General features: G+C 53.9%; 101 protein-coding genes (1 of these 101 running past the window's edge). 60 read left to right on the top strand and 41 right to left on the bottom strand.

The genetic code is table 11. The features are described from left to right. Window positions 1-339: 339 nt before the first annotated feature. On the bottom strand, window positions 340-969 hold the full coding sequence (locus FD737_RS00005; protein WP_034820918.1) for a flavin reductase family protein: 630 nt from the start codon (window positions 967-969) through the stop codon (window positions 340-342). Window positions 970-1,203: 234 nt separating this feature from the next. Between FD737_RS00005 and rlmF the strand changes: the two genes are divergently transcribed. Beyond that, entirely contained in the window at window positions 1,204-2,130 is a 927-nt protein-coding gene (gene rlmF, locus FD737_RS00010) for a 23S rRNA (adenine(1618)-N(6))-methyltransferase RlmF (RefSeq protein WP_058961945.1), read from the top strand. A 96-nt stretch (window positions 2,131-2,226) separates the two neighbouring features. On the opposite strand, the gene ybiO is transcribed toward rlmF, so the two are convergent. From ybiO to rhtA, 6 genes are all read right to left on the bottom strand, one after another. Next, window positions 2,227-4,461 carry a mechanosensitive channel protein gene (ybiO, locus tag FD737_RS00015; protein ID WP_237448720.1) on the bottom strand — a complete coding sequence of 745 codons (2,235 nt, stop codon included), beginning with the start codon at window positions 4,459-4,461 and terminating at the stop codon, window positions 2,227-2,229. 162 nt (window positions 4,462-4,623) lie between these two features. Continuing rightward, the gene (gene glnQ / locus FD737_RS00020; RefSeq protein ID WP_038647952.1) at window positions 4,624-5,346 is read right to left on the bottom strand and encodes a glutamine ABC transporter ATP-binding protein GlnQ; all 723 of its coding nucleotides are present in this window, start codon (window positions 5,344-5,346) and stop codon (window positions 4,624-4,626) included. Then, complete coding sequence (gene glnP, locus FD737_RS00025; protein WP_038647949.1) at window positions 5,343-6,002, bottom strand: glutamine ABC transporter permease GlnP; 660 nt, start codon at window positions 6,000-6,002, stop codon at window positions 5,343-5,345. The genes glnQ and glnP overlap by 4 nt, the downstream gene beginning before the upstream one ends. A gap of 85 nt (window positions 6,003-6,087) precedes the next feature. Continuing rightward, on the bottom strand, window positions 6,088-6,834 hold the full coding sequence (glnH, locus tag FD737_RS00030; protein WP_038647947.1) for a glutamine ABC transporter substrate-binding protein GlnH: 747 nt from the start codon (window positions 6,832-6,834) through the stop codon (window positions 6,088-6,090). 320 nt (window positions 6,835-7,154) lie between these two features. Next, window positions 7,155-7,658 carry a DNA starvation/stationary phase protection protein Dps gene (gene dps, locus FD737_RS00035; RefSeq protein WP_038647945.1) on the bottom strand — a complete coding sequence of 168 codons (504 nt, stop codon included), beginning with the start codon at window positions 7,656-7,658 and terminating at the stop codon, window positions 7,155-7,157. A gap of 294 nt (window positions 7,659-7,952) precedes the next feature. Further along, window positions 7,953-8,834, bottom strand: a complete 882-nt coding sequence (gene rhtA / locus FD737_RS00040) for a threonine/homoserine exporter RhtA (protein WP_370522983.1) — start codon at window positions 8,832-8,834, stop codon at window positions 7,953-7,955. A 406-nt stretch (window positions 8,835-9,240) separates the two neighbouring features. On the opposite strand from rhtA, the gene ompX reads away from it, so the two are divergent. Continuing rightward, window positions 9,241-9,753 (top strand): outer membrane protein OmpX, encoded by a 513-nt coding sequence (gene ompX / locus FD737_RS00045; protein WP_045834179.1) that lies wholly within the window; start codon window positions 9,241-9,243, stop codon window positions 9,751-9,753. 59 nt (window positions 9,754-9,812) lie between these two features. Here ompX and FD737_RS00050 read toward each other — a convergent pair whose 3' ends face one another. The 4 genes from FD737_RS00050 to FD737_RS00065 form a co-directional block, all read right to left on the bottom strand. Then, window positions 9,813-11,081: a cytochrome c gene (locus FD737_RS00050; protein ID WP_370522988.1), complete on the bottom strand. Its 1,269-nt coding sequence runs from the start codon at window positions 11,079-11,081 to the stop codon at window positions 9,813-9,815. 11 nt (window positions 11,082-11,092) lie between these two features. Beyond that, entirely contained in the window at window positions 11,093-12,871 is a 1,779-nt protein-coding gene (locus FD737_RS00055; protein ID WP_097119369.1) for a GMC family oxidoreductase, read from the bottom strand. Further along, entirely contained in the window at window positions 12,871-13,599 is a 729-nt protein-coding gene (locus FD737_RS00060) for a gluconate 2-dehydrogenase subunit 3 family protein (protein ID WP_058961952.1), read from the bottom strand. The genes FD737_RS00055 and FD737_RS00060 overlap by 1 nt, the downstream gene beginning before the upstream one ends. A 305-nt stretch (window positions 13,600-13,904) precedes the next feature. After that, entirely contained in the window at window positions 13,905-14,099 is a 195-nt protein-coding gene (locus tag FD737_RS00065; protein ID WP_160832403.1) for a hypothetical protein, read from the bottom strand. Window positions 14,100-14,364: 265 nt separating this feature from the next. Between FD737_RS00065 and mntR the strand changes: the two genes are divergently transcribed. From mntR to FD737_RS00105, 8 genes are all read left to right on the top strand, one after another. Next, window positions 14,365-14,823: a manganese-binding transcriptional regulator MntR gene (mntR, locus tag FD737_RS00070; protein WP_034820884.1), complete on the top strand. Its 459-nt coding sequence runs from the start codon at window positions 14,365-14,367 to the stop codon at window positions 14,821-14,823. Window positions 14,824-14,844: 21 nt separating this feature from the next. Then, window positions 14,845-15,954, top strand: coding sequence for an SLC13 family permease (locus FD737_RS00075; RefSeq protein WP_097119368.1), 1,110 nt, complete (start codon window positions 14,845-14,847; stop codon window positions 15,952-15,954). Between the two features lie 187 nt (window positions 15,955-16,141). Then, window positions 16,142-17,272, top strand: a complete 1,131-nt coding sequence (locus FD737_RS00080; protein WP_058961954.1) for an HlyD family secretion protein — start codon at window positions 16,142-16,144, stop codon at window positions 17,270-17,272. Beyond that, window positions 17,269-18,837 (top strand): DHA2 family efflux MFS transporter permease subunit, encoded by a 1,569-nt coding sequence (locus FD737_RS00085; RefSeq protein WP_034820876.1) that lies wholly within the window; start codon window positions 17,269-17,271, stop codon window positions 18,835-18,837. Before FD737_RS00080 ends, FD737_RS00085 begins: the two co-directional genes overlap by 4 nt. Before the next feature lies 1 nt (window position 18,838). Then, complete coding sequence (locus FD737_RS00090) at window positions 18,839-20,356, top strand: efflux transporter outer membrane subunit (protein WP_097119367.1); 1,518 nt, start codon at window positions 18,839-18,841, stop codon at window positions 20,354-20,356. A gap of 268 nt (window positions 20,357-20,624) precedes the next feature. Next, complete coding sequence (locus FD737_RS00095; RefSeq protein ID WP_097119366.1) at window positions 20,625-22,106, top strand: sugar porter family MFS transporter; 1,482 nt, start codon at window positions 20,625-20,627, stop codon at window positions 22,104-22,106. A gap of 434 nt (window positions 22,107-22,540) precedes the next feature. Further along, on the top strand, window positions 22,541-22,942 hold the full coding sequence (locus FD737_RS00100; RefSeq protein WP_034820857.1) for an H-NS family nucleoid-associated regulatory protein: 402 nt from the start codon (window positions 22,541-22,543) through the stop codon (window positions 22,940-22,942). A 185-nt stretch (window positions 22,943-23,127) separates the two neighbouring features. Beyond that, window positions 23,128-24,720 (top strand): ABC-F family ATPase, encoded by a 1,593-nt coding sequence (locus FD737_RS00105; RefSeq protein ID WP_097119365.1) that lies wholly within the window; start codon window positions 23,128-23,130, stop codon window positions 24,718-24,720. 64 nt (window positions 24,721-24,784) lie between these two features. On the opposite strand, the gene moeB is transcribed toward FD737_RS00105, so the two are convergent. Beyond that, window positions 24,785-25,540, bottom strand: a complete 756-nt coding sequence (gene moeB, locus FD737_RS00110) for a molybdopterin-synthase adenylyltransferase MoeB (RefSeq protein ID WP_160832404.1) — start codon at window positions 25,538-25,540, stop codon at window positions 24,785-24,787. Next, a complete protein-coding gene (gene moeA, locus FD737_RS00115; protein ID WP_097119363.1) occupies window positions 25,540-26,775 on the bottom strand; it encodes a molybdopterin molybdotransferase MoeA in 1,236 nt (411 codons plus the stop codon). The genes moeB and moeA overlap by 1 nt, the downstream gene beginning before the upstream one ends. A gap of 228 nt (window positions 26,776-27,003) precedes the next feature. On the opposite strand from moeA, the gene FD737_RS00120 reads away from it, so the two are divergent. The 5 genes from FD737_RS00120 to gsiD all read left to right on the top strand — a co-directional run bounded on the left by FD737_RS00120 (window position 27,004) and on the right by gsiD (window position 33,321). Next, the gene (locus FD737_RS00120) at window positions 27,004-27,969 is read left to right on the top strand and encodes an isoaspartyl peptidase/L-asparaginase family protein (RefSeq protein ID WP_058961959.1); all 966 of its coding nucleotides are present in this window, start codon (window positions 27,004-27,006) and stop codon (window positions 27,967-27,969) included. A gap of 9 nt (window positions 27,970-27,978) precedes the next feature. Further along, entirely contained in the window at window positions 27,979-29,835 is a 1,857-nt protein-coding gene (locus FD737_RS00125) for a dipeptide ABC transporter ATP-binding protein (RefSeq protein WP_160832405.1), read from the top strand. Between the two features lie 64 nt (window positions 29,836-29,899). Continuing rightward, on the top strand, window positions 29,900-31,435 hold the full coding sequence (gene gsiB, locus FD737_RS00130; protein WP_160832406.1) for a glutathione ABC transporter substrate-binding protein GsiB: 1,536 nt from the start codon (window positions 29,900-29,902) through the stop codon (window positions 31,433-31,435). 49 nt (window positions 31,436-31,484) lie between these two features. Further along, window positions 31,485-32,405 carry a glutathione ABC transporter permease GsiC gene (gsiC, locus tag FD737_RS00135; protein ID WP_160832407.1) on the top strand — a complete coding sequence of 307 codons (921 nt, stop codon included), beginning with the start codon at window positions 31,485-31,487 and terminating at the stop codon, window positions 32,403-32,405. Window positions 32,406-32,415: 10 nt separating this feature from the next. Continuing rightward, window positions 32,416-33,321 (top strand): glutathione ABC transporter permease GsiD, encoded by a 906-nt coding sequence (gsiD, locus tag FD737_RS00140; RefSeq protein ID WP_160832408.1) that lies wholly within the window; start codon window positions 32,416-32,418, stop codon window positions 33,319-33,321. A gap of 93 nt (window positions 33,322-33,414) precedes the next feature. Here the strand turns inward: gsiD and FD737_RS00145 are convergent, their stop codons facing one another. Next, window positions 33,415-35,082 (bottom strand): methyl-accepting chemotaxis protein, encoded by a 1,668-nt coding sequence (locus FD737_RS00145; protein ID WP_160832409.1) that lies wholly within the window; start codon window positions 35,080-35,082, stop codon window positions 33,415-33,417. A gap of 114 nt (window positions 35,083-35,196) precedes the next feature. Between FD737_RS00145 and FD737_RS00150 the strand changes: the two genes are divergently transcribed. Continuing rightward, complete coding sequence (locus tag FD737_RS00150) at window positions 35,197-35,646, top strand: DUF4385 domain-containing protein (protein WP_097119358.1); 450 nt, start codon at window positions 35,197-35,199, stop codon at window positions 35,644-35,646. Here FD737_RS00150 and rimO read toward each other — a convergent pair. After that, entirely contained in the window at window positions 35,643-36,968 is a 1,326-nt protein-coding gene (rimO, locus tag FD737_RS00155) for a 30S ribosomal protein S12 methylthiotransferase RimO (protein ID WP_039336388.1), read from the bottom strand. The two genes, FD737_RS00150 and rimO, sit on opposite strands and share 4 nt — an antisense overlap. Before the next feature lie 330 nt (window positions 36,969-37,298). Here rimO and FD737_RS00160 point away from each other — a divergent pair, with 330 nt between their 5' ends. The 3 genes from FD737_RS00160 to FD737_RS00170 all read left to right on the top strand — a co-directional run bounded on the left by FD737_RS00160 (window position 37,299) and on the right by FD737_RS00170 (window position 39,947). Then, on the top strand, window positions 37,299-37,934 hold the full coding sequence (locus tag FD737_RS00160; protein WP_058961964.1) for a carbonic anhydrase: 636 nt from the start codon (window positions 37,299-37,301) through the stop codon (window positions 37,932-37,934). 117 nt (window positions 37,935-38,051) lie between these two features. Then, the gene (locus FD737_RS00165) at window positions 38,052-38,708 is read left to right on the top strand and encodes a DUF3313 domain-containing protein (RefSeq protein WP_160832410.1); all 657 of its coding nucleotides are present in this window, start codon (window positions 38,052-38,054) and stop codon (window positions 38,706-38,708) included. A gap of 105 nt (window positions 38,709-38,813) precedes the next feature. Beyond that, the gene (locus FD737_RS00170) at window positions 38,814-39,947 is read left to right on the top strand and encodes a PQQ-dependent sugar dehydrogenase (protein ID WP_160832411.1); all 1,134 of its coding nucleotides are present in this window, start codon (window positions 38,814-38,816) and stop codon (window positions 39,945-39,947) included. A 1-nt stretch (window position 39,948) separates the two neighbouring features. Here the strand turns inward: FD737_RS00170 and FD737_RS00175 are convergent, their stop codons facing one another. Continuing rightward, window positions 39,949-40,605: an HAD family phosphatase gene (locus tag FD737_RS00175; RefSeq protein ID WP_034820768.1), complete on the bottom strand. Its 657-nt coding sequence runs from the start codon at window positions 40,603-40,605 to the stop codon at window positions 39,949-39,951. Between the two features lie 276 nt (window positions 40,606-40,881). Between FD737_RS00175 and FD737_RS00180 the strand changes: the two genes are divergently transcribed. Next, complete coding sequence (locus tag FD737_RS00180) at window positions 40,882-42,087, top strand: serine hydrolase (RefSeq protein WP_160832412.1); 1,206 nt, start codon at window positions 40,882-40,884, stop codon at window positions 42,085-42,087. 37 nt (window positions 42,088-42,124) lie between these two features. Here FD737_RS00180 and ybjG read toward each other — a convergent pair whose 3' ends face one another. From ybjG to FD737_RS00195, 3 genes are all read right to left on the bottom strand, one after another. Next, window positions 42,125-42,730, bottom strand: a complete 606-nt coding sequence (gene ybjG, locus FD737_RS00185; protein ID WP_097119354.1) for an undecaprenyl-diphosphate phosphatase — start codon at window positions 42,728-42,730, stop codon at window positions 42,125-42,127. Beyond that, on the bottom strand, window positions 42,711-43,472 hold the full coding sequence (locus tag FD737_RS00190; RefSeq protein WP_160832413.1) for a phosphatase PAP2 family protein: 762 nt from the start codon (window positions 43,470-43,472) through the stop codon (window positions 42,711-42,713). The genes ybjG and FD737_RS00190 overlap by 20 nt, the downstream gene beginning before the upstream one ends. A 202-nt stretch (window positions 43,473-43,674) precedes the next feature. After that, window positions 43,675-45,363 (bottom strand): aspartate:alanine antiporter, encoded by a 1,689-nt coding sequence (locus FD737_RS00195; protein ID WP_160832414.1) that lies wholly within the window; start codon window positions 45,361-45,363, stop codon window positions 43,675-43,677. A gap of 255 nt (window positions 45,364-45,618) precedes the next feature. Here FD737_RS00195 and ybjM point away from each other — a divergent pair, with 255 nt between their 5' ends. Continuing rightward, window positions 45,619-45,990 carry an inner membrane protein YbjM gene (gene ybjM, locus FD737_RS00200; protein ID WP_034820751.1) on the top strand — a complete coding sequence of 124 codons (372 nt, stop codon included), beginning with the start codon at window positions 45,619-45,621 and terminating at the stop codon, window positions 45,988-45,990. 33 nt (window positions 45,991-46,023) lie between these two features. Here the strand turns inward: ybjM and FD737_RS00205 are convergent, their stop codons facing one another. Then, window positions 46,024-46,287 (bottom strand): GrxA family glutaredoxin, encoded by a 264-nt coding sequence (locus FD737_RS00205; RefSeq protein ID WP_034820748.1) that lies wholly within the window; start codon window positions 46,285-46,287, stop codon window positions 46,024-46,026. Between the two features lie 261 nt (window positions 46,288-46,548). On the opposite strand from FD737_RS00205, the gene FD737_RS00210 reads away from it, so the two are divergent. From FD737_RS00210 to rlmC, 10 genes are all read left to right on the top strand, one after another. Then, window positions 46,549-46,800: a DUF1418 family protein gene (locus tag FD737_RS00210; RefSeq protein WP_097119351.1), complete on the top strand. Its 252-nt coding sequence runs from the start codon at window positions 46,549-46,551 to the stop codon at window positions 46,798-46,800. A 12-nt stretch (window positions 46,801-46,812) separates the two neighbouring features. Beyond that, the gene (gene nfsA, locus FD737_RS00215) at window positions 46,813-47,535 is read left to right on the top strand and encodes an oxygen-insensitive NADPH nitroreductase (RefSeq protein ID WP_097119350.1); all 723 of its coding nucleotides are present in this window, start codon (window positions 46,813-46,815) and stop codon (window positions 47,533-47,535) included. Between the two features lie 17 nt (window positions 47,536-47,552). Next, window positions 47,553-48,455, top strand: a complete 903-nt coding sequence (gene rimK / locus FD737_RS00220; protein ID WP_038647884.1) for a 30S ribosomal protein S6--L-glutamate ligase — start codon at window positions 47,553-47,555, stop codon at window positions 48,453-48,455. An 86-nt stretch (window positions 48,456-48,541) separates the two neighbouring features. After that, window positions 48,542-49,021: a YbjN domain-containing protein gene (locus FD737_RS00225; RefSeq protein WP_160832415.1), complete on the top strand. Its 480-nt coding sequence runs from the start codon at window positions 48,542-48,544 to the stop codon at window positions 49,019-49,021. A 373-nt stretch (window positions 49,022-49,394) separates the two neighbouring features. After that, window positions 49,395-50,504, top strand: a complete 1,110-nt coding sequence (potF, locus tag FD737_RS00230; RefSeq protein WP_097119349.1) for a spermidine/putrescine ABC transporter substrate-binding protein PotF — start codon at window positions 49,395-49,397, stop codon at window positions 50,502-50,504. Between the two features lie 119 nt (window positions 50,505-50,623). Beyond that, complete coding sequence (potG, locus tag FD737_RS00235) at window positions 50,624-51,757, top strand: putrescine ABC transporter ATP-binding subunit PotG (RefSeq protein ID WP_156102820.1); 1,134 nt, start codon at window positions 50,624-50,626, stop codon at window positions 51,755-51,757. A 9-nt stretch (window positions 51,758-51,766) separates the two neighbouring features. Then, complete coding sequence (gene potH, locus FD737_RS00240) at window positions 51,767-52,723, top strand: putrescine ABC transporter permease PotH (RefSeq protein ID WP_034820712.1); 957 nt, start codon at window positions 51,767-51,769, stop codon at window positions 52,721-52,723. After that, the gene (gene potI / locus FD737_RS00245; RefSeq protein ID WP_097119348.1) at window positions 52,720-53,565 is read left to right on the top strand and encodes a putrescine ABC transporter permease PotI; all 846 of its coding nucleotides are present in this window, start codon (window positions 52,720-52,722) and stop codon (window positions 53,563-53,565) included. Before potH ends, potI begins: the two co-directional genes overlap by 4 nt. A gap of 73 nt (window positions 53,566-53,638) precedes the next feature. Next, entirely contained in the window at window positions 53,639-54,103 is a 465-nt protein-coding gene (locus FD737_RS00250; RefSeq protein WP_097119347.1) for a YbjO family protein, read from the top strand. 48 nt (window positions 54,104-54,151) lie between these two features. Continuing rightward, entirely contained in the window at window positions 54,152-55,288 is a 1,137-nt protein-coding gene (gene rlmC, locus FD737_RS00255; RefSeq protein WP_097119346.1) for a 23S rRNA (uracil(747)-C(5))-methyltransferase RlmC, read from the top strand. 63 nt (window positions 55,289-55,351) lie between these two features. Here rlmC and artJ (FD737_RS00260) read toward each other — a convergent pair whose 3' ends face one another. The 6 genes from artJ (FD737_RS00260) to FD737_RS00285 form a co-directional block, all read right to left on the bottom strand. Then, a complete protein-coding gene (artJ, locus tag FD737_RS00260; protein WP_097119345.1) occupies window positions 55,352-56,083 on the bottom strand; it encodes an arginine ABC transporter substrate-binding protein in 732 nt (243 codons plus the stop codon). A 186-nt stretch (window positions 56,084-56,269) separates the two neighbouring features. Next, complete coding sequence (artM, locus tag FD737_RS00265; RefSeq protein ID WP_097119344.1) at window positions 56,270-56,938, bottom strand: arginine ABC transporter permease ArtM; 669 nt, start codon at window positions 56,936-56,938, stop codon at window positions 56,270-56,272. 3 nt (window positions 56,939-56,941) lie between these two features. Next, a complete protein-coding gene (gene artQ / locus FD737_RS00270; RefSeq protein ID WP_097119343.1) occupies window positions 56,942-57,655 on the bottom strand; it encodes an arginine ABC transporter permease ArtQ in 714 nt (237 codons plus the stop codon). Window positions 57,656-57,661: 6 nt separating this feature from the next. Next, window positions 57,662-58,393, bottom strand: a complete 732-nt coding sequence (artJ, locus tag FD737_RS00275; protein WP_038647863.1) for an arginine ABC transporter substrate-binding protein — start codon at window positions 58,391-58,393, stop codon at window positions 57,662-57,664. Between the two features lie 15 nt (window positions 58,394-58,408). Continuing rightward, entirely contained in the window at window positions 58,409-59,137 is a 729-nt protein-coding gene (gene artP, locus FD737_RS00280) for an arginine ABC transporter ATP-binding protein ArtP (RefSeq protein WP_160832416.1), read from the bottom strand. Between the two features lie 239 nt (window positions 59,138-59,376). Next, a complete protein-coding gene (locus FD737_RS00285; protein ID WP_160832417.1) occupies window positions 59,377-59,916 on the bottom strand; it encodes a lipoprotein in 540 nt (179 codons plus the stop codon). A 97-nt stretch (window positions 59,917-60,013) separates the two neighbouring features. Between FD737_RS00285 and FD737_RS00290 the strand changes: the two genes are divergently transcribed. Continuing rightward, window positions 60,014-60,334, top strand: coding sequence for a heavy metal-binding domain-containing protein (locus tag FD737_RS00290; RefSeq protein ID WP_160832418.1), 321 nt, complete (start codon window positions 60,014-60,016; stop codon window positions 60,332-60,334). Then, window positions 60,334-61,158 (top strand): N-acetylmuramoyl-L-alanine amidase, encoded by an 825-nt coding sequence (locus FD737_RS00295; protein WP_160832419.1) that lies wholly within the window; start codon window positions 60,334-60,336, stop codon window positions 61,156-61,158. The genes FD737_RS00290 and FD737_RS00295 overlap by 1 nt, the downstream gene beginning before the upstream one ends. A gap of 229 nt (window positions 61,159-61,387) precedes the next feature. On the opposite strand, the gene ltaE is transcribed toward FD737_RS00295, so the two are convergent. The 3 genes from ltaE to FD737_RS00310 form a co-directional block, all read right to left on the bottom strand. Continuing rightward, window positions 61,388-62,386: a low-specificity L-threonine aldolase gene (gene ltaE, locus FD737_RS00300; RefSeq protein WP_160832420.1), complete on the bottom strand. Its 999-nt coding sequence runs from the start codon at window positions 62,384-62,386 to the stop codon at window positions 61,388-61,390. Window positions 62,387-62,455: 69 nt separating this feature from the next. Then, window positions 62,456-64,177, bottom strand: coding sequence for a ubiquinone-dependent pyruvate dehydrogenase (poxB, locus tag FD737_RS00305; protein WP_097119338.1), 1,722 nt, complete (start codon window positions 64,175-64,177; stop codon window positions 62,456-62,458). Window positions 64,178-64,287: 110 nt separating this feature from the next. Further along, complete coding sequence (locus tag FD737_RS00310; RefSeq protein WP_160832421.1) at window positions 64,288-65,184, bottom strand: lysine exporter LysO family protein; 897 nt, start codon at window positions 65,182-65,184, stop codon at window positions 64,288-64,290. A gap of 135 nt (window positions 65,185-65,319) precedes the next feature. Between FD737_RS00310 and FD737_RS00315 the strand changes: the two genes are divergently transcribed. After that, window positions 65,320-66,960 carry an ATP-dependent endonuclease gene (locus tag FD737_RS00315; protein ID WP_160832539.1) on the top strand — a complete coding sequence of 547 codons (1,641 nt, stop codon included), beginning with the start codon at window positions 65,320-65,322 and terminating at the stop codon, window positions 66,958-66,960. A gap of 89 nt (window positions 66,961-67,049) precedes the next feature. On the opposite strand, the gene cspD is transcribed toward FD737_RS00315, so the two are convergent. Next, window positions 67,050-67,271: a cold shock-like protein CspD gene (gene cspD, locus FD737_RS00320; RefSeq protein WP_038647847.1), complete on the bottom strand. Its 222-nt coding sequence runs from the start codon at window positions 67,269-67,271 to the stop codon at window positions 67,050-67,052. A 322-nt stretch (window positions 67,272-67,593) separates the two neighbouring features. Between cspD and clpS the strand changes: the two genes are divergently transcribed. After that, window positions 67,594-67,914: an ATP-dependent Clp protease adapter ClpS gene (clpS, locus tag FD737_RS00325; protein ID WP_034820663.1), complete on the top strand. Its 321-nt coding sequence runs from the start codon at window positions 67,594-67,596 to the stop codon at window positions 67,912-67,914. A 55-nt stretch (window positions 67,915-67,969) separates the two neighbouring features. Next, complete coding sequence (gene clpA / locus FD737_RS00330) at window positions 67,970-70,249, top strand: ATP-dependent Clp protease ATP-binding subunit ClpA (RefSeq protein WP_034820660.1); 2,280 nt, start codon at window positions 67,970-67,972, stop codon at window positions 70,247-70,249. A 95-nt stretch (window positions 70,250-70,344) separates the two neighbouring features. Here the strand turns inward: clpA and infA are convergent, their stop codons facing one another. The 5 genes from infA to trxB form a co-directional block, all read right to left on the bottom strand. Then, entirely contained in the window at window positions 70,345-70,563 is a 219-nt protein-coding gene (gene infA / locus FD737_RS00335) for a translation initiation factor IF-1 (RefSeq protein WP_002211347.1), read from the bottom strand. 349 nt (window positions 70,564-70,912) lie between these two features. Further along, entirely contained in the window at window positions 70,913-71,605 is a 693-nt protein-coding gene (aat, locus tag FD737_RS00340; RefSeq protein ID WP_160832422.1) for a leucyl/phenylalanyl-tRNA--protein transferase, read from the bottom strand. Between the two features lie 33 nt (window positions 71,606-71,638). Further along, window positions 71,639-73,369 (bottom strand): cysteine/glutathione ABC transporter ATP-binding protein/permease CydC, encoded by a 1,731-nt coding sequence (gene cydC, locus FD737_RS00345; RefSeq protein WP_160832423.1) that lies wholly within the window; start codon window positions 73,367-73,369, stop codon window positions 71,639-71,641. After that, window positions 73,369-75,138, bottom strand: coding sequence for a cysteine/glutathione ABC transporter permease/ATP-binding protein CydD (gene cydD / locus FD737_RS00350; protein WP_160832424.1), 1,770 nt, complete (start codon window positions 75,136-75,138; stop codon window positions 73,369-73,371). The genes cydC and cydD overlap by 1 nt, the downstream gene beginning before the upstream one ends. Before the next feature lie 146 nt (window positions 75,139-75,284). Next, the gene (trxB, locus tag FD737_RS00355) at window positions 75,285-76,250 is read right to left on the bottom strand and encodes a thioredoxin-disulfide reductase (protein WP_045834092.1); all 966 of its coding nucleotides are present in this window, start codon (window positions 76,248-76,250) and stop codon (window positions 75,285-75,287) included. Here trxB and FD737_RS00360 point away from each other — a divergent pair. The 6 genes from FD737_RS00360 (at window position 76,219) to serS (ending at window position 84,381) form a co-directional block, all read left to right on the top strand. Then, on the top strand, window positions 76,219-76,503 hold the full coding sequence (locus FD737_RS00360) for a hypothetical protein (protein WP_160832425.1): 285 nt from the start codon (window positions 76,219-76,221) through the stop codon (window positions 76,501-76,503). The genes trxB and FD737_RS00360 overlap by 32 nt on opposite strands. A 266-nt stretch (window positions 76,504-76,769) precedes the next feature. Then, a complete protein-coding gene (gene lrp / locus FD737_RS00365) occupies window positions 76,770-77,264 on the top strand; it encodes a leucine-responsive transcriptional regulator Lrp (protein WP_006118610.1) in 495 nt (164 codons plus the stop codon). Between the two features lie 119 nt (window positions 77,265-77,383). Next, on the top strand, window positions 77,384-80,851 hold the full coding sequence (locus FD737_RS00370) for a DNA translocase FtsK 4TM domain-containing protein (RefSeq protein WP_160832426.1): 3,468 nt from the start codon (window positions 77,384-77,386) through the stop codon (window positions 80,849-80,851). A gap of 175 nt (window positions 80,852-81,026) precedes the next feature. Next, entirely contained in the window at window positions 81,027-81,638 is a 612-nt protein-coding gene (gene lolA / locus FD737_RS00375; RefSeq protein ID WP_034820613.1) for an outer membrane lipoprotein chaperone LolA, read from the top strand. 7 nt (window positions 81,639-81,645) lie between these two features. Further along, window positions 81,646-82,992, top strand: a complete 1,347-nt coding sequence (locus FD737_RS00380) for a replication-associated recombination protein A (protein ID WP_097119330.1) — start codon at window positions 81,646-81,648, stop codon at window positions 82,990-82,992. A 96-nt stretch (window positions 82,993-83,088) separates the two neighbouring features. Then, the gene (serS, locus tag FD737_RS00385) at window positions 83,089-84,381 is read left to right on the top strand and encodes a serine--tRNA ligase (RefSeq protein ID WP_160832427.1); all 1,293 of its coding nucleotides are present in this window, start codon (window positions 83,089-83,091) and stop codon (window positions 84,379-84,381) included. Window positions 84,382-84,518: 137 nt separating this feature from the next. On the opposite strand, the gene FD737_RS23655 is transcribed toward serS, so the two are convergent. Continuing rightward, complete coding sequence (locus tag FD737_RS23655; protein WP_202404440.1) at window positions 84,519-84,746, bottom strand: hypothetical protein; 228 nt, start codon at window positions 84,744-84,746, stop codon at window positions 84,519-84,521. On the opposite strand from FD737_RS23655, the gene FD737_RS00390 reads away from it, so the two are divergent. Beyond that, entirely contained in the window at window positions 84,694-85,845 is a 1,152-nt protein-coding gene (locus FD737_RS00390; RefSeq protein ID WP_058961785.1) for an MFS transporter, read from the top strand. The genes FD737_RS23655 and FD737_RS00390 overlap by 53 nt on opposite strands. Before the next feature lie 48 nt (window positions 85,846-85,893). On the opposite strand, the gene pflA is transcribed toward FD737_RS00390, so the two are convergent. The 4 genes from pflA to ycaO form a co-directional block, all read right to left on the bottom strand. Continuing rightward, a complete protein-coding gene (gene pflA, locus FD737_RS00395) occupies window positions 85,894-86,634 on the bottom strand; it encodes a pyruvate formate lyase 1-activating protein (protein ID WP_097119329.1) in 741 nt (246 codons plus the stop codon). A gap of 159 nt (window positions 86,635-86,793) precedes the next feature. Further along, window positions 86,794-89,076 (bottom strand): formate C-acetyltransferase, encoded by a 2,283-nt coding sequence (pflB, locus tag FD737_RS00400; RefSeq protein ID WP_097119328.1) that lies wholly within the window; start codon window positions 89,074-89,076, stop codon window positions 86,794-86,796. Window positions 89,077-89,143: 67 nt separating this feature from the next. After that, the gene (gene focA / locus FD737_RS00405) at window positions 89,144-90,004 is read right to left on the bottom strand and encodes a formate transporter FocA (protein WP_034820596.1); all 861 of its coding nucleotides are present in this window, start codon (window positions 90,002-90,004) and stop codon (window positions 89,144-89,146) included. Window positions 90,005-90,356: 352 nt separating this feature from the next. Then, entirely contained in the window at window positions 90,357-92,117 is a 1,761-nt protein-coding gene (ycaO, locus tag FD737_RS00410; RefSeq protein WP_160832428.1) for a 30S ribosomal protein S12 methylthiotransferase accessory factor YcaO, read from the bottom strand. Window positions 92,118-92,430: 313 nt separating this feature from the next. On the opposite strand from ycaO, the gene serC reads away from it, so the two are divergent. From serC to FD737_RS00470, 12 genes are all read left to right on the top strand, one after another. Beyond that, window positions 92,431-93,516: a 3-phosphoserine/phosphohydroxythreonine transaminase gene (gene serC / locus FD737_RS00415; protein WP_160832429.1), complete on the top strand. Its 1,086-nt coding sequence runs from the start codon at window positions 92,431-92,433 to the stop codon at window positions 93,514-93,516. 81 nt (window positions 93,517-93,597) lie between these two features. Beyond that, window positions 93,598-94,884, top strand: a complete 1,287-nt coding sequence (gene aroA / locus FD737_RS00420) for a 3-phosphoshikimate 1-carboxyvinyltransferase (protein WP_160832430.1) — start codon at window positions 93,598-93,600, stop codon at window positions 94,882-94,884. 197 nt (window positions 94,885-95,081) lie between these two features. Then, window positions 95,082-95,762 (top strand): (d)CMP kinase, encoded by a 681-nt coding sequence (gene cmk, locus FD737_RS00425; RefSeq protein ID WP_034820574.1) that lies wholly within the window; start codon window positions 95,082-95,084, stop codon window positions 95,760-95,762. Window positions 95,763-95,884: 122 nt separating this feature from the next. Then, window positions 95,885-97,558, top strand: a complete 1,674-nt coding sequence (rpsA, locus tag FD737_RS00430; protein WP_034820570.1) for a 30S ribosomal protein S1 — start codon at window positions 95,885-95,887, stop codon at window positions 97,556-97,558. An 86-nt stretch (window positions 97,559-97,644) separates the two neighbouring features. Next, window positions 97,645-97,929: an integration host factor subunit beta gene (gene ihfB, locus FD737_RS00435; RefSeq protein WP_003849360.1), complete on the top strand. Its 285-nt coding sequence runs from the start codon at window positions 97,645-97,647 to the stop codon at window positions 97,927-97,929. 201 nt (window positions 97,930-98,130) lie between these two features. Beyond that, window positions 98,131-100,389 (top strand): DNA internalization-related competence protein ComEC/Rec2, encoded by a 2,259-nt coding sequence (locus FD737_RS00440; RefSeq protein ID WP_160832431.1) that lies wholly within the window; start codon window positions 98,131-98,133, stop codon window positions 100,387-100,389. Window positions 100,390-100,423: 34 nt separating this feature from the next. Beyond that, on the top strand, window positions 100,424-102,172 hold the full coding sequence (msbA, locus tag FD737_RS00445; RefSeq protein ID WP_097119323.1) for a lipid A ABC transporter ATP-binding protein/permease MsbA: 1,749 nt from the start codon (window positions 100,424-100,426) through the stop codon (window positions 102,170-102,172). Then, complete coding sequence (gene lpxK / locus FD737_RS00450) at window positions 102,169-103,170, top strand: tetraacyldisaccharide 4'-kinase (RefSeq protein ID WP_097119322.1); 1,002 nt, start codon at window positions 102,169-102,171, stop codon at window positions 103,168-103,170. The genes msbA and lpxK overlap by 4 nt, the downstream gene beginning before the upstream one ends. A 23-nt stretch (window positions 103,171-103,193) precedes the next feature. After that, window positions 103,194-104,411, top strand: coding sequence for a winged helix-turn-helix domain-containing protein (locus FD737_RS00455; protein ID WP_160832432.1), 1,218 nt, complete (start codon window positions 103,194-103,196; stop codon window positions 104,409-104,411). A 94-nt stretch (window positions 104,412-104,505) separates the two neighbouring features. After that, on the top strand, window positions 104,506-104,688 hold the full coding sequence (locus FD737_RS00460) for a Trm112 family protein (RefSeq protein WP_007887424.1): 183 nt from the start codon (window positions 104,506-104,508) through the stop codon (window positions 104,686-104,688). Then, window positions 104,685-105,434 carry a 3-deoxy-manno-octulosonate cytidylyltransferase gene (gene kdsB, locus FD737_RS00465; RefSeq protein WP_034820546.1) on the top strand — a complete coding sequence of 250 codons (750 nt, stop codon included), beginning with the start codon at window positions 104,685-104,687 and terminating at the stop codon, window positions 105,432-105,434. Before FD737_RS00460 ends, kdsB begins: the two co-directional genes overlap by 4 nt. A gap of 110 nt (window positions 105,435-105,544) precedes the next feature. Next, on the top strand, window positions 105,545-106,438 hold the full coding sequence (locus FD737_RS00470) for a YcbJ family phosphotransferase (RefSeq protein ID WP_160832433.1): 894 nt from the start codon (window positions 105,545-105,547) through the stop codon (window positions 106,436-106,438). On the opposite strand, the gene elyC is transcribed toward FD737_RS00470, so the two are convergent. Beyond that, window positions 106,418-107,203 carry an envelope biogenesis factor ElyC gene (gene elyC, locus FD737_RS00475; RefSeq protein WP_097119319.1) on the bottom strand — a complete coding sequence of 262 codons (786 nt, stop codon included), beginning with the start codon at window positions 107,201-107,203 and terminating at the stop codon, window positions 106,418-106,420. The two genes, FD737_RS00470 and elyC, sit on opposite strands and share 21 nt — an antisense overlap. 124 nt (window positions 107,204-107,327) lie before the next feature. On the opposite strand from elyC, the gene cmoM reads away from it, so the two are divergent. The 5 genes from cmoM to ldtD all read left to right on the top strand — a co-directional run. After that, on the top strand, window positions 107,328-108,101 hold the full coding sequence (gene cmoM, locus FD737_RS00480; protein WP_034820537.1) for a tRNA uridine 5-oxyacetic acid(34) methyltransferase CmoM: 774 nt from the start codon (window positions 107,328-107,330) through the stop codon (window positions 108,099-108,101). A gap of 11 nt (window positions 108,102-108,112) precedes the next feature. After that, a complete protein-coding gene (gene mukF, locus FD737_RS00485; RefSeq protein WP_034820534.1) occupies window positions 108,113-109,435 on the top strand; it encodes a chromosome partition protein MukF in 1,323 nt (440 codons plus the stop codon). After that, window positions 109,416-110,150, top strand: coding sequence for a chromosome partition protein MukE (gene mukE / locus FD737_RS00490; RefSeq protein WP_097119316.1), 735 nt, complete (start codon window positions 109,416-109,418; stop codon window positions 110,148-110,150). Before mukF ends, mukE begins: the two co-directional genes overlap by 20 nt. Continuing rightward, on the top strand, window positions 110,147-114,613 hold the full coding sequence (gene mukB / locus FD737_RS00495; RefSeq protein WP_160832434.1) for a chromosome partition protein MukB: 4,467 nt from the start codon (window positions 110,147-110,149) through the stop codon (window positions 114,611-114,613). Before mukE ends, mukB begins: the two co-directional genes overlap by 4 nt. 180 nt (window positions 114,614-114,793) lie before the next feature. Beyond that, window positions 114,794-115,343, top strand: the 5' end (the start) of a protein-coding gene (gene ldtD, locus FD737_RS00500; protein WP_370522984.1) for a L,D-transpeptidase. Its footprint extends 1,241 nt past the window's final position; 550 of the gene's 1,791 nt are visible here — the first part of the coding sequence; it begins with the start codon at window positions 114,794-114,796; the stop codon falls past the right edge of the window.

The raw sequence follows: 115,343 nt of genomic DNA on the forward strand, positions 1-115,343 counted from the left end.
GAAAGTGCCTTTAACAAAACGCACGAAAGTTTATGAGCAGGCTGGGGGCGCAGGGGGGCAGGCAATCCGCAGCGCCGAGCTGAGTGAGTCTGCCAGGATAGCCCGCAGGACGCGGGCGAAAGGCGGGGCGGCACAGGGATGTGCCATCCCCGCCGTTCCGTGAGGCAGACGAACGAAGTGAGGGAACCGCGTCAGCGGCGCGAGGACGCTAGCCCCCCTGCGCCCCCAGCCAGCGTTAACTCGATTTTAAGCCAACCCGTATTTCAGTCAGCAATCCAAACTCGTGTTTCAAACTGCATTCAAACCCGCAGTCCAACCGCAACCGCCAACCCACACAATTTAACCGCGGCGCGCATCCGGGCGCACCAAATCAAACCGCAAATCCTCACTGATGCCGTAATACGCCGATGGGCCGCCGGCTCGTAGAATAGGCTGTGCCTTGGCGGTCTGATAAATGCCATCTTCCAGCAGCGCTTCATCAATATGAATTGCCACCACTTCACCCAACACCAGCCAACTCTCCAGTTCAGTGCCTTGCACATCCTGCAGGCGAATCAGCTGAGTCAGGCGGCACTCAAAATTCACCGGGCTCTCTGCCACCATACTGACGTTCACGTGCGAGGCAGCGATGGGTGTCAATCCCGCGAGTGCGAACTCATCTTGTTCAGGCGGCACAGAAGCCGAGCTTTCATTCATCGCTTCGGCGAGCGGGCGAGTAGCCAGATTCCAGACGAATTCTTTGCTTTCACTGATATTGCGCACACTGTCTTTCCAGCCGCTACTGGCAAAACCAATAATCGGCGGATGATAGTTAAAGCAGTTAAAGAAACTGTACGGGGCCAGGTTGCGCTGGCCACTGGCGCTCAGCGAACTCACCCAGCCAATCGGGCGAGGACCAACAATGGCGTTCAGCGGATCGTGTGGCAAACCATGCCCGCTCCTTGGCTGATAAGTATAACGTTGTCGCATTAGCGCTCCTGGCTCGTCTGTTAAACTTCGCACCGCAACGGTGTTATGGCATTCCTGTCGCTATCATCAGGAAACGCTAGCGGATGACCATAACGACAGCTTGCTGCAGCACGAATTATTTTGGACTCAATTTTGGGATATCAGGTTTAAATGCAATACAGATAATCGTGTAAGCGGATTGTGCGATGCCGCCATCCAGCGTATCTTACGCCCGCGCTACTATCCGGAGAATCTATGAACAAGCCAACCGCCACCTCGCCATTCCATCCCCGTAATCGCCATCAGGGCCGTTATGATTTTGCTGCTCTGACCGCGGCTCATCCGCCGCTGGCGGTGAAAGTCCGTCCAAATGGCTACGGCGAGTTGTCGGTGGATTTTGCCGATCCTGAAGCGGTAATGCTACTCAATCAGGCGCTGATTAAGCTGTTTTATAACCTGAACTGGCAACTACCGGAAGGCTACCTGACGCCACCCGTACCGGGCCGTGCTGACTATGTGCATGCGCTCGCAGATTTGCTGGCCAGTGACAACGGCGGCAAAGTGCCACGCGATGTCGATGTGATGGATATCGGTTGCGGGGCCAATCTTATTTATCCATTGATCGGGCATGCGGAGTACGGCTGGCGCTTTACCGGTACCGATATCACGGCGGAAGCCATCACGGCGGCAAACCAGATTGTCGCGAGCAATCCCGGCTTGCAGCGCGGCGTGCGTCTGCGTCGTCAGAAAGACGAGTCCGCCATTTTCGCCGGTGTGGTGCACAAAAATGAACGCTATCATGCGGTGCTGTGTAATCCACCGTTCCACGGTTCGGCGCAGGAAGCGGCGATGGTCGGTCAGCGCAAAACGCGAAATCTGGGCTTAGGCAAAGATGCACCGCTTAACTTTGGCGGTCAACACAAGGAACTGTGGTGCGAGGGCGGCGAGCGCCAGTTCGTGGGTAAGATGATCGATGAAAGCGTGGCTTATGCCGATCGTATTGTCTGGTTTACCTCACTGGTTTCGCGCAAAGAGAACCTGCCTGCGTTGCGCGATCAGTTGCGCGATCTCGAGGTTGAGGAAGTGCGCATCATCGAGATGGCACAGGGGCAGAAACAGAGCCGCTTTATCGCCTGGACATTCCTGCCGCCAGCCGCGCGCACTAAACGCTTCGCGCGCTGAACCCACCGTTTGCCCTTATCCGTCAGGATACAGGGGCGAGCTTAGCCCAAAATGCGGGAGCGAATCTGGCAGCCCAGTTCCGCTCCCTGGGCGAGTCTACGATGGATTGGGCGGCGGCAGTGCTGCCAGCGTGGCCGCGGAACCCACATCGTTGCCGGTCTGCATCACTTCCACCGTCTGATGCGGCGCTTTAATCCCTGCGGCATCAAAATGCTTCTTCACCTTGTCATCCAGCGCAAAACGCACTGTCCACTGCTTCAGCGGTTGGGTGGTGAACGACACACGCACGGTAAAGGACTGGTTGGTCAGGCCCACCAGTCCGGAAAAACTCGGTTCGCCAATCACCATGCCGCGAATATCCGGATTCTCCAGCAACTCCTTCACCGCTGCCTGCAAGGTCGTATTCACACGCTCGGTGTCTTCACTGCGGTCTACATCATAGTTGGCGACAAACGAGCCAATACCGCGCACAAAGTTGGCGAAAGTGGTAATCGAAGACCACGGAATGATGTGATATGCGCCGGTATCCTGACGCACGCCGACGGAGCGAATTGACATGCGCTCCACCGTGCCGGTGATCGGGCCAATTGTCACCAGATCGCCAGTGTTCATGCCGTTCTCAAACTGAATAAAGATACCGGTGATAATATCCTTCACCAGTGTTTGCGAACCGAACGACACCGCCAGGCCGAGCGCCCCGGCACCCGCCAGCAGCGGCGCGATGTTAACACCCACTTCTGACAGCAGAATCATAATGGTGATGGTGCTGATCACCACCGCCAGCGCATTACGGAATAGCGTCAGTAAGGTGCGCGTACGTGCGCTGGGCATCGGCCTTCCGTGTGAATCCGAAGCCAGACGGCTTTCGATCAGGCTGGCCAGCAGCGTCCAGCCGATGGCGGAGAGCAGCAAAATCATCACGATACGAATCAGCACATCCACCATTTTCTGCCCGGCTCCCAGCGTGAGCCAGTGCCAGAGATCAAACAGATTCCAGGCGTTGAGCAGCAGCAATAGCGTGGCGAACACGGTGATCACACGCGCCAGTTTTAGCAGCGCTTTGACCCAATCATTGACGCGTTTTTGCAGTTCCGGATAGTTACGGCGCAGATCCGGCGACAGCGTCAGCGTTTTGCCAATCCAGCGCGTTAGCATGCCGGAAATCAGCGCGGCGATAACAATAATCGCCATGCTGCGCACCGTGGCCGACATCATAAACTTCAGACTGTCACCCGGATTGAACATCGAGAACAGGAACAGCGCGATAAAGTAGGCACTCGCCAGCCAATGCCACACCATGCCGAAGGCGCGGATAAACAAGGCAAAGAAGCTCATACTGCGATCGGCCAAACGCGATAACTCGTCGTGGATGTTGCGTCGGTTGCGGAAAATCAGCCATAGCGCCCAGCCAGTCATGATGCACATGATCAACACATTCACCAACGCAGCGATTTGCATATTCACCTGATTGCCGACGATCGGCACCACCACCAGTAAGCCATAACCGATAATGCCGCTGAGCCAGCTAAGACGCGTGTTCCAGTAAGCGGCACGCACATCGGAAAGATGAAAGAAGCGCAGGGTGGGGAAGCGTGGGCAGAATATCAATCGCAACACCGCTTTGAAAAATTCAATCAACGCAAAGGCATTGAGGAACAGCCCCTGCTGATAGGCAATGGTGCGGTTATTGTTGTGGTAGTTGTCGCTGATGATCTGGCCGACAAACAGCGTCAGCGCCAGCAGCACTAAGTCGAGAAGAAAGGCGACGACAATGGTGGCGGGCAGATGCAGCCACTTGGTGCGATCCAGATTATGATTGCGCCCCCAGCGGCCCATGCGCTGCCACACGGGATACATCAACAGCCGCGTGAACCAGTAGAAAGCAAAAACGGCAGCGGCGAGCCCGGCGAAATACTTCAGTGCATTGAAGAAGGTTTGCTGATTAAACGATTTGTGCGGTGCGTTAACGATGTTGTCGTGCAAACGGACAAACTGCGAGGCAACGGCTCCTCCGTATTCGCGTGTGACGTTGGTGACGCTCTCCAGTACCGTGGGATCTTCCTGATCGGCCTGCGGCGGAGCCAATACCGGCTGTTCATTATTGGCTTTGCTGGAGGCGGCCTGACGAAGTTGATCGATCAGTTCCTGACGCGAATCGTTATTCTCCAGAATATTGGCCAGCGCGGCATAAGCGGCTTTTTTATCTTCCAGCGTCGGCTCACTCTCAGCGGTGGTGCTGGCAGCAGGCGTTGACGTTTGCTGAGCGGCGACGGCGGCCTGCGGTAGATTGACCGCGTTTGCGGTGGGAACGAGTAACAGACAGATCAGCATCCATATGGTCAGGCACCATGATGGGCGGGCAAACGACATGACCTTCTCGTTGAGCAACGCACAACGGCACAAGAGAAAAAGTATAGTCAGCGATGGAAGGTGAAGATTCTGAAAGGAAATTTCTTTACGGAAGAAGAGGCGGCTTTACAGCCGCCTCGTCATTTATGACACGTGCTGCAGGAACTCGCGCAGACGATCGCTCGGTGGGTTGGTGATCAACTCATCCGGGTTGCCATCTTCCGCGATGGTGCCTTTATCAATGAAGATCAGGCGCGAAGCCACTTTCTGAGCAAAGCCCACTTCGTGCGTTACGATGACCATCGTCATGCCTTCTTCGGCCAGATCTTGCATGACCTTGAGCACTTCATGGCGCAGTTCTGGATCGAGTGCAGAGGTTGGCTCATCAAACAGCATCATCTTCGGTTTCACCGCCAGTGCACGAGCGATGGCAACACGCTGCTGCTGACCACCGGACAGTTCGGCAGGGAAGTGGTGCGCACGCTCGGCAAGGCCGACTTTACCCAACAGTTCACGTGCCAGTTTCTGTGCATCGTCTTTCTTCGCACCGCGCACACGAATCGGGCCGAAAGCCACGTTATCCAGCGCACTCATCTGCGGGAACAGATGGAACTGCTGGAATACCATGCCAGCTTCCTGGCGAATCAGGCGTTCATCGACCTTAGGATCGTTAACTTTCATGCCATCAACGATCAGGTCACCGGTGGTGATCTCTTCCAGCTTGTTGATGCAGCGCAGCAGGGTCGATTTACCTGAGCCTGATGGCCCGATAATTACTACCACTTCGCCCTGATTGATCTTCAGGTTGATGTCATGCAGGACTTTGGTCTGGCCGAAGTTTTTAGAGACGTTTTTAAATTCAATCACAGGATTTTCACCTTCTTCTCAATACGGCGCAGTACAAAGCTCAACACCAACGTAATAACCAAATAGATAATGGCAACGGCACTCCAGATCTCCAGCGCGCGGAAGTTTCCGGCGATGATTTCCTGGCCCTGACGTGTCAGTTCCGCCACGCCGATCACGATAAACAGCGAGGTATCTTTGATACTCACGATCCACTGGTTACCGAGCGGTGGCAGCATACGACGCAATGCCAACGGCATGATGACGTAACGCAGGGTTTCACGGCGGGAAAGACCCAGCGCCAGACCTGCTTCACGGAAGCCTTTGTTGATCGACAGCACGGCACCACGCGTGATTTCCGCGATATAGGCACCGGAGTTAATCATGATGGTGACCACGGCGGCGGTAAACGGATCGATACGCAGGTCCGGGAAGGCCATCGGCAAGGCGAAGTAAATAAACATCACCTGCACCACGATTGGCGTACCGCGGATCAGCTCGATAAACACCAGCGCGATATTATTGGCGATCCATCCGCCGTACGCGCGCGCGAAACCGGCGACTAAACCAATGATTAACCCGCCAATTAAGCCGAGTACGGAAATTATCAGGGTCATTTTGGCGCCTTCGATCAAAATCGGCAGGGCTGGCCAAATGACGCTCCAGTCAAACTCCATGGTGTAACTCCAAAATCTGTTGCAATGGAAATGTAAAAAGCAGGGAGACTAAGCTCCCTGCTGGAAAAATCGGCTTAGGCCGGAATTATTTTGGCTCGCTGCCGAACCATTTTTTATAAATTGTGTTGTAAGTGCCGTTGTCGCGCAGGGTTTTCAGCGCGCCATTAATCTGGTTACGCAGTTCATCGCTGCCTTTAGGCAGGGCGATACCATACTGCTGAGCTTCGATAGACTCGCCAACCGCTTTGAAGCGACCTTTACCGGCGGTGTGAATGAAGTACAGGATGTTTGGCGTATCGTGCAGCACGGCGTCAGCACGGTTGGTACCCAACTCCATGTAAGCGTTGTCGATGTTCGGGAACTGACGCAGATCTTTAGACTTGATGTGCGCTTTCGCGTAATCAACAGAACCGGTACCGCTCTTCACCGCAACCACTTTGCCGTTCAGATCGTCGATGCCTTTGATGTTGTTTTCGTTCTCACGCACCATCACCAACAGACCACTTTTGTAGTAGCCGTCAGAGAAGTCGATAGCCTTTTTGCGCTCGTCGGTAATGGTGATACCGGCCAGAGCCACGTCAACGTTTTTGGTTTGCAGTGCTGGGATAATGCCGCTGAAATCCATTGGCTTCAGGGTGTAGTCCAGCTTCAGTTCTTTGGCGATAGCGGCCCACAGGTCGATGTCGAAACCAACATATTCGTTACCCTGTTTGAATTCAAAAGGAACGAAAGCGGTGTCGGTCGCAACAACCAGTTTCTTATCTGCTGCAGTGGAAGAAAGCGAGAAGGCCAGCGCCAGCGCGGCCACGGAGACTTTAATCAAAGACTTCATCATTATTTTCCTTATTACCCTTCAGACCTGATGGCCTGATGTACGGCTATTCGTTTGAAAAAATTATGCCAACTTTTCATTTTGGTCGAAATCAGCAGGATGCAGGGCCTGGCTGAAGCGATTTTGCTATAGTCGAAAAGTCTGCACTAATATGGATCACCAAAATAGTGCGTCGTGCTGTTGTGGTGCAGGCACAGTGTGCACCAAGGGCTTAGCAAGGGAAAGGCAGGATTAAGATTTTGTTAACGACGTCAAAAAAAGCACCAAAATGTTACAGACATAAAAAAAGGCGGGATAACCCGCCTTCGCTGTAACGTGCATTATTCGATGTTGGATTCGATAAACCACAGGAATTTATCCAAATCACGCGATGCCGCCGTGAAAATATCAGCGGTATCTTCATCACTGACTTCACTGATGGCCTTACGCGTGTCGTTCGCGACAATCGCGTAACGATCGGCCAGCGCTTTCAGGTGATCCTGAACGGTATGGATGTTGAGCGGATAGCTTTTTAATGGCGTCTTGTCGTTGACGATCTGAGTGGTACCCAGCGCCACGCCGCCGAGCTGTACAACACGCTCTGCAATGGTGTCCTGATGATCGGTGATGGCAGTACGGAAGCCATCCAGCATTTCATGCACACCGATAAAGTTGGCGCCGCGCATATTCCAATGCGCCTGCTTAGTGATCAGTGACAGATCAATAAACTCCACTACCAGACGGTTGAGCACCTCGATGGTCGCTTTCTTATCGCTATCAGCAACATCATTACGGGTGTAAATGAGATCAGACGATTTAGTTTTAACCAGTTTTGCGGTACTCATCATTAATATCCTCTAATTGATGGTTGTCCTAATCAAGCACGGGAATAAGTATAGCAGTAGTTTTTGGCTGTGCCGGATTGTTTAAACCGATGACAGGAATAGATAAACCTTAATGTTGTGCGGGATTTGAGCGTTTTATTTATTTTTCATTTATATCAATGAATTATGTTATGTGTTAATTACTTATCAATGATGTTGCAAAATAATAACAAAAGTGAAGGCGGTGATGAGAAAAAAGAGAATGAGAATGCTTATATATTCAGCCTGAAGCCAACAGGCTGAATTTGGCATTATTTATTGCGGATTATTAATATCCACTTCGCTTATTTTGACACTCTTCTGTTTCATGGTGAGGGTCGAACCCGCTGAAGCGGCAATAATGGCCAGCAGCGCAACCCACTGCTTCAGCGTCAGCAATTCTCCGAGGAACAACATCCCTGAAAGCGCTGCCATCGCGGGTTCCAGGCTCATCAGCGTGCCAAAAATGCGAGCGGGCAGACGGGTCAGGGCCATCATCTCCAGTGAATAAGGAATCGCACTGGAGAGCAGGGCGATAATCAGCGCCAGGGGCAGAATTTCCCAGTGCCAGATGCCGGGTGCCGCAAAGGTTAATCCAAGCGGAACAAAGATCACCGAGGCAATCAACGATCCCATGGCAACGGTTGCTGGACCATGTTCCGCACCGGCGCGTTGCCCTGCCAGAATATAGACCGCCCAGCAGGCACCGGCCCCCACTGCTAACAGCGCACCCAGCGGATCGATATGGCTGATGCCATCACCAATCGGCAGCAGAAACCACAAACCGGTGACCGCCAGAAGCACCCAAAGGAAATCGAGCGGACGGCGCGCACCGGCCAATGCCAGGGTCAAAGGGCCGAGAAACTCCAGGCCAACGGCAACGCCCAGCGGCACGGTGCGAATGGATAAATAGAAGAGATAGTTCATACAACCCAGGGCCAGACCGTAGATTAAGAGCGGTTTGCGCTGTGCAGAGGTAAATCGTAAACGCCACGGCTTAAAGATGACGCACAAAATCAGGGTGCCCAATCCGAGGCGCAGTGCGGTGATGCCCGGCGCCCCCACGCTGGGGAACAGCGATTTTGCCAGGGAAGCACCGCCCTGAAGCGAGAGCATAGCAATCAGTAGCACGGCAATCGGGAACAAAACCGGGGCCATTCTGGTGTTCGTCAGAGGCGTAGACATCCTGTAATTCAATCCTGTAGTGATTAACAACACAGCAACAAAACGTCAGTGTAAAGGAATCTTCAGGAAATAAGGAGGAGTGTAAGAGGGAAAATAAATGCAGTGACCGCCTGGAAAATAACCGTTTTTCGGGCCATTTAAGTAAAGAAATGTCAGGTTAGTTTAGGAATATCCTTAAAGGCATTATTTGCAGCCCGAAATATTCTTGCAGAAAGATGACGCTTTTTATAAGTAAAATGAATGACATAGGAAACTTCATTAACTTTCTGTTACACCAAACAATCTGTTAGACAACAAATAGCGGGCAGAGTTTCTTACTAATTTTTGTTATATTTTCAGCGTTGTCAGGAGAGAAGTATATTCACATTTGAGGTGGTTTATGAAAAAAATTGCATGTCTTTCAGCACTGGCTTGTGTACTGGCAGTTTCAGCAGGTTCAGCCATGGCGCAGAGCACCGTTTCTGCTGGTTACGCGCAGAGCGATTATCAGGGCGTTGCTAACAAAGCAAACGGCTTCAACCTGAAATACCGTTACGAAGATGGTACTAACCCACTGGGTTGGATCGGTTCTTTCACCTACACCGAGAAAGACCGCACTGACGCTGGCGTTTACAACAAAGGCCAGTACTACGGCATCACCGGTGGTCCTGCTTACCGTCTGAACGACTGGGCAAGCATCTACGGCGTTGTGGGTATCGGTTACGGTAAATACCAGGCAACTGACGCTGCTGCACAGTACAAAACTGATTCAAGCGACGTTGGCTTCTCTTACGGCGCAGGCATGCAGTTCAACCCAATCCAGAACGTTGCAGTTGACGTGGGTTACGAGCAGAGCCGTATCCGTAGCGTAGACGTAGGCACCTGGATTGCTGGCGTAGGCTACAGCTTCTAAGTTTTTGCTTAGACCAGAGTTGCACAAGAAACGGCCCTTTACGGGCCGTTTTTTTATGCTTACTTTTGCGGGGCGGGAGGAAGCGTGGCGCGGATCTTCTTCACCTGATCGGCCGTTACCGGCGCCGCTTTGTTACCCCATCCATTGCGAATAAAGTTAGCGACATCAGCGACCTGCTGATCATCCAGGCGCCAGGCGAAATCTGGCATGGTGAAACCGGTCGGCGCCTGTTGCGTAATCGCACGCTGGCCGCCTTTCAGAATCACACTGATCACTGATGACGGGTCTTCACTCAACAAGGCCGGATTGTGTGCCAGCGCCGGGAAGGTACTGGCATAGCCGTTACCGTCTGTACGATGGCAGGCAGCGCAGTTATCCACGTACACCTGCGCACCTGGCTGGCTGACATCCCCTTTGAACAGCGCTTGCGACGTCGCATCGCTGACCTGTGGTGCAGCGGTGTTATCCGCAGCCGGTAAAGACTTCAGATAAACGGCAATCGCATTCAGATCTTCATCACTGAGATACTGGGTACTGTGCGCGATCACATCCGTCATCGAACCAAAGGCAGCGCCTTGCTTATTCGCGCCGGTTTTCAGGAAGGTGGCGATATCTTGCTCAGACCAACTGCCCAAACCCGCTGCCGGGCTGGCGGTCAGATCTGGCGCATGCCAGCCTTCCAGCGTGCCGCCGGTCAGATAGCCTTTGCTGTTCTGATCCATGGCTTTCTCCTGGAAGCCGATGCCACGAGGCGTATGGCATGAGCCACAGTGGCCAAGCCCCTGCACCAGATAAGCACCGCGTTGCCACTGTGCCGATTGACCGGCTACAGGAGCGTAAGTGCGGTCATCGGCAAAGGTCCAGCGCCAAAACGCCAGCGGCCAACGCATGCTGAGCGGCCAGGGGATATCACTTTTGCGATTTTCCTGACTCACCGGTTTCACACCCTGCATAAAGTAGTCATACAACGCGTGCATATCGCTGTCGCTGATTTTGGCATACGACGGGAACGGCATGGCGGGGTAGAGCGAGCTGCCATCTTTCGCCACACCGCCACGTACCGCTTTGACGAAGTCGTCGTAGCTGTAGTCGCCAATGCCGTGCGTTTTATCTGGCGTAATGTTGGTGGAGTATATGGCGCCAATCGGCGTGCTCATTTTGAGCCCACCGGCGAAAGGTTGCCCACCTGCTGCGGTATGGCATGCGGCACAATCGCCCGCTTTGGCCAGATACTCGCCTTGCTTAACCGAGGCATCGGTCGCGGCCGATGCGGCGTGGCTGATCAGTGCGCCGCCGAGAGCGAAAAAGAGTGCGGAAAATTTCACTATAACGCTCCTTATCAGGCCTGAACCAGCGGACCAGGGTTAGCCAGATAGCGGTTGCGAATCGCATCCGCCGCGAATAATGCGGTGGCACAGACAATCCCGGTTGGGTTGTACGCCAGGTTTTGCGGGAAGCAGCATGCGCCCGTAACGAATACGTTCGGTACATCCCAGCTTTGCAGGAACTTGTTCACCACGCTGGTGCGCGGATCGTCGCCCATCACTGCACCACCGGTAGTGTGCGTTGATTGGTAAGGGCGGACATCGTAATGGCTGTTGAGGGTTTTGAAGCCCACTTCATAGTGCTTAGGATTCATCACCTTGACGATCTCCTCGGCCTTATCTTTGATGAAGTTGGTCATCTTCAGTTCATTCTGCTGCCAGTCAAAGGTCATACGCAGCAACGGTTGGCCGTAGATATCACGGTACGTAGGATCAAGGTCGAGATAGCACTGCTTATACGGCATCACTGAACCTGACGAGCCGACGTTCATGTTGTGCAGATAATTATCTTTGATGGCCTGTTTCCAGCCGGAACCCCAACGCGGCGCATCTTTAGGGATGCCCATCTGCTGGATGGGACGTCCACCGGAGAAGGCCGCAGATATCGTGGCGCCGCCAACGAAGCCGACTTTGCTGTGATCGAAGTTTTCCGCATTGAAATCATCGATAACGGTGGAGGTGGCACCCGTGGCGGCAAATGGATTGAACCAATTGTCGTTGTCATAGAACAGCTTGATACCGCCGGTCATCTGGTAGGCATAGTTTCTGCCCACCACGCCGTCACCGGTTTGTGGATCGTATGGCTTACCGATTTTTGACAACAGCAGTAAGCGCACATTGTGCAACTGGAAGGCACTGAGGATCACCAGGTCAGCCGGTTGCTCGACTTCATTACCTTGCGCATCGATATAGGTGACGCCAGTGGCTTTTTTACCGCTGCTGTCGGTATTGACACGAATCACGTGCGCCTGCGTGCGCAACTCAAAGTTACTAAACGGCTTCAGAGCAGGGATAACACAGCTTTGCGGGGAGCCTTTGGAGTAGTTGAAACAGCCGAAGCGTTCGCAATAACCGCAGTAGTTACACACGCCAAGTTGCACGTTGTAAGGGTTGGTCCAGGGTTCGGTGGTGTTGGCTGCAGGGCACTCAAAGGGGTGATAGCCCAGTTGCTTTGCGGCTTTAGAGAATAATTCGCCGGCATACAGCGTTTTTAACGGCTTGGTGGGATAGCCATTTTTACGCGGAGATTCGAACGGGTTACCGCCTTCGACGGTTTCACCGTTGAGGTTACCGACCTGACCGGCCGCGCCGCAAATTTTCTCAAACTTATCGAAGTAGGGCTCCATCTCGGCATAAGAGAAGGGGTAATCCTGCACCGTCATGTCTTTAGGAATGAAGTCAGCACCGTATTTTTCGATGACTGTGCTGCGCATTTTTAAGTCCGCTTCCAGCGGACGCCACAGCTGACCGTTCCAGTGGGTACCGGCACCGCCCACACCATCACCGGGCAGGAAGGAACCGAATCGGCGATAGGGCAGCGCGGTTTCCTGCGTAGTGTGACGAACCGTCACGGTCTCTTTCGAGGCATTTTGGAACAGTTTTAAACGAATGCCGTAAGTCAGTTCATCGGCAATACGCGGATAGGAGAAGTCGGGGTAGGTATCGCGATTTTCGCCGCGCTCCAGTGCCACAATATTCAAACCAGAACTGGCCAGTTCCATCGCCATGAGCGAACCGGTCCAGCCGAACCCGACGATGACCACATCGACGGGCGCTTTTTTTACTGCCGCCATTACACGCTCCTTTTACTGGAAATGCTGACTGGGCCAAGAGGGTAGGGTTTATTAGGCTGCTGTACGGTATCGACGAAATCCGCACGTGCACCGGGGAAACCGATCATTTTCCACGAGGCCAGCGTTTGGTTGCCGCCGTGAATCGGATCGGCGAGATAACCCTCTTTGGTGTTCTCCAGCAGTTGCTCGAAAAACAGCTTGCCGTGAATGGCATCGTTATGCAGTTTGTCGGCTTCCAGCGCACGCAAAACCTCTTCCTGTTGCGCCGTTTCCAGTTGATAAAAATCTTTTTGGTACTGCTGCTGACAGTGCTGGTCAGCTAAGGCGATGCCTAACCGATAGGTATCGCGTGGCACCAGATGGGATTGGTAACCCATTTCCGGAATCGAATCGGCGAACGGGCCTTGCATGTACCACAAGCGACCATAGCCGTAGGGCAATTCCATCTGCTTATCGATAAACACCTGTACACCTTCACTGACGGCGCCAGGACCGTTGGCATCGGCAGGGATCAGGCGATCCAGCGCGGCGAGCAGAAATTTCCACTCTTTATCGTTGAAGTAAGCGGGAACATAGTCGGATAACACGCCTTGCGGCTTGTCGGCAGCGGGGGAGGAGAGTGACACCACACCGGAACTGGCTGCGGCGGCGAGGGGAATGAGCGAGAGCGATTTTTGTAAAAATCGTCTCCTGCCCGATGGTTGCTCTTCAGGCTTTTTAAGTGACATTGCTAATCTTCCTTACGAAAAACCCACCCTGGGTTGATTTTGTTATAAGTATGTAATTTTTTGTTATGAGGAGATTAATCAGACGTCACAACAGGTTGCAAGCTAAAAGTTAGCAGCCTAATCGTTTAAGCGTTATTGAAGGTAAAGTTATGTCAGTGCCTGAAGCGATTCAGCCACAGTGAGCGCAGGGATCGGAAATTCGTTCAATAACAATAGAAAGAGTAGGACTAAAAAGGTAACAAAATGTTAGATCGTGCAAAGGATCCGTTGAGGAAACGGATCCTGAGAAGAAATTTATGGATGAATCAGCCGCGCCAGATGAGATTGGGGCAAGGGCGCTCGGTCAGCTGTTTGCCGGTCAGCTTTTCAATCAGCATCAGACGCAGGGCAAAAGGCGAGCGTTTAAACAGGCACAGCAGCGATTTCAGCTCAAAAGCCGGTTTGCTTTGCTCAACCTGGGAGCATTTGCCACAGTCGAGGCAGTTTTTCATGGTGGTCATGTTCACCTCCCGAATGAATAACGACGTAACAGTAAGCACAAACCTGCGATAAACAGCAGGAAAAGGAGTAGCAGCAGATAGGGTGCGTTCATCGTTGCCTCCTAAATAAGCTATTCGCTTACATTACGAACAAAGATAGCACTGGCTATACTCTTTAGCCAACACTATTTAGGAAAAATTTGTGCTTATTTGTGCCTGGTTTACAATGAGCGCAGCCAGGCCCGCACCGCAGGTAAAGTGCGGCAGATAATAATGAGGAAGCTGAATGAGTCGTCGTGCAAAGAGCGCCACCAATACGCCCCAGGGGCCGCTTAAAGATATAGAGGAGCATGTCGAAGGATTTCGCCAGGTGCGCGAAGCGCATCGACGTGAACTTATTGATGACTACGTAGAGTTAATCTCTGATTTGATTCGTGAATTTGGTGAAGCCCGCCAGGTCGATATGGCCGCGCGCCTCGGCGTTTCACAGCCCACCGTGGCAAAAATGTTGAAGCGTTTAGGCACCACCGGTCTGGTGGAACAGGTTCCTTATCGCGGTGTGTTTCTGACGCCTGAAGGTGAAAAGCTGGCTGAAGCGAGCCGCGTACGCCACCATATTGTTGAAACTTTCCTGCTGGCGTTGGGTGTCAGCCCGGAAACTGCCCGCCGGGATTCTGAAGGCCTGGAACATCACGTCAGTGATGAAACCCTCGCCGTCTTCCAGAAGTTTTACGAGAGCCGCTAACTTACAAGGTCTTCCGCCATCATGCCCATCGTGCTGCGTTCCTTAATGCGTGATCGTATTTTGCATTTGCTGTTGCTGTTGGGTGTGATTTTATTGCCGCTGGCAGAGTATCGTTGGTCGCAATTGCCTGCCGCCGTTGACTGGCACACTATCATGACGCTCACCGGGCTATTGATGCTAACCAAAGGGTTGGAAAACAGCGGTTATTTTGATGTGCTCGGCGCGCGTCTGGTGCAGCGCTTTCAACATGAGCGTACACTGGCACTGTTTATGGTGTGTGCCGCTGCGCTGCTTTCCACCTTTCTCACCAACGATGTGGCGCTGTTTATTCTGGTGCCGCTGACCCTGACGCTACGCAAATTCTCGCGTCTGCCGATTTCTCGTCTGATTATTTTTGAAGCGCTGGCGGTAAATGCCGGATCGCTGCTGACGCCGGTGGGTAATCCGCAAAACATTCTGTTATGGAGCCACGGCACGCTCAGCGTGCCGGGCTTTATCTTGCAAATGGCACCGTTAGTTGCCGTGTTGATGATCAGCCTGATGGCGCTCACCTGGTGGAGTTTTCCTAAACAAACCATCCAAAAGCACGCGCAAAGCGAAGCGCATCAATGGGAAAAACCATTATTTATCATCAGTGTGCTGCTGTATCTGATGTTTATTGTGGCTTTAGAGCTGAAAATGACCGGATGGGCGCTGTTGTTGGTGGCAGGCTGCTTCCTGATTATGGCGCGCAGCGTATTGATCAGTATTGACTGGAGCTTGTTGCTGGTATTTGTCGCGATGTTCATCGATGTGTTTTTACTGATGCATCTTCCCCTGCTACAACCGCATTTCGCCGCGATAAGCCAGTTGAGTGAAGGCGGTTTATACTTGCTGGCGATAGGTCTTTCACAGGTGATCAGTAATGTGCCAGCCACCATCCTGTTGCTGCAAAAAGTGCCGCCTTCAGAGGTGCTCGCCTGGGCCGTCAACATTGGTGGATTTGGCTTGCTGCCGGGTTCATTGGCTAACCTGATTGCGCTGCGTATGGCGCAAGACAGCAAAGTCTGGTGGCGCTTTCACCTGTTTTCTTTACCCATGCTGGCGTGGTCGATGCTGTGTGGCTGGTTGCTGTTGCGCTGGCTACACTAAGCCTGCCATTTTGTTCTGCCCGATGAGCTGACGCGCTGATTATTCAGCGCGTTATCGCACTTAGTGGCAGAAAATGCGTTGATTGTTGGCTTGTGTAAAGTTGTACTGGCATTTGTCAATTTTCGATCTAAGGTTAAGTTGACCGTTTTTGCCCGTGGATCGGGATCACAGCCAGCGATGATAACCTATGAGTGATAACCACAATCAGCCGCCCGCACGCGAGCAGCAGGATGCGCAGCACGCTTCAGACTCCAGTCAAGACAACAACGAACCACAACGTAAACGCCCCGGCAAAAAGCCACTGGTCATTCTCGCCATCGTGGTGGTGATCATGCTGTTGGTGGGCCTGTGGTTCTGGTTTACCACGCGCAACATTGAATCCACGGATGATGCCTTTACCGAAGGTGATGCCGTGACCATCGCACCGAAAGCGGCCGGTTATGTGGTGAAACTGCTGGTGAAAGATAACCAGCGGGTGAAGCAGGGCGATTTGCTGGTGGAGATCGACCCACGCGATACCAGTGCCCAACGCGATCAGGCTAAAGCCCAGCTTGGCCTGGCTCAGGCGCAACTGCATCAGGCGCAGGCACAGTTAGCGCTGTCACGCGTGCAGTATCCTGCGCAGCGCGATCAGGCGTTAGCCGATCAAGCCAAAGCGCAGGCCAATCTTTTGAATGCGCAGGCGGACTATCGTCGTCAGCGCGGCGTGGATCCGCGCGCGACGTCACAACGCAACATCGATACCGCAGCCGCGCAGCTGCGATCCGCTGAAGCACAACTGCAAAGCGCCAAAGCGCAGGTCGAAGTGGCTTCACAGGTGCAATTGCAGATTCGTCAGCAGGAAACCAACGTAGAAGCGCGTCAGCAGCAGGTTGAGCAGGCGCAGGCTCAGCTCAATACCGCCGAACTGAATCTCTCTTATACCCAAGTGCGCGCCCCCTACGATGGCTTTGTCACCAAGCGCAACGTGCAGGTCGGTACGCTGGTACAGGCTGGCACGGCACTGTTTTCACTGGTGTCGCCGGATATCTGGATCAATGCCAACTTCAAAGAGTCCCAACTGGCGCGGATGAATCCCGGCGACAAAGTGGATATCAGTATCGACGCCTGGCCAGATATGAAGCTGGAAGGGCACGTTGATAGCGTGCAGATGGGGTCCGGCTCGCGTTTCTCCACCTTCCCGGCTGAAAACGCCACCGGTAACTACGTGAAAATTGTGCAGCGCGTGCCGGTGAAAATCGTCATCGATAAAGGATTGGATCCGAATCATCCGCTGCCACTGGGCCTGTCGGTTGAGCCGAAGGTCACCGTAGAATGAGTGCGAGCGAAAGCTGGCGTCCGGCCAGCAATCCCTGGCTGGTCGCCATCACGGTGACGCTGGCGGTGTTTATGGAGATCCTCGACACCACCATCGTTAACGTGGCGCTACCGCACATTGCCGGCTCACTCTCTTCCAGTTACGACGAATCCACCTGGGTGCTGACTTCCTATCTGGTGGCTAACGGCATTGTGTTGCCCATTTCCGCCTTCTTTAGCCGCTTGTTTGGGCGTAAACAGTTCTTCCTGATCTGTATTGTCATGTTCACCATCTGCTCGTTCCTGTGCGGTATCGCCACTGAGCTATGGCAAATCATTCTGTTCCGCGTGTTGCAGGGCTTTTTCGGCGGCGGTTTGCAGCCGGTGCAGCAATCGGTGCTCCTCGATTACTTTAAAGCGGAAGATCGTGGCAAAGCTTTTGGTCTCTCCTCGATTGCGATTATCGTCGCGCCAGTGATCGGCCCAACACTCGGCGGCTGGATCACCGATAACTACAGCTGGCGCTGGGTGTTCTTCATTAACATCCCGGTCGGAATTTTAACGGTGCTGGCTATCTATCAACTGCTGGAAGATCCACCGTGGGAGCGTAAATGGGCGAAGGGCAAGCTGAAGATCGATTACATCGGTATCAGCTTGATCACTCTTGGACTCGGCTGTTTGCAGGTGTTCCTTGACCGTGGTGAAGATGAAGACTGGTTCGCCTCGCACTTTATTCGCCTGTTTTGCATGCTGGCGGTGATCGGCATTGTCGGCGCCGTCTACTGGCTGCTGTATGCACGTAAACCAGTGGTAGATATCACGGTCATGAAAGATCGTAACTTCTGGGTGGCCGGTTTGCTGATGGCAGGCATGGCGATGATTCTGTACGGCAGTTCGGTAGTACTTCCACAACTGGCGCAGCAGGATCTGGGCTATACCGCGACCTGGTCGGGGCTGGTACTCTCGCCCGGTGCGATATTGATCGTCCTGACCATTCCGCTAGTGCTGAAGCTGATGCCGATTGTGCAAACACGCTACATCATTGCTTTCGGTTTTACTTGTCTCGCCAGCGCCTTCTTCTATTCCACGACCTTGACGCCGAACGTTGATTTTACCACCCTGGTATTAATGCGCAGTGCGCAATCGATAGGGCTGGGTTTCCTGTTTGTACCGCTGACGACCATTGCTTTTATTACGGTGCCGCAACGGCTCAATGCGGATGCATCGGCATTGTTTACCATGTTCCGTAATGTGGCGGGATCGATCGGTATTTCACTGGCAACGGCGGGGATCACTGAGCGTATGCAGGCGCGGTCGGCGAGTATGGTGCATAACATGACGCCGCTCAACGAGCCGTTCAATCTCACTTTGCAGCATTGGGCGCAGTCGATTCGCGACTTTACGTCTGCGGTGGGCGATCCCCTGACGCTGGCGACCGGTCAGCTGTACAAAGAGATGATTGCACAGGCGCGAATCCTGGCGTACATCGACGTATTTATGGGCCTGAGTATTGTGGCCTTGCTGTTGATTCCATTTTGTTGGTTGCTTTCGCCGATCAAGAGCGAAGGCAGTGCAGGAGCACACTAAGATGATCACCTCTCCGCGCTTGAGTTTGCTGGCGCTGTCTCTGCTTCTGGCGGGTTGCGCTGTGGGCCCTGATTATCAGCCACCCCATGCGCAGACGCCGGGCAGCTATCGCGATTTGCCGTCGCAGGAAGCCTCAAAACCGCAATCGGCGGCCACCAACCCGCTGTGGTGGAAAAGCTTTAATGATCCACAACTGGATAGCCTGATTGAACGCGCCATTGCCGGTAACTTATCCCTGCAGCAGTCGGTGTTGCGCATTGCTGGCGCGCGTGAGCAACTGGCGCAGGCGCGCGGCGGGCTTTTTCCGTCACTCAATGGCTCGGCTAAAGTCACACGTCAGCAGTTGGGCCTAAAAGGCATACTGAAATCCAACGGGGTTTACGATCAGGTGGACAGTGACGTCGCCAATCAACTGAACGGCCTCGATCATTCTGTCACCCTTTATCAAGGCAGCTTTGACGCCAGCTGGGAGCTTGATCTGTGGGGCAAAGTGCGCCGTCAGATGGAAGCCGCAGATGCGCAGCAGCAGGCTGCCATCGAACAACGCAATGATGCGCTGGTGTCACTCGAAGCAGAAGTGGCACGTGCCTATCTGCAATTGCGCGGCGCGCAAGCGGTACTCAATACTCTGCAGCAGCAAATCGATGTGGCGCAGCAAACCTGGGAACTGACGCAAAGCCAGCAGCGTAACGGCATGGCGCCGCTCACCGATGTGGAAAATGCGCGCGCACAACTTGCCTCGCTGAACGCGCAATTGCCGGGCTATCAGTCGCAGGAACGTCAGGCCATGAATGGTTTAGCGGTATTGCTGGGCAAAACGCCGGGCGCACTGGATAACGAGCTGATGAGCAGTAAAGCGTTACCGGCGTTGCCGAAAATGGTGGCGGTGGGGATTCCATCCACGCTGGCGCGACGACGTCCGGATATTCGCCAGGCGGAAGCCAATCTGCATGCGCAGACTGCCAACATTGGCGTGTCGGTGGCGGATCTGTTCCCCAGCCTGTCACTGACGGGTCAACTCGGGGTGCGCAACACCGATGCCAGCTATCTGGATGACTGGAGCAGCCATTTCTACAGTATCGGGCCCTCGCTCTCCATTCCGATTTTTCAGGGCGGGCGTTTGGTCTCCAGCGTGAAACTGGCACGCGCGCAGCAGGCCAATGCAGCGCTTGAATATCGTCAGACGGTGCTGACTGCCTTGCAGGATGTCGAGAATGCCCTGGTCAGTTATCGCGCCGATCAGCAGCAGGTGGCAGCTCTGGATGAAACCACTGGCGCATTGCAGAGAGCATTTGATCTCGCCAGTGATAGCTACAAGCAGGGGATTTCCAGCTTCCTGGATGTGTTGGACGCACAGCGTCAGTTAGCGCAGGCAGAAGCACAATCGACACAGGCACGAATGCAGAGTGCACTGGATTTAGTCGCGTTGTACAAAGCGCTGGGCGGCGGCTGGGAACCTTATCAGAACGTTAATTTGCCGGAATATTCTGTGTTTGGCCCTGCTACCACGGTGCCTTAGTCGTAAAAGGGGGCAGTCTGCGGGTTGCCCCAGCATCAGGCATCACAATTCGCCCATTTTGAAACGAAAGTTTTCATTTTGGACTAAATGCGAATTCCCCTCTGATCACTCTTCACCGATTTACACGCAGTAAAGCCCCTTTTTGTGATCTGCTCCGCATGTAAATGCGGGGTTTATGATCTGTAGCGCAAAATTTAAATTTCATAATTATTCCTGTTGGTTGAAATAAACTATTTTTAAATCTTCTCTTACTGTTAAGGAGTGGATTATGCCGCGGGAAAACTACCTTACTCCCAACAAAGCATCAGGGCCGAACAGCAGCACGCGCACTGAACCCTTTGTGAAGGTGATAGCAATGATTGCCACCTTAGGGGGGTTGCTGTTCGGCTATGACACCGGTGTGATTTCTGGCGCACTGCTATTTATGGGCAACGATCTCCATCTGACACCCTTTACCACGGGGTTGGTCACCAGCAGCCTGCTGTTTGGCGCGGCTTTTGGTGCCCTGGCATCAGGCCACTTTGCCGCCGCGGCCGGGCGGAGAAAAATCATTCTGGTGCTGGCGGTGATTTTCGCCATTGGCGCAATCGGCACCGCGTTAGCACCTGACGTTGAATGGATGATTTTCTTCCGCCTGGTATTGGGTGTGGCGGTGGGGGGCGCGTCAGCGACAGTCCCGGTGTACATCGCGGAGATGGCGCCCGCCAACAAACGTGGCCAGTTAGTGACCATGCAAGAACTGATGATCGTCTCCGGGCAGATGTTGGCTTACATCTCCAACGCCGGTTTTAACGCGGTATGGGGCGGTGATACCACCTGGCGTTGGATGCTGGCGGTAGCGACGGTGCCTGCCGTGCTGCTGTGGTTTGGCATGCTGTTTATGCCCGACTCACCGCGTTGGTATGCGATGAAAGGGCGGTTAGCAGAAGCGCGTCAGGTGCTGGAACGCACGCGAGCTAAACAAGATGTTGAGTGGGAACTCACGGAAATAGAAGAAACCTTAGCTGAAGAGCAACATGAAACGCGCCCACGCCTGCGTGAACTTCGTCAACCCTGGCTGTTTAAATTATTTTTGATTGGCGTGGGTATTGCGGTCATACAGCAGTTAACCGGGGTGAATACCATCATGTATTACGCTCCGACCATGTTAAAAGCCGTGGGCATGAGCGATAACGCAGCATTAATTGCCACCATCGCCAATGGCGTTATTTCAGTATTAATGACTTTCGTCGGTATCTGGCTGCTGGGGCGCATTGGGCGCCGTACCATGACGATGTTAGGACAGTTTGGCTGTACCGCCTGTCTGGTATTTATTGGTGCCGTCAGTTATTTCATGCCGGAGACGGTAAATGGTCAACCTGATGTTCTGCGCAGTTATATAGTGTTGCTGGGAATGCTGATGTTTTTGAGCTTCCAGCAAGGTGCACTCTCACCCGTGACCTGGTTGCTATTGTCTGAAATTTTCCCTACACGTCTGCGTGGGATATTTATGGGCGGCGCCGTGTTTGCAATGTGGATCGCTAATTTCCTTATCTCGCTGATGTTCCCAATCCTGTTGGCATCGGTGGGTTTATCGGGAGCGTTCTTTATTTTTGCGCTAATCGGAATAGGGGGAGCCATTTTTGTGGTTCGCTTTGTACCGGAAACACGAAATCGTTCACTGGAACAGATCGAGCATTATTTGCACGACTGGCTGTCAAATGAAGAACCGCAACCGCAGTTGACGCACGCTGTGAAGAAAAGCTCGTAACCTGAGGTGACGTTTTTATGAGGGTAAAAGCCGGTGCATGCACTGGCTTTTTATCGATAAGTGGGGATAAAAATGCGATTGTGGTCTCAACTGTCAGAATAGAATAATCATCTGTGAAAATAGATTTTCGGCCATAACATTAATCTTCATTAATCCGCTAACACACATCAGCCAGGCAAGGCATTAACCGCTAAATGCTTGTTTATCAGCCGGGAATAACCTCTGAAATCGGTACCAGTTCCAGTCGGTGGTACTAAAGTGCTGTTGTTAATTCACCGTTAATTAAAGCTTCTCGCTGGGGATATCGCTCAAAATGTGAATACGTTAATCAGTTAGGAATTATCCGTCCGCATAAATTAATTTATTTTTTTATTTGAATTGGGTAATCTTGCCACTACAGTTTATTTAAACCCCCCTTAAGCAAGGACCTTGTCATGAGTGACGCATTTAAAGTTCTGAACAACATTCGCACATTACGTGCGCAGGCTCGTGAACTGCCATTGACCGATCTGGAAGAGATTCTGGAGAAATTAACCGTGGTGGTGACTGAGCGCCGCGACGAAGTTCATGCAGAAGAAGCGCAGAATCGCGAGAAAGAAGAAAAGCTGTCCAAATACCGCGAAATGCTGCTGGCTGACGGTATTGACCCGAACGAATTGCTGGGTGCGTTGGAAACCGGTAAAAAACGCGCGAAGCGTGCACCGCGTCCGGCTAAATATTCTTACACCGATGAGAACGGTGAAGAGAAATCATGGACCGGCCAGGGCCGTACCCCAGCAGCGATTAAGAAAGCGCTGGACTCTGGTAAAAGCCTGGACAGCTTCCTGATCAAATAATCGACACAATCCTTGTAAGCGGGAGCCGAAGACCACGTTGTCTTCGGCTTTTTTATTTCTCTATTTGCAACAACGCGTTTAGCGCCTTCGCTCGCTGCCTGCAGGCGCAGAGGTGGCGTCCCGGTGCTGCTTTCTGGCATAATGCCCGCTGTTTTTTCCTCCACTGCGTAACAAAGGTCAATGCCGTGTTAGTTTCCAGCAATATTACTATGCAGTTCGGCAGTAAGCCGCTGTTTGAGAATATCTCCGTTAAGTTTGGCGGCGGTAATCGTTACGGTTTAATCGGTGCGAACGGCAGCGGTAAATCGACCTTCATGAAAATACTGGGCGGCGACCTGGTACCGACCAACGGTAATGTTTCACTCGACCCTAACGAGCGTATCGGTAAGTTACGTCAGGACCAGTTTGCCTTTGAGCAATTCAGCGTGCTGGATACGGTGATTATGGGTCACGCCGAATTATGGGCGGTGAAGGAAGAGCGCGACCGTATTTATGCTTTGCCAGAAATGAGCGAAGAGGAAGGCTATAAAGTTGCCGACCTGGAAGTTGAATACGGCGAAATGGATGGTTACAGCGCGGAATCTCGTGCCGGTGAATTATTGCTGGGCGTGGGCATTCCGGTGGAACAGCATTACGGTCCGATGAGCGAAATCGCACCAGGTTGGAAATTGCGTGTGCTGTTGGCGCAGGCATTATTCTCAAACCCGGATATTTTGCTACTCGATGAACCGACGAACAACCTGGATATTGATACCATTCGTTGGCTGGAGCAGGTGCTAAACGAACGTAACAGTACCATGATTATCATTTCGCATGACCGTCACTTCCTGAATATGGTGTGTACGCACATGGCTGATCTGGATTACGGCGAACTGCGCGTGTATCCAGGAAATTATGACGAATATATGACCGCGGCGACGCAAGCGCGTGAACGTTTAATTTCTGATAACGCGAAGAAGAAAGCGCAAATTGCAGACCTGCAATCATTCGTTAGCCGTTTTAGTGCCAACGCCTCTAAATCGCGTCAGGCGACTTCGCGTGCCAAGCAGATTGATAAAATTAAGCTGGATGAAGTGAAAGCTTCCAGTCGTCAGAACCCTTATATCCGTTTTGATCAGGATAAGAAGCTGTTCCGTAATGCGCTGGAAGTTGAGGCACTGACGAAAGGATTCGATAACGGACCGCTGTTCAGCAAGCTTAATCTGATGGTTGAAGTTGGCGAGAAAGTGGCCATTCTCGGTGCCAACGGTATCGGTAAAACCACGTTGCTGAAAACATTGGTCGGCGAATTAACGCCTGACAGCGGCACTGTGAAATGGTCCGAGAATGCGCTGATTGGTTATTATGCGCAGGATCACGCAGAAGATTTCGCCGATGACCTGAGTGTTTTCGACTGGATGAGTCAGTGGAAGCAGGAAGGTGACGACGAGCAAGCGGTGCGCAGTATTCTGGGCCGTCTGCTGTTTGGTCATGATGAAATCAAGAAGCCTGCTAAAGTGCTCTCTGGTGGTGAGAAAGGCCGCATGCTGTTTGGCAAGCTGATGATGCAGAAGCCGAACATCTTGATCATGGATGAACCGACCAACCATCTCGATATGGAATCGATTGAATCGCTTAACCTGGCACTTGAAGGTTACGAAGGCACGCTGATTTTCGTTTCGCATGACCGTGAGTTTGTCAGTTCACTGGCAACCCGCGTGATGGAGATGAAGGGTGATCGCATTATCGACTTTACCGGCAACTACGAAGATTATCTGCGTAGTCAGGGTATTGTTTAATTATAAATGATTGAATGACAGTAATAACGGCGCGGAGAATCGCGCCGTTATTATTTTCGGGAAATCATGGTTTCCCGCACACTTCGCAATGCCTGTCCTGCATCACCTTCATGCTACGAAATTCTGCACTCATCGCATCGTAGATCAACAGGCGTGCACGGGCTGGTTGCCCCAACGCGGTCAGCACTTTTATGGCCTCTAAAGCTTGCATCGCACCAATGACACCGACCAACGGCGCCAGCACGCCGGCTTCCACGCAGCTTAATGTCTGATCGCCAAACAAGCGGCTAATGCAGCGATAACAGGGTTCCACAGGCTGCCAGGTAAACACGCTGAGCTGGCCTTCCATACGAATGGCCGCCCCGGAAATCAGCGGCACCTTGTGCTGGTAACACAAACGATTGATCTGCTCACGCGCATCAACGTTATCCGTGCAATCGAGCACCGCATCATGGCGCGCGATCAGGGCACTGAGTTGAGCATCATCCAGCTGTGCATCAATCGGTTCGAGCTGGCAATGCGGGTTAATCGCCGCCAGCCGTTGACGCGCAGATTCCACCTTGGGCTGGCCGAGGGTGGCATCGCTGTGAAGAATCTGGCGCTGCAGATTGCTTAAGCTGACGCTGTCGAAATCCAGCAAGGTAAGATGGCCCACACCGGCCGAAGCCAGATAGGGCGCAGCGGCACAGCCAAGCCCGCCGAGACCCACAATCAGTACCCGCGACGCTTTGAGCTTCTCCTGACCGTCAAAATCAAAATCCCGCAGCACGATCTGACGGTTGTAACGCAGCATCTCCTCATCGCTCAGTTCGACGCTCATTAGCCCTCCAGCAGGCTATTGAAAACTTCAACCTCAACCCATTCGCCAGGTTCCACATCCGCACGATCGCGATCCAGCACAATAAAACAGTCGGCAAGGGCGAAAGAGCTAAACACGTGCGAACCCTGGGCACCGGTGCTGCGCACTTCCAGCACGCCATCTTCACCACGATTGAGAATGCCGCGCTGGAAGTCGAGGCGTCCAGGCGATTTCTTCAAACGCTGAGTGGCACGAGCGCGTTGACGTAGCGGCATAATGCGCGTGGTCTGCCCGGTGAGGGTGGCCAGTAACGGCTGCACCAGCTGATAGAAGGTCACGGCGGCAGACACCGGATTGCCGGGCAGCCCGCAGAACCAGCTGTTGGCTAAGCGGCCAAAGGCGAACGGTTTGCCCGGCTTCATCGCCAGCTTCCAGAAGGTAATCACGCCTAACTCTTCCAGCATCGCTTTAGTGAAATCCGCTTCGCCGACGGAGACGCCACCGGTGCTGATCACGACATCCGCCTGACGATCGGCTTCACTGAATGCCTTGCGCAGCGCCTCGGGATCGTCCGCAATCACGCCCAAATCGATCACTTCGCAGCCCAGTTTGTTAAGCATCAGCGATACGGTGAAGCGGTTCGTGTCGTAGATTTGACCGTCAGCCAAGGGCTGGCCGACCGCCTGCAATTCATCGCCGGTAGAGAAAATCGCCACGCGCAGTTTGCGCAGCACGCTCACTTCGGCAATCCCCAGTGAAGCCAGCAGCGGCAACTCGGCGGCTCCGAGGCGAACACCCGCCTCCAGCACCTGTTTGCCCGCCTGAATATCTTCGCCGATGCGACGAATGTTTTGGCCGTCGCGCACTTCAGCGGTGATGACGATACCGCCCGCACGCTGTTCGGTTTGCTCCTGCATCACCACGGCATCACAGCCTGCTGGAATCGGCGCACCGGTCATAATACGAATCACGCTGCCAGCGGGCCAATCGCCGTTGAACGGCGCGCCGGCAAAAGCTTTGCCTGCGACCGGAAATTCGCGGTCCGGCACGATATCGCTGAGACGTACGGCATAACCGTCCATTGCCGAATTATCGAATGGCGGCACATCCAGCGGGGAAGTCACGGGTTTCGCCGTGATGCGTCCCGCCGCTTCATACAGCGAGACGCTGAGGCAATCGCTAATGGGCGTGAGCTGTTGCAGCATTTTTTGCTGCGCGTCTTCGAGGGAGATTAATCCTGCGGTGAAAGGTTCCATGTCAGTCTCTGCGTGATGAATTTCAGTTGCTGCCTATTATGGTGACATTTGTCTGCCGAGTCACATGTGACTAAAAAAGCATAATCCACAATAAAAGGTTATGACCGGAGATACACTTTCTGCTTTACAAGCCGGGAGTGCCTTTCTATAGTCGAAAATTGCCTAAAAAAGATGAAAACCATTCTAAATCAGTGTTTTTGGTTCTGATTTCCTGACAGGGTACCGGTTATGGCTAAAGCAGTTATCGCAATTCACGGCGGTGCGGGCGCAATCACGCGTGCCGCTATGAGCGCCGAAAAAGAGCAGCACTATCGTCAGCAATTGCACGCAATCGTTACCGCAGGCCAGCAGATTCTCGCCACAGGCGGCAGTGCACTGGATGCGGTGACCGAGGCGGTGCGCCTGCTGGAAGAGTGCCCACTGTTTAACGCAGGCAAAGGCGCGGTGTTTACCCATCAAGGCACTCACGAACTGGATGCCAGCATTATGGATGGCCGCACTCTGGATGTCGGTGCGGTGGCGGGCGTGAATCACATTCGTAACCCGATTCTGGCGGCGCGTAAAGTGATGGAAAACAGCCCGCACGTGCTGTTTATCGGTGCGGGAGCAGAAGCCTTTGCCGCAGAACAGGGGTTGGAACAGGTTGCGCCGGATTTCTTCTCCACGCCTGAACGCTGGGAACAGCTACAGCGTGCGCTGAGCAGCCAGCAGATGGTGCTCGATCATGACGGCGCTGCGCAAAGCCACAGCGACGATCCGCTCGACCCCGATCGCAAATTCGGTACCGTGGGTGCGGTGGCGCTCGATCTTCAGGGTAATCTGGCCGCTGCGACCTCAACCGGCGGTATGACCAACAAGCAGGTCGGCCGCGTGGGCGATTCGCCGCTCGTCGGCGCGGGCTGCTACGCTAATAATGAGACCGTGGCGGTTTCCTGCACCGGCACCGGTGAAGTGTTTATTCGTACTCTGGCAGCGTATGACGTTTCTGCACAGATGGAGTACGGCGGCCGTAGCCTGCAGCAAGCCACTGCCAACGTGATTCATGACAAAGTCCAGGAGCTGGAAGGCAGCGGTGGGCTGATTGCCGTCGACAGGCACGGCAATGTGGTGCTGCCCTTTAACAGTGAAGGGATGTATCGGGGATTCGCCTACGTCGGTGGCGAAGTCGAGGTAGCGATTTACCGCGATAGCTAAGGAGCAGGCATGACGCAGCAGCATCAGCAGTTTGCACCCGAGCAGGTTTTGGCGGTGCGTGACCTCAACGTACGGTTTGAGCATGAAGGGCGAATCACCGAAGCGGTGCGTAACCTGTCACTGGATTTGCATCGTGGGGAAACGCTGGCACTGGTGGGCGAATCCGGTTCGGGCAAATCGGTCACCTCGCTGGCGCTGATGCGCTTGATTCAGCAGGCGGGCGGCGATGTCAGTGGCGAGATCCAACTGCGTCGACGTAACGGCGAGGTGCTGGATGTGATGCGCGCTACCACCAGCCAGATGCGCAAAGTGCGCGGTGCCGATATGGCGATGATTTTCCAGGAGCCGATGACCTCGCTTAACCCGGTGTTTACCGTGGGCGAGCAGGTCGCCGAATCCATCCGTTTACATCAGGGCAAAAGCCACCAACAAGCGCAGGCCGAAGCACGGCGCATGCTGGATCTGGTGCGCATACCTGAAGCCCACAATGTGTTATCGCGTTTTCCGCATCAACTCTCCGGCGGCATGCGTCAACGCGTGATGATTGCCATGGCGCTGTCATGCAAACCTGCTTTGTTGATTGCCGATGAGCCTACTACCGCGCTGGACGTGACCATCCAGGCGCAAATTCTGCAGCTGATCCGCGTGCTGCAAAAAGAGATGCAGATGGGGGTGATTTTTATCACTCACGATATGGGCGTGGTGGCGGAGATGGCCGATCGCGTACAGGTGATGTATCGCGGCGATGTGGTTGAGCGTGCGCCGGTGCAGAAGCTGTTTGATGCGCCGCAACAGCCTTACACCCGCGCCTTGCTGGCGGCCGTGCCGAAGTTGGGAGCGATGAGCGGCCAGCCGCTGCCCGCTAAATTCCCCTTACTGCACACCAATGGCCGTGAAGAGATTGCCAAACCGCAGGATACGGTGCGCAGCGATGAACCGCCGATTTTGCAGGTACGCGACCTGGTGACGCGCTTTGATATTCGTGGTGGGTTATTGAATCGCGTGAAACGCCGTGTGCATGCGGTTGAGAAGGTCAGCTTTGATCTGCATGCTGGCGAGACGCTGGCGCTGGTCGGCGAATCCGGCTGCGGAAAATCCACTACCGGTCGATCGCTGCTGCGCCTGGTCGCCAGCCAGGGCGGCACGATTACTTTTAATGGTCAGCGTATTGATGCGTTGCAGGGCAACGCGCTGGCTTCGCTGCGCCGCGATATTCAGTTCATTTTTCAGGACCCTTACGCCTCCCTCGATCCGCGCCTGACGGTGGGTTTCTCGATTATGGAACCGCTGCTGGTGCACAAAACCATGGATCGGCGCCAGGCGGAGAAGCGTGTAGCCTGGCTGCTGGAGCGCGTCGGTTTGCTGCCGGAGCATGCGCAACGCTATCCGCACGAGTTCTCAGGCGGCCAGCGACAGCGCATCTGCATCGCTCGCGCATTGGCCCTGAACCCTAAAGTGGTGATTGCCGATGAGTCAGTCTCGGCGCTGGATGTCTCGATTCAGGCGCAAATTATCAATCTGATGCTCGACTTGCAGCGCGAGTTTGGCATCGCCTTCTTATTTATTTCTCACGATATGGCGGTGGTAGAACGCATCAGCCATCGCGTGGCGGTGATGTATCTCGGACAGATTGTGGAAATGGGGCCGCGCCAGGCGGTGTTTGAGCAGCCGCGCCATCCTTACACGAAAAAACTGATGGCCGCGGTGCCGGTCGCCGATCCGGCGCACCGTCATCGCGAGCGGGCGTTAATGGTGGATGAAATCCCCAGCCCGATCCGCCCCTTAGGTGATGAGCCAGAAGTGGCACCGTTACTGGAAGTGGCACCGGGGCATTTTGTTGCCCGCCACGCCATTAGCGGTGCCTGAGCAGCAAGCAACCGCGTCATCCACGGATGTCGCGCATGACAGGGATTATAGGAGAACGATAACAATGCACCACATTATGCGAAAAGGGGTTATCACTGCCGGGTTGTTGAGTTCAGCGCTGGCGATGCCAGCGTGGGCAGCGAAGGACGCGGTGATTGCTGTGGCGTCAACCTTTACCACTATGGATCCGTACGACGCCAATGACACATTGTCGCAGTCGGTGGCCAAGGCGTTCTATCAGGGACTGTTCGGCTTCGACAAAGACATGAAGCTGCAAAACGTGCTGGCGGAAAGCTATCAGGCGAGCAGCGATGGCTTAACTTACACTATCAAACTGCGCTCGGGCGTGAAGTTCCAGGATGGCACCGATTTCAACGCGGAAGCGGTCAAGGCCAACATCGACCGTGCTAGCAACCCGGATAATCATCTCAAGCGTTACAACCTGTTCAAGTATGTGGCCAGCACCGAAGCGGTCGATCCGACCACGGTGAAGATTAAGCTGAAGCAGCCGTTCTCGACCTTCATCAACAATCTGGCGCACCCGGCGGCAGTGATGATTTCGCCCACCGCCCTGAAGAAATACGGTAAGGACATTGGCTTCCATCCGGTGGGTACCGGTCCGTATGAGTTCGTTACCTGGAATCAGACCGACTTCGTCAAAGTGAAGAAGTGGGATGGCTACTGGAAGAAAGGCTATCCGAAGCTGGACAGCATCACTTTCCGCCCGGTAGTAGACAACAACACCCGTGCGGCGATGTTGCAGACCGGCGAAGCGACCTTTGCATTCCCGGTACCGTTTGAGCAGGCTAAATTGCTGCAGGGCAACAGCAAACTCGACGTCGTCACCACGCCATCGATTATGCAGCGTTACATCAGCCTCAACGTGACGCAGAAGCCGTTTGATAATCCAAAAGTGCGTGAAGCGCTGGAATACGCCATTAACCGTGAGGCGCTGGTTAAAGTGGCGTTTGCTGGTTATGCCACGCCAGCCACCGGCATCGTGCCACCGGCGATTGATTTTGCGCAGAAATATCCAGCGATTAAATATGACCCGGCCAAAGCACGTGAGCTTTTGAAAGAAGCAGGCTTCCCGAACGGTTTCGAAACCACCTTGTGGTCATCTCACAACCACAGTACCGCGCAGAAAGTGCTGCAGTTCACTCAGCAGCAGCTGGCGCAGGTCGGCGTGAAGGTGAAAGTCACTGCGATGGATGCCGGTCAGCGTGCCGCAGAAGTCGAGAGTAAAGGGCAGAAAGAGAGCGGTGTACGCATGTTCTACACTGGCTGGTCTGCCTCGACCGGTGAAGCAGATTGGGCACTGACGCCGCTGTTTGCCACCACTTCCTGGCCGCCAGCCATCTTTAACACGGCGTTCTACAGCAATCCGCAGGTGGATAAAGATCTGAGCGATGCACTGAAAACCACCGACCGTGAGCAGAAAGCCAAACTGTACAAAGACGCTCAGGATCGTATCTGGAACGACCATCCGTGGATTCCGCTGGTGGTTGAGCAGTTGCTCTCCGCGAACAATAAAAATCTCACCGGTTTTTATGTCATGCCCGACACCTCATTCAATTTTGATGAGGCGGATCTGAAGTAACAGGCGCGGCCAGCCTTGCGAGGCTGGCCGCTGCTGCGCAGGATTTTGCATGCTCAACTATTTTCTCAAACGACTACTGGGGTTGATCCCCACGCTGCTGATTGTCGCGGTGCTGGTGTTCCTGTTTGTCCACCTGTTGCCGGGCGATCCGGCGCGCCTGATTGCGGGTCCGGAAGCGGATGCCTCGGTGGTGGCGCTGGTGCGTCAGGAACTCGGTCTCGATCAGCCGCTGATCCAGCAGTTCTGGCACTTTATTCTCAATGCGTTGCAGGGGGATTTTGGCCAGTCGATGGTGTCGAAACGCCCGGTCTCGGAAGAGATAGCCGCGCGCTTCTTCCCGACGCTGTGGCTGACCCTCACCAGCATGGTGTGGGCGGTGATTTTCGGTATGACCATCGGCATTACCTCCGCCGTCTGGCGCAACCGCTGGCCCGATCGCATCGGTATGACGCTGGCCGTGTCTGGCATCTCTTTTCCCGCTTTCGCCTTAGGCATGCTGCTGATGCAGGTGTTCTCTGTTGAGCTGGGTTGGCTGCCAACGGTCGGTGCCGACAGCTGGAAACACTATATTCTGCCGTCGATAACCCTGGGTGCAGCTGTGGCGGCGGTGATGGCACGCTTTACCCGCGCATCGTTTGTCGAGGTGATGCAGGAAGATTACATGCGCACCGCGCGCGCCAAAGGGGTACGTGAGTCGCTGGTGGTGATCAAGCACGGCCTGCGCAATGCGATGATTCCGGTGGTGACCATGATGGGTCTGCAGTTTGGTTTCCTGCTGGGCGGCTCGATTGTGGTGGAAGTGGTGTTCAACTGGCCAGGTTTAGGCCGTCTGTTGGTGGATTCGGTGGAGATGCGTGATTACCCGGTGATTCAGGCCGAGGTGCTGCTGTTCTCGCTGGAGTTTATTTTGATCAATTTGATTGTCGATATGTTGTATGCGGCGATCAACCCGGCCATCCGTTACAGGTAAGGAGTCGCACTTGAAGAACTGGCGACGCGCAGCGGCATTGAAAACCATGCCGATGATGACGGAAACCCGGGTACGTACGCCGTGGCGTGAATTCTGGCGCCGCTTTCGCCATCAACATGTGGCGATGATGGCGGGCTTATTTGTGCTGCTGTTAATTGTGGTGGCGTTTATCGCTCCGTTTATCGCTCCGTTTGATGCGGAAAACTATTTTGATTACGACCGGCTAAATGATGGGCCGTCGATGATGCACTGGTTTGGCGTGGATTCGCTAGGGCGTGACATTTTTAGCCGCGTGCTGGTCGGCACACGCATCTCACTGATTGCGGGTTTCTTCTCGGTGGCGATCGGTGCGCTAATTGGTACGCTGCTGGGGTTGCTGGCCGGTTATTACGAAGGCTGGTGGGATCGCATTACCATGCGTATCTGTGATGTGCTGTTTGCTTTCCCCGGCATTCTGCTGGCAATTGCGGTGGTGGCGATCATGGGCAGCGGCATGAGCAATGTGATTGTGGCGGTGGCGATTTTCAGTATTCCAGCCTTTGCTCGCCTGGTGCGTGGCAATACGCTGGTGTTGAAACACCAAACCTTTATTGAATCAGCCCGCAGCATCGGCGCATCAGATTGGACGATTATCATGCGTCACATTCTGCCCGGTACCGTGTCGTCAATTGTGGTCTATTTCACCATGCGTATCGGTACGTCGATCATCACGGCGGCGAGTTTGTCTTTCCTGGGTTTGGGCGCTCAGCCACCCACGCCGGAATGGGGCGCGATGCTCAATGAAGCGCGTGCCGATATGGTGATTGCGCCGCATGTGGCGATCTTCCCGAGTCTGGCTATTTTCCTGACGGTGCTGGCGTTCAATCTGTTGGGTGATGGACTGCGGGATGCGTTGGATCCGAAGTTAAAGACCTGAAATATCAAATCGGTGCGCGTAAGTGCGCACCCTGAAAAATCCCGTTGTGCAGGTCAGGTCGCCACTTATGGCGACCTGATTTTTTCTGTTACCTCAAAACGTTTCCCAGTTGTCGTTGCTGTGTGCACCGGCAGCGGGTAAGGCGCGTGGTGTGGTTGCGACAGGGGCTTTCACCGTGTTTGTCACCGGTGCCATCACTGCACGCGTCCCGGTTTTAAAGCGCGCCACCGCCGAAGACAGGCTGCTGGCCTGCTGCTCCAGCGAAGCCGAGGCGTTAGCGGATTCCTGCACCAGTGTGGCGTTCTGCTGCGTTACGCGATCCATCTCGTTCACTGCCACACCAATCTGATCGATGCCGCGACTCTGCTCGTCAGAGGCCGACGCAATTTCGCCCATGATATCGGTCACGCGCGTTACCGCGCTGACGATCTCCTGCATGGTATCGCCGGCGCTGCTCACCTGTTGTGAACCTAAATTAACGCGCTGCACGGAGCCCTCAATCAGTAGCTTAATCTCTTTCGCTGCCTGTGCACTGCGCTGCGCCAGGCTACGGACTTCACCCGCGACCACAGCAAAGCCACGACCTTGTTCACCGGCGCGAGCGGCCTCAACGGCAGCATTCAGCGCCAGAATATTGGTCTGGAAAGCAATGCCATCGATCACGCTGGTGATGTCGGCGATTTTCTTCGAACTGTCGGCGATGTCGCGCATGGTTTTCACCACGCCGTCCACCACATTCCCACCTTTGTCAGCGGTTTCCGATGCGGTTTTCGCCAGCTGGGTCGCCTGACGTGCGTTATCGGCATTCTGTTTAACGGTGGCGGTCAGCTCTTCCATGCTGGCAGCGGTCTCTTCCAGCGAGGCGGCCTGTTGTTCCGTGCGGGAGGAGAGATCGTTGTTACCGTTGGCGATCGCGCTGGCACTGCCGAAAATGGCATCGGCACTGTCGCGCACATTGTTGATCGTGCCCAGCAGTGCTTGCTGCATATGATTGAGGCTCGCGGCAATGGCGGCCATTTCACTGTGTCCTTCAATCTTCAAACTGCCGGAGAGGTCGCCATCGGCAAAGCGCTCCATCTGCTGCTGAACTTGCTTCATCGGCGCCAACAGGATGCGGCGAACCAGCAGCCAAACCACCAGCAGCAACAGCACCACAATCACTGCCATCACAGCAACCATCACCAGCATATGCTGATAAGTGCTATCGTTATCTGCAGCGCGTGTATTGATTAACTGAACGTTGTCACCGCGCCACTGCTTGTAGGCCGCTTCCAAATCATCCTGCGCTTGCTGTGCATCCAGCTCGCCATAAGCGGCGTAGTTGTTGGCTTTCAGAAAGGTCGCGGATTGATTCAGCAGTTGGTAATAGTTCGCGAATTTGCTTTCGATAAGCTCGGCGGCAGCCGCACTTTGCCCCGCAATCCGTGGGACACTCTTGTAGCGGTCAAAGTGCTGTTTCGCTTCATCAAGCGAGGCGCCCGCGGAAACCAGCAGCTTGCTGATGGCAGCGCGTGAAGCATCATCGGTCTGATTCTTCAGAATGCGAATCGCCACGCGGTTGATGATAACGCGCGTTTTCACCAGCGTTTGCCAGCTATCGGAGAACTCACGTTGTTGATGTGATAGCTGGTTACTGGCGGTGAAATTATGCTGGCCAGCGATCAGGGAAGATAAAAACAGCGAGCCGGAGATGGCCTGCATAGCGGTGAATACCAACAGCATCAATATGATGGCAGTCACAATTTTCATTTTCGTCAACATGATTTTCTCAGAGCAAAGTAGGCTAGTAGTGAAGTTATCGGTGTAAAAGCGCATTGCTTAAGAGCCGCAAAAAAATAATTGCAGTAAGTGATAATGTCGTGCAGGAGAAATGCAGTGAAACCCTTTGATTACGAACAAGACTTTAAGAATATCGATTTCCGACAGCGGCCAGACCTTTATCAGGTTGGGCGCGGTGAGCAGGGGGTATTAATGGTGGAGCCTTACAAGAGCGAAATTCTGCCGTTCTGGCGCTTCCGTACCGTGGAACTGGCTCAGGAATCTTCCGTTCAGATTATGCAATTGTTTGAGGACTATCGTGCACAGGACGACTTTGTCGGCATGGATATGGCGCGAAAATTTATTCAGATGGGCTATACCCGCGCGCGTCGCTACAGTAATCACAAAGGCGGACGCAAATATGATGCAGACGGTAACGAGCTACCTCGTACCACAGAAAAAGAAAAGGCCGCTGCGGCGGCCATCTTCAAATCATGCTGGGATCGGCTGAGATCGGACACCGATTATCTGGCGCGCAAACGTGCGCACCAGCAGCTGCACGGTTAAACGCGCGTACCCCATAAATCGTACTCATCGGCGTGTTCAACTTTGACACGCACCACATCACCGACTTTCACCTGACGATCGCCATTCAGATACACCGCACCGTCGATCTCAGGTGCATCGGCCATGCTGCGACCCACCGCGCCTTCTTCATCCACTTCATCGATGATCACCAACACTTCACGGCCGATTTTCTCCTGCAAACGTTCGCTGGAGATTTTCTGCTGCAATTGCATGAAGCGATCGAAACGCTCCTGCTTCACCTCTTCCGGCACCTGGTCCGGCAGTTGGTTGGCCGTCGCGCCTTCAACCGGGCTGTACTGGAAGCAGCCAACGCGATCCAGACGCGCTTCTTTCAGGAAGTCGAGCAGCATCTGGAAATCTTCTTCGGTTTCGCCGGGGAAGCCGACGATAAAGGTCGAACGCAGCGTCAGTTCCGGGCAAATTTCACGCCAGCGTTTGATGCGCTCCAGCGTACGTTCAACCGCACCAGGACGCTTCATCAGCTTCAGGATGCGCGGGCTGGCGTGCTGTAATGGGATGTCGAGGTACGGCAGGATTTTGCCTTCGGCCATCAGCGGAATCACGTCATCCACATGCGGATACGGGTAGACATAGTGCAGACGCACCCACACGCCGAGTTTCGCCAGCTGTTCGCACAGGCTGACCATGCTGGTTTTCACCGGGGATCCGTTCCAGAAACCGGTGCGGTGCTTCACATCCACGCCGTAAGCCGAGGTATCCTGTGAGATCACCAGCAGTTCTTTGACGCCAGCTTCCACCAGACGTTTGGCTTCGTCGAGCACCGAACCAATCGGACGGCTATCAAGATCGCCACGCATGGACGGGATAATGCAGAAGGTGCAGCGATGGTTGCAGCCTTCAGAAATTTTCAGGTAAGCGTAGTGGCGTGGCGTCAGCTTAACGCCTTGCTCGGGCACCAGGCTCAGGAACGGGTTGTGTTCCGGCTTTGGCACATAGGTGTGAACGTGCGACAGCACTTGCTCGTAGCTGTGCGGGCCGGTGATTTCCAGTACCTTAGGATGTACTTCGCGGATCTGATCCACTTTGGCACCCAGGCAACCGGTGACGATCACTTTGCCATTCTCGTTCAGCGCTTCACCGATCGCTTCCAGTGATTCCTGTACGGCGCTATCAATAAATCCACAGGTGTTAACGATGACGATCTCCGCATCATCGTAGCGTGGCACCACATCGTAGCCTTCAGTACGCAGTTCCGTCAGGATGCGTTCTGAGTCGACGAGGTTTTTTGGGCAGCCGAGTGAGACGAAGCCTACGCGCGGCGGATTTTTGACATGGCTCATAAGGATAATAATTCATCATAATTAGTGTGGATAGGCGGGGGATTGTACAGAGGTTGCGAGGGAAAATGTATAGGTGATGTAAGAATCTCCTTAACCGCGTAATGGGCGTTTCCCGCTATGCTTAATGGAGCTGTTATCCGTTCAAATCGTCGCCGATAAGGCTGGCGACTGCGAACCGTTAACGGTGATCCGAGTTGTGTAATCCAGCCTGTTTTGCTTAAATGTTCGGTTGGTGATTGTAAGTTATTCACCGCACTGAAGAATTTGAACGCGTGCTGACGGTGCAGATCGTACCGCCAGCGCAGATGCGGATAAAGTGAGAGCAGACAAATGCAAGAGATCGTTAAAGGTTTTCTGAATTTCCAACAGAATGTGTTCCCTGAAAGGAAGGATCTTTTCAAAAGTCTGGCGTCAAACCAGAATCCCAAAGCCCTGTTTATCTCCTGCTCAGACAGCCGTCTGGTGCCTGAACTGGTCACCCAATCCGAGCCAGGCCAGCTGTTCGTGATCCGTAACGCCGGTAATATTGTGCCGCCGTTTGGTCCCGAACCGGGTGGTGTCTCCGCGACGATTGAATACGCGGTCGTTGCGCTGGGTGTGACTGAGATCATCATTTGCGGTCACTCCAACTGTGGTGCCATGAACGCCATCGCGTCTAATGCGGATTTAGAAAGCATGCCCGCGGTTGATCACTGGTTGCACTACGCCAATGCAGCTAAAGCTGTGGTGGAAGAGCGCAATTATGAAGCGGTGGAAACCCGTCTCAATGAAATGGTCAAAGAGAACGTGATTGCTCAGCTGAACAATATCAAAACACACCCTTCGGTAGCGGTGGCGCTGCGTAAAGGCAAAGTGCGTCTGCATGGGTGGGTTTATGATATTGAGAGCGGCGGCATTATTGCCCTGACCAAAGGCGGCGAAAGGTTCATTTCGTTGTCTGAGAATCCTGAGACCTGCTTCGAGTGATTCCCTAACCACCTGCAATGCAGGTGGTTTCTTCTCCCATTCTGTGAAAATTTCCCGCCAAAGCGCAGCGTGCGCTCTACACTTGAGAAGCGATTTACCTCTTATAAGGGCTTTCTCATGCGATTTCGTCTTTATATTCCTGCTTTAACGCTGGCTATGCTGGCGGTAGGTTGTACCTCTCATGTTGCGGATAAACAGCAGTTTTCCGGCTTTCTCGGCGATTACAGCCAGTTAAAATCTGAACAGTCACCCAGCGGTAAACCGACATTGCGCTGGATCTCGCCGGATTATCACAGCGCGGATTACACCAACGTGGTGTTCGAACCCGTGGTTTATTATCCCGCCGCGCGACCGACTGAACGCATCAGCCAGCAGACATTGGATCAAATCCGTCAGTACACCGATAGTCAGTTAAAACGCGCGGTCGCAGAACGTAAACCGGTGGTGGGCAAGCCTGGTGCACATACGCTCAGGGTGAAAAGCGCCATCACCGCCGTGACGGCAGAAAACGAAGGGATGCAGTTCTACGAAGTGGTGCCGATTGCGGCAGTTGTAGCGAGCACCATGGCGGCCACTGGCCACCGTACGCAAAACAGTGCGCTGTTCCTCGAGGTGGAAGCGGTCGATGCGCAGACCGGTAAGCCAATGATCAAAGTCGTGCGCAAAGCCTTTGGTAAATCCCTGCCGAACAACAGTACGCCAATTACGCTCAACGATCTTCGTCCGGGCATAGACGAAATGATTCGTGATGTCGTGGCCTTCTCCGCGCCTTAATCTCGTTGCCCGGCATGATGTCGGGCTTAATGTTTTGTAAATCCTGCACATCCTTTCTTACGGGCTGACTACCCTTAACGGCAGACCGTGATAAAGGAGAATCCCATGCGTTTACTGCCTGTCGCGCTGTTGCTTGGCGCATTGAGCTATGCCCATTCGACCCTGGCTGCTGATGTTCAGGTTCAGGTACTACAGGACAAACTTGATCATCCGTGGTCAGTGGCTTTTCTGCCTGACAATCAAACGTTGTTAATAACCGAACGCTCCGGGCAACTCCGCAGTTGGCAGCCGGGAAAAGGCTTGTCGCAACCCATTAGCGGCGTACCCAAAGTGTGGGCAAATCGTCAGGGCGGCTTGCTGGATGTGGTGCTGGCACCGGATTTCGCCCAAAGCCGCCGCGTGTGGCTCAGTTACACCACGGCAGATGACGAGGGGCGGGCGGGCGGTGTGGTCGGCTATGGTCGGCTCAGCGACGATAACCGTCAATTGAGCGACTTCAAGGTGGTGCTGGAGCAGACACCGAAACTCTCCAGCGGTGCCAATATGGGGACCCGGCTGGCATTTGATGGTCAGGGCTATCTCTACATTGCCTTTGGCGACAACTTTTCCAGCCTCAGCGCCCAACAGCTCGACAAGCTTTCAGGAAAAATCGTGCGCCTGACCCAGAACGGTGAAATCCCGGCAGACAATCCTTTTATCCAGCGCAAAGACGCGCGGGCAGAAATCTGGTCTTACGGCATGCGTAATCCACAGGGATTAGCTTTCAATCCGTGGACACAGCAAATGTGGGAGAGTGAACACGGCCCACGCGGCGGCGATGAAGTGAATATCCCGCAGAAAGGCAAAAATTACGGCTGGCCATTGGCCACCTACGGCATTGATTACAGCGGGCAGAAAGTGCCGGAAGCGCAGGGCACGCACGTGGCGGGCACGGAACAACCGCAGTTCTGGTGGAAAGTGTCACCAGCCATCAGCGGGATGGCGTTTTACAACAGTGCACGTTTCCCGCAGTGGAAAAACTCGCTGTTTATCGGCGCATTAAAGGAAAAAAGCCTGATTCGCCTGCGGGTGAACGGTGAGAAAGTGGTCGAAGAGCAGCGACTGCTGGTGGATCGCGGTGAACGTATTCGCGATGTGCGTCAGGGGCCGGATGGTTATCTCTATGTGCTCACCGACGAAGCCAACGGTAAGCTGCTAAAAGTCGGGCTGGCGGAACCCGCCAGCGCCTCGCGTGGTTAACTTAACGCACCCAGCTGCATACTTCCCAACCCCGCTGCTGCGCTTCCTGCTGCAGCAGCGCATCCGGGTTAATGACCCAGGCGTGATCAGCATGGTTGAGCAAGGGTAAATCGTTCATGGAGTCGCTGTAAGCCCAGGTTTTTTCAAAGCGCTTATCCTGTTGCAAAGCCTTCCAGTCACTCAGACGAGTGACTTTCCCCTCGCGATAGGTGGCGGTGCCATAAATCTGGCCGCTGTAGCGCTCGTCAACCACTTCTACGCCAATCGCCAACGCGCCGTGTACACCCAGACGTTGCGCAATCGGCACCGCCAGATGATCGCCACTGGCGGTAATGATCATCACGGTGTCGCCGCGTTGCTGATGCCAGTTTATGCGTTCCCGTGCGGCGGGGAAGACGCGTGGCAGAATATCGCGATGGATGAAACGCCGTACCCAACCCTCAACCGTCAGGGTCGCCATACCGGCGAGCGGGGAAAGCGTTGTGTTCATATACTCTTCAATCGACAGGGTGCCGGCATGGTATTTCTCCATTAAGGCTTGTTCCTGTGAGATGAGTGCTTCGGGGGCAAATCCCTGTGAGACCAGCCAGCGCAGCCACAGGCTGGTACTGTCTTCACAAATCAGGGTTTCGTCCAGATCGAAAACGGCTAAGTCCATCGTGGTTCTCCTCGGGCTGATTGGCATCAGGTTAGCGGAATTTTGTGACTGGCTTAACCGTTCTGCGAAAAATCGGAATTTCTCTCACTTTTTCCACTACGGCGTAACAGTAAAAGTGGCAGCGGGTCGGGGTTGATGCCAGGGTTACTCTAATAAACTCTATAAAACTTTACGGTTGGACGGTTTTGTTCGCAGGTGGTAAGCGTGTAGCTTTTATTAAGACATGTCTTACCTGCTAGAAAACCATGATTTAACAAGGACAATCTGGTCACGCTCATGAGAAAAAACTCCGTCATTTCTGCCTTGCGGCCGCTGGCTGCCACTTCATTATTAGTGCTTTTCCTTCCCATCACCACTCAGGCTGAACAGGCGCCTGCTGCACCGCAAATTGAGGCCAAAGCCTGGATTTTAATGGACTACAACAGCGGCAAGATATTGGCTGAGTCCAATGCCGACCAGCGGTTGGACCCCGCCAGCCTGACCAAAATGATGACCAGCTACGTGGTCGGCCAGGCGCTAAAAGCCGGCAAGATCCACAACGATGACCTGGTCACTATCGGCCAGGATGCATGGGCAACCGGCAACCCGAAGCTGCGCGGTTCTTCACTGATGTTCCTGAAACCGGGTGACCGTATTCCGGTCTCTGAACTCAACAAGGGCGTGGTGATTCAGTCAGGCAATGATGCCTGCATCGCGCTGGCCGATTATGTCGCCGGTAGCCAGGACTCGTTTATCGGTCTGATGAACAACTACGTTAAGGCGTTTGGATTACAGAATACCCACTTTATGACCGTGCACGGGCTGGATGCCGATGGGCAATACAGTACCGCGCGCGATATGGCGATTATCGGCCAGCGTTTGATCAGCGATGTACCTGAAGAGTATGCGTTAAACAGTGAGAAAGAGTTCACCTTTAATCACATCAAGCAGATGAACCGTAACCGCCTGTTGTGGAGCAGTAACCTGAAGGTGGATGGGATTAAAACCGGACACACTTCGGGCGCGGGTAATAACCTGGTCGCGTCCGCCGTGGACGGAGACATGCGTTTGATCTCAGTGGTACTGGGTACGCAAACCGATGCGATCCGCTTCCGTGAAAGTGAGAAGCTCCTCACGTGGGGTTTCCGTTTCTACGAGACAGTGACACCGATTAAAAGCGATAAGCCTTTTGCCCAGCAGCGCGTGTGGTTCGGTGAGCAGAGTCAGGTCAATCTCGGTGTCGCGAAAGACGCAGCGATCACCGTGCCGAAAGGGCAGATGAAAAACCTCAAGGCGAGTTTCACCCTGAACTCACCGCAGCTGGAAGCGCCACTGGAGAAGAATCAGGTGGTGGGGACTATTGATTTCCAGCTGGATGGCAAAACCGTGGATCAGCGTCCGCTGGTGGTGATGGAAGCGGTGCCGGAGGGCGGATTTATTGGCCGTATCTGGGATTTCATTATGATGAAATTTAACGGCTGGTTTGGGAAGTGGTTTAGCTAATCAGCATAAGGGCGACCCGATCGGGCCGCCCTTAGCATTATCCGCGCACCCAGCCTTTCTTAATCGGCGTAGCGAACAGCGTGCGATACACCTGATGGGTGAAAGCCAGCATGCGGTCGCCATACAGCTGCCACGCCATATGCGAAGCCAGACACGCCAGCAAGCCCACCAAAAATCCGCCCAGCATATCCATTGGCCAATGCACGCCCAGATAGACGCGCGACCAGGCAATGGTGCTGCCGACCGCCAGTAAAATCACCCCTGACCACAGTCGGTGCCAGAAGATAAACGCCAGCGCAAAGGTGAAAATAGTGGTGCCATGATCGCTGGGGTAAGAGTCATCGGCGGCGTGTGCCAGGAATTGATGTCCGAAGCCAATGGCAAACGGGCGCGGATGTGGCAGCAGTTGGCCGACACACCATGAAATGCTTAATGCATAAATCAGCGCCATGCCGGTTTTCAGTACCAGCGCGCGTTGAGATTGCACCTGATCGCGCGGCCCCCAAAACCATAAGGCCACAATCAGCAGCGGGACAATGGCAATCACATCTTTGGCGATAAAGGTCGCCAGATTAATCAACCATGGCGGTGAATCCGTCGTGGCGTTGATCCATAGAAACAGGCTATGGTTGAGCGCTTCCATCACGTTTGCTTTTCCTCATCTTGTCTACCCAAAAAGAAACACCAGCAAAAATCAGCACCTGGCTCAGCCACACCCACCAGCCAGCCCACAAGTTGTGAGAGAAAAAGTGGGCACCGCGCATCACCTGTCCGTATCCCATCAGTAAGCCCACCGCGATACCGAACAACAGCGCCAGCACGGCGCGGCGCGGACGCTCGGGCCACCACAGGAAGAACAGCGCCATCAGGGCAAAGCCGCTGGAAGCGTGACCGCCAGGGAAACATTGCCCCGGACCGCTATTGACCGGAGTGGGATCCAGCAGCACAAAACTGGCTGCCTTACCGCCAAACATCGCCAAATCCCACGGACAGGAGTGCGCGCTGTGCGCCTTCAGGATGCCCACCACTAGCGGCCCCATACCAAATAGCAGGGCCACCAACACGCGGCGGCCATCACGCTTCTGCACACCTCGTAACAACATCAATACCGCTCCAGCGATGATCACATCCTTGAACAAGCGATGATTGATCAGATCCAGCCAGCGGTTGTGTTGCCATGGAAACGTCTGCGTCTGTGGGTCAAACCACTGCTGGCTGATCGCGATATCCAGGCTTTCGTGGCGCGACCACCAAATAAACACCAGTGCTGAAATTGCCAGTAAAATAAAGTTGATAGCGTAAAAGCGACCAGACAAACAATAAATAGTCGGGCTCTTAATCTTATCGTGGGTTGTTGGAGTGTTTAACTTTGATGAAAGTTGCATGAATATTGGAAAATAGCGAAACCAGAGTGGCAGGGTCGCAATTTACGCTTAGGAGAACCTTAAGCAACAGGAATTGCAGGCATAAAAAAACCCGCAAGTCAGTGACCGGCGGGCTCCACAATTTGGGGATTTCAAAGAAAAGCAGTGGCACTTATTCAGACTGCGCCCCAAATAGAAAGTTCTGAACGCAGTAAAAATATTTTTAAAAAGGCAAAAGCGGCCAAATTATCACAATAAGCGTGCCGGCGAGCGTCAGCAAAACGTTAGCAATCGCATAAGTTCCTGCATAGCCGAGTGCCGGAATGCTACTGCGTGCGGTATCGCTGATAATCTCCATGGCCGGGGCACAGGTGCGAGCGCCCATGATGGCACCAAACAGCAGCGCGCGGTTCATACGCAGCACGTAGGCACCAAACAGATAGCAAATCACCACCGGGATCAGACTCACCAGCAGACCGCTGAGCAACATCAAGGCGCCCGCGCTGCCAAGGCCATGTTGCAGGCCACTACCGGCGCTCAGGCCGACACCTGCCATAAACACCATCAAACCGAACTCTTTCACCATGGTCAGCGCCCCTTGCGGAATGTAGCCAAAGGTCGGATGGTTGGCGCGCAGGAAGCCGAGCATGATACCCGCGAACAGCAAACCGGCGGCGTTACCGATGCCAAAGCTGAAGTTGCTGAACTGGAAGGTGATCATGCCGATCATCAACCCGATGATAAAGAAGGCGCAGAAGGCCAGCAGATCGGTCATCTGACTGTGAATCGCAATAAAGCCGATGCGATCCGCCAGGCTTTTCACACGGCGCGCTTCACCGCTCACCTGCAATACATCGCCTTTGTTCAGCATGATGCTGTCATCAATCGGCATCTCAATCTGACTACGAATCACTCGGTTAAGGAAACAACCATGATCGGTGAGTTTCAGATGGCTCAGGCGTTTATTCACCGCATTGTGGTTCTTCACTACAATCTCTTCGGTGACGATGCGCATGTCGAGCAAATCGCGGTCGAACACCTCTTTGCCGTTACGGAAGCTGGCATCGAGGCGTGCGTGTGCGTCGGGATAGCCCACCAGCGAGATCTCATCGCCGAGTTGTAGCATCGCATCCCCATCCGGGCTGGCGAGAATACCGTTACGGCGCAGGCGTTCAATGTAGCAGCCGGTCTGGCGATGAATGCCCAGCTCGCGCAGATTTTTACCGCCGCTCCATTCCACCAGTTCCGGGCCAACGCGATAGGCGCGGATCACAGGCAGGAATACTTTGCGCTGGCTGTCAGCATCCAGACCACGTTCCCGTGCAATCTGCTGCGCGCAGGTGGGTAAGTCCTGATGTTGCAGACGAGGCAGATAGCGCGCGCCAAAGATCAGGCTGACCAGACCAATCAAATAGGTGAGGGCGTAACCGAGGCTGAGGTTATCCTGCATCATGCTGAGCTGATGGTCGTCACTGATGCTTTGTCGCAGCGTGTCACCCGCGCCCACCAGCACCGGCGTGGAGGTCATGGAACCGGCCAGCATGCCTGCCGTGAGACCAATATCCCAGCCGAACACTTTGCCGAGTCCCAACGCAACGAGCAGGGCGCTGACCACCATAACAATGGCAAGAAGGAAGTAGTTTTTACCGTCGCGGAAAAAGATCGAGAAAAAGTTAGGTCCGGCTTCAACACCGACACAAAAAATAAACAACATAAAGCCGAGACTGAGTGCGTCGGTATTTATCGCAAAGTGCTGCTGACCTAAAATCAATGAAACAACGAGGACACCAATGGAATTTCCTAGCTGTACCGAGCCGAGACGTAATTTGCCTAAGCACAGCCCCAGGGCTAAGACGACAAATAATAACAGAACGTCATTTCCGCTTAACAATTCTGCGACGTTAATGTTCACGGTTTAACTTCTTCTTTACCTGTAACAAGTTGATGAAAGGGCCTTTTTTCGCTATCTTGTGGCAGCTGTGAATGTCCTTGCCGCCAGGAAGGTGCAGACCATTATTTAAAACGGCGTCATTCTAATCATAAATAACTTCCTCAGCTATCAGCAGTTTTTAATCCTTCTGCCAGCGGCTGTTTCTTTTTATTTCCACTTGTGCGCATCAGGGCAGTAAACGTTTCAATATTGTTAACAACAAAGTTGAGGATGGTTATGTTGCAGCGCAATAATCGCTGGCCAGCATCGGTTCTGGGTATGATGCTTTATACGCTGGTGTTTATTTTTGCACACCATTTTTGGGCCGTTGCCGCGGAACAAGCGATGCGCGGACAGCCTGAATTATTGCTGTTTTTATTGCCGGGCATGTTAATGGCGCTGTTGCAGCCGGATAGTCCCCTGGTCAGTACACTGTGGGTCGCCGTGGTGGGCACGCTTTTGGGTATGGCCTGGATGTGGCTCACCGTCACGCAGATGCACAGTTGGCTGCTGATTGTTGCATGGAGTTTAAGTGCGCTGTTTTGGGCTGGATGCGGGGCGTTACTGATCCGCCTGATGAGGATTATGCTGGCGATGCGTGCCGAATAGCACGATCAAAAACGGGCCCGCAGGCCCGTTTGCTTAGGCTTCAACACCCAGATTTTCTTTGGTCCATGCCGCAAATTCGGTGTAACCACCGATGTGCTGGTCATCAAGGAAAATCTGCGGCACGGTGGTTACCGGTTTGCCGGCACGTGCTTCCAGGTCGGCCTTGGTGATGCCGGTCGCCTGAATATCGACGTACTGATAGTTGAAATCATCGCGCTCGCTGGTCAGCTTGGTGGCTAACTCTTTCGCACGTACGCAGTATGGGCAGCTTGAACGGCCAAAAATCACTGCAATCATTGCTTCTCTCCTTCCGCTGCTGTTTTGTGACCAGTTTCACATTACAGCGTGAATAATGGCTAACATCATGCCCGCCCATCCTGCTTAAGCAAAGAAGAAAATGCCTGTTACTCTAATGACCGCAATCTATGTCCATCATACTTCACTCCGCAGACGCGTTTGGCTTCAGTTAAGCTGCTGGTGATAGCCATGCCTTGCTGCAGAGCGAATTATTCGGGTCTAAAATGCGACTGACCTATTGAGCAACTGAGGAAATCGCCCATGCGTAATCTGGCCACGTTGCCGAAACCGGTTTTGCTGCTGGAAGTGCTTGGCGTGCTCGCGGTGATTGGTGCGCTATTACTGGTTAATAACTGGATTGCGGCACCTGATTTTATGGCGCAGAAGTCGCTGGCGACGCTGCTTTTTTTCCTTGGCATTGCGCTGATGCTGCCTGCCGCCTGGCTGATGATGTGGCGTACCGCGCAAGCGATGGCACCGCAGTTGTTCAATCACAACCACAAAAAGAAGTAACCGGAGAGGATTATGACGCCGACCATCGATTTACTGTGCAGCCACCGTTCCATTCGCGCCTTTACCGAGCAGGGCATTGATGATGCTCAGCGCAGCGCGATCATTGCTGCAGCACAAGCGGCCTCGACCTCCAGTTTTTTACAATGCTCCTCGATTATTCGCATTACCGACCAGGAAAAGCGTGATCAGCTGGTGCAACTCACCGGCGGGCAGCCATGGGTGAGTGCCGCCGCTGAGTTTTGGGTGTTTTGTGCCGACTTTAATCGTCATCAGCAGATTTGCCCGGATGCGCATCTCGGACGCGCCGAGCAACTGCTGTTGGGTTGTGTCGATACCGCATTAATGGCACAAAACGCCATGGTCGCGGCGGAATCGCTGGGGCTGGGTGGCGTGTTTATTGGTGGTATCCGTAACAGTATCGCGCAAGTCACCGATTTGCTGGAACTGCCGAAATTTGTGCTGCCACTGTTTGGCTTCTGCATCGGCCATCCAGCCTCTGCCCCAGACGTGAAACCGCGTATGCCAGCGGCGATGCTGGTGCATGAAAATCGTTATCAATCTGTCGATAAAAGCGTGCTGGACCAGTACGATAACCAAATCACGGCTTATTACCAGCAGCGTGACAGCAACCAGCGTTCGGAAACCTGGAGCGAACTGATTCAACGCCTGATCATCAAAGAAACGCGTCCGTTTATGCTGGATTATCTGCATCAACAGGGCTGGGCAACGCGCTAAGCACAAGGAATTCTGCAATGAAGATGGCCATTCTCACGCGTGATGGAACGCTGTACTCGTGTAAGCGCCTGCGCGACGCCGCGGAAGAGCGTGGCCATCAGGTGCAGATGATCGATCCGCTCTCCTGCTACATGAACATCAACTCCGATTCGCCCGCGGTGCATTATCGTGGCGAACCGCTGGGCCACTTTGATGCCGTTATCCCGCGTATTGGCACGGCGACCACCTTTTACGGCACGGCGGTGCTGCGCCAGTTCGAGATGTTGGGCAGCTATCCGCTGAATGAATCGGTGGCCATCACCCGGGCGCGTGACAAACTGCGATCGCTGCAGCTGCTGGCGCGCGAAGGCATTGATATGCCGATCACCGGGTTCGCCTCTTCGCCTGATGATACCCAGGATGTGATCGCCATGGTCGGTGGTGCGCCGCTGGTGGTGAAACTGGTAGAGGGCACGCAGGGGATTGGCGTGGTGCTGGCGGAAACGCGCCAGGCGGCGGAGAGCGTGATTGATGCCTTTCGTGGCCTAAACGCCCACATTCTGGTGCAAGAGTTTATCAAAGAGGCACAGGGGCGAGATATTCGCTGCCTGGTGATCGGCAATGAAGTGGTAGCGTCGATTGAGCGTGAAGCGAAAGAGGGGGATTTCCGCTCAAATCTTCATCGTGGCGGTAAAGCGCACGCGGTGACCATCACCGAAAAAGAGCGCGAAATCGCCGTGAAAGCCGCATCCACGCTCGGGCTGGAAATCGCAGGGGTGGATATTTTACGCGCCAATCGCGGTCCACTGGTGATGGAGGTCAATGCCTCGCCAGGGCTTGAGGGCATCGAAGGCACCACCGGCCTCGACATCGCTTCCATGATGATTCATTGGGTAGAAGCGCATGCTTGCCCCGGCTATCGTCTTAAAACCGGGGGCTAGGCGCGCTTTTACGTGGTTTTCGTGGCATCAGTTAGACTTTTTCCGTAAGCTAAGGCGCTTATTTCTTCACCCCACAGGACATAACGATGGATTCACTGGTCGTTCCTGACATCGACATCCTGCGTCGCTGGCTGGATCAACAAAATATCACCTGGTTCGAATGCGATGCCTGCCAGGCACTGCACCTGCCGCACATGCAGAATTTTGACGGGGTGTTTGATGCAAAAATCGACCTGGTGGACAACGTCATCCTCTTCTCGGCCCTCGCGGAAGTGAAACCCACAGCATTGATTCCTTTGGTCGGCGATTTATCGCATATCAATGCCAGTTCGCTTACGGTGAAGGCCTTTATCGATATCCAGGATGACAATCTGCCCAAGCTGATTGTCTGCCAGTCGATCAGTACCACTGCCGGATTGACGTTTGGTCAGTTCTCGCACTTTATGAAGCAAAGTGAAGAGGGCGTTTCCATGGTGATCATGGAAGCCTTTGCCAATAATTTGCTGATGATGGGCGAAGAAGAGGAGCGCCAACCCAGCTCCAGCAGCCACGCGATGCTGCACTGAGTTCCCCGCCTCGCTAACTGCCGCTTTTTGCGGCAGTTTTCATTTTAGCCCTACCACTTTTTATTCTGCATTTTGCCCTTTATTGCCAGATATTAGTCGTGCTTTATGCCGCTAGTGCCAAACCCCATAGCAGAAACATGCATAAAATATCGCAAAAAGGCGTTTTTTACGCTGGGATCTGGCACGCCTGAAGCAGGGGGGCTATTCTTGCGGGGCTGCTTGAGACATGCAACCTCAGCACAACTATAGGTTTTTGCTATTAAACTCCCGCTGAATATTGATTCATTGTGTGTCTGTGATTAAACAGAAAAAACGCAACGTCCGGATCGCGTGTATGCAGCGTTGTGATGACCCCCTCAGGAGGAAGTAAAACATGATCAACCAACGTAAAAAATGGTTGCCAGGTGTGGTTGCAGGTGTACTGATGGCGACGGCCGTTAGTGCTCAGGCAGAGGATAAAACGCTGCACGTCTATAACTGGTCCGATTATATTTCGGCCGACACCGTGCCGAATTTTGAAAAGCAGACCGGTATCAAAGTGGTCTACGACGTGTTCGATTCCAACGAAGTGTTGGAAGGTAAGCTGATGGCGGGTTCTACCGGCTACGACGTTGTGGTGCCATCTTCCAGCTTCCTTGCTCGCCAGCTACAGTCCGGCGTTTTCCAGGAGCTGGATAAGAGCAAGCTGCCAAACTATAAAAACCTCGATCCTGATTTGATGGCGAAAGTCGCGCAGCACGATCCGGGTAACAAATATGCGATTCCGTATCTGTGGGGTACCACCGGTATCGGCTATAACCTCGATAAGGTAAAAGCCGCGCTGGGTACTGATGCGCCCGTCAACAGCTGGGATTTGGTGCTGAAGCCTGAAAACCTGGAAAAACTGAAAAGCTGTGGTGTCTCCTTCCTCGATGCGCCGGAAGAGATCTTCGCCACCGTGCTGAACTACCTTGGCAAAGATCCGAACAGCTCTGACGCTAAAGATTACACCGGCGCCGCGACCGATCTGCTGCTGAAGCTGCGTCCTAATATCCGCTACTTCCACTCGTCTCAGTACATTAACGACCTGGCGAATGGCAACATCTGTGTGGCGATCGGCTGGTCTGGCGATATCCTGCAGGCGAAAGATCGTGCAGCCAAAGCCAACAACGGCGTGCACCTGGGTTACAGCGTGCCGAAAGAGGGCGCTCTGGCCTTCTTCGACATGATGGCGATTCCGAAAGACGCGAAAAACCTCGACGCAGCCTATCAGTGGCTGAACTACATCATGGATCCAAAAGTGATCGCGGATGTCTCTAACAAGATGAACTACGCCAACGGCAACAAGGCGTCACTGCCATTGATTAATGCGGATGTGCGCAACAATCCGGGCATCTTCCCAACGCCGGATGCGATGGCCAAGCTGTTTGTGCTCAAAGTCCAGGATCCGAAACTGGATCGTGCGCGCACCCGTGCATGGACTAAAGTAAAAAGTGGTAAGTAATTCGTTCTAAACGGATTCGTTACCTGAAGACGACAACAGAGGTGCGGTGATGGCCTCTGTTGTGCCATTTTAGCGGCTGGCTGTGCCGCGCTACACCGCTTAGCGCCGGAGAAATGTTAGTGAACGACGCGATTCCCCGCCCCCCAAATAAAACGGCTAAGGCGTTAACGCCGCTGCTGGAAATTCGCAACCTGACCAAATCTTTTGACGGCCAGCACGCCGTAGATGATGTCAGCCTGACCATTTATAAAGGTGAGATTTTTGCCCTGCTGGGTGCTTCCGGCTGTGGTAAATCGACCTTGCTGCGCATGCTGGCGGGCTTTGAGCCACCGACCAGCGGGCAGATTGTGCTGGATGGGCAAGACCTGTCGCACGTTCCGCCTTATCAGCGCCCGATCAATATGATGTTCCAGTCCTACGCGCTGTTCCCGCACATGACGGTGGAGCAGAACATTGCCTTTGGATTGAAGCAGGATAAATTGCCGAAAGGCGAAATCAGCAGCCGCGTGGCCGAAATGCTGACGCTGGTGCATATGCAGGAATTTGCTAAGCGTAAACCGCATCAGCTTTCCGGCGGTCAGCGTCAGCGCGTGGCGCTGGCGCGTAGCCTGGCGAAACGCCCCAAACTGCTGCTGCTGGATGAGCCGATGGGCGCGCTGGATAAGAAACTGCGCGACCGCATGCAGCATGAAGTGGTGGATATTCTGGAGCGCGTCGGCGCGACCTGCGTGATGGTGACGCACGACCAGGAAGAAGCCATGACCATGGCCGGTCGTATTGCCATCATGAACCGCGGTAAGTTCGTGCAGATTGGTGAGCCGGAAGAGATCTACGAGCATCCTACCAGCCGCTATAGTGCCGAGTTTATTGGATCGGTCAACGTGTTTGACGGCCTGCTGCGTGAGCGCACGGAAGAGGGCGTGGTCATTGATGCGCCGGGCCTGGTACATCCGCTTAAAGTGCAGACCGATGTCTCTATCATCGATAACGTGCCCGTGCATGTCGCTTTACGTCCGGAAAAAGTGATGCTGTGCGAAGAGGTGCCGGCGGATGGCTGCAACTTTGCCGTCGGCGAAGTGGTGCATATTGCCTATCTCGGTGACCTGTCGATTTATCACGTTCGCCTGCGCAGCGGTCAGATGATCAGCGCGCAGCTGCAGAATGCACATCGCTACCGCAAAGGTGCGCCAACATGGGGTGATGAAGTTCGCCTGTGCTGGGACGCCGACAGCTGTGTGGTTCTGACGGTTTAAGGAGGCGTAATGAGCCAGATTTCTCAACGCAGCGAGCCGGAAGTGGTGGGCACACCGCTGCAGCGCTGGGGCACGCGCATTAAAATGCTGCATGGCCGCAAGCTGGTGATTGCCTTGCCTTATCTTTGGCTGATCCTGCTGTTTCTGCTGCCGTTCCTGATCGTGCTGAAGATCAGTTTCGCCGATATTGCGCGTGCCATTCCGCCTTACACCGATCTGGTGACCTGGGCCGATGACCAGCTCAATCTGGTGCTGAATCTCGGTAACTACATCACGTTGACGGATGATCCGCTGTATGCCGAAGCCTATCTGACTTCACTCAAGGTGGCGGCAATTTCTACCGTGATCTGTCTGCTGATCGGATATCCACTGGCGTGGGCGGTAGCGCACAGCAAACCTTCAATGCGCACCATCCTGCTGTTGCTGGTGATCTTGCCCTCCTGGACCTCTTTCCTGGTGCGCGTGTACGCGTGGATGGGCTTGCTGAACAACAACGGCATTCTTAACCGCTTCCTGATGTGGCTGGGGGTTATCGATCACCCGCTGGTGATTCTTTACACCAATACTGCGGTGTATATCGGCATTGTTTACTGCTATCTGCCGTTTATGGTGTTGCCGATCTATACCGCGCTAACCCGTATCGACTACTCGCTGGTCGAGGCCTCACTGGATCTGGGCGCGCGTCCGCTTAAAACCTTCTTTAGCGTGATTGTGCCGCTGACCAAAGGCGGGATTATCGCCGGTTCGATGCTGGTGTTTATCCCGGCGGTAGGGGAGTACGTGATCCCAGAACTGCTGGGAGGGCCGGACAGCATCATGATTGGCCGTATTCTATGGCAGGAGTTCTTTAATAACCGTGACTGGCCGGTGGCTTCAGCGCTGGCGGTGATCATTCTGTTGATTTTGATTCTGCCGATCATCTGGTTCCACAAGCATCAAAATCGTGAGTTAGGAGAGAAGGAATGAATCAGTTACCGACCATTCGCTCTCCATGGCGTACGGCGATTTTGGCCGCATGCTTCCTGTTCCTGTACGCGCCGATGCTGCTGCTGGTGGTTTACTCCTTCAACAGCTCGCAGTTGGTCACCGTGTGGGAGAGCTTCTCATTCCACTGGTACAAAGTGCTGTTCCAGGACGATGCGATGCTGGATGCCGTTGGCCTCAGCCTGACTATCGCCGCGCTCTCGGCCACCATGGCGGTGGTGTTGGGCACTATGGCGGCGGTGATCATCGTGCGTTTCGGCCGTTTCCGTGGGCATAGCGGTTTTGCATTTATGCTCACTGCACCGCTGGTGATGCCGGATGTGATCACCGGGTTGTCACTGCTGCTGCTGTTTGTAGCAATGGGCAACACCTTTGGCTGGCCGAGCGATCGCGGCATGCTCACCATCTGGCTGGCGCACGTTACCTTCTGTACCGCTTATGTGGCGGTGGTGATCAACTCCCGTCTGCGCGAGCTGGATCGTTCCATCGAAGAAGCGGCAATGGATCTCGGGGCGACGCCGCTGAAAGTATTCTTCGTGATAACCGTACCCATGATTGCTCCGGCAATTGTCACCGGCTGGCTGCTGGCCTTTACGCTGTCACTCGATGATCTGGTGATTGCCAGCTTCGTCACCGGGCCAGGCGCTACCACGTTGCCAATGGCGATCTTTGCTACCGTGCGACGCGGCGTCAATCCAGAGATCAATGCGTTAGCCTCGTTGATTTTGTTTGTCGTCGGCCTGGTCGGTTTCATCGCCTGGCGCTTTATGGCGCACGAAGAAAAGCAACGTTTACGCGATATTCAGAAAGCTAAACGTGGCTGAAAGCCGTAACATTTGCCAATATAAGAACGGGCCGGTTTAATGGCCCGTTTTTTTATGGTTACGGAGTCAAACCATGTCGGAAACCCTCAAAAACGCGATGGCAAATTCTACGCCTGCACCGGTGATGGTGGCGGGGATCGCCATTATTGCCACGCGCTGTCTCAGCGTGCTGATGCTGGCCAATGAACTGGGTTACGACGAAATGGCTAACTTTGTCCACCGTAGCGCGCAGGCGTGGGATTCCACGCTAATTTTTATCGCCAGTCAGCTGATCTTTCTGTTTGAACTACGCTGTGCCTTTACCCTGTTGCGCGGTAGCAATCGCGGACGATGGGGTTATGTGATGGCGCAAATTATCGTGCTCGGTTATATGCTGATGGCGTCCGTTGGGTGGATCTACCCGGAAATCTTCAGTATTCCCGGTGAGACTAATGCACAGATCATTCATCACACGCTGATGCAGAAAGTGCCGGATGCGCTGGTGGTACTGCTGTTGTTTGTGCCGGCCAGCAGTCGCGCATTTTTCCGCGCCCGGTGATACAATCTGCCCCCGATTTTTCTCCCGATTCTGAATATAGGCCTTTCCATGCATTGCGCGCTTTATGATGCCGGTCGCTGTCGTTCGTGCCAGTGGCTGGAGAAACCCTATCCGCAGCAGCTCAGCGAGAAGCAGTCGCTGCTCGAGCAGTTACTGTCGCAGACCGCGGTGGCTGAGTATTTACCGCCGGTGACCTCCGCGCTGCAGGGTTTTCGTAATAAAGCCAAAATGGTGGTGAGCGGCAGCGTAGAGCGGCCGATTTTTGGCATGGTGGCGCGTGATGGCGATCCAGTTGATCTGTGTGATTGCCCGCTCTATCCCGCCAGCTTTGCGCCGGTGTTCGATGTGCTGAAACCCTTTATTGCCCGCGCCGGATTAACGCCCTACAACGTGGCGCGAAAACGCGGTGAACTGAAATTCTTGCTGCTGACCGAGAGTTCGCAAGGTGGCATGATGCTGCGGTTTGTGCTGCGATCCACCAGCAAACTTGAGCAGTTACGCGCGGCTTTACCCTGGCTGCAGCAGCAGTTGCCGCAGCTGAAAGTGATCTCCGCCAACATCCAGCCGGTGCATATGGCGATTCTGGAAGGGGATGAAGAGATTGCGTTGACGCCGGATCAGGCGCTGGCGGAGTGTTTCAATCAGGTGCCGCTGTATATTCGCCCGCAGAGTTTCTTCCAGACTAACCCGCAGGTCGCCGCCGATTTGTATGCCACGGCGCGTGATTGGGTCGCGGAGCTGCCGGTGTCCAGCATGTGGGATCTGTTCTGCGGCGTGGGCGGTTTCGGCTTGCACTGTGCCACGCCCGAGATGCAGCTGACCGGTATTGAGATCAGTGCGGAAGCCATTGCCTGTGCGCAGCAGTCGGCTGAACAGTTAGGACTCGATAAGGTGAGTTTCGCCGCGCTGGATTCGACCCAGTTCGCCACATCGCGTGAGCAGGTGCCACAGTTGGTGCTGGTCAATCCGCCGCGTCGCGGGATTGGTGCTGAGCTGTGTGCTTATCTCAGTGAAATGGCGCCAGACTACATTCTCTATTCAAGCTGCAATCCCAGCACGATGGCGCAGGATATTGCACGTCTGGCCGATTACGCGGTGAGCCGCGTCCAGCTGTTTGATATGTTCCCGCACACCGCACATTTTGAAGTGCTGACATTACTGATTAAGAAGGGTGGAGCCACGTAGCCACCGCCTGAACGGAGGACGTGCAGAACCTGTCAGGTGGCACGCCACGAGGCTCCATAATGCTTATTCCGGGAACCACTTCTGGTTGATTTGCTGCCAGGTGCCATCGGCTTTCAACGCCACCAGCGCGTCATTCATCTCTTTTAACAGCGCTGCATTGCCTTTACGCACCGCAATGCCTAAGCCGGTGCCGAAGTATTCGGTATCGGTGATATGTTCACCCACTGGGCTGAGGTCTTCATTGGCTTTTAGCCACTGATTGACCACCGCACTATCGCCAAATACGCCGTTCAGGCGACCATTTTTCAGATCGAGAATCGCATTCTGATAGCTGTCATAGGCCACGGCGATCACTTCAGGATGTTTCTCCAGCAGGTATTTCTGATGCGTGGTGCCATTCTCCACGCCGACACGCTTGCCTTTCAGTTGGCTGAAGTCGGTGTACTGGCCTTTATGTGCAATCACAATCGCGGAATTTGCGTAGTAGGGCTGAGTGAAATCGACCTGTTTGCTGCGCTCGGCGGTAATATCCATACCCGAGATAACCGCATCATAACGTCGGAACTTCAGCGAAGGGATCAGACTGTCAAACGCGTTATTGGTAAAGGTGCAATCCGCTTTCATTTGCTGGCATAAGGCTTTTGCCAGATCGATATCGAAGCCAACGATTTGGTTGTCGTGGTCGAGGGATTCAAACGGGGGATAGGTCGCAGAAGAGGCGAAGCGGATTTTTTCCGCAGCATAAGCATTCATTGCCAGTGTTGCCAGCGCCGCAGCAACAATCCATTTTTTCATTATGTGACTCCTGTAAACCATGCCAGAGATAGAACGGGTTACACGATGCCAGTAAATGAATTTATATGCAAATAATATGATTAAAAAATTACATGCGTTATTGGGGCGTAGCAGCGCGAGATATGACGCGTTTGTCCGCAGCACTTTCACCTCAGACAAACGCGATACTTCGCGCCACTACAACACTCAATTACGGTGTTCGAATGCCAATGCGCGCTTTTCGATTAAACGCATCATCAGCGTGAGCAAACCGTTGACCACCAGATAGATCAGCCCGGCAGCAGCATACACCGTGATGTCATAAGTGCGGCCATACAGCAATTGCCCATGGCCCATCACTTCCATCAGCGTAATGGTGTACGCCAGTGAAGTGCTCTTAAACACTAAAACGACTTCGTTAGAGTAAGAGGAGAGGGCGCGTTTAAACGCATACGGCAGCAGGATACGCAGCGTGTCTTTACGGTTCATCCCCAGCGCAGCGCAGGATTGCCATTGACCCGAAGGGATGGCGCGTACTGCACCGTAAAATAGCTGAGTGGTATAGGCTGCACTGTTGAGCGACAGTGCAATCAGCGCGCACAGCCAGGGCTGTGATAGCAGATGCCATAACCACGGCACGTTCTGAATGCTGGGAAACTGGCCGGGACCGTAATATATCAGGAAGATTTGCACCAGCAGCGGCGTGCCGGTGAACACCGTGATGTAGCCTTTCACCAGCCAGTTCAGCACCGGGACTTTCAGTGAGAGTACAATGGTACACAGCAGCGACAGCACCAGCGCGGCAATCAGTGACGCAATGGTTAAGGTCAGGCTGGTGTGCAGCCCTTTCAGGAGTTCGGGTAAGTAATCCAGCATGCGTCAGGCCCCCCGCTCGAAACGCGTGGTGCGTGATTCAATACGGCGCAGTATCGCCTGACTGAACAGCGTGATGATCAGGTAGACGGCCGCAGCCACCAGATACCAGGTAAAGGGTTCCTGGGTGCGTGTGGCAATGCTTTTGGTTTGCAGCATGATGTCATTCACGCTAATTAGCGACACCAGCGCAGTATCTTTCAGTAACACCAACCACTGATTGCCCAGGCCCGGCAGCGCATGACGCCACATTTGTGGCATGATCAGGCGGAAAAAAATCGCCGATTTCTTCATACCCAACGCCTGGCCAGATTCCCATTGGCCGACAGGCACTGCTTTCAGCGCGCCACGCAGCGTTTGGGAGGCGTAGGCCGAGTAAAGCATTGCCAGGGCAATGACGCCGCACAGGAAAGGGCTGACGTCGAAGTTTTCAATCTGAACCTGCACGGGAATGCTAAACAAGCCCAGATTGATATGGAAGCCATCGGATAAGGTCAGTAGCAGCTGTGAGGCACCAAAGTAGACAAACAGCACCACCAGAATTTCCGGCAGGCCACGGATCAGTGTCACCAGCCCGGTACCGATCCACGCCAGCGGTTTCCAGCGGACGGTTTCCCAGCCAGCAAAAATCATCGCCAGCACAAGGCCGGCGATCAGTGCACAAACAGCAAGCCCGACGGTCATGCCGGCGGCGCTTGCGAGTGGAATCATTTCATTCATCAAAGATTACTGCTGGAACCATTTGTTGTAGATGGTTTTGTAAGTGCCGTCAGCTTTGATCTTCTCCAGAGCGGTGTTGAATTTGCCCTGCAGCTCAGTATTACCCTGACGGACCGCGATACCCAGACCGGTACCGAAGTAATCTTTATCGGTCACTTTCTCACCCAACGGTGCGAGGTTGGCGTTCTGTTTCAGCCATTCGTTCACCACAGCGGTATCACCAAATACCGCATCAATGCGGCCATTTTTTAGGTCCAGAACCGCGTTCTGGTAGCTGTCATAAGGCACAACGGTGATGTCGCTGTGTTTATCAGACAGGTATTTCTGGTGCGTGGTGCCGTTCTGAACGCCAACACGTTTCCCTTTCAGCGCATCCACATTCGCCAGCTTGCCTTTCTGGGCAATAAAGATCGCGGAATTATCGTAGTAAGGCTTGGAGAACAGCACCTGCTTTTCACGCTCTGGGGTGATATCCATACCCGCCATCACGGCGTCAAAACGACGGAACTTCAGGCTGGGGATCAGGCTGTCAAATGCCTGGTTGGTGAAGGTACAGGTCGCATCAATCTCTTTACACAGCGCATTGGCCAGATCGACATCGAAGCCCTGAATTTTGTTGTCAGAATCCACAAATTCAAATGGAGGATATGAAGCTTCAGTGGCGAAACGCAGGGTCTGCGCAGCAGAAGCGCTGAGGCTCAGACCGGCAAGCAGTGCAGCAAGTACGACTTTTTTCATTAGATGCATCCTGACTTAGTGCGAAAGATAATGTGCAAACGCTTCGGTTTGCGGCTGTGTAAAGTGGCTGGCATCGCCTTGCTCAACGATATGGCCGTTCTCCATGTACACCACGCGGCTGGCGGTTTTGCGCGCCACCTCGACTTCGTGGGTCACAATCACCTGGGTGATCTGCGTTTGCGCCAGCTCACGAATGATGCTGACGATTTGCGCGGTGATTTCAGGGTCGAGGGCGGCGGTGGGTTCGTCGAACAACAGCACCTGCGGCTCCATCATCAACGCTCGGGCAATCGCCACACGTTGTTGCTGGCCACCAGAAAGATGCAATGGAAAACGATCGGCAAAGGGGGTCAGACGCAGACGCTCCAACAGTTTGTCAGCGCGCGCGCGTGCGGCGTCTTTGCTGAGACCGAGCACGCGGCACGGCGCTTCAATCAGATTCTGCACCACGCTGAGGTGTGGCCACAGATTGTATTGCTGGAACACCATGCCCACGTTTTGGCGCAGTTCACGGATCGCGCTGTCTGACGGCGCTTTGCTGAAGTCGAAGTGATTCCCGGCAATCTGCAGGCTGCCTGAACGCGGCAGCTCCAGCAGATTGAGGACGCGCAGGAGCGAACTTTTACCCGCGCCACTCGGCCCGAGCAACACCAGCGTCTCTCCCTGCGGACAAGCCAGGTTGATATCGAACAGTGCCTGATGGGCACCGTAAAAACAGTTTATGGCGTTTAGTTGAATACTCATGCGCAAAAAATGAATAGTAATTAGTGCCGCGAATCTTAACGTCACCAGAATAGTTATGCAATTGTGGTGGGTTAAAATTTATTAAACAGCAGTGAAGTCCCAAAAGCGTAGCACAATATCGCGCAGGTCAACGCCGGGAAGGGCTCGCTGGCTGCAATTTATTGATGAAAAATTAACAAAAAACGCCGCAAAGATGCGGCGCGCTTATGTTTAGAACTGAGTGCTGTAAAATTGAACAGCTATTTCTTCTCTTCCAGCAGCTGGCTGAGCGATCCGCCGCCTGCGTGCGGCCAGTCACCGACGTAACGAATATCATCCACCGCCCAGCAGGTTCCTTCGTGAATCATCAATACCTCGTCATGCCAGCTTTTGCCATCACGGCTCAAATCGACGCGCAGTGGGATGTTTCGTGCATCGCGATTAGGAATGGTTGAGGCGCTGGCAACATCGGCGGACGTGGGACCCTGTGCGAGGCTAGAGAACAGATCGCCCTGGCTCCAGGAGGCAGGTTTGCTGCTCTGCGTGCTGGCGCTCAGTAGTTTCTGGTACAGGCGATCGCTCAGGTAAGGGCGATATTTCGCCAGCGCGGTGCTATCGGGCAGACCCTGGCTGGGCTGGCTGATGCGCAAATCGTAAAACTGCTGCGCGACGCTATCTGGGCCACCGTCGGCACAGCTGGCAGTGCGCGGTCCGTTATCCTTGATCACCGGTTCAACGGTGGTACAGGCACTGAGCAGTAACGCAGCGGGAACAAGCAGCGCAAAGGCATTGTTTCTCATCTCGATTTCCTTATTGTTCACTGGCAAAGCGTCATTTTTAGCATAGAGTATAGTCTTGCTTTTACGCCGTACGAGCTGTTCACCTCAGGAGAGAAAAATGAAATTTTCCACCACGCCCACCTTAGAAGGGCACAGCATCAGTGAATATTGCGGTGTGGTTACCGGTGAAGCGATTCTCGGGGCCAACATTTTCCGTGACTTCTTTGCCGGGATTCGCGATATCGTCGGTGGTCGTTCCGGTGCTTATGAAAAAGAGCTGCGCAAAGCGCGACAGATCGCGTTTGAAGAGCTGGAAGAGCAGGCAAAGGCGCTGGGCGCGAATGCGGTCGTCGGCATTGATATCGATTATGAAACCGTGTTCAAAGACAGCAGCATGCTGATGGTCAGTGTGACCGGTACTGCAGTGATTATTCGCTGATGCGTTTTGCTGTTCTGTTGGCGCTGGCGTTTTTACTGAGTGCCTGTCAGTCGTCTGTTGAGCCGCGCAACGGCTACTGGGTCGATACCGCGCATCCGGCGCAGGGTGCGCGGCCACGCATTAAAGTGGTGGTGATCCATTATACCGCCGAAGATCTGCCATCCTCGCTGGCCACGCTCACCGATCGTGAAGTCAGTGCCCACTATTTGATCCCGCAGCAGCCGGCGCAAAAAGGCGGCCAGGGCGTCATCTGGCAACTGGTGCCGGAGCGCGAACTGGCGTGGCATGCCGGGCCGAGTTTCTGGCGCGGTGCGACCCGTATCAATGACACCTCGATTGGCATTGAGATCGTCAATCGTGGCTACACGCGAACATTAACCGGCGTGGAGTGGCAGCCTTTTACGCCCGCGCAAATCAGCGTGCTGGTGGCGCTGGTGAAAGATATCACGCAGCGTTATGCCATCACGCCTGAAAATCTGGTGGGGCACAGCGATATCGCGCCGCAGCGTAAACAGGATCCTGGCCCCCTGTTCCCGTGGCAGCAGTTGGCGCAGCAGGGGCTGGGCGCATGGCCCGATAGCGCCACCGTGCAGCGCTATCTCAATGGGCTCGCAGCGGATGCGCCCATCGATCAGGCCGAACTGCTGGATGTGCTGCAGCGCTATGGTTATGACGTCAATTCAGCGAATACCCCGACAATGCAGCGTAAGCTGATTGCGGCGTTTCAGATGCACTTCCGTGCGCGGGATTATCGAGGCATCGCCGATGCGGAAACGCTGGCGATAGCTCGGGCGCTGCTGGCGAAATACGGTGCAGCGCAGTGAAGAGACGGTGTATGGCATCGCCGATGCGGAAACGCTGGCGATAGCTCGGGCGCTGCTGGCGAAATACGGCGCAGCGCAGTGAAGAGACGGTGTATGACATCGCCGATGCGGAAACGCTGGCGATAGCTCGGGCGCTGCTGGTGAAATACGGTGCGGCTGAAACAGGGCCTCGCGTTGGTGAGCTTGTGGACGGCCCGAAAGCCGTCCCTGCAAGACACTTTGCGCCCTGTTACGCTAAAAACGCCTGCCAGTGCGCAACCAGACGTTGTAAATCCTGGCGGCTGACATCGAGGTGGGTGGCAATGCGCGTGACCGGACCCACGCTCATCAGCACATCGCCGGAGTGCATCCAGCTTTTCAGTGCGTCAACCTGATCCGCCGGTACTTTCACAAACAACATGTTGGTGTGCTGATTCAGTACCTCAACCCCTATGGCGCTGAGCTGTTCAGCCAGCCACGCGGCATTGTCGTGATCTTCTTTCAGGCGCGCGACGTTGTGCTTCAGCGCGTACAGACCCGCCGCCGCCAGAATGCCCGCCTGACGCATGCCGCCGCCGGTCATCTTACGCCAGCGACGCGCCTGCTCAATGTAGGCTTCATCACCGCACAGCAGTGAACCCACCGGGGTGCCGAGTCCTTTGGACAGGCAGATGGTCAGCGTGTCGCAATAACGCGCGATATCCTTTAGCTCAATATTTTGCGCCACCACGGCGTTGAAGATACGGGCACCATCAATGTGCAGCGCCAGTTTGTGTTCGCGCGTTAACTTCCACGCTTGTTCCAGATAGCTCTGCGACAGCACTTTGCCGTGATGGGTGTTTTCCAGGCTCAGCAGGCGCGTGCGCGCAAAGTGGATATCATCGGGTTTGATAGCGGCAACGATATCCGCCAGCGGCAGCGACCCATCCTCGGCGTGCGAGATCGGTTGTGGCTGAATACTGCCCAGTACCGCCGCGCCACCCGCTTCGTATTTGTAGTTATGTGCCTGTTGACCGACGATATATTCATCGCCGCGCTGGCAGTGACACAGCAGCGCCACCAGGTTGGCTTGCGTGCCGGTCGGGAAGAACAGCGCTGCGGCTTTGCCACTCAGGCGGGCGGCCTCTATTTCCAGCGCATTGACGGTGGGATCGTCACGATAGACATCATCGCCAGTTTCGGCGGCCATCATCGCATCCAGCATGGCGGCACTTGGGCGGGTTACGGTATCACTGCGTAAATCGATCACATCGCTCTCCTGAAACAAAAAAGCGGGCTGAGCGCCCGCGTTGTGAGTTATCTGGCCTGGTTATCCGTTTTACCTCAGCCAGTTGGTTTTCGCCAGTTCAACAATCTCATCACCCCGTCCATTCAGAATCGCGCGCAGCATGTACAGGCTGAATCCTTTGGCCTGCTCGGCTTTGATCTGCGGCGGCATCGACAGCTCTTCCTTAGCGGTGATCGCATCGATCAGTACCGGGCCATCATGCGCAAACGCCTGTTCCAGCGCGCTGTTGAGTTCAGAGGCTTTCTCGACGCGAATGCCTTTAATGCCGCAGGCGGTGGCAATGGCGGCAAAATCCGGGTTCTCCAGATCGGTGCCGTCGGTAAGGTAACCACCGGCTTTCATCTCCATCGCCACGAAGCCCAGCACGCTGTTATTGAAGATCACCAGCTTCACCGGCAGTTTCAGTTGTGCCACCGAAATAAAGTCGCCCATCAACATACTGAAGCCGCCATCACCGCACAGCGCCACGACCTGACGCTGCTTATCGATTGCCTGAGCGCCGAGCGCCTGTGGCATCGCGTTAGCCATCGAACCGTGGTTGAACGATCCCAGCAAACGGCGCTTGCCATTCATCTTCAGGTAACGTGCGGCCCAAACGGTGGGCGTGCCGACATCACAGGTGAAAATGGCATCTTCAGCCGCGTAATGGCTGATTTGCTGCGCCAGATATTGCGGATGAATCGCCTGTTTATCATTGGCGGTGGCCAGCTCATCCAGACCTTTTCGCGCATCTACATAGTGTTCCAACGCGCTGTCGAGATGATGACGATCGTTTTTGCTGTTGAGCTGCGGCTGCAGCGCCTGCAATGTGGCTTTGATATCCCCAATCAGCGCCATATTGACATGGCTGTGTGCGCCAAGGCTGGCGGGATTGATATCAATCTGGATGATATTGGCATCAGCCGGATAAAACGGGCGATAAGGGAACTGTGTGCCCAGCAGCACCAGCGTGTCGGCGTTCATCATGGCGTGATAACCGGATGAGAAGCCGATTAAGCCGGTCATGCCGACGTCGTAAGGATTATCGTACTCGATGTGCTCTTTTCCGCGCATGGCATGCACCACGGGCGCTTTCAGCGTTTCTGCCAGCTTCACCACTTCTGCATGCGCGCCAGCACAGCCGCTGCCGCACATCAAGGTAATATTTTCTGCGTCGTTCAGCGTTTCAGCCAGGCGGGCAATCTCGCTGGCGTTGGGCACAATATGTGGCAACTGCGGTGGATACCATTCACTGCGTGCGCCTTCCGGTGCCGGTTTCAACGCCACATCGCCGGGAATGACAATCACGGATACACCACGATTAAGGATGGCTTTGCGCATCGCAATCCCCAACACTTGCGGCAACTGCTCTGGGTTAGAGACTAATTCGCAGTAATGGCTGCATTCGCGGAATAGCTCCTGCGGATGCGTCTCCTGAAAATAGCCGCTGCCGATTTCGCTGGAAGGGATATGTGCGGCGATCGCCAGTACCGGAACGTGGTTGCGATGACAATCGAACAGTCCGTTAATCAGATGGAGGTTTCCGGGGCCACAGGAACCGGCACATACCGCCAGCTCGCCGCTGATTTGAGCCTCAGCGCCGGCAGCAAAAGCCGCCACTTCTTCATGGCGCGTGGGCATCCATTCGATGGTTCCCATGCGGTTGAGGCTGTCGCTCAGCCCGTTGAGCGAATCGCCCGTCACGCCCCAAATGCGCTTTACGCCCGCATTTTCCAGGGTTTTGGCCAACAGTGCTGCCACAGTTTGCTTCATCATTCGCTCCTTTCTGGTGTTTTGCCATCCATCCCGATGGCGGAAACGTGTCAGTCAGAAAGCGTAGACGATGGAGACGACGCGCAGCCGTGAAAAAATGCGCTCTGCGGTCAGGCTGAGAACAACGCGATAAGAATCGGCGCTAATAAGCTCATGATAAAACCGTGCACGATCGCCGCTGGAACAATCTCCATGCCGCCAGTGCGTTGCAGAATCGGCAGGGTGAAATCCATTGAGGTGGCACCACTCAATCCCAGCGTCATGCTGCGCTGACGGCTGATCAGTAGCGGAATTAACATGATGGTGATCAGCTCACGCAGCAGGTCGTTAAAGAAGGCCGCGCTGCCAATCACCGGGCCGAAGGATTCGGTCATCAGAATACCGGACAGCGAGTACCAGCCGAAGCCACTGGCAAGCGCCAGGCCGGTTTTGATTGGCAAATCGAGCCATAATGCGGCCAGCATTCCGCCGATTAAGGCGCTGCACAGCGACACCGCGGCTACCAGCATGCCGCGACGATTGAGCGTAATTTGACCCAAGGTCATGCCGCTGCTGCGCAGTTGAATGCCGACCAGGAACAACATCAGCATCAGGGCATATTCACTGATGGTTGATGCGTGGCGCAGAACTGACCACTGGCTTAATCCCAACAGGAATCCGCCCAGTACCGAGCCGCACAGCTTGAGGGATTCCAGCGCCATGTGCAGACGTGAAGGCAGGGCTTGCTGCTTGTGCGGGTGATGCCACGGCACGCGCTTCTCCAGTAGCCAGAAAGCCAGCAGAGAACAGGCGATAATGCACAGCATACTGATCAACGCGGTATGAAAAATGGTGAGCAGATTACTGCTGAGGTTATCGAGGAAAGCGAGACTGGTGCCCATAAAAAACAGGATGATGTACACCAGTGCGCTCAGCATGCGGGCGACGCCGCGCAGCAGATTGGCACGGGTCACATGCAGTAAATAGCCAGCAATCAGTGGCAGCAGAATGATGATCAAGCCATACATAGCGCGTTTCCATCCGTGGGAGAGGGCCGCAAGCTATCGGAAAACAGTTGAAGTGTAAACCTTTTACCCGTGCATTAACTTGACCAACTTAACGAGGCGAACCATGCTCAGGCAAAGCACTCAAGGGATAGCATGATGTTTCTGGAACATATCGATATTCGCGGTTTTCGTGGCATCAATCGGCTGTCGTTGCCGCTCACTGATACCAATCTGCTGATTGGTGAAAATGCCTGGGGTAAATCCAGCTTGCTGGATGCGCTGACATTATTACTGGCGCCTGCGACTGAACCTTATCAGTTTACCGAACATGATTTTCACTTCCCACCGGGCGATCTGGAAGCACGCCTGCGCCAGCTGCAACTGGTGTTCCGCTTTCGAGCAGAAGCGGGCGATGACGAAGCAGTGTTCCAGCCTTTCTGGCAGCGCGATGAAAACGGGCGCTTTATCCGCTTCAGCACCCGTGCGCGCCGCAACGAGCATGGTGTGAAAACCACCTGGCGCTTCATCGACCAAAATGGCGATGTGCTGGCGATGGAAGGCACTGAGGCGGCGCTGGCCCATCTGCGTGCCTACTATCCCGTGCTCAGACTGCGCGATGCGCGCTTTGGCCGGCGTGGACGGCACAGCAGCACCGATGCGGACCGCCGGGCCACGACGCTGAGTGAATTGTCACAGGAAGTCGAGAAATTAACCCGGGATTTGGTGGTGCAGCCGCAGAATCTGAGCGACGATTTACTGCGTCAGGGCTTGCACACCATGCAGCAATTGCTGGAGCACTACTTCCTTGTGCAGCAACCGGGGGTCAGCGCGGCGCGTGTCGCACCTGAATTACGCGATGGTTCGCAAGGCTGGCGTTCACTTGACAAGCTTAACCACCTGATTGCGGGAACGGAATCACGCAGTCGGCAGGTCATTTTATTGCGCATGTTCTCTTTACTGATTCAGGCGCACGGCAATGAAGCGCTGCCGCCGGGCGCTCATCCATTGTTGCTGGTGGAGGATCCGGAAACGCGACTGCATCCAATTATGCTGTCAGTGGCGTGGAATCTGCTGGATTTAATGCCGCTGCAAAAAATCACCACCACCAATTCGGGGGAGCTGTTATCTCAGGTGCCGTTAGAGAATATTTGTCGCCTGGTGCGTGAACCTACACGCGTTGCGGCATGGCGGATTGGTCCTGAAGGATTGAGCGCTGAGGAGAGCCGCCGTATTGGCTTTCATATCCGCGTGAATCGCCCCTCGGCACTCTTTGCCCGCTGCTGGTTGCTGGTGGAGGGGGAGACGGAAGTGTGGATCATCAATGAACTGGCACGGCAGCGCGGTTACCATTTTGCGGCCGAAGGGGTCAAAGTCATCGAATTTGCGCAGTCTGGTCTTAAGCCGCTGTTGAAGTTTGCCAGACGCATGGGCATTGCCTGGCATGTATTGACTGACGGCGACGAAGCGGGCAATAAGTATGCAGCCAGCGCACGGAGCCAACTGCAGGAGCATGAGCAGCAAGACGATCATCTGACGCAGTTCCCGGCTCCGGATATAGAACATTTTCTCTATAAGCAGGGGTTCAGCGACGTTTATCACGACATGGCGCACCTGCCGTTAAACGTGCCGATGAATGCGCGGCGTATTATTACTAAAGCGATTCATCACAGCTCAAAACCCGAATTGGCGATTGCGGTAGCCATGGCGGCGGCAGAGCGTGGGCCGCAGGCGATTCCCTCGTTACTGGATCAGCTTTTTGCTCGCGTGATGTGGTTAGCTCGCGGACGTGCAGATTGAGGGGCGGGAAAATCCGCAAAAGAAAAATGCCAGCGTCTGCGGCTGGCATTTTTTTTCGGGAGTGGTCAGAATGAATGAAGAGGCGCGCGTCAGGCGACTTGCGTGACTTCACAGGGCACAATCAAGCTGGCGTGATTGCCTTTTGGCCCTTCATGGACATCGAACTGAACCTGCTGGCCGGCCTTCAGCGTTCTGTATCCCTCCATCTGAATCGTGGAGTAGTGTGCGAAGATATCGTCGCCGCCGCCAATCGGACAGATAAAGCCGAAGCCCTTGGCGTTGTTGAACCATTTAACAGTACCCGTCTCCATGCTTTTACTTCCCTCGCAAGACATTTTGAACAGTAGGTGAGGTCATTGAAGCTGTGAGTCGAGTTTGTTTAAAACTCAATCAGCTTGTGTAAGTAGAATGTAGAGAAACGGTCCTTATCGTCAAGCAAACGGCCCTGGCGCACGGGGAGAAATTCATCAAAATTTGAGGCAGTTAACGCTATTGCAAATTTTGTGATACAGGTCGCGCATGGGCTTTTAGGGCCGTTTTTTCTTAAGGGAAAGGTGGCTTGACAGACATGTTAAACTTAGGAATGGGCGCAGAAATGCGCGCAATCGTAACGCAGAATTTCGACGGAACATTATGGCAAACACAAACGACTGGCTTAATTTTGAACATCTAGCCGAAGATAAAGTACGCGAAGGGTTAAAGCCGCCTTCAATGTATAAAGTCATTCTGAATAATGACGATTATACACCTATGGAATTTGTTATTGACGTTCTGCAAAAGTTCTTTTCTTATGATGTTGAACGTGCAACGCAACTGATGTTGAAAGTTCACTACCACGGAAAGGCGATTTGTGGTGTATTCACTGCAGAAGTGGCGGAAACCAAAGTCGCCCAGGTGAACAATTACGCACGAGAGAATGAACATCCGTTGCTGTGTACGCTGGAAAAAGCCTGAGCCCGTCTCCATATAGGGGAAAGGTCGTCAGAGCGATAATTGGGGGAGGTGCCAAATGCTCAATCAAGAACTGGAACTCAGTTTAAACATGGCTTTCGCCAGAGCGCGCGAGCACCGTCATGAATTTATGACCGTCGAGCATCTGTTGCTGGCATTGCTTAGCAACCCGTCGGCCAGAGAGGCACTGGAAGCCTGTACGGTGGATATCGTGGCTCTGCGACAGGAACTCGAAGCCTTCATCGAACAAACCACGCCGGTGCTGCCAGCCAGTGAAGAGGAGCGTGATACTCAACCAACGCTCAGCTTCCAGCGCGTGTTGCAACGTGCGGTATTCCATGTCCAGTCATCCGGTCGCAGCGAAGTGGCAGGCGCGAACGTGCTGGTCGCCATTTTCAGCGAGCAGGAGTCTCAAGCGGCTTACCTGCTGCGCAAACACGAAGTCAGCCGCCTCGATGTGGTGAACTTCATCTCCCATGGTACGCGTAAAGATGAGCCGGGCCAGCCGCAGAACAATGCGGAGAATCCGGTTAACGAAGAGCAAGCAGGCGGGGAGGAACGTATGGAAAACTTCACCACCAATCTTAATCAGCTTGCTCGTGTCGGCGGAATCGACCCGCTGATCGGCCGCGATAAAGAGCTGGAGCGTGCCATTCAGGTATTGTGCCGTCGCCGTAAGAATAATCCGCTGCTGGTGGGTGAATCTGGCGTGGGTAAAACTGCGATTGCAGAAGGGCTGGCCTGGCGCATTGTGCAGGGCGATGTTCCGGAAGTGATGAAAGATTGCACCATCTACTCGCTGGATATCGGTTCGCTGCTTGCGGGTACCAAGTACCGTGGTGATTTTGAAAAACGTTTCAAAGCGCTGCTGAAACAGCTGGAACAAGACACCAGTAGCATCCTGTTTATCGATGAAATTCACACCATTATCGGTGCGGGTGCCGCGTCCGGTGGACAGGTGGATGCCGCTAACCTGATCAAACCGTTGCTCTCCAGCGGGAAAATCCGCGTGATGGGTTCAACCACCTATCAGGAGTTCAGCAACATCTTTGAGAAGGATCGTGCGCTGGCGCGTCGTTTCCAGAAGATCGACATTACCGAACCTTCTGTCGAAGAAACCGTGCAGATTCTTAACGGACTGAAACCGAAGTATGAAGCTCACCATGATGTGCGTTATACCGCGAAGGCAGTGCGTGCAGCCGTGGAACTGGCGGTGAAATACATCAACGATCGTCATCTGCCGGATAAGGCGATTGACGTGATAGATGAAGCAGGTGCGCGTGCACGTCTGGTGCCGGTGAGTAAGCGTAAGAAAACGGTCAACGTGTCGGATATTGAATCTGTGGTGGCACGTATTGCGCGTATCCCAGAGCAAAGTGTGTCAGCCACCGATCGCGACACGCTGAAAAATCTCGGCGATCGTCTGAAAATGCTGGTGTTTGGCCAGGATAACGCGATTGAAGCACTGACTGAAGCGATCAAGATGAGCCGTGCCGGTCTCGGTCAGGATCGCAAACCCGTGGGGTCATTCCTGTTTGCTGGGCCAACCGGCGTCGGTAAAACCGAAGTGACGGTTCAGTTGGCGAAGGCCCTGGGGATTGAGCTGCTGCGTTTCGATATGTCCGAGTATATGGAGCGCCACACCGTTAGCCGTTTGATCGGTGCACCTCCGGGATATGTTGGTTTCGATCAGGGTGGTTTGCTCACCGATGCGGTGATTAAGCATCCGCATGCGGTGGTGCTGCTGGATGAAATCGAGAAAGCGCACCCGGATGTCTTTAACCTGCTGCTGCAGGTGATGGATAACGGCATGCTGACCGATAACAACGGCCGCAAAGCGGACTTCCGCAATGTGGTGCTGGTGATGACCACCAACGCCGGTGTTCGTGAAACTGAGCGCAAGTCGATTGGTTTGATTCAGCAGGACAACAGCACCGACGCGATGGAAGAGATCAAAAAGATCTTTACGCCTGAGTTCCGTAACCGTCTGGATAACATTATCTGGTTCCGTCATCTGGATACCGCGGTGATCCATCAGGTGGTGGATAAGTTCATCGTCGAGTTGCAAGCGCAACTGGATGCAAAAGGCGTCTCGCTGGAAGTCAGTGATGATGCTCGTGACTGGCTGGCGGATAAAGGTTACGACAAAGCGATGGGTGCCCGTCCAATGGCACGTGCCGTGCAGGAGAATCTGAAGAAACCACTGGCTAACGAACTGCTGTTTGGTTCATTAGTGGATGGCGGTTCAGTCTCGGTGGCGCTGGATAAAGAAAAAAACCAGCTGACCTACCATTTCCTGAGTGCGGAAAAACGTAAAACCGAAGGGACTGTGCACTGATGTGCTGAGTTGCAGATAAGAAAAGGCCGGATGAAAATCCGGCCTTTTTTTTCGCGCTCAGTTAATTGCCACAAACGCGAGATGTGGACAACAACTTAGCGACTACGGAAGACAATGCGGCCTTTGCTCAGGTCGTACGGGGTCAACTCGACAGTCACTTTGTCGCCCGTCAGGATGCGGATGTAGTTTTTGCGCATTTTACCGGAGATATGAGCGGTAACCACGTGCCCGTTTTCAAGTTCTACGCGGAACATGGTGTTAGGTAACGTATCCAGTACGGTACCTTGCATTTCAATATTGTCTTCTTTGGCCATCGAATCCTCTGGGGTGAACTACCAAACTGTTGAACCGGCAAGATAATGCCGAATTCCATGATTTATGTAAAGAACCGTTGGCGATTTTGCCAACGCTTCGCCGTGCGTCGCGCCATTGCGCGTGCATTACGGAAAAATTCGGGTGTTTTTATTGACGTCTGCGGGGGATTAGCGGGCTAAGAAGTTGTCGCAATTGGCATCAAGTGCACAACGGTAACAGCTTCGGGAAATGGATGAGATTCCCAACCTGGCAATTCCGGCTCGCCACAGCGAAGCGCGGACGACATACCAAACTCGCTTATTGTATCACTTTTGTCGGGAATTGTGTGCAAAACATCTGCGAGCAGGGTCAAAAAAGGGTTTGTGTTTGCCAGCAACCGCTTAAAACAGGCTGCCACGCCAGTGTTTGCACGTACTGTAAATAATCGACACGCGGGATTTCAACGGCGCCCAACGAAGCCGTATGTGGGTTAAGCACCTGGCAATCAATCAAGCGTCCCTGATGAGCGAGAAAATGCTGAGAGAACACCCACAGCGCAGTTTTTGACGCATTTTCCTGGCGGCTAAACATCGACTCGCCACAAAAAATCTGCCCAAGCGCCAGACCATATATGCCGCCTACCAGCCGATTATCATTCCAGACTTCAATCGAATGCGCGTGACCCAGCTCGTACAAACGCAGCCAGGCGCGTTTCACCTCAAAGGTAATCCAGGTGCCTTCTTGTCTGCCGCTGGCACAGCCTTCCAGTACCTGCGGGAAAGCATGATTCATGGTAACGCGAAAAGGTGAACGGCGATGAAAACGCGCCATGCTGCGGCTGAGATGAAAAGATTCAGGAAGCATCACGGCACGCGGATCGGGCGACCACCATAGAATCGGATCGCCGGGCGAAAACCAGGGGAAAATGCCGCGCTGATAGGCGTTCATCAGTCGGGCAGGGGAGAGGTCGCCGCCCATCGCCAATAATCCATTCGGCTCGCGCAGCGCCATCTCCGGCGGAGGAAAATTTAATGAATCCCGTGAAAGTTGTACCAGTCTCATTGCGTCAATTACCCTTCGGGCTGCTCGCTAAGACTATAGCGCAAAGCGCTGGTGGAAACGCCAATAGCGTCCTGCTTTTGAGATTAATTCGTCATGCGTGCCCGACTCAATAATCTGTCCCTGGTCCATCACGCAAATACGATCCATTGTTGCCAGGCCGCTGAGGCGATGGGTCACCATGATAACCGTCTTACCCTGACTGACCTGGCGCAACAGCGTCAATATCTGCTGTTCGGTGGTGGCGTCCAGGCCTTCGGTGGGCTCATCAAGCAACCATAGATCGCCGTTGTGCAACAGGGCGCGTGCAATGGCCAGGCGGCGCAGTTCGCCTCCCGACAGCGGGCGGCCACCTTCGCCCATCCATGCGTTGAGCCCTTCATCATGTTCCGCCAAATGGGTGAGTCCAACCTGATGCAGTGCTGCATTCAGTTGTTCATCACTGGCGGCAGGGTGTGCCAGCAGTAAATTATCGCGTAACGTCTGACTAAACAGATGCACGCGCTGCGTGACCACGCTGATACGTTGACGCAGACTTTTTTCGTCCCACTCAGCTAGGGGAATATTATTCAGTCGAATGTCACCCTGCTGCGCCTGCCAGCCACGCGTGATCAGTGCCAGCAAACTGGATTTGCCGCAGCCGGTGGGGCCGAGCAGTGCCAGATGCTCACCGGTTCGCAGTGTCAGCGAGAAGTGCCTGAGTACCGGTTCCGGTCGCTGCGGATAGCTGAAAGTGATTTTTTCCAGCGTCAGGCTGATGCCCGAATCAGAGGGCACGGTCGAGGATGGAAAACGAATCAGAGGCGCTTGCTCAATGATTTCCTGTACGCGTTGCGCCGCACCAGTGACCTGCGAAAGCGGCAAAAAGGCGCCTGCTACCGGTGCCAGCGCTTCAAATGCCGCCAGGCCGCAGAACACGAAAAGTGCGATGAATGCGCCAGGTGCGCTATCGCCGCCCACGCCCGCTGCGGAGATCCACAGCAGCAAGACGACGGTTGATCCACTAGTTAACAATAACAGGCTTTGCGCCAGCGCTTGCAGACGATGCTGACGCTGCTGTGCCTGCTGCCAGCGCATTTCCTCCGCATCCAGTTTTTGACGCCATAAGGCCGCAGCACCATAAATTTGCAGTTCAGCCAGTCCGGTTACCCATTGCGTCAGTTGCAAGCGCCAGCTGGCTTGGTGCTGGGCGATGCGATGCCCGGCTGAGGTGCCTAATCGCCAGAACAGCGGCGGCATGAGCAAAAGCGTCAGTGACATCATCCCGCCCAACAGCAGCGCCAGTGGCACATCCAATATCGCCAGACCGCAAGTGACTACCACTATCACTACCGCCGCGCCGACCAGCGGTGAAATGACGCGCAGATAGAGATGGTCTAACGTATCGACATCACTGACAAAGCGGTTAAGCAGTTCGCCCTGTCTGAAACAGGCCAGTTGTTCGGGGGCCAGTGCGATCAGTTTGCTAAAGGTGAACACACGCAAATGCTGCAACACCCTGAAAGTGGCATCGTGACTAACTAAGCGTTCGAAGTAACGCGACGCAGTGCGAGTGATGGCCGCGCCACGCACCCCTGCTGCGGGCAACATATAGTTGAAACTGTAAAGGCCAGCCACGCCAGCCAGCGATGAGGCGGCAAGGAACCAGCCAGATAGGGTGAGCAAGCCGATACTGGCGAGCAAAGTCGCAATGGCTAACACGATGCCCAGACCTAAACGCCAGGGATGACGACGAAACAGGCGCAGAAACGGCAATAGTGGATTCATCAGACAATCTCCTGCTGGCGATGCTGCACCATGGCACGCAACGGCCCGTCCTGAGCAATCAGTTGTTGCCACTGCCCCTGCTGCACCAGTTGCCCGGATTGCATCACCCAAACTTCATCCCAACTGGCAAGATCGTGAAGTTGGTGGGTGATCATGAGGGTGGTTTGCTGTGTGGCTGCCTGATTTAATGCGCGCAACACATGCTGCTCACTTTGGCTATCAAGACCTGAACCGGGCTCGTCCAGCAGCAGGAGTTGTGCCGGTTTCAACAGTGCACGCGCAACGGCGACGCGTTGTGCCTGGCCAACAGAAAGGCCCATTCCACCATCGCCAATGGATGTGTCGAGGCCTTGCGGTAAACGGGCGAGAAACTCATCCACGCCCGCCTGTTGCAAAACGCTGCGCAGTGTTGCTTCATCCATGCTGCTGTTGAGAGACAGGTTTTCGCGCAACGTGGTCGCGGGCAAATGGGGATTTTGACCGACCCACGCCAGATGCTGCTGCCAGTTCTCACGGCTGATATTCCGCAGTTCATGCCCATTGACCCGCAGCGATCCTTGATAGGGTAGAAAGCCGAGCAACACGTTCATCAGTGCTGATTTACCTGCTCCACTCTGACCCACCAGCGCCACGCGTTTATTCGCCTTAAGCGTAAAATTCAGCGGCTGTGATAACGCTTCACCTTTGGCTGTCATCACCACCAAATCTTGTGCTTCAAGGCTTAAAGGGGTATCGAAAGCGACTGACAGGCTGGAGGCGGAAGCTGGGATTTCCGGACTTTCGTTAAGAAAACGATCCAGTGCATCGGCGCCCCCCACAGCTTGCGCTTTAGCGTGGTAAAAAGTACCCAGATCGCGCAGCGGCTGGAAAAACTCAGGCGCCAATATCAGCGCGAGGAATCCGGCGAACAAGGTCACGCCAGTGCCGTAATGGCCGAAATTGAGTTCGCCAAGATAGGAGAAGCCAAAATAGACCGCGACCACGGCAATCGCCAGTGAGGCAAAGAATTCCAGCACTGCGGAAGAGAGAAAAGCAAGGCGCAGCACTTCCATGGTGCGCTGACGAAAATCCGTGGTGCTTTCAGCAATCGCCTGCTGTTCAGCGGCAGCCCTGTAGAACAGGCGCAAGGTTTCACGCCCGCGCAGGCGGTCATAAAAATCGCCGCTCAGACGCGCCAGTGCGAGGAAGTTGCGACGGTTTGCATCGGCGGCACCCATGCCGACCATCGCCATGAAAATCGGAATCAGCGGTGCGGTCGCGAGCAGGATCAATCCTGCCGCCCAGTTAATCGGGAAGATGGCTATCAGGATGGCGAAGGGAATAAAAACGGCCAGTGACATCTGTGGCAGATACCGCGCGTAATACTCTTGCATCTCTTCAATTTGCTCAAGCAGCAGCGTTGCCCAGCTTCCCGCTGGTTTGCCCTGAACCCAGGCAGGACCTAAATCATTCAGCTTATCCAGTACCTGCTTGCGCAGAGCGCGGCGGATGGCAACGCCAGCACGGTAACCTGCCATTTCTCGTGCATAGTGCAGACCTGCGCGAAGAGCAAAGCACAACAGCAGCAGGATGAAATCAGTCAGCAGGTCACCGCGCGGTTGTTGGGCGACAATAAGATTCTGCAGCAGCGAGGCCAGCAACCAGGCTTGAGCAATAATCACCAGTGCACCGGCAAAACCGAATAGCGATGCGGCACGTAAACTTCGTGCGCCATGAAGACGTTGCTGGCGGAGCCAGCGAAGAAGATGTTGCTGCCGTGATTTTTCCATGCGAAGCCGTTTGATCACTGATGGAGAGAGGCAAAACCGGATAAAGTATCCGGAAATAGTAAGCGCATGAACTTTAGCATGCAGGCAATAAAAAAGGCGACCTAAACAGGTCGCCTCTTTGCAATTATGATCAGCTTATTAACAAGTTACAGATCGGTTTTAACAAGCCCGTCAAGATAGCGTTCTGCATCCAGCGCCGCCATACAGCCGGTGCCGGCAGAGGTGATCGCCTGGCGATAAATATGATCCATCACGTCACCCGCCGCAAACACGCCAGGAATGCTGGTCTGGGTCGCATTGCCCTGCAGACCGGACTGCACTTTGATATAGCCGTTTTCCAGCGCCAGCTGGCCGTCGAAAATGGCAGTATTCGGGCTATGACCAATCGCCACAAACAGCCCGGCAACATCCAGCGTTTCCGGCTCTTCACCTTTGGTGGAAAGCAGTTTCACACCGGTGACACCCATCTGATCGCCGACCACTTCTTCCAGTGTGCGATCAGTGTGCAGTACGATGTTGCCGTTGCGCACTTTATCCATCAGACGATCGATCAGGATTTTTTCCGCACGGAAGCTATCACGACGGTGAATCAAATGGACTTTCGCCGCGATATTTGCCAGGTAAAGGGCCTCTTCCACCGCGGTATTACCGCCACCAATCACCGCGACTTCTTGATTGCGATAAAAGAAACCGTCACAGGTCGCACAGGCGGAAACGCCTTTGCCTTTGAACGCTTCTTCAGAGGGCAGGCCGAGATAACGTGCGGAGGCGCCAGTAGCAATGATCAGCGCGTCAGCGGTGTATTCGCCACTGTCCCCCGTTAAACGGAACGGGCGATTCTGCAAATCTACCGTATGAATATGGTCGAAAATAATTTCGGTGTTGAATTTCTCGGCATGCTCTTGCATACGTTCCATCAACGCCGGGCCTGTCAGATCGTTCGGATCGCCTGGCCAATTCTCCACTTCAGTTGTGGTGGTGAGCTGACCGCCTTTTTCCAGCCCGGTAATCAATACCGGATTCAGGTTAGCGCGGGCGGCATAGACTGCCGCAGTATATCCGGCAGGGCCGGAGCCTAAAATGAGCAGCTTACTGTGTTTGGCCGTACTCATGCGTTCCTCAGTTTTTTGCGACAACATAGTTTTGATTGTAGGGAAATTAGCGCAGCAAAAAAAGGTTTCAGCAATTTTGATAACAATCGCTGCAAGCGGCGTAGTCGATGAGTGCAAATTCTGCACGTCGATTGCGCCAAAAGGGGGCAATGCTCGGCAAATTTTGGTGCAGCAGCATAAAAATTCTCATTTAAAAACAGCAACCCAGAACTCTATCTGGCATCTTGTACTGAATTTGGATGTTTTACTTTGACAATCGCCTGCTGTTTTGCGAAAACATTACCAGAAGCGGAGAATATTTAGCGGTTCAAAACAGAATTTCATTTCTGTTTTGCACGTTTTTGCCGGATAAACTCAGTCTGACATTGGTAATGACGCATGATGTGGACAGACAACATGCGTCATACGGATGGAAGCATTACTGCACAGACTTATCGTCTTCACTTCAGTAAGGCCCTGAACAATGAGCGTTTTCAGGGTGTGGCAGGTAAAGGGAAGGAATTAAGAGAGACAATAATAATGGTAGACAATAAGAAACGCCCCGGAAAAGATCTGGACCGTATCGACAGAAACATTCTGAATGAATTGCAAAAAGACGGCCGTATTTCTAATGTTGAGCTTTCAAAACGTGTTGGCTTATCACCTACGCCGTGTCTTGAGCGTGTGCGTCGCCTGGAACGTCAGGGCTTCATTTTGGGTTACACCGCACAACTGAACCCACATTATCTGGATGCTTCACTGCTGGTATTCGTTGAGATTACTCTGAATCGTGGTGCGCCAGATGTGTTTGAACAATTTAACGCCGCTGTGCAAAAACTTGAGGAAACTCAAGAGTGTCACCTCGTTTCCGGTGACTTTGACTACCTGTTGAAAACCCGTGTACCGGACATGTCCGCCTACCGTAAGCTTTTGGGTGAAACCTTGCTGCGCCTGCCGGGCGTTAACGACACCCGTACTTACGTGGTGATGGAAGAGGTCAAACAGAGCAATCGTCTGGTGATCAAAACCCGGTAATGCAGGGCAGGTGCAAAACTTGCAGGAATTCGGTACACTCCTGTGAATTCATACAGGACCAGCGTCGGGCTTGCCCGGCGCTGTTGCCTTCTTAATTTACAGGCACCTGGAGAGTTCTCTTGAGCCAGGAATATACAGAAGATAAAGACGTTTCGTTACAACCGCTGAGCAGTGGACGCAGGCTGCTGGAAGCGTTGCTCATCCTTGTGGCCCTGTTCGCCATCTATTTGATGGTGTCGCTGGTTAGCTTCAACCCTTCCGATCCCAGCTGGTCTCAGACCGCCTGGCATGAACCGATCCATAATTTGGGTGGTAGTGTCGGCGCATGGCTGGCGGATACGCTCTTATTCATTTTCGGCGTGATGGCGTATGCCATACCTCCGGTCATCATTGGTTTGTGCTGGATTACATTCCGTCAGCGCGATCGCCAGGATTACATCGATTACTTTGCGGTGGGCTTACGCCTGATTGGCGTGCTGGCGCTGGTGGTGACCACTTGTGGTTTAGCCGCGCTGAACGTCGATGACATCTGGTACTTTGCTTCGGGCGGTGTGATTGGCAGCCTCGTCAGTAATGCGATGGCACCCTGGTTTAGTTCTGCCGGCGGTACTTTAACGCTGATCTGCGTCTGGGCGGCAGGCATAACCCTGTACACAGGCTGGTCGTGGTTGACGATCGCCGAAAAAATCGGGAGCGTGGTGATGGGCGTGCTGACCTTCGCCAGCAACCGCTCTCGTCATGACGAACCCTGGCAGGAAGAAGATGAGTACGAAGAAGAGGAAGAGCATGCCGAACATGCTGCGCCTCAACTGCGTGCTGCGCAATCGCATGATGACGATGATGACGTTCTACTGGCTAAGCCGCGTAAGGTGGCTGAGCCTATCGCCGAACAGCTGCCGGATGATCCTCTGCTAGCCAAAGCCAGTGCCGCGACAGCTGCAGCCATTGCTGTGACCGCCGAAGCAGCACACCAGGCGCCAGTTGTGCCTTCCCCCGTGTTCAATGCACCAGCCGAAGCGGCACCTGTTGTTCATACCCCGGAAGTGCGAGCGGCAGAAGCACCTGTTGCGGTACCGCCTGCGCCTGAACCGGTTATTCAACCCGCACCGCCGCTGTATCGCTTTGAAGTTCCGGGCGAACCTGCACCTTCAGCGTTTTCACCCGTTGATGACAATGAAGGGCCACGCATGGGGAACTGGCAGGATGCCGCTCAATCATCTGCTTCTCTGAACACTGCGGCAGCCGCAGCAGTGGGGGCAGCTGCAGCGAAAACGGCTTCTGCGTATACACCCGCTTTCGATGTGGTGCCGGAGCGCGATTACAACCCGCAGGTGAAGCAGGGTATTGGCCCTGAATTGCCGCGTCCGAACAAAGTTAAACTGCCAACACGTCGTGAACTGGCTTCTTACGGCATTAAGTTGCCGTCACAGCGTATGGCTGAAGACAAAGCGCGCGAAGAAGCCGAACAGCAACTGCCTGAAATGACCGCGACCTATCATGAACCGTTACAGGATCATGAAGAGGATGCCGCGTTGCAGGAAGCCCAACTGCGTGAAGCGTTTGCGTCTCAGCAACAGCAGCGCTATGCAGAGACCGGACAGCATCAAGTCGAAGAAGATGAAGAGGCTTTACATCAGGCGCAGTTGGCTAATCAGTTTGCCGCTCAGCAGCAACAACGCTATCAGCAATCTGATACCAATGAAGGTCCAGTATTTAACCTTGATACTTCATCAGCCTTTGATTTTTCGCCGATGAAAGATTTGGTTGATGACGGCCCAAGCGAGCCATTGTTTACCATCGCTGCCACGCCTGAGCCGGAAGCGCCTGCGCAATGGCAGCAGTCTGTCGCACCGCAACCTGAAGCGCCTTCGCAGTGGCAGCAGCCTGCCGCACCGCAATCTGAAGCACCTGCGCAGTGGCAACAACCTGCAGCACCGCAGCCGGAAGCCATGCCATCGCTGAATGAGCACAATAGTCCATGGTCATCACCCGAGACCGAAAGCTATGCTGCGCCAGCAGAAGCGCCTCAACCGGTCGCACCTGCGCAAGATAGCCTGTTCCATCCGTTCCTGGTTCGTCATGAACGTCCGCTGGAAAAGCCTTCTACGCCGCTGCCGACGCTTGATTTGCTGACCTCTCCACCTTCGGAAGAGGAACCGGTGGATATGTTCGCGCTTGAGCAGACAGCACGTCTGGTTGAAGCGCGTCTGGCCGATTATCGTGTGAAAGCTGAGGTGGTGGGCATCTCGCCTGGCCCGGTTATCACCCGCTTTGAGCTGGATCTCGCTCCTGGCGTGAAAGCCGCACGTATCTCTAACCTGTCGCGCGATTTGGCCCGTTCGCTCTCTGCCGTCGCGGTGCGTGTGGTGGAAGTGATTCCAGGCAAACCTTACGTCGGCCTGGAATTACCGAACAAACATCGCCAAACCGTGTATCTGCGCGAAGTGCTGGATTGCGACAAGTTCCGTGATAACCCGTCACCGTTGTCAGTGGTGCTGGGTAAAGACATTTCGGGCCAGCCGGTGGTGGCCGATCTGGCGAAGATGCCGCATCTGCTGGTTGCCGGTACGACCGGTTCCGGTAAGTCGGTTGGTGTGAACACCATGATCATCAGCATGCTGTATAAAGCCACACCAGAAGAAGTGCGCTTTATCATGATCGACCCGAAAATGCTGGAGCTCTCCGTCTACGAAGGCATTCCGCATTTGCTGACTGAGGTGGTCACCGACATGAAAGATGCAGCGAACGCGCTGCGCTGGAGTGTGGGTGAGATGGAACGCCGCTATAAACTGATGTCTGCGCTGGGCGTGCGTAATCTTGCCGGTTACAACGAGAAAATTGAGCAGGCTGCTGCCATGGGGCGTCCAATTCCAGACCCGTTCTGGAAGCCGGGTGACAGCATGGACACTACGCCGCCAGTGCTGGAAAAACTGCCGTATATCGTGGTGTTGGTCGATGAATTCGCCGATCTGATGATGGCGGTGGGCAAGAAAGTTGAAGAGTTGATTGCTCGCCTGGCACAGAAAGCGCGTGCGGCGGGTATTCACCTGGTGCTGGCAACCCAGCGTCCGTCGGTGGATGTGATTACCGGCTTGATCAAAGCCAACATCCCAACGCGTATCGCCTTTACGGTGTCCAGTAAAATTGACTCACGTACCATTCTTGATCAAGGCGGCGCGGAATCACTGCTGGGGATGGGGGACATGCTGTACATGCCGCCTAACTCCTCAATGCCGGTGCGTGTCCACGGCGCCTTCGTGCGCGATCAGGAAGTGCATGCGGTGGTGCAGGACTGGAAAGCACGTGGACGTCCGCAATACATCGACAGCATTACCGCGGGTGAAGAGAGCGAGAGCACAGCGGGCGGTCTTGATGGTGATGAAGAGCTTGATCCGCTGTTCGATCAGGCGGTCTCATTTGTGGTCGAGAAACGTCGCGCCTCTATCTCCGGGGTTCAGCGTCAGTTCCGTATTGGTTACAACCGTGCAGCGCGCATCATTGAACAGATGGAAGCGCAGGGTATTGTCTCTGAACCGGGCCATAATGGTAACCGCGAGGTGCTATCACCGCCGCCGCATGAGATGTAATCTAGCGCACGCCATGACTTACTTCTGGGCCAGTTAACACTGGCCCGTTGTTTATCTGCAGAACGATCCCCATATCGTTGGGAGCTTTCGGCTTTTTCTTCTGTCGAACAGACAGAGCGGCAACTACGTTTAATGCAGTAAGTGTCGGGAAACCATGAATAAGGAATCGAATCAGATGAAATTACGCGTTATTGCCTGCGGCCTGCTGGCCGGTTTTGTTTCTTCGTCGGTATTGGCGGATGCGTCGAGCGATTTGCAGCAGCGTCTGAACAAAGTGAACAGCTTCCATGCCAGCTTTAGCCAGAAAGTGACAGATGGCAGCGGTGCAAATGTACAGGATGGTGAAGGTGAGCTGTGGGTTAAACGCCCAAGCTTATTCAACTGGCATATGACCGCGCCAGACGAAAGCGTGATTATCTCCGACGGTAAAAACCTGTGGTTCTATAATCCGTTCGTCGAGCAAGCCAGCGTTAGCCTGCTGCAGAACGCCACCAGCAATACGCCATTCATGCTGATTGCCCGAAATCAGCCAAGCGACTGGCAGCAGTACAACATCAAGCAGCAGGGTGATAATTTCGAACTGACGCCAAAAAGCAGCGATGGCAACCTGAAGCAATTCACCATCAACGTCTCTGCATCCGGCACCATCAACAAATTCAGTGCGATTGAGCAAGATGGTCAACACAGTGATTATCAGCTGAAGAGCCAGAAAAACGGTGCGATTAGCCCAGATAAGTTCACCTTTACACCGCCAAAAGGGGTAACGGTGGACGATCAACGTCAGTGAGGTCGAGGTGAGTAACCTGTCCCTGGATTTCGCCTCTTCAAATGAGTTCCAGCCGCTGGCCGCGCGTATGCGGCCAGGCACATTGCAGCAGTATATCGGGCAACAGCATCTGCTGGCGGCGGGTAAACCGCTGCCGCGCGCGATTGAAGCCGGGCATTTGCACTCAATGATTTTGTGGGGGCCGCCAGGAACAGGGAAAACAACACTGGCAGAGATCATTGCGCACTATGGCAAGGCGGATGTCGAGCGAATTTCTGCCGTGACATCCGGCGTGAAAGAGATCCGTGAAGCCATCGAGCGCGCGCGGCAGAATCGTCAACTGGGCCGCCGTACCATCCTGTTTGTGGATGAGGTTCATCGTTTTAATAAAAGCCAGCAGGATGCATTCCTGCCCCATATTGAAGATGGCACCATTACCTTTATCGGTGCGACCACCGAGAATCCATCGTTTGAACTCAACTCGGCACTGCTATCGCGTGCTCGTGTCTATCTGCTGAAATCGCTCACCACGGAAGATATTGAACAGGTGCTCACCCAGGCGATGGAGGATAGTGCGCGGGGTTACGGTAACAGCGACATTCTGCTCCCAGAAAACACCCGGCGCATGATTGCTGAGTTGGTTAACGGCGATGCACGTCGTGCGCTGAATACGCTGGAAATGATGGCGGATATGGCAGAGAGCAACGCGCAAGGTCAGCGTGAGCTGACGCCACAGCTGCTGAATGAAGTCTCGGGAGAAAGGGCGGCGCGTTTTGATAATAAAGGCGATCGTTTCTACGATCTGATTTCGGCGCTGCATAAATCCGTGCGCGGTTCGGCGCCAGATGCCGCTCTCTACTGGTATGCCCGCATCATCACGGCCGGGGGTGATCCGCTGTATGTTGCACGCCGTTTACTGGCGATCGCTTCGGAAGATGTGGGCAACGCCGATCCACGCGGTATGCAGGTGGCTATTTCGGCTTGGGACTGTTTCACTCGCGTCGGGCCTGCAGAAGGTGAGCGCGCCATCGCACAGGCGATCGTCTATCTGGCCTGCGCGCCCAAAAGTAATGCGGTTTACACGGCGTTCAAGGCGGCCATGCGCGACGCACGAGAATTCCCGGATTATGATGTGCCAGAGCACCTGCGCAATGCGCCCACCAAATTAATGAAAGAGATGGGGCTGGGCAAAGAGTATCGTTATGCACATGACGAACCCAATGCTTACGCGGCAGGAGAGGTGTTCTTCCCGCCTGAAATGGCGCAAACGCGCTACTATCAACCCACCAATCGGGGGCTTGAAGGGAAAATCGGCGAAAAACTCGCCTGGTTGGCTGAACAGGATCAAAATAGCCCGATAAAACGCTACCGCTGATAAACGCCTTACGGTAAGGTGAGCAAGTATTTCAATGCATTCCAGTGGGATGCATCCCTTCATTCGTTCAACCAACCTTAATTACACAGGATAAGCATGCTCGATCCCAATCTGCTGCGTAATGAGCCAGACGCAGTCGCTGAAAAACTGGCACGCCGAGGATTCAAACTGGATGTGGAAACGCTGCGTTCGCTCGAAGAGCGTCGTAAAGTACTGCAGGTAGAAACTGAAAATCTGCAGGCAGAGCGTAACTCCCGATCCAAATCCATCGGTCAGGCCAAAGCGCGTGGGGAAGACATCGAGCCACTGCGTCAGGAAGTGAACATGCTGGGCGAACGCCTGGATGCGGCGAAGGTTGAGCTGGATACACTGCAAAACACCATCCGCGATTTTGCCCTCTCGCTGCCTAACCTGCCGGTCGATGAAGTGCCGCTGGGTAAAGACGATAGCGAGAATCAGGAAGTCAGCCGCTGGGGCCAGCCGCGCCAGTTCGATTTCCCGGTAAAAGACCACGTTGAGCTGGGTGAAGCCGTTAAAGGGCTGGATTTTGCCGCTGCAGTGAAACTGACCGGTTCACGTTTCATCGTGATGCAGGGGCAGATCGCTCGCCTGCATCGTGCGCTCAGCCAGTTCATGATTGATCTGCACACTCAACAGCACGGTTATCTGGAAACCTACGTGCCGTATCTGGTCAACCATGAGACGCTGTTTGGTACGGGCCAATTACCTAAGTTTGGTGAAGACTTGTTCCACACCAAGCCTTTGGGTGAAGAAGCGGGCAGCAGCAACTACGCACTGATCCCGACGGCGGAAGTGCCGCTGACCAACCTGGTGCGTGATGAGATCGTGGAAGAAGAAAATCTGCCGATCAAACTCACCGCGCACACGCCGTGCTTCCGCTCTGAAGCAGGTTCTTACGGACGCGACACGCGTGGTCTGATTCGTATGCACCAGTTCGACAAAGTTGAGATGGTGCACATTGTTGCGCCTGAGACTTCAATGGACGCACTGGAAGAGTTGGTTGGTCATGCTGAGAAAGTCCTGCAGTTGCTGAACCTGCCGTACCGTAAGGTGCTGCTGTGTACTGGTGATATGGGCTTTGGTTCCGCCAAAACCTACGATCTGGAAGTGTGGCTGCCGGCGCAGGATACCTATCGTGAGATCTCTTCTTGTTCCAACATGTGGGATTTCCAGGCGCGTCGCATGCAGGCTCGCTGCCGCAGTAAAACCGACAAGAAGCCTCGCCTGGTGCATACGCTGAACGGTTCAGGCCTGGCAGTTGGACGTACATTGGTGGCGGTGCTGGAAAACTACCAGCAGGCTGACGGCCGTATCGAAGTACCAGAAGTGCTGCGTCCCTATATGGGCGGATTGGAAATCATTGGTTAACCCCAGCTTTCTGATAGTCAAACCCGGCAATGCCGGGTTTTTTATTTTCAGGAGCGAGCGATTATTTTTTAGTAAGAATTAATCAGAAATAAACGTCATCGTCAGCAGAGTCTCTCAAAACACTAAAATCCATAAATTCATGAAGATAGCGATGTGTTGTGATGATGATATATCTCCTCTAAGCTGCTGAAGATAAAAATAATAAATTGTTCAGCAGCAAATTGTGCTGTGGTGATTTTTTGCCCGTTGACTTTAAAATAGCGAATGGCAAACTGCGCGCAATTATCTCCATTTCTTTGGTTTTTAATCCCTATGTCTACCTGGTCACGCCCCGTCGTGTTGCTGCTCTGCGGCTTAATGCTCATGACGGTGTCTATTGCTGTGCTTAATACGCTGGTACCGCTTTGGCTTACTCACGATCAACTGCCGACATGGCAGGTGGGTATGGCCAGCTCAGCCTATTACACCGGGAATCTGCTGGGGACATTGCTGGCGGGCTGGTTAATCAACCGCTATGGCTTTAATCGCTGTTTCTATCTGGCCAGCGCCCTGTTTGCCGTCGCAACCATGGGAATGGTGTTGTTAGAAGGCTTTTACAGCTGGACTGCACTGCGTTTTGTCGCGGGTGTCGGCTGTGCGCTGATTTGGGTGGTGGTGGAGAGTGCGTTGCTGTGCAGCGGTACAGTGCGTAATCGCGGTCAACTGTTGGCTGCCTATATGATCATCTACTATCTCGGCACGGTAGCGGGTCAGTTGCTGGTGAGTCGCGTTTCGACTGAGCTCCTGCAGGTGATCCCATGGGTTACCGCGCTGATCGTCTGTGCCGTGCTGCCGGTGGTCTTCCTGCGTGTTAATGCCAGCTCCGCGACTGAAGAGGCTTCTACCGGTCGCATCTGGACCATGTTGCGCCGTCGCAGCTCACGTCTGGGCATTAACGGCTGCATTATTTCCGGTATTGTATTGGGCTCACTGTATGGACTGATGCCGCTATATCTGTCCCATCGGGGAATGAGTGATGCTAACGTCGGTTACTGGATGGCGTTGCTGGTGAGTTCAGGCATCGTCGGTCAATGGCCAGTGGGACGTCTTGCCGACCGCTTTGGCCGTCTGATGGTGTTGCGCGTTCAGGTGTTTGTGGTCATTTTAGGGGCGATTGCCATGTTGGGCGATACTGCCATGGCGCCTGCGCTGTTTGTGCTGGGGCTGGCTGGCTTCACGCTCTATCCAGTGGCGATGTCATGGGCATGTGAAACCGTTGCGCACCATGAACTGGTTGCGATGAATCAGGCGCTGCTGTTTAGCTACACCATCGGCAGCCTGGTCGGGCCGGGTATGACATCGATGCTGATGCAAAATTACTCTGACCGATTGCTGTTTGTGATGATAGCCGCTGTGGCGCTGGTCTATCTGGTGATGCTGCTGCGTAAAGCTGACCAGCATGCCACGCCAATTGCACATGCATAATATCTGAATGAACAAATGAAAAAAGGGAGCGTTAAGCTCCCTTTTTTGTCAGTACATCACTTCGTGACCATATCCTGTCAGAATACTTTTGACCCGTTCCATGGTCTCTTTACTGGGTGGTTTTACCCCATCCAGCTTGTACTCTTCACCCATGGCAATCCATTTGTGCTTGCCCAGTTCATGGTAGGGTAGCAGCTCAATCTTCTCGACGTTCTCCATATCCTTCGTAAATTCGCCGAGGCGATGGGCAGAGTCATCATCATCGGAATAGCCAGGCACCACGACAAAGCGAATCCAGGTACGTTTGCCTTTCTTCTGCAGATAGCGCGCGAAATCGAGGGTGCGATGATTAGAGACGCCAACCAGAATCTGGTGCACATCATCATTGATTTGTTTTAGGTCGAGCATCACCAGATCGGTGGCATCCAGCAGTTCGTCGATCACTGGATCGTAACGACGTACAAAGCCGTTGGTATCCAGGCAGGTGTGAATGCCTTCTGCCTTACAGGCACGGAACCAATCACGCACAAACTCGGCTTGTAAGATCGCTTCCCCACCTGATGCCGTTACTCCTCCGCCAGAGGCATTCATAAAGTGACGATACGACAGTGCATCTTTCATCAGGTCATCCACCGTGACTTCTTTACCTCCATGCGTGTCCCAGGTATCGCGATTATGGCAGTAGAGGCAGCGCATCAGGCAGCCCTGAAAGAAGGTGATAAAACGGATGCCGGGACCGTCAACGGTGCCGCAGGATTCGAATGAGTGGATACGACCGATGGTTGACATTGCGATGTATTCTCCGGGTTAGCCTTAACAACAGGCGGCACAATCTGTGTTGTGCTCTTGGATTAAAGTCGATTTTGCCAGGCTGCCAGCGAAAGCAAACTGGCAAAACAGACTTGTGGAGAAAAGGCTCCCGCAGGAGCCTTTACATTTCAGGGAGGATTACAGGGACTGAGTGAACGTACGGGTAATCACATCCTGCTGCTGCTCTTTGGTCAGCGAGTTAAAGCGCACAGCATAACCGGAAACACGAATGGTCAGCTGTGGATATTTCTCCGGATGTTCCATCGCATCCAGCAGCATCTCACGGTTCATGACGTTGACGTTAAGGTGCTGACCGCCCTCGATATTGGCTTCATGGTGGAAGTAACCATCCATCAGGCCCGCAAGGTTGGTTTTACGCACGTTGTCATCTTTACCCAGTGCATTTGGCACGATGGAGAAGGTATAGGAAATACCATCTTTCGCGTAAGCAAACGGCAGTTTGGCAACAGAGGTCAGTGAGGCAACGGCACCTTTCTGATCGCGACCGTGCATAGGGTTAGCACCTGGACCGAATGGCGCACCTGCACGACGACCATCAGGGGTGTTACCGGTTTTCTTACCGTACACCACGTTAGAGGTGATGGTCAGCACCGACTGGGTAGGTACTGCATTACGATAGGTTTGCAGTTTCTGAATTTTCTTCATGAAACGTTCAACCAGGTCACACGCCATATCATCGACGCGTGAATCGTTGTTACCAAACTGCGGATACTCGCCTTCAATCTCGAAATCTACGGCCAGACCATCCGCATCACGCACGGCTTTTACTTTGGCATATTTAATGGCAGACAGGGAATCCGCCGCCACTGACAAGCCTGCGATACCACACGCCATGGTGCGATAGACGTCACGGTCATGCAGCGCCATCAGTGAAGCTTCATAGCTGTACTTATCATGCATGTAATGGATGATATTCAATGAGGTGACATACTGTTTAGCCAGCCAATCCATGAAGTGATCCAGACGTGCCATCACCGTGTCGAAATCCAGAATTTCATCAGTGATTGGCGCTTCTTTCGGGCCAACCTGCATTTTCAGTTTTTCGTCCACGCCACCGTTGATTGCATACAGCAGTGTTTTAGCGAGGTTGGCGCGGGCGCCGAAGAACTGCATCTGTTTGCCGACAATCATTGGGCTCACACAGCAGGCGATCGCGTAGTCATCGTTATCAAAGTCAGGACGCATCAGATCGTCATTCTCATACTGCAATGAAGACGTATCGATAGAGACTTTGGCCGCATATTTCTTAAAGTTAACCGGCAGCTTTTCTGACCACAGAATGGTCATGTTAGGTTCCGGTGATGGGCCCATGGTGTACAAGGTATTCAGGAAGCGGAAGGTACTTTTGGTGACTAAAGTACGGCCATCGACACCCATACCGGCCAGAGACTCGGTTGCCCAGATTGGGTCACCTGAGAACAGTTCGTCATATTCTGGAGTGCGCAGGAAACGTACCATACGCAGTTTCATCACCAGGTGGTCAATTAACTCCTGCGCGCCTTCTTCAGTCAGTTTGCCCGCTTTAATATCACGGTCGATATAAACATCGAGGAAGGTGGATACGCGACCGAATGACATCGCGGCGCCGTTCTGTGATTTCACCGCGGCCAGATAGCCGAAGTAGGTCCACTGTACAGCCTCTTGCGCTGTGGTAGCGGGCAGAGAAATATCAGAGCCGTATTTGGCAGCCATTTCTTTAATCTGGCCAAGCGCACGGTGTTGCTCGGAGATTTCTTCACGCAGGCGGATGGTGGCTTCAAGATTGACACCATTTTCCATATCGCTTTGCAGTGAATTGAACTGCGCCACTTTATCTTTCATTAGATAATCGATGCCGTACAGCGCCACGCGGCGATAGTCACCGATGATACGACCACGACCATAAGCATCTGGCAGACCGGTTAAGACACCGGATTTACGGCAGCGCAGAATATCAGGGGTATAGACATCGAACACACCCTGGTTATGAGTTTTACGATAGTCGGTGAAGACTTTTTTCAGCGCTGGGTCGAGTTCACGGCCATAAACCTTACAAGAGCCCTCGACCATTTTGATGCCGCCAAACGGGATAATGGCGCGTTTTAGTGGAGCTTCAGTCTGCAGACCTACGATGGTCTCCAGCGATTTATTGATATAACCCGCATCATGTGACGTGATGGTAGAAGCCAGGTCGGTATCGAAATCAACCGGTGCATGGGTGCGGTTCTCAATCTTTATACCTTCCAGCACGCTGTCCCACAGTTTAGTGGTGGCGGGTGTGGCGCCTGCGAGGAAAGATTCGTCACCTTCATAGGGGGTGTAGTTTTTCTGGATAAAGTCACGGACGTTGACACCGTTCTGCCATTCGCCGGCGCTAAATCCTTCCCAGGCTGACGCCATTTTTTCGTTAAGTTCGGACATGATATACCTGCCTTATTTAGGGAGACTCTGACGATGACGTGCCCTTGAGCACGCCCGTATCAATTGCTTAGTGAACCGGCTCATCACCACGAAGATAGATGACCCAGTAGGTCAAACCGACTAACAATCCGCCGCCGATAATGTTGCCGATTGTCACGGGAATAAGGTTGTTAACAATAAAGTCGCCAACGCTGAGAGAGGGGAACTGTGCGGCGCTGGAGCCGGCCAGTTGCCAGAATTCCGGGCTGGCGAAGTCGCGAATGACAATGGCCATAGGGATTAAAAACATGTTGGCGATGCTGTGCTCAAATCCGCTGGCAACGAACATCCCGACCGGCAATATCATGGCAAACATTTTGTCAAACAGACTGCGGCCGGAGTAACTCATCCATACGGCCAGGCAAACCATCAGATTAGCCAGTGTGCCGAGGCTAACGGCCTCAATAAACGTGTGATGCATTTTGTGATCGGCGGTTTGCAGGACGTTCAACCCCCACGCACCGTTGGCAACCATATGTTCACCTGCTAACCAAATCAGCGCGACAAAGAACAGCGCACCAAACAGGTTACCGATATAGACATTCAGCCAATGACGACCGAGTTGCATCCAGGTGATGCGCCCGCTGGCTTTCGCCACCACAATCAAAACCGTCGAAGTGAAAAGGTCCGCGCCACATACCACAACCAGCATCAAACCCAGAGAGAAGCAGATACCGCCAATCAGTTTCGCAATACCATAGGGCATCGCGCCACTACCGGTGGTGGCAGTAATGTAGAAAACAAATGCGATAGAAATAAATACGCCAGCAGTGATGGCTAAGAAGAAGGTGGTTAAAGGATGTTTAGTGGCTTTATAGACGCCGGCATCTTCAGCAACTTTCGCCATGGCCGCGGGTAATAATGCATTAAAAGGGTTGTCAGCTTTCACACTAACGCTCTCCTGAAATTGTCTGTAAAGATACTAACAAAGGAGTATAGGTCAGGAATTGATGTGGATCATAAATGGCAGGGAGGTACGGGATAAGCGAGGCGTTAAACTATGAAATTCGCATGTAACAATTTGAATTATAACAACTAAAAAATTTTTAATTTATACAAAATAAGTTTAATGAGGGTCTTTGAAATTGACTTAATGTTAATTCAGTTTAATCAATGAAACTGAATTGTTAATTATCAATATTCAATGTTGAGTATGACAATTTGAAGCAAAAAATGGCACCGGGATTAATCAGTGCCATTCTCAACGTTAGCAAAAATATCGCGCTAAGCGCCCGTGAATATTACTTTGACCAATAGTTACGTTTTGCTGCCTGCAGTTTTTCGTAGGCGGCCAGCAGGGCCTGATGAGCCGGGAAGGCTTTGAGATCGAGGTCCACTGCCTGCAAGCCGTAGAATGGCGCTTCACCGCTGATCGCTGCAGAAGCGGCATCAACGGCGGCTTCGCCATACATCCGCACAAAGGCACGATGATATTGCAGAGGATCGCGTTCTTCTTCCATGGCGAGCAACAGTAGGGTTTGCAGGCAACGGTAATAGTTGGCGCGTTCAGGGCTGAAGATTGACTGGTTGAACTCCATGGTCCATTCCGTCCAGATCAGAGCCTGATCCAAATCTCCGCCCGCCAATGCCAGCATGGCTTTCAGCTCGCCAATACGTAGGGTGTACCAGCCATTGTCTTTACCTGACGCCAGACCCAGCAGCTCACGGACGCGAGTGAAGTCGTCATGACCTTCTTCATCCAACTGCTCGATGAGGTTCAGATACGCCTCCGGTTCCCACTCACTGGCTGGCAGCGCCAGCAACGTTTCACGCAGCGGCGCGCCCATGCTGTTGTTGGCCAATAACAGGTCTTCTGCCGGATAAATATCTGACATGCCCGGTACGATGATACGGCAGGCGTAAACGCCCAGATGCTCATAATCCGCGATGTAAACCTCTTGACCTTCCGCGCGGAAGATAGCCATCAGCGTATCAAACTCTTCGTGCGTGCTGCCTGAGAAACTCCAGTCGACGAAAGGATAATCCGCATCATCTTTGAACATGTCCCGGGAGATTAAACCACTGGAATCGATAAAGTGGGTTTCCAGGTTGGCGTGTTCAGCCACTTCTTCATCATCAAAGGTCGGTGGGGTGAAGACATCCAGGTCTTTCAGCCCACGGCCCTGGAGCAGTTCAGTAACGGTACGTTCCAATGCCACACCAAAGTCAGGGTGCGCGCCGAATGAAGCAAAGCAAGTGCCGTTGGCCGGGTTAAACAACACTACGCAGATAACCGGGTACTTGCCGCCCAGTGAAGCATCGTAGGAGAAGATCGGGAAACCTTCGGCTTCCAGACGTTCAATCGCCTCAATCACGCCGGGGTAACGCTGCATCACTTCAGCGGGAATTTCTGGCAGGCTAATTGACTCAGCGATAATGCGGTTTTTGATGTGGCGCTCAAAGACTTCAGACAGGCCTTGTACACGCGCTTCATTCGCGGTGTTACCGGCAGACATGCCGTTAGAAACATACAGGTTGCCGATGATGTTCATCGGGATGTACACCGTCTGCTGGTCGGATTGACGAGTAAATGGCAGGCCGCAGATACCACGGTCAACATTACCTGACTGCAGGTCAATCAGATCTGAGGCGCTCAGACTATCTTCTGGATCGTAAAATTTCTGCAGACGCGCATCCAGAATCCCTGCTGGCAAACTGTCATCGTCGGTCAATGGGAACCACTTCTCATTCGGGTAGTGAACGAAATCGCCGTTGGCGATGGACTGACCGAGCCAGAAATCGGCGAAGAAGTAGTTGGTTGAGAGACGCTCAAAATATTCGCCTAACGCCGAAGCCAGTGCCGCTTTCTTACTGGCACCTTTACCATTGGTAAAGCACAGCGGGCAGTCGCGATCGCGGATATGCACAGACCAGACGTGTGGAACCGGGTTCAGCCAGGAGGCTTCTTCAATGTTGAAGCCCAGGTCCTGCAGTTTGTGCTGGAAACGTGCGATGGAGTCTTCCAGTGCGGCGTCTTTTCCTGGAATAAACGTTTGCGTCATGTTGGCGCTCTCTCAAGTCGATGGGGTGGGCGTAAAGCGCGCAATGATACGGGTTTTGCGCCTGCTTCGCTATTCAGTGGTCTAAATTTATCGCGGTATTGTCATGGCTATTTCATCACCTGGCAGCATTCTGATTTTACATCGGGAATTTCCCTCACAAAATTCCGTGGCTTATTGCATTTATGACATAAGCTGCGGTGGAGCCCGCCCCGGAATTGTGATCGCTATCGGATTAATGATTGCAGCCATTCGGAGGCAATGATAAAACCGATACGGTATTCATAACCGTTCGATATGACAGTGGTGAGGGGAAATGACGCAGGTTTATAATTTTAGCTCCGGCCCAGCGATGCTGCCGGTAGAAGTGCTCCGTCGTGCAGAACAAGAACTGACAAACTGGCAAGGATTAGGCACCTCTGTAATGGAGATCAGCCATCGCAGTAAAGAGTTCATTGCTGTCGCTGAAGCCGCAGAACAGGATTTTCGCGATCTGCTGAAGATCCCATCGAACTACAAAGTTTTATTCTGCCATGGTGGCGCTCGCGCGCAGTTCGCAGCTATCCCGGGTAACCTGTTAGGTGATGCGAAATCCGCTGACTACATTGATGGTGGTTACTGGGCACACAGCGCGATCAAAGAAGCGGAAAAATATTGCACCCCGAACACCATCGACGTCAAAACCACGCTTGACGGTAAGCGTGCTTTGTTACCAATGCGTGAATGGCAGTTGAACGATGATGCCGCCTATGTGCATTTCTGCCCGAATGAAACCATTGATGGTATTGCTATCGATGAAGAGCCTGACTTTGGTGACAAAGTCGTGGTGGCTGATCTTTCTTCAACCATTATGTCTCGCCCAATCGATGTCAGCCGTTACGGTGTGATCTACGCAGGCGCACAGAAAAACATCGGTCCAGCGGGATTAACGCTGGTGGTGGTGCGTGAGGATCTGCTGGGCAAAGCGCAGCGTTATGTGCCTTCTATCCTTGATTACAAGGTGCTGGCTGAAAACGAATCCATGTTCAACACACCGCCGACTTTTGCCTGGTACCTCTCTGGTCTGGTATTCAAATGGCTGAAAGAGAAGGGCGGTGTTGCTGAGATGGATAAGGTCAATCAGGCGAAAGCAGACCTGCTCTATGGCGTCATTGATAACAGCAGCTTCTACCGTAACGATGTTGCCGCTGCTAACCGTTCACGTATGAACGTGCCGTTCCAGCTGGCTGATGCCGCGCTGGATAAAGTGTTCCTGGACGAGTCTCTGCAGGCAGGCCTGCATGCACTGAAAGGACACCGCGTGGTTGGCGGTATGCGTGCGTCGATCTACAATGCGATGCCGCTGGAAGGGGTGAAAGCCCTGACTGAGTTCATGATCGACTTCGAACGTCGTCACGGCTAATTACTCATCATCGGCCAGCCTGGCTGGCCACTGGCCCCGTTAAACAACGGGGTTTTGTCTTTTCTGGAGATTTGGTTTCACATGCAGGACTCCCTGACTCTACAACCGATTGCTCGCGTTGACGGCACGGTAAACTTACCGGGTTCAAAAAGCGTTTCTAACCGCGCATTGTTATTGGCCGCGCTGGCCAACGGCACGACTCGCCTGACCAATTTGCTGGACAGCGATGACGTTAAACACATGCTGAATGCGCTGAAGGCGCTGGGCGTCAATTACACGCTCTCTGCCGATCGTACCGTGTGCGAAGTGGTGGGAAATGCAGGTCCGCTGCACAGTGACCAGGCCCTGGAACTCTTTCTGGGCAACGCCGGTACTGCTATGCGTCCGCTGGCTGCCGCACTGTGCCTGGGTCAACAGTCGATTGTGCTGACTGGCGAACCCCGCATGAAAGAGCGCCCAATTGGTCATCTGGTGGATGCGTTGCGTCAGGGCGGAGCCAAAATTGATTACCTGGAGCAGACGGATTATCCGCCGCTGCGTCTGAACGGCGGGTTTGTAGGTGGCGATGTCAGTGTGGACGGTAGTGTTTCTAGCCAGTTCCTGACCGCATTGCTAATGACCGCTCCGCTGGCACCGAAAGACACTGTGATTACCATCAAAGGTGATCTGGTTTCTAAGCCGTACATTGATATTACACTGCACCTGATGCGTTGTTTTGGTGTCGAAGTCGATAACCAGAACTACCAGCGCTTTGTGGTGAAAGGCCAGCAGCAGTATCAATCTCCGGGCGATTATCTGGTGGAGGGCGATGCCTCTTCTGCCTCTTATTTCCTCGCCGCCGCCGCCATTAAAGGTGGAACGGTTCGCGTAACCGGGATTGGCCGCAACAGCGTTCAGGGCGACATCCGCTTTGCTGATGTGCTGGAAAAAATGGGTGCGGTGATCGAGTGGGGTGATGACTATATTGCCTGCACACGAGGTTCTCTGACCGCGATTGATATGGACATGAACCATATTCCAGATGCGGCGATGACCATTGCCACCACGGCGTTGTTCGCGGAAGGCACCACCTTGATGCGAAATATCTACAACTGGCGTGTGAAAGAGACTGACCGCTTAGCGGCGATGGCGACCGAATTGCGCAAAGTGGGTGCGGAAGTAGAAGAAGGTCACGATTTCATTCGTGTCACTCCACCGGCTCAGCTTCAGCATGCGGATATTGGCACTTATAACGATCACCGCATGGCGATGTGCTTTGCGCTGGTGGCGTTATCGGACACGCCTGTCACCATTCTTGAACCTGGCTGCACGGCGAAAACCTTCCCGGATTACTTCCAGCAGTTGGCGAAAATCAGCCAGACCTCTTAATCACGCTACCCGGTACGCTTGTGCCGGGTTTCCTCGCTCTCTTCTGGTCTTGTTGGGCGGAAATTCTTCTGAATCTGTCGAAAATTCTGGCGCTGTCTACGCTAAAGGGTAACTAACCTGACGCGGGCAGCGTATAATGCCGCGCATTCAAACAGCCAAGAAGGCTGATAATAAGCACGCAGCAACAGGAGAGAACAATGACGGCAATCGCCCCGGTAATTACCATTGATGGCCCAAGTGGCGCAGGTAAAGGGACTTTGTGTAAAGCGATGGCGGAGTCATTGCAGTGGCACTTGCTGGATTCTGGTGCCATTTATCGCGTACTTGCATTGGCTGCACTTCATCATCAGGTGGATATTGAATCCGAAGAAGCATTAGTGCCTATGGCGGCTCACCTCGACGTGCGTTTCTTGTCTGTTGAAGGCGAAATGCAGGTCATTTTGGAAGGTGAGGATGTGACCGGTGAAATCCGTACGCAGGAAGTGAGCAATACGGCTTCGCGGGTTGCTGCTTTCCCACGCGTGCGTGAAGCGCTGCTGCGTCGCCAGCGAGCATTCCGTGAAGAGCCGGGTTTGATTGCGGATGGCCGCGATATGGGCACCGTGGTATTCCCCGATGCACCGGTAAAAATCTTCCTGGATGCAAGTTCGGAAGAGCGTGCTCACCGTCGTATGCTACAGTTGCAGGAGAAGGGCTTTAATGTTAACTTTGATCGCCTTTTATCCGAGATAAAGGAACGCGACGACCGCGATCGTAATCGTGCAATTGCGCCTTTAGTGCCTGCCGCTGATGCTCTGGTGCTGGATTCAACCAGTATGTCCATTGAGCAAGTGATTGAAAAGGCACTTGATTATGCCCGCCAAAAGCTGGGCATTTAATCTATTCGGTAACTGAATTGTAGTAACCCTGTACCACGGATCCGGTGCTGGGCATGTGAAACAACCCCATCCGACAATGACGTCAGGTGGACGTTAAATTGAAGAATCCTAAGATTATCAATATGACTGAATCTTTTGCTCAACTATTTGAAGAATCACTGAAAGAAATCGAAACCCGTCCGGGTTCCATCGTTCGTGGCGTTGTTGTCTCTATCGATAAAGACGTAGTCCTGGTTGATGCGGGTCTGAAATCTGAGTCTGCAATTCCTGCAGAGCAGTTCAAGAACGCAGCCGGCGAACTGGAAATCCAGGTTGGCGACGAAGTTGACGTTGCGCTTGACGCAGTTGAAGACGGCTTCGGTGAAACCCTGCTGTCTCGTGAGAAAGCTAAGCGTCACGAAGCTTGGATCACGCTGGAAAAAGCTTACGAAGAAGCTGAAACTGTTACCGGTGTTATCAACGGCAAAGTTAAAGGTGGCTTCACAGTTGAGCTGAACGGTATTCGTGCGTTCCTGCCAGGTTCACTGGTTGACGTTCGTCCGGTTCGCGATACTCTGCACCTGGAAGGCAAAGAGCTTGAGTTCAAAGTTATCAAGCTTGATCAGAAACGTAACAACGTGGTGGTTTCTCGCCGCGCAGTTATCGAATCTGAAAACAGCGCTGAACGCGATCAGCTGCTGGAAAACCTGCAGGAAGGCATGGAAGTTAAAGGTATCGTTAAGAACCTCACTGACTACGGCGCATTCGTGGACCTGGGTGGCGTTGACGGCCTGCTGCACATCACCGATATGGCCTGGAAACGCGTTAAGCATCCAAGCGAAATCGTCAACGTGGGCGACGAAATCACTGTTAAAGTGCTGAAGTTCGACCGCGAGCGTACTCGTGTATCTCTGGGCCTGAAACAGCTGGGCGAAGATCCATGGGTTGCTATCGCTAAGCGTTACCCAGAAGGCACCAAGCTGACTGGCCGTGTAACCAACCTGACTGATTACGGCTGCTTCGTTGAAATCGAAGAAGGCGTTGAAGGTCTGGTACACGTTTCTGAAATGGACTGGACCAACAAAAACATTCACCCATCTAAAGTTGTTAACGTGGGCGATGTTGTTGAAGTTATGGTTCTGGACATCGACGAAGAACGTCGTCGTATCTCCCTGGGTCTGAAGCAGTGCAAAAACAACCCATGGCAGCAGTTCGCTGAGACCCACAACAAAGGCGATCGCGTTGAAGGTAAAATCAAGTCAATCACTGACTTCGGTATCTTCATCGGCCTGGACGGTGGCATCGACGGTCTGGTTCACCTGTCAGACATCTCCTGGAACGCGACTGGCGAAGAAGCCGTTCGTGAGTACAAAAAAGGCGACGAAATCGCTGCTGTTGTACTGCAGGTTGATGCAGAGCGCGAGCGCATCTCTCTGGGCGTGAAGCAGTTGGCTGAAGATCCATTCAACAACTACATCACCCTGAACAAGAAAGGCGCTATCGTTAACGGTAAAGTAACTGCAGTAGACGCTAAAGGTGCTACAGTAGAATTGGCTGATGGCGTTGAAGGTTACCTGCGCGCTTCAGAAGCTTCACTGGACCGTATCGAAGACGCAACTCTGGTTCTGAGTGTTGGTGACGACGTTGAAGCTAAGTTCACCGGCGTTGACCGTAAGAACCGCGTTGTAAGCCTGTCTGTTCGTGCTAAAGACCAGGCTGATGAGAAAGAAGCTATCAACACTGTTAACACCAAACAGGAAGAAAGCAACTTCTCTAGCGCTATGGCTGAAGCGTTCAAAGCGGCTAAAGGCGAGTAATCGACCCGAGGCACCGGACGATGTAAGTCGTCCGGTTTCGGTAAAAGCTGTCATACCTTTCCCATTAAGGATTAACCGGAGGTTACATGACCAAGTCAGAACTTATTGAAAGACTTGCTGGACAGCATACTCATATTCCGGCGAAAGTCGTTGAGGATGCAGTTAAAGAGATGCTTGAGCACATGGCCACCACGTTGGCACAGGGCGAGCGCATTGAAATCCGGGGATTCGGCAGCTTTTCTTTGCATTACCGCGCACCGCGCACTGGTCGTAACCCGAAAACGGGCGACAAAGTGGATCTGGAAGGTAAATACGTTCCCCACTTCAAGCCGGGCAAAGAATTGCGTGACCGTGCAAATATCTACGGCTAAGCCGTTACCGAACGACAAAGCGACACCTCTGGGTGTCGTTTTTTTTTGCTCTAAATTCGTTGTTGTGAATCTGATTCCTAAACCCACATCAACAATGAAAGCCACTTCGATTTTTTGGCATCCGCAATCCAGCTCTCCCCATTCCTGAAAGCTATTCCTGCCAATTGCACGCAAACTGGTGCCCATTGCGGGAGAAAAGTGATGCGTATAACAGGGATTACAGTAGCCAGAATCATGATCCTGGCGGCGCTACCATTGGGTTTGTTACCTCAAATACCGACCATGGAAATGATCGCTGTGATGGTGCTACTAGCACTTATTGTGGCATCCCTGCCTTGGGATGGGCTGCGTCTTATTGGCATGGGTATCCTGCTTCTGGCGTGGGCGCTACTGGAAGCGAGACAGATGCTGAATGTGATTGACCAGCTTTCAATGGCGCCAGCCGAAGTGACGCTGCGTATTGTTGATGTGAAGGAAAATCAACAGCAATTTAAAGCCCAGATTATCCGTGTGGGTGAGCGATATCAGTTCCCGCCGTTGTTTGTCAGTATCAATGCGGAGCCAGGTGAATCGGGGTATTGTGCAGGGCAACGCTGGAAAATGACCTTACGCTTGCGTGCAGTGCATGGTCGCTTGAATGAAGGCGGGTTTGATGCCCAACGTTTTGCGCTGGCAAACCACACACCTTTGCAGGGGAGAATCATTAACCAGCTGGCGGAATCGGTAGATTGTAATTTGCGAACGCAGGTTATGCGCCATCATCAACCTCTTTTTGAACACCTGCAACAACCGGCCATTTTGCAGGCGCTGGCTTTTGGCGAACGTGAGAACATGACCAAAACCCAGCGACAATTATTACGTGAGACCGGAACCGCACACTTAATGGCGATTTCCGGTATGCATATTGCGCTAGCGGCCAGCGTTGGCTGGATGATAGTACGTGGCTTGCAGCTGCTGCAGCCTGCGCACACCATCGGTTATCTGCTGCCACTAATGGGGAGCATCATTACCGCGACAATCTACTGCTGGCTGTCGGGCAGCCATGCACCAGCACAGCGCGCGCTGGTCGCGCTACTAATGTGGACAACGATAAGAATCGCTGGCTGGCAGTTAACAGGCTGGCAGATTTGGACACTGTGCATGGGTGTACTGCTTTGGCTTGATCCCCTCACCGTCTTATCTGAAAGCTTTTGGCTCTCTGCTCTTGCCGTCGCCATGTTAATCATCTGGTTCCAGTGGTTTGCCTTGCCGGATCGATACCGTCAGGCCTGGCGCTGGCTGCCGCTGAGATTGCTGCACTTACAGCTCGGCATGATGATACTGATGGCTCCTCTGCAGATTTTTTTATTTCAGGGAATCAGCCTCAGTGCACTGGCCGCTAACCTCATCGCGGTGCCTGTGGTATCGCTTTTCACCGTGCCATTGATACTGCTGGCGCTTTTGCTGCCCATACAACCCATCGCTTCGGTACTGTGGCGGTTGGCGGATTTTTCTGTCAATCAGGTGATGCAGGGCCTGGCATACTTGCCAGCAGGATGGTGGCCGTTAAATGATGCCTTGCCGGCAGTGGCCCTGCTATGGGGCGGTTTATTTATGTGGCGCAGTGGTTTGCTGAATAACACGCTGATGCTTTGCTGCGGCTGCGCACTGGCATTTCTGTTATGGCGTCATCAGTCTGAACAAGATGACTGGCAGATTGATGTGCTGGATGTGGGCCATGGTCTGGCGATCGCGATTACACAGGGTAATGAAGTGGTGTTGTACGATGCGGGTCCACGCTGGAATGAAGATGATGCGGGCGCGCGTGTGATACTGCCATGGTTACTGTATAAGGGACGACAGCTAAACACGGTGGTGGTAAGTCATAAGCATCTGGATCATCGGGGTGGGCTGAATTCACTGCATCAGGCAAATCCCAATATGATGATCCGCAGTGCATTGGGTGAAGCGGGACATTTACCCTGTCAGCGAGGAGAGCAGTGGCAATGGGGCAAACTGACCTTTACGGCACTCTGGCCGCCCGCAGGGAATACGCAAGGGCAAAATAATGACTCTTGTGTCGTACGCGTAGACGATGGAGCTGTCAGCCTGCTGCTCACCGGGGATATTGAGTCAGAAGCAGAAAGAAAATTGGTGGCATTAGAGAAAACCCAGCTCACCAGCACGTTAATGCAGGTCCCTCATCATGGTAGCCGAACCTCTTCGGGGCCTTTACTGTTACGTAGTGTTGCAGGAAAGGGCGCGGTGGCGTCGGTGGCGCGCTATAACGCCTGGCGCATGCCTGCCGTAGCGGTGGTTGAACGCTATCGCCAGCAGGGCTATCTCTGGTATGACACGGCACAATCCGGGCAGGTCCACATTGGTATTCGGCAGGGTGAATGGCAGATCAAGGGATTGAGGGAGCAAATAAAACCTCGCTGGTATCATCAGTGGTTTGGCGTCAAACGTGAATCCAGGTAGAATGAGCGGCTATTTCAAACAGCGTGAATAAATAATGCATCAAGACAAAGATCTCTCAACGTGGCAGACGTTCCGCCGACTCTGGCCGATGATTGCGCCGCACAAAGCAGGACTGTTTGTGTCTGCGGTGGCGCTGATTCTCAATGCGGCCGGCGATACCTTAATGCTGTCGCTGTTGAAACCTTTACTGGATGATGGCTTCGGCAAGGCCGACCGCTCCGTCATGCTTTGGATGCCACTGGTGGTGATTGGCCTGATGCTGGTGCGTGGCGTGACCAGCTACATCTCCAGTTATTGCATCTCTTGGGTATCGGGCAACGTGGTCATGAATATGCGCCGCCGCTTGTTTGGTCACATGATGGGCATGCCCGTGGCGTTCTTTGACCAGCAATCAACCGGCACATTGCTGTCACGCATCACTTATGATTCCGAGCAGGTTGCTTCGTCCTCTTCCAGTGCACTGGTGACGGTCGTACGTGAAGGCGCCTCGATCATCGGCCTGTTTATCATGATGTTCTACTACAGCTGGCAGCTGTCATTAATTTTGATTGTCCTTGCGCCAATTGTTTCCTTTGCGATTCGCACAGTGTCCAAACGCTTCCGCAGCATCAGTAAAAACATGCAGAACACCATGGGACAAGTCACCACCAGTGCTGAACAGATGCTGAAAGGGCACAAAGAGGTGCTGATCTTTGGTGGTCAGGATGTTGAAGCACAGCGTTTCTCCCAGGTGAGCAACAAAATGCGCCAGCAGGGCATGAAACTGGTTTCGGCATCTTCCATTTCCGATCCGGTCATTCAGCTGATTGCTTCTCTGGCACTGGCATTTGTGCTCTACGCCGCCAGTTTCCCCAGCGTGATGGAAACTCTCACCGCCGGTACCATCACTGTGGTGTTCTCATCGATGATTGCCTTGATGCGTCCACTGAAGTCGCTGACTAACGTCAATGCCCAGTTCCAGCGCGGTATGGCTGCTTGTCAGACCTTGTTCTCAATTCTGGATAGCGAACAGGAAATCGATAATGGCAAGCGTGAAATCACGCGTGCCAAAGGCGATGTCGAATTCCGCAATGTGACCTTTACCTATCCTGGCCGTGAAGTCCCGGCGCTGCGTGATATCAATCTGTCACTGCCCGAGGGCAAAACCGTGGCATTGGTAGGACGCTCAGGATCGGGTAAATCGACCATGGCGAGCCTATTGACCCGTTTCTACGATATCGACTCCGGTGAAATTCTGCTGGATGGCCACGATCTGCGTGAATACACCCTGCGTTCGCTGCGTAATCAGGTGGCGCTGGTATCTCAGAATGTTCATCTGTTCAACGACACCATTGCCAATAACATTGCTTATGCACGCAATGGAGAATACACCCGCGAGCAGATTGAACAGGCAGCGACTATGGCGCACGCCATGGACTTTATTAAGAAGATGGATAACGGTCTGGATACCGTGATTGGTGAGAACGGCGTGTTGCTGTCAGGTGGCCAGCGTCAACGTATCGCCATCGCGCGCGCATTGCTGCGTGATTGCCCGATTCTGATCCTTGATGAAGCGACCTCAGCACTGGATACCGAATCCGAGCGCGCGATTCAGGCCGCACTGGATGAGCTGCAGAAAAACCGCACTTCGCTAGTGATTGCGCACCGCCTGTCGACCATCGAAAAAGCCGATGAAATCGTGGTCGTTGAGGATGGTCGTATCGTTGAACGCGGTACGCACAGCGTGTTGCTGGCCGAAAAGGGTGCCTATGCACAGCTTCACAAACTGCAGTTTGGTCAATGATTGAACGCATCTGGAGCGGGCGCTCGCCACTGTGGCTGCTATTGTGGCCACTGAGTTTGCTGTATGGCGCAATCAGCAGTTTGATTCGCCTCAGCTATCAGCGTGGCTGGCGTAAAAGCTGGCGTGCGCCCTGTCCGGTGATTGTGGTAGGTAATCTGACGGCTGGCGGCAACGGTAAAACGCCGGTGGTGATTTGGCTGGTTCAGGCACTGCAACAGCGTGGCCTGCGCGTTGGCGTTGTCTCACGCGGCTATGGTGGAAAGGCTGAGCGTTATCCACTGCTGGTGACGGCCGATACCCCGACATCACAAGCCGGCGACGAGCCGGTATTAATCGCGCAGCGTACTCAGGCGCCGGTAGCCGTCGCGCCTCAACGCCGTATGGCGGTAGAAGGACTGCTGGCCGCACAGGAACTGGATGTGATTATTACCGACGACGGGCTGCAACATTACGCGTTGCAGCGCGATCGTGAAATTGTGGTAGTGGATGGTGTCCGTCGCTTCGGTAATGGCTGGTGGCTGCCCGCAGGTCCGATGCGTGAGCGCGCATCCCGGCTGCAAAGCGTCAATGCCATCATCGTCAATGGTGGAGAGGCGCAAGCCGGTGAGATCGCCATGACGTTGCGTCCCGGCAAGGCGATCAATCTGGTGAACGGTGAGACAGCCAACCTCGATCAATTGCCAGAAACGGTGGCGATGGCCGGCATTGGGCATCCCCCGCGGTTCTTCAAAACGCTGCAACAGCAAGGCATCCAGCCGGTGGCAGAAATCGCGTTTGCCGATCACCATGCTTATAGCAAAGAAGAGTTACAGCGTTTGACGCAGACTCATCAATGCCTGCTGATGACCGAAAAAGACGCAGTGAAATGCCGTAGTTTTGCACGTGACAACTGGTGGTATCTACCGGTTGATGCCGATCTGTCGGGGGCGTCCCTGGATGCTTTACTCGCCGATGTGACCCAACTCTGCACGACTGCGCGCGACACCCGTTCGCGCTAAACCTGCTCAAAGGGAATCGAGTCATGACCACAACATCTTCCCTTTCACTCCAAACTGCTCGTCATTTACACCTGGCTGCTCAGGGGTTGTTACGCCCACCGAGCCGCCGCGCCCGCCTGTCCGATATCCATGCCTGCGTGCGGCAGATGTCATTACTGCAAATCGACACCATCAATGTCGTCGCCCGTAGCCCTTATCTGGTGCTGTTCAGCCGCCTTGGCGCTTATCCCACACAGTGGCTGGAAGAAACATTGGCCTCCGGTGCGCTTTTTGAGTATTGGGCGCACGAAGCCTGTTTCATCCCCTTCGAAGATTACCCGTTGCTACGCCATCGCATGCTGGAGCCGCAGCGGCTGGGATGGAAATATAACGAGCAGTGGGTAAACGAACATCAGCAGGAAATCGCTGCCTTACTCAATCACATCGCCGAAAATGGCCCGGTACGCGCGGCTGATTTTACCAGTGATAAGCACACTAAACCCGGCTGGTGGGCCTGGAAACCCCACAAGCGGCATCTGGAAAACTTGTTCAGCGCAGGTGAGTTAATGGTGGTCGAACGACGTAACTTCCAGCGGGTGTACGATCTGCGCACCCGCGTGATGCCTGATTGGGATGACGAACAGCATGCAGTGAGTGAATCTGATGCGGTACTGGCGATGCTACGACACAGTGCCCGCAGTCTCGGTATTTTTCGTGCCAGTTGGTTGGCCGATTACTATCGGCTGAAGCGTGCACCCCTGCAATCCTGGATTAAGGATGCCGAAGCACAAGGCGAAATCGTGTGCGTTGAGGTAGAACAGCTCGGTGAGATGTGGCTGCATAAGAGCTTGTTACCTCTGCTGGATAAAATGCCCAGCGCCACCCACACGGCCTTGTTGTCACCGTTCGATCCGGTGGTATGGGATCGCCGGCGCGCTCTGGAGTTGTTTAATTTCGATTACCGCATTGAGTGCTATACCCCTGCTGAGAAGCGCGTCTATGGTTACTTTGTTCTGCCGGTGTTACACCGAGGTGCACTCAAAGCGCGTATTGATGCAAAGATGGACCGCCAGGCACAGCAGCTGATTATTCGTGCATTTTGGCTTGAGCCCGGCGTGCGTGTTACCCAAGCCTTTATGAATGATGTGCAAAAAGCCATCAGTCGCTTTGCACAGTGGCAAGGTGCCGATGAGGTCATCGTTGAAAATGTCCCAGCCGAACTGCTTGCTGCCTGGACGCATCGTTGGGTTATCAACGATTGAGTTCATCGTAATAATGCCGCGCCCGGCGCACTGTGCTTCGGGTGCGCTATGGTATGCTAGGCGCCTGACAAATCGGTGCTGAAAGGAGAAAATTATGGATCACCGTTTACTTGAGATTGTTGCCTGTCCGGTTTGCAACGGAAAACTGTATTTCAACAAAGAGCAGCAGGAGCTGATTTGTAAACCAGACGGCCTGGCTTACCCGGTGCGCGATGGCATTCCGGTATTGCTCGAAGTGGAAGCGCGTACGCTGTCTGTTGAAGAGATCCATCCATGAGTTTCGTCGCCATCATTCCGGCGCGTTATGCATCAACGCGCCTGCCCGGCAAACCGCTGGTGGATATTCACGGTAAACCGATGGTGATACACGTGATGGAGCGCGCACGCGAGTCGGGCGCCGATCGCGTAATTGTGGCGACCGATCACCCCGAGGTTGCTGCAGCGGTAACCGCTGCCGGTGGCGAAGTGTGCATGACGCGCGCGGATCACCAGTCGGGCACCGAGCGCCTGGCAGAAGTGATTGAGAAATATCAGTTTGCCGATGACACCATTATCGTCAACGTGCAGGGCGACGAGCCGATGATTCCGGCAGAAATCGTACGTCAGGTCGCCGATAATCTGGCGCAGGCTGATGCAGGGATGGCGACATTAGCCGTGCCGATTACCGACGCTGAAGAAGCGTTTAACCCCAATGCGGTTAAAGTGGTGATGGACGCGAAAGGCTATGCGCTTTATTTCTCACGCGCCACCATTCCATGGGATCGCGAGCGCTATGCGAAATCGCGCGAACAGATTGGTGACACTTTGCTGCGTCACATTGGCATTTACGCCTATCGCGCTGGCTTTATCCGTCGTTACATTGCGTGGGAACCTTGCCCGTTAGAGCACATTGAATTGCTGGAGCAGTTGCGCGTGCTGTGGTACGGCGAGAAGATTCACGTTGCCGTAGCGCAAACCGTGCCAAGTGTTGGCGTGGACACACCAGAGGATCTGGTCCGTGTTCGTGCGGCCATGCAGGGGTAAAGCCCGACCGGCCAGCCGCTCGCGCTGGCCATAAAGTTTGATCTGGCGCTAAGTTTCGCGCCACCATGACCTCCAGGATAGTGAAGTCAATTGACTGCGGAGGATAACGCATGGAACAGCTCCGTTCAGAACTGGCGTTGATACTGGGTGAAGGTATCAGCCGCCTCGAAACCATTAGCGAACAGGCGCAGTCGCGGCTGTACGCACTCTATGACAACGACGGTAAACCGATGCCGCTGGTGGCGAAGTATTTTCGCCATCAAGGCCGTGCGGCGCTGGAAGCCAAAAAACTCACCATGTTGGGCCATGAGGGACTGGTCACAGTACCTGCGGTTTTTGGCCTGGTGCTGAGTCAGCAGCCGCCGGTACATGAAATGCTACTGATGGCGCGATTCAATGGCGTCTCCGCCGAAGCGCCAGCGCGCACCGCCGTGCGCTGGGAGCAACTGTGTGAGCAAATTGTCGAGGGTGTACTCGGCTGGCACCGTATCGACAGCCACGGATTAGTGGGAAGGGTTGATAGTGTCCAGGAAAACAACTGGCCAGCCTGGTATCGCCAGCGCATCGAGGTGCTGTGGGCCACGTTGGGCTATCTGTCACCGCCATTTTTCACATTGGAAGATCGGCAGATCCTGTACCGCAGCCGACAGCAGTTAACTCATCTCTTCAAAGACTTCGACGATCCCTGCGTGCTGATGCACGGCAACCTGCGTTTATCCAGCATGCTGAAAGATGCACGCAGTGACCAACTGGTAGCGATGATGCAGCCAGGCAATATTCTCTGGGCTCCGCGTGAGTATGAATTAATCCGGCTGGCAGATAGCGGGGCTGAAGCCTCACTGCTGCAGCATTACCTGCAACGCGCGCCGGTTTCTGAAGGCTTTATCTGGCGGCGCTGGCTGTATCAGCTATGGGATTGTGTCGATACGTTGGTAAGCAGCGGACAGTTTGACCGTCCGCGCTTTGATCATGCCCGCGAGCAGTTACTTCCCTGGCTCGGATGACAGCAAATCATCGCCACGCAGCCGTTGCCAAATCTGGCCCAGGGTTTCGTAAATCGCACGTTCACTGTGACCCAGCCACATTGGCGATGGCAACATGCGGTCCCAGGCGCTGATTGGCGAGGTAATCGCGAGCTGATTGGCCGGTGCGGCGATGGGGTTCAGACCTGCGCTCAGGAAAAAATGCATTGCACGTGGCAAGTGGTTCGCCGATGAGACCAGCAGGAAAGGGTGATTGCCGATAGTTTGTTTGACGGCCAGCGCTTCTTCGCCCGTATCATGTGGTTGGTCCAGCGTGATAATCGCCGACCGTGGCACTCCCAGACTTTCGGCTACCTCTGCCGCCACGCTGGCGTTGCTGCGGGGGTTGTATCCAGCAGCAGCGCCAGTGAAAATCATTTTTGCTTGTGGATTCCGACGCCATTGGCGCACACCTTCTGTTACGCGCGGCAGGCTGTTGTTGAGCAAATTAGAACTTGGTGCCCAATTCGGATTGAAGGTGTAGCCACCGCCCAGCACGACGATATAATCCACCGGTTCGCTACCGTTCCAGGTTGGATAATGCTGTTCGATGGGGCGCAACAGACGATCGGCAACGGGTTGCAAGCTGAGCAATAAAAGCAGCAGCCAACTCAGAGAGATCAGGATTTTGCCGCCTTTTTGCCAACGGCTAAACCAGAGAAGTAAAAGTCCTACTGCCATTAGCAACAACAGCAGTGGTAAAGGTAATAACATCGCGCCAATCCATTTCTTTAAGGCAAAAAACATCGAAATTTGCTCCTTTTGTCCGAAAAAACAGCAGCCAGACAGTTACTGTGGCGTGAAAGGTTCATTCTTGTTGAGCCTGTGACAAAATAGCACAAGTTGAATGCAGCACAGTGGAGCCATCATCATGCAGGATCGTAACTTTGACGATCTGGCGGACAAATTTTCGCAGAACATTTATGGCACCCGCAAAGGGCAGGTACGGCAGGCGATCCTGTGGGACGAACTGGATGCGCTGTTACCGACACTGCCTGAAGGCGCACTGTCAGTGCTGGATGCCGGCGGTGGCGTAGGACAAATCTCCTGTGGATTAGCGGCACGTGGCCATCAGGTGCTGTTGTGCGATCTCTCCGCGGAGATGTTAAAGCTGGCTGAAGCGCATGCGCACACCGAGGGTGTGAGCCACAACATGCAATTCAAACAAATTAGCGCGCAGCAGGTGGGCGAACATTTGGATCAGCCGGTTGATCTGGTATTGTTTCACGCTGTGCTGGAGTGGGTGGCAGAACCGGAAGCGGTGCTGCGTGCCTTGTGGCACACGCTGAAGCCCGGTGGCGTGCTGTCGTTGATGTTTTACAATGCGCATGCCCTGACGTTCCGCACCCTGCAACTCGGCAATTTCGGCTATCTGCGTGCCAATATGACCAAACGCAAAAAGCGTACGCTGTCACCGGATTTCCCGCGCGATCCTCAGGACGTCAATCGCTGGTTAAGTGATGCGGGCTTTGAAATTGAACAGCGTGCAGGCATTCGCGTGTTTTGTGATTACATGAAACCGCCACCGCCCGGCGTCGTCAAAAGCGTTGAAGAGATTATTGAGATGGAACGGCGCTACTGTCGTCAGGAGCCCTTTTTAAGTTTAGGGCGCTATATCCACGTGACCGCGCGCAAACCCAGGTAGAAGGATCAACTATGAGCGAATTTTCCCAGACGGTCCCCGAATTGGTGGCATGGGCGCGCAAGAATGACTTTTCACTTGCGTTGCCGGTAGAACGTCTGGCCTTTTTGCTGGCTATCGCCACCTTAAACGGTGAGCGCATGGACGGTGAAATGAGTGAAGGTGAACTGATCGATGCGTTTCGTCACGTCAGTAAAGCCTTTGAGCAAACCCATGAAACCGTGCAGGTGCGTGCCAACAACGCCATCAATGACATGGTGCGTCAGCGTCTGCTCAATCGCTTTACCAGTGAGCTCACTGAAGGCCACGCGATTTACCGTCTGACGCCGCTGGCCATCGGCATTACCGACTACTACATTCGCCAGCGTGAATTTTCCACGCTGCGCCTGTCAATGCAGCTGTCGATTGTGGCGCAGGAACTGAAGCGCGCTGCGGATGCCGCTGAAGAAGACGGTGATGAATTCCACTGGCATCGCAATGTCTTTGCCCCGCTGAAATATTCCGTGGCCGAGATTTTTGACAGCATCGACATGACGCAACGTCTGATGGATGAGCAGCAACAAGCGGTGAAAACCGATATTGCGGACCTGCTCAACAAAGACTGGCGTGCCGCGATTTCAAGCTGTGAACTGCTGCTGTCCGAAACCTCCGGCACACTGCGTGAACTGCAGGATACGCTGGAAGCGGCGGGTGACAAATTGCAGGCCAATCTGTTGCGCATTCAGGATGCTACGCTGAGCAGCCCCGACTTGGGCTTTGTCGATAAGCTGGTGTTTGACCTGCAAAATAAGCTGGACCGCATCATCAGTTGGGGTCAGCAGGCCATCGATTTGTGGATTGGCTACGACCGCCACGTACATAAATTTATCCGTACCGCTATCGACATGGATAAGAACCGCGTCTTCGCGCAACGTTTACGCCTGTCGGTGCAGAACTACTTCGACCAGCCTTGGGCATTGACCTACGCGAATGCCGACCGTCTTTACGATATGCGCGATGAAGAGATGACGCTGCGTAATGATGAGGTGATGGGCGAACTGCCGCCAGAGATGGAGTACGAAGAGTTTAACGAGATTCGTGAGCAGCTTGCCGCGATGATCGAAGAAGCATTGCAGATTTATAAGCTGGAGCAAAAGCCGCTCCATCTCGCTACGGTGATGCGCGATTATCTGGCGCAATACCCGCGTGCGCGCCACTTTGATTTGGCGCGTATCGTCATCGATCAGGCAGTACGCCTCGGTGTCGCCGAAGCTGATTTAGCCGGTCTGCCGGCAGAATGGCAGACTATTAATGATTACGGAGCCAAGGTGCAGGCACATGTCATCGACAAATATTGAACAAGTGATGCCAGTTAAACTGGCGTTGGCACTGGCAAACCCGATTTTCCCGGCGCTCGATAGCCAGTTACGCGCGGGACGCCACATTGGTATTGAGGAACTGGATAATCACGCTTTTCTGATGGATTACCAGGAGTACCTGGAAGAGTTTTATGCGCGCTACAACGTTGAGTTGATGCGCGCGCCGGAAGGTTTCTTCTATCTGCGTCCACGTTCAACGACGCTGATTCCACGCTCGGTGCTGTCCGAGCTGGATATGATGGTCGGTAAGATCCTGTGTTACCTCTACCTCAGCCCAGAGCGTCTGGCCAATGAGGGGATTTTCACCCAGCAGGAGCTGTATGACGAACTGCTGTCACTGGCGGATGAGAGCAAACTGCTCAAGCTGGTAAACCAGCGTTCGACCGGTTCTGACCTGGATCGTGCCAAGCTGCAGGAAAAAATGCGTGCTTCGATCAGCCGCCTGCGCCGCCTAGGTATGGTGTGGTACACGGGCAACGACAGCAGCAAGTTCCGCATCATGGAGTCGGTGTTCCGCTTCGGTGCGGATGTGCGCAGCGGTGACGATGCGCGTGAAGCACAGCTGCGTCTGATCCGCGACGGCGAAGCCATGATGCTGGAGAACAAAGCCGCGGCCAACGAGAGTGATGATGCAGATAACGACAATGACGTTGAAAGCGATGCGAATGATAACGCGGAGGATGAACAGGAATGATTGAACGCGGTAAGTTTCGTTCGCTAACGCTGATCAACTGGAACGGCTTCTTTGCCCGTACCTTTGATCTCGATGAGCTGGTGACCACGCTCTCCGGCGGTAACGGTGCGGGTAAATCCACCACCATGGCGGCTTTTGTCACGGCGCTGATCCCCGACCTCACCTTGCTGCATTTCCGTAACACCACCGAAGCGGGGGCCACCTCGGGCTCTCGCGATAAAGGTCTGCACGGTAAACTGCGCGCGGGTGTCTGCTATGCGGTGCTGGATGTGGTCAATTCGCGCCATCAGCGCGTGGTGGTCGGCGTGCGTCTGCAACAGGTTGCTGGACGCGATAAAAAAGTCGATATCAAACCCTTCAGTATTCATGGCCTGCCGACCGATTCGCAGCCGACCGATATGCTGACCGAAATCCTTAACAGCCGCCAGGCGCGCGTATTACCGCTGGCGGAAGTGAAAGAACGCGTTGAAGCGCAGGAAGGCGTGCAGTTCCGTCAGTACAACTCGGTTACGGATTACCACGCCGTCCTGTTCGAGCTGGGCGTGGTGCCGCGTCGTCTGCGCACCGCCAGCGACCGCAGTAAGTTCTATCGTCTGATTGAAGCCTCGCTGTACGGCGGTATCTCCAGCGCTATCACCCGTTCACTGCGTGATTATCTGTTGCCAGAAAATGGTGGCGTGCGCAAAGCCTTCCAGGATATGGAAGCCGCGCTGCGTGAAAACCGCATGACGCTGGAAGCGATTCGCGTTACGCAGTCCGATCGCGACCTGTTTAAGCATTTGATCTCTGAAGCCACCAGCTATGTGTCGGCAGATTATATGCGTCACGCCAACGAGCGTCGCATTCATCTCGATGGGGCACTGCAACTGCGCAATGAGCTGTTTACCAGCCGTAACCAGTTGGCTTCGGAGCAGTATCGCCACATCGAAATGGCGCGTGAACTTTCTGAGCACAACGGTGCAGAAAGCGATCTGGAAACCGACTATCAAGGCGCCAGCGATCACCTGAATCTGGTCCAGACAGCCATGCGTCAGCAGGAGAAGATCGAGCGCTATGATGCCGATCTCGAAGAGCTGACTTACCGCCTCGAAGAACAGAATGAAGTGGTGGCGGAAGCCCGCGAAGTGCAGGAAGAGAATGAAGCGCGTGCCGAAGCGGCTGAAATTGAAGTGGATGAGCTGAAAAGCCAGTTAGCCGATTTCCAGCAGGCGCTCGATGTGCAACAAACGCGGGCCATTCAGTATCAGCAAGCATTGCAGGCGCTGGATAAAGCGCGCGCGCAGTGTCAGTTGCCCGATCTGACCATCGATAATGCGACGGAGTGGCAGGAAACCTTCCAGGCACGCGAAGAAGAAGCCACCGAGCAACTTTTACGTCTGGAGCAGAAACTCAGCGTGGCCGAAGCGGCGCACAGTCAATTTGAGCAGGCATTAGCGCTGGTGACCAGTATCGCCGGCGAAGTGAGCCGTCAGGATGCATGGCAAGTGGGACGCGACTTATTGCGCGATGCCGCTAACCAGCGTCATCATGCCGATCAGCTCTCTTCGCTGCGCCTGCGTCTCAATGAGCTGGAAACGCGCCTGCGCGAGCAGCATGATGCCGAGCGCCTGTTAGCCGATTTCTGCAAGCGTCAGGGGCAACAGTACGATGCCGACGCGCTGGAAGGGCTGCAGCGCGAGCTGGAAGCACAGATTGAACAGCTGAACGAAAGCGTGTCCGATGCCGGTGAACGCCGCATGCTGATGCGCCAGGAACTGGAACAGCTGCGTGAACGCATCACTGCACTGACGGCGCGTGCGCCACATTGGCTGGCCGCGCAGGAAATCCTGACGCAGCTTAGCGAGCAAACGGGTCAGGCGCTGACTAACAGCCAGCAGATCACTGAGTTCATGCAGCAGTTGCTGGAGCGTGAGCGTGAAACCACCGTTGAACGTGACAATGTGGCGGCACGTAAACGTGAAGTCGAGCAGCAGATCGAGCGTTTAAGTCAACCTGGTGGTGCGGAAGATGCTCGCCTGACGCAACTGGCGGAACGATTTGGCGGCGTACTGCTGTCGGAAATTTACGATGACGTCACACTGGATGACGCACCGTACTTCTCGGCGCTGTATGGCCCATCGCGTCATGCGATTGTGGTACCCGATTTATCTCTGGTGCGTGAACTGTTGGATGGCCTGGAGGATTGCCCGGAAGATCTCTATCTGATTGAAGGGGATCCGCAGGCGTTTGATGACAGCGTCTTCAGTGTTGATGAGTTGGAAAACGCCGTGGTAGTGAAAGTGGCTGAGCGTCAGTGGCGCTACTCCCGCTTCCCTAAAGTGCCGCTGTTTGGCCGCGCTGCGCGTGAAAACCAGCTGGAACTGCTGAACAATGAACGCGACCAGCTGGCAGAACGGTTTGCCACTTTGTCCTTTGACGTGCAGAAAACGCAGCGCTTGCATCAATCCTTCAGCCGCTTTATCGGTAGCCATTTAGCGGTGGCCTTTGATGAGGATCCTGAAGCGCTGATCCGCCAGCTAAACAGCCGTCGTGGCGAGCTGGAACGGGGTCTGGCACAGCATGAGAATGATAACCAGCAGCAGCGTGCCCAGTTTGAACAGGCTAAAGAGGGCGTCAGCCAGCTCAACCGCCTGCTGCCACGCGTGAATCTGCTGTTGGATGATTCACTTGGCGATCGCTGCGAAGAGATCCGTGAACGCGTCGAAGAAGCTCAGGAAGCGGCGCGCTTCCTGCATCAGCATGGCGCTAAAATCAGCAAGCTGGAGCCGCTGGTGTCGGTGTTGCAAAGCGATCCGCAGCAGCATGATCAGCTGGAGCGCGATTACCAGCAAGCACAGCAGCAGCAGCGTGATGCGCGTCAGCAGGCCTTTGCCCTGACGGAGGTGGTGCAACGTCGCGCCCACTTTAGCTATGAAGATTCTGCCGGCATGCTGACCGGCAACAGCGATCTCAATGAAAAACTGCGCCAGCGTCTGGATCAGGCGGAGGGTGAGCGCAGTCGTGCGCGTGAACGTCTGCGCGAACATCAGGCGCAGCTGACACAATATTCACAAGTGCTGGCATCACTGAAAAGTTCCTATGACGCCAAGCGTGACATGCTGAAAGAGTTGCAGCAGGAGATGCAGGATATCGGCGTGCATGCCGATGCCAGCGCCGAAGAGCGCGCCCGCGCCCGACGCGACGAACTTTATACCGCATTAAGCCATAACCGTGCTCGTCGTAATCAGCTGGAGAAACAGCTCACGTTCTGCGAAGCCGAAATGGACGGCCTGCAGAAGAAACTGCGCAAGCTGGAGCGTGATTATCACCAGATTCGTGAGCAGGTCGTCAGCGCTAAAGCAGGCTGGTGTACGGTGCTGCGTCTGGTCAAAGAGAACGGCATGGAGCGTCGCCTGCATCGTCGTGAGATGGCCTATCTGGGCGGAGATGAACTGCGTTCAATGTCGGATAAGGCATTGGGTGCACTGCGTCTGGCGGTGGCGGATAACGAACATCTGCGTGATGTGCTGCGCATGTCGGAAGATCCAAAACGTCCAGAACGCAAAGTACAGTTCTTTATCGCAGTTTATCAGCATCTGCGCGAACGTATTCGTCAGGACATCATTCGTACTGACGATCCGGTTGAAGCCATCGAGCAGATGGAGATTGAGCTGAATCGTCTGACGGAAGAGCTGACGGCACGCGAGCAGACGCTGGCCATCAGTTCACGCAGCGCGGCGAATATCATTCGTAAAACCATTCAGCGTGAGCAGAATCGTATTCGTCAGCTGAACCAGGGCTTGCAGGCCGTGAGCTTTGGTCAGGTGCGCAGTGTACGTCTGAATGTTAACGTGCGTGAAGCGCACTCTACGCTGCTCGATACCTTGTCTGAAGAACATGAAGCGCATCAGGATCTGTTTACCAGCAATCGTCTGACCTTCTCCGAAGCGCTGGCGAAACTCTATCAACGTCTGAATCCACAAATTGATATGGGGCAGCGCACACCACAAACCATCGGTGAAGAGCTGCTCGACTACCGCAACTATCTTGAGATGGAAGTGGAAGTGAACCGCGGCTCCGATGGCTGGCTGCGCGCAGAGAGTGGAGCGTTGTCGACCGGTGAAGCGATCGGTACCGGTATGTCAATTCTGGTGATGGTGGTGCAAAGCTGGGAAGAGGAATCACGTCGTCTGCGCGGTAAAGATATTTCGCCATGCCGACTGCTGTTCCTTGATGAAGCGGCGCGTCTCGATGCCCGCTCCATCGCCACCCTGTTCGAACTGTGTGAGCGTCTGGAGATGCAGCTGGTGATTGCTGCGCCAGAGAACATCAGCCCGGAGAAAGGCACCACCTACAAGCTGGTGCGTAAAGTGTTTAACAACACTGAACACGTGCATGTGGCGGGGCTGCGTGGATTCTCGGCAGATCCTGTGCCAGCAAAACGCGACACCAGTGATATCGATTTAGAAACAGAAAATACCTGACGCTGAATCTGGTTAAAAAACAGCGCACCGTTTAATCTGTAAGCGGCATCTGCACACTGAGGCAGATGCCGTTTTTTATTTGTATACTCAACAATAAGAGTAAGGCTGTACATAGCGAAAACAGGGCGCTGTGTCTTAGGTGAGAAGGGGGCAGGGATGTGGCTGAATAGAAGAAGCAGAATGAATCGTGCGGTACTCGCACTCAGTGTTTCACTGGTATTGTCGCCGCTGGCCACCAGCCATGCCGCGATCATTGCCGCTTTACCCGGAACTTCACATAGCGCCATGTCAGTGGCGGCGAGTCAGCATCAAATTCAGCAGGCTTTTAGCCCCAGTCAGCAGCCTTTCTATCTGCCGGGATTAGCCGGTATCTACGCCGCGCGTAATATGGCGCCACTCTGGCAGGATCAGCAAGCGGTGCAGGCTTTCCAGCAACAGTTGGCGGAGGTGGCGCTTTCCGGCGTCCAGCCACAGTTTACTCGTTGGGTTGAATTACTGACTAATCCCACGATTACCGGCATGGCGCGCGACATCGTGCTGAGCGATGCCATGTTAGGCTATTTGCAGTTTGTCGCTAATGTGCCGACGCAGGGTGAAACCTGGCTGTACAGTAATGTTCCCTACAAATTGACGATGCCGGGCGTAGCTGCCATTAACCAGTGGCAAAATGCGGTAAACGGTGGTGGCAGTCGCGCGTTTATCATCTCGCTGGCACCGCAACATCCTCAAT

Source organism: Pantoea sp. Seng (assembly GCF_009829935.1).
GTDB lineage: Bacteria > Pseudomonadota > Gammaproteobacteria > Enterobacterales > Enterobacteriaceae > Pantoea > Pantoea communis.

What these genes read in the sequence shown, in the direction of transcription:
- FD737_RS00005 (WP_034820918.1), bottom strand. Translation starts at nt 969, where the DNA reads ATGCGACAACGTTATACTTATCAGCCAAGGAGCGGGCATGGTTTGCCA.
- rlmF (WP_058961945.1), top strand. Translation starts at nt 1,204, where the DNA reads ATGAACAAGCCAACCGCCACCTCGCCATTCCATCCCCGTAATCGCCAT.
- ybiO (WP_237448720.1), bottom strand. Translation starts at nt 4,461, where the DNA reads ATGCTGATCTGTCTGTTACTCGTTCCCACCGCAAACGCGGTCAATCTA.
- glnP (WP_038647949.1), bottom strand. Translation starts at nt 6,002, where the DNA reads ATGGAGTTTGACTGGAGCGTCATTTGGCCAGCCCTGCCGATTTTGATC.
- glnH (WP_038647947.1), bottom strand. Translation starts at nt 6,834, where the DNA reads ATGAAGTCTTTGATTAAAGTCTCCGTGGCCGCGCTGGCGCTGGCCTTC.
- dps (WP_038647945.1), bottom strand. Translation starts at nt 7,658, where the DNA reads ATGAGTACCGCAAAACTGGTTAAAACTAAATCGTCTGATCTCATTTAC.
- rhtA (WP_370522983.1), bottom strand. Translation starts at nt 8,834, where the DNA reads ATGGCCCCGGTTTTGTTCCCGATTGCCGTGCTACTGATTGCTATGCTC.
- ompX (WP_045834179.1), top strand. Translation starts at nt 9,241, where the DNA reads ATGAAAAAAATTGCATGTCTTTCAGCACTGGCTTGTGTACTGGCAGTT.
- FD737_RS00055 (WP_097119369.1), bottom strand. Translation starts at nt 12,871, where the DNA reads ATGGCGGCAGTAAAAAAAGCGCCCGTCGATGTGGTCATCGTCGGGTTC.
- FD737_RS00060 (WP_058961952.1), bottom strand. Translation starts at nt 13,599, where the DNA reads ATGTCACTTAAAAAGCCTGAAGAGCAACCATCGGGCAGGAGACGATTT.
- FD737_RS00065 (WP_160832403.1), bottom strand. Translation starts at nt 14,099, where the DNA reads ATGACCACCATGAAAAACTGCCTCGACTGTGGCAAATGCTCCCAGGTT.
- mntR (WP_034820884.1), top strand. Translation starts at nt 14,365, where the DNA reads ATGAGTCGTCGTGCAAAGAGCGCCACCAATACGCCCCAGGGGCCGCTT.
- FD737_RS00075 (WP_097119368.1), top strand. Translation starts at nt 14,845, where the DNA reads ATGCCCATCGTGCTGCGTTCCTTAATGCGTGATCGTATTTTGCATTTG.
- FD737_RS00080 (WP_058961954.1), top strand. Translation starts at nt 16,142, where the DNA reads ATGAGTGATAACCACAATCAGCCGCCCGCACGCGAGCAGCAGGATGCG.
- FD737_RS00085 (WP_034820876.1), top strand. Translation starts at nt 17,269, where the DNA reads ATGAGTGCGAGCGAAAGCTGGCGTCCGGCCAGCAATCCCTGGCTGGTC.
- FD737_RS00090 (WP_097119367.1), top strand. Translation starts at nt 18,839, where the DNA reads ATGATCACCTCTCCGCGCTTGAGTTTGCTGGCGCTGTCTCTGCTTCTG.
- FD737_RS00095 (WP_097119366.1), top strand. Translation starts at nt 20,625, where the DNA reads ATGCCGCGGGAAAACTACCTTACTCCCAACAAAGCATCAGGGCCGAAC.
- FD737_RS00100 (WP_034820857.1), top strand. Translation starts at nt 22,541, where the DNA reads ATGAGTGACGCATTTAAAGTTCTGAACAACATTCGCACATTACGTGCG.
- moeB (WP_160832404.1), bottom strand. Translation starts at nt 25,540, where the DNA reads ATGAGCGTCGAACTGAGCGATGAGGAGATGCTGCGTTACAACCGTCAG.
- moeA (WP_097119363.1), bottom strand. Translation starts at nt 26,775, where the DNA reads ATGGAACCTTTCACCGCAGGATTAATCTCCCTCGAAGACGCGCAGCAA.
- FD737_RS00120 (WP_058961959.1), top strand. Translation starts at nt 27,004, where the DNA reads ATGGCTAAAGCAGTTATCGCAATTCACGGCGGTGCGGGCGCAATCACG.
- FD737_RS00125 (WP_160832405.1), top strand. Translation starts at nt 27,979, where the DNA reads ATGACGCAGCAGCATCAGCAGTTTGCACCCGAGCAGGTTTTGGCGGTG.
- gsiB (WP_160832406.1), top strand. Translation starts at nt 29,900, where the DNA reads ATGCACCACATTATGCGAAAAGGGGTTATCACTGCCGGGTTGTTGAGT.
- gsiC (WP_160832407.1), top strand. Translation starts at nt 31,485, where the DNA reads ATGCTCAACTATTTTCTCAAACGACTACTGGGGTTGATCCCCACGCTG.
- FD737_RS00145 (WP_160832409.1), bottom strand. Translation starts at nt 35,082, where the DNA reads ATGTTGACGAAAATGAAAATTGTGACTGCCATCATATTGATGCTGTTG.
- rimO (WP_039336388.1), bottom strand. Translation starts at nt 36,968, where the DNA reads ATGAGCCATGTCAAAAATCCGCCGCGCGTAGGCTTCGTCTCACTCGGC.
- FD737_RS00160 (WP_058961964.1), top strand. Translation starts at nt 37,299, where the DNA reads ATGCAAGAGATCGTTAAAGGTTTTCTGAATTTCCAACAGAATGTGTTC.
- FD737_RS00165 (WP_160832410.1), top strand. Translation starts at nt 38,052, where the DNA reads ATGCGATTTCGTCTTTATATTCCTGCTTTAACGCTGGCTATGCTGGCG.
- FD737_RS00170 (WP_160832411.1), top strand. Translation starts at nt 38,814, where the DNA reads ATGCGTTTACTGCCTGTCGCGCTGTTGCTTGGCGCATTGAGCTATGCC.
- FD737_RS00175 (WP_034820768.1), bottom strand. Translation starts at nt 40,605, where the DNA reads ATGGACTTAGCCGTTTTCGATCTGGACGAAACCCTGATTTGTGAAGAC.
- FD737_RS00180 (WP_160832412.1), top strand. Translation starts at nt 40,882, where the DNA reads ATGAGAAAAAACTCCGTCATTTCTGCCTTGCGGCCGCTGGCTGCCACT.
- ybjG (WP_097119354.1), bottom strand. Translation starts at nt 42,730, where the DNA reads ATGGAAGCGCTCAACCATAGCCTGTTTCTATGGATCAACGCCACGACG.
- FD737_RS00190 (WP_160832413.1), bottom strand. Translation starts at nt 43,472, where the DNA reads ATGCAACTTTCATCAAAGTTAAACACTCCAACAACCCACGATAAGATT.
- ybjM (WP_034820751.1), top strand. Translation starts at nt 45,619, where the DNA reads ATGTTGCAGCGCAATAATCGCTGGCCAGCATCGGTTCTGGGTATGATG.
- FD737_RS00205 (WP_034820748.1), bottom strand. Translation starts at nt 46,287, where the DNA reads ATGATTGCAGTGATTTTTGGCCGTTCAAGCTGCCCATACTGCGTACGT.
- FD737_RS00210 (WP_097119351.1), top strand. Translation starts at nt 46,549, where the DNA reads ATGCGTAATCTGGCCACGTTGCCGAAACCGGTTTTGCTGCTGGAAGTG.
- nfsA (WP_097119350.1), top strand. Translation starts at nt 46,813, where the DNA reads ATGACGCCGACCATCGATTTACTGTGCAGCCACCGTTCCATTCGCGCC.
- rimK (WP_038647884.1), top strand. Translation starts at nt 47,553, where the DNA reads ATGAAGATGGCCATTCTCACGCGTGATGGAACGCTGTACTCGTGTAAG.
- FD737_RS00225 (WP_160832415.1), top strand. Translation starts at nt 48,542, where the DNA reads ATGGATTCACTGGTCGTTCCTGACATCGACATCCTGCGTCGCTGGCTG.
- potF (WP_097119349.1), top strand. Translation starts at nt 49,395, where the DNA reads ATGATCAACCAACGTAAAAAATGGTTGCCAGGTGTGGTTGCAGGTGTA.
- potH (WP_034820712.1), top strand. Translation starts at nt 51,767, where the DNA reads ATGAGCCAGATTTCTCAACGCAGCGAGCCGGAAGTGGTGGGCACACCG.
- potI (WP_097119348.1), top strand. Translation starts at nt 52,720, where the DNA reads ATGAATCAGTTACCGACCATTCGCTCTCCATGGCGTACGGCGATTTTG.
- FD737_RS00250 (WP_097119347.1), top strand. Translation starts at nt 53,639, where the DNA reads ATGTCGGAAACCCTCAAAAACGCGATGGCAAATTCTACGCCTGCACCG.
- rlmC (WP_097119346.1), top strand. Translation starts at nt 54,152, where the DNA reads ATGCATTGCGCGCTTTATGATGCCGGTCGCTGTCGTTCGTGCCAGTGG.
- artJ (WP_097119345.1), bottom strand. Translation starts at nt 56,083, where the DNA reads ATGAAAAAATGGATTGTTGCTGCGGCGCTGGCAACACTGGCAATGAAT.
- artM (WP_097119344.1), bottom strand. Translation starts at nt 56,938, where the DNA reads ATGCTGGATTACTTACCCGAACTCCTGAAAGGGCTGCACACCAGCCTG.
- artQ (WP_097119343.1), bottom strand. Translation starts at nt 57,655, where the DNA reads ATGAATGAAATGATTCCACTCGCAAGCGCCGCCGGCATGACCGTCGGG.
- artJ (WP_038647863.1), bottom strand. Translation starts at nt 58,393, where the DNA reads ATGAAAAAAGTCGTACTTGCTGCACTGCTTGCCGGTCTGAGCCTCAGC.
- artP (WP_160832416.1), bottom strand. Translation starts at nt 59,137, where the DNA reads ATGAGTATTCAACTAAACGCCATAAACTGTTTTTACGGTGCCCATCAG.
- FD737_RS00285 (WP_160832417.1), bottom strand. Translation starts at nt 59,916, where the DNA reads ATGAGAAACAATGCCTTTGCGCTGCTTGTTCCCGCTGCGTTACTGCTC.
- FD737_RS00290 (WP_160832418.1), top strand. Translation starts at nt 60,014, where the DNA reads ATGAAATTTTCCACCACGCCCACCTTAGAAGGGCACAGCATCAGTGAA.
- FD737_RS00295 (WP_160832419.1), top strand. Translation starts at nt 60,334, where the DNA reads ATGCGTTTTGCTGTTCTGTTGGCGCTGGCGTTTTTACTGAGTGCCTGT.
- poxB (WP_097119338.1), bottom strand. Translation starts at nt 64,177, where the DNA reads ATGAAGCAAACTGTGGCAGCACTGTTGGCCAAAACCCTGGAAAATGCG.
- FD737_RS00310 (WP_160832421.1), bottom strand. Translation starts at nt 65,184, where the DNA reads ATGTATGGCTTGATCATCATTCTGCTGCCACTGATTGCTGGCTATTTA.
- FD737_RS00315 (WP_160832539.1), top strand. Translation starts at nt 65,320, where the DNA reads ATGTTTCTGGAACATATCGATATTCGCGGTTTTCGTGGCATCAATCGG.
- cspD (WP_038647847.1), bottom strand. Translation starts at nt 67,271, where the DNA reads ATGGAGACGGGTACTGTTAAATGGTTCAACAACGCCAAGGGCTTCGGC.
- clpS (WP_034820663.1), top strand. Translation starts at nt 67,594, where the DNA reads ATGGCAAACACAAACGACTGGCTTAATTTTGAACATCTAGCCGAAGAT.
- clpA (WP_034820660.1), top strand. Translation starts at nt 67,970, where the DNA reads ATGCTCAATCAAGAACTGGAACTCAGTTTAAACATGGCTTTCGCCAGA.
- infA (WP_002211347.1), bottom strand. Translation starts at nt 70,563, where the DNA reads ATGGCCAAAGAAGACAATATTGAAATGCAAGGTACCGTACTGGATACG.
- aat (WP_160832422.1), bottom strand. Translation starts at nt 71,605, where the DNA reads ATGAGACTGGTACAACTTTCACGGGATTCATTAAATTTTCCTCCGCCG.
- cydC (WP_160832423.1), bottom strand. Translation starts at nt 73,369, where the DNA reads ATGAATCCACTATTGCCGTTTCTGCGCCTGTTTCGTCGTCATCCCTGG.
- cydD (WP_160832424.1), bottom strand. Translation starts at nt 75,138, where the DNA reads ATGGAAAAATCACGGCAGCAACATCTTCTTCGCTGGCTCCGCCAGCAA.
- FD737_RS00360 (WP_160832425.1), top strand. Translation starts at nt 76,219, where the DNA reads ATGAGCAGCTTACTGTGTTTGGCCGTACTCATGCGTTCCTCAGTTTTT.
- trxB (WP_045834092.1), bottom strand. Translation starts at nt 76,250, where the DNA reads ATGAGTACGGCCAAACACAGTAAGCTGCTCATTTTAGGCTCCGGCCCT.
- lrp (WP_006118610.1), top strand. Translation starts at nt 76,770, where the DNA reads ATGGTAGACAATAAGAAACGCCCCGGAAAAGATCTGGACCGTATCGAC.
- lolA (WP_034820613.1), top strand. Translation starts at nt 81,027, where the DNA reads ATGAAATTACGCGTTATTGCCTGCGGCCTGCTGGCCGGTTTTGTTTCT.
- serS (WP_160832427.1), top strand. Translation starts at nt 83,089, where the DNA reads ATGCTCGATCCCAATCTGCTGCGTAATGAGCCAGACGCAGTCGCTGAA.
- FD737_RS00390 (WP_058961785.1), top strand. Translation starts at nt 84,694, where the DNA reads ATGTCTACCTGGTCACGCCCCGTCGTGTTGCTGCTCTGCGGCTTAATG.
- FD737_RS23655 (WP_202404440.1), bottom strand. Translation starts at nt 84,746, where the DNA reads ATGAGCATTAAGCCGCAGAGCAGCAACACGACGGGGCGTGACCAGGTA.
- pflA (WP_097119329.1), bottom strand. Translation starts at nt 86,634, where the DNA reads ATGTCAACCATCGGTCGTATCCACTCATTCGAATCCTGCGGCACCGTT.
- pflB (WP_097119328.1), bottom strand. Translation starts at nt 89,076, where the DNA reads ATGTCCGAACTTAACGAAAAAATGGCGTCAGCCTGGGAAGGATTTAGC.
- ycaO (WP_160832428.1), bottom strand. Translation starts at nt 92,117, where the DNA reads ATGACGCAAACGTTTATTCCAGGAAAAGACGCCGCACTGGAAGACTCC.
- serC (WP_160832429.1), top strand. Translation starts at nt 92,431, where the DNA reads ATGACGCAGGTTTATAATTTTAGCTCCGGCCCAGCGATGCTGCCGGTA.
- aroA (WP_160832430.1), top strand. Translation starts at nt 93,598, where the DNA reads ATGCAGGACTCCCTGACTCTACAACCGATTGCTCGCGTTGACGGCACG.
- cmk (WP_034820574.1), top strand. Translation starts at nt 95,082, where the DNA reads ATGACGGCAATCGCCCCGGTAATTACCATTGATGGCCCAAGTGGCGCA.
- rpsA (WP_034820570.1), top strand. Translation starts at nt 95,885, where the DNA reads ATGACTGAATCTTTTGCTCAACTATTTGAAGAATCACTGAAAGAAATC.
- ihfB (WP_003849360.1), top strand. Translation starts at nt 97,645, where the DNA reads ATGACCAAGTCAGAACTTATTGAAAGACTTGCTGGACAGCATACTCAT.
- FD737_RS00440 (WP_160832431.1), top strand. Translation starts at nt 98,131, where the DNA reads ATGCGTATAACAGGGATTACAGTAGCCAGAATCATGATCCTGGCGGCG.
- msbA (WP_097119323.1), top strand. Translation starts at nt 100,424, where the DNA reads ATGCATCAAGACAAAGATCTCTCAACGTGGCAGACGTTCCGCCGACTC.
- lpxK (WP_097119322.1), top strand. Translation starts at nt 102,169, where the DNA reads ATGATTGAACGCATCTGGAGCGGGCGCTCGCCACTGTGGCTGCTATTG.
- FD737_RS00455 (WP_160832432.1), top strand. Translation starts at nt 103,194, where the DNA reads ATGACCACAACATCTTCCCTTTCACTCCAAACTGCTCGTCATTTACAC.
- FD737_RS00460 (WP_007887424.1), top strand. Translation starts at nt 104,506, where the DNA reads ATGGATCACCGTTTACTTGAGATTGTTGCCTGTCCGGTTTGCAACGGA.
- kdsB (WP_034820546.1), top strand. Translation starts at nt 104,685, where the DNA reads ATGAGTTTCGTCGCCATCATTCCGGCGCGTTATGCATCAACGCGCCTG.
- FD737_RS00470 (WP_160832433.1), top strand. Translation starts at nt 105,545, where the DNA reads ATGGAACAGCTCCGTTCAGAACTGGCGTTGATACTGGGTGAAGGTATC.
- elyC (WP_097119319.1), bottom strand. Translation starts at nt 107,203, where the DNA reads ATGTTTTTTGCCTTAAAGAAATGGATTGGCGCGATGTTATTACCTTTA.
- cmoM (WP_034820537.1), top strand. Translation starts at nt 107,328, where the DNA reads ATGCAGGATCGTAACTTTGACGATCTGGCGGACAAATTTTCGCAGAAC.
- mukF (WP_034820534.1), top strand. Translation starts at nt 108,113, where the DNA reads ATGAGCGAATTTTCCCAGACGGTCCCCGAATTGGTGGCATGGGCGCGC.
- mukE (WP_097119316.1), top strand. Translation starts at nt 109,416, where the DNA reads ATGTCATCGACAAATATTGAACAAGTGATGCCAGTTAAACTGGCGTTG.
- mukB (WP_160832434.1), top strand. Translation starts at nt 110,147, where the DNA reads ATGATTGAACGCGGTAAGTTTCGTTCGCTAACGCTGATCAACTGGAAC.